This window comes from Spirosoma terrae (assembly GCF_010435915.1).
In the GTDB taxonomy this organism is placed as follows: Bacteria; Bacteroidota; Bacteroidia; order Cytophagales; family Spirosomataceae; genus Spirosoma; species Spirosoma terrae.
The window spans coordinates 57,672-139,729 of sequence record NZ_JAAFZH010000020.1 but is presented as its reverse complement, the minus strand read 5'-3'; the positions used below and the strand labels follow the sequence as shown (position 1 = coordinate 139,729).

Genomic DNA, 82,058 nt, shown 5'->3' with positions numbered 1-82,058 from the left:
CCTGCATGCTATCATTTCATTTTAGCCGCCAACCAATACTCAGCTAAGAAGGCTTCTACCGGTTGCAGTAGTTGAATAACTAACTCAACTTGATCTTCATCCAGTCCCTTCAAGCACAGCTGGTTCACCTCATTCAACTTTTGATAACAAGATTCCAATTGCTTTTGCCCTTGGTTGGTTATCCTTAACCGTTTGGTCCGCTTGTCAAGCGCATCGCCTTCTTCCAGGGTTAGACCTGATTTTTTGAGCCGCTCAAGGATCAATAAGCCTGAGGATAACTCATTAAAGTGAGCCGAGATGACATCGGTCTTCTTAGGATTGTCCATATAAGCCACTGAACTCAGATACAAAAACTCGTCGAAGCTGTTGAGGCCAAATTCTTTGAAAGCAGCCAGCGCCTGAAGTGTATGTAGCTTAGAAATCCGACCAATTAATTTAATCAGCAAGCTAGCCTTGTCTGGAGGGATTGGAGATTGCCAAAAGGTAGCTAAACTGGTTTTTGGCTGCTGACTCACTAAGTAGGCTTGACAGAACTGGGCTAAATCAGCCTTGGGATTTTCCTCTTCATAGTGCGCCCATAAATTGAGCAATTCAACGGCTTTATTCATATATATATCATCTTTGATGTAAAGATAAAAATAAACATCATTTATGTTGTTTAATGTCATTTGTGATATATATTTACCGGATAAACATCATAAATGATATAATTATGAATACAGTAAAAGTCAAAGGACTCGGCGGGGTTATCATGTCCTCACCTGAACCAGAGCGATTAGCCAACTTCTATCGCGATGTACTCGGCATCCCTTTGGCGTTAAGCCGACATGGCAATACGCCTGAACATTGGGAATGCGACTACAATGGGATTCATTATGCGGTGCTTAAACAAAAGGTAGCTGCACAAGCAAACGTCAACACAGTTTTATCCTTTATGGTAGATGACATTGAAGGCATTGTGAGGGCTCACAACATCCCATTAATTCATCCAATCATGGATCTGGGCGAAGGGGCTTCTATTGTCAGCTTCAGCGATCCAGACGGCAACATCCTGCGCTTTTGGATGGATAAGAATTAACAAGAAGGTAGCCCGTAAAGATGAGGATTCTCTGTCATCTTTACGGGCTACCTTCTTATTATGATAAATTGGTTACTGATTCTCAAAATACGCTCCTACCCGAGACGAATAATCGTTTATGCCCTTACTGCTTGAATAATGCAAGGACATGAATTATTATTTTATTGAATGCCACCACAATTAATAACATACAAGAAAACTGACCACGCTTTGCGCGTTTAGGCTTATCAAAGAAGCGGTACCGGAACGATTTATGAGTAGGCAGTAAATTTAAAGCCTTTTCCTTAGTGCCTAGTTCCAGTTACCGTCCAGTTATGATAGAAGCCATGTCATATCATCGAACCTCCTGGTTCTTTAAATTTTGTGAATCTGTATTAGCTACTACTGCTCTTCTCAATCTACTGCTGATCCCGTTGGAATTCTTGCCTTTCTCGTTCCTTGAGAAATACGGCCAGTACTTCATGTATGTATTAGTGGGGATGGTTGGAGCGGCCTTGCTTAGTAGCTTAGTTTATGTCTGGATATGGCGTCAACGCGAACAACATAACACCATCAACAGTCCTTTACATCATGCTTGGCTACAAGGTATTATTCGCTACTGGTTGGCCTTATCGATTTCAAGTTATGGTTTTGCCAAAATTTTAAAAACGCAGTTTCAAACCCCGGATTTCACCTTAGACACCCCTATTAGCTCATTAAGTGGAATGAGCTTGACTTGGTACTATTATGGTTATTCATATTCACTGGCGGTTATTATTGGCCTTTTGCAAATAGGGGGATCTGTCTTACTTCTTTACCGTAAGACAACCTTATTAGGCGTACTGATTCTGGTTCCAGTCATGGTCAACATTGTTTTGATTAACCTATTCTATAAAATTGCCGTTGGCGCTTTTTTTAATTCAGTTGTCTATTTACTGGCCTTGGCATTTTTCCTCTTTTTAAATAGACAGAGACTTAAAATTGCCTTGTTAGATTTAGTTGATCAGCTTCCTGCTATTTCTTCCGGTCGTAGTTGGATAAAGCATAGCCTGCGTTTATTGCCGATTGCTATTGCTTTTATTTCATTGAAACTACTAATTGACACTCATCCTGATGATCAAGTATTGAGAGGTAGCTGGAAGGTGGAGAAACTTGTTCGCAATGGTCAGGTTCAATCCTCTTCCGCCTGGCTAACCGATTCTAGAGCTTGGAATCGAATCTATTTTGCTGGATTAACAGGTTGTGCTTTTAGCCCAAACCCCTATCGATTTGAATCTTGGGAAGGTCGATTAGGAAGCTATGAATTCGATAGTTTACGGAATAGACTAGAGGTAGCTTTTTATTCCCGTGATACGTTACGTGCGGTTGTCAGTAATCGTACAGCAAATGCAATGCGATTACAAGGTGTTTTGGGGCTTGATACATTGGATATACACTTGTCTCGTATACACCGCTAGATTACAGCAGCTGTGATAACCTCATTCTCGGATGTTATCACTATAGGTTTATTCATTTTACTTATTCTCATAAAACGCTCTAACCTGAGACGATACGGTTTCAACTGAACAAACTGTTCTCCTCAAAGACCAACCCCTCCCTTAGTTTTGGACAATACGTCCGATTGATCGTCGATCCTTCACTACATCACCCTCATTCAACAAGACCAGCAATGATTTGACACGGTCCTAACTATCCGTATCCGACCCTTAATTAATTTCGAGTACGGATAGTTAGAACCGTATTAAGAGAACCAATGATTACTAACAAGTGCTAGACTGACCCTACGCGGCTACTGTTTCTACCGGTGATCGCTGCCAGTACCGCTTCCCAACGGCGTTCACAAACTGCTCAATCGTGGCCTGCGCATGCTGGCTGGTTTGGGTCAAGACACCCGCGTCAGCGTCGATGGCTTCCTCGGGCAGTGCATTCCTCAGCAGAGTAACGCTTTCGCCTATGGCTGCCACTGGCTTGCCGTGTTTGTAGGCCTGAGCCAGAAAAACGTAAGCATCCCCTTTGCGGGCCAGCTCGCTCATGCCTGAACCACCAGGGGCAAACACGGCGTCGTAGAGCACAGAACTGGCATTGGCATAGGTCTTTTGGGCTTCCAATTTGCCCCCTGTCCCGTCGATATCACCCAGATGCGGACCGACCAGTTCACCCTGCGCCCCGGCCTGAGCAAGGGCCTCTTTGAGCGCATTGACCTGCTGGCTGTCGACACCATGGCTCACCAGAATCGCCACTTTCCGACCTTTAGCACTGGTAGGCTGCTGAGCCATACTCAGGGCCTTTGACCGCTGCACGCCCCCCGACGCTGTTGTTTCTGAGGTCGCATCGGCCAGCCGCTGGGCACCCACCACCGAGTCAGCAGTACCGCGCGGTTCGGCCGGAACTTGCTCATTGCTGGCCGGTTCGCCCAGCGCTGCTGCCACTTGCCCGGCTAGCACCTCGTTAATTTGGTGCAGATGTCCCAGCATCCGCTGCCTCACCGCCCGGGTTTCAACCAGGCTCAGCTCAAACTGAAGAGCTTTGACGATGTGCTCCTTCTCGGGCCCGCTCATGCTGTTCCAGAACAGTTTAGCCTGCCCGTAGTGGTCGCCAAACGATTCGCTGCGGGCGCGTACTTTAGGGCCGTCCACCGCAGCCGAATAGCTGACAAACCCACCACGGGCCGGCGTGGCTTCATCGGGCGAATGACCGTCAAGCGAAGCCGGTGTATACGACACCCGACCCTTGTCTATGGTGTAGCGCATTTGGGCATCGCGCTGGTTGTTGGAAACCGGACACCGGGGGCGGTTGATGGGCAACTCCGTAAAGTTCGGGCTTCCGAGTCGACTCAACTGAGTATCGAGGTAGGAGAAGTTACGCCCCTGCAACAATGGGTCGTTGCTGAAATCGATCCCCGGTACAATATTGGTGGTGTTAAAGGCTACCTGCTCGGTTTCGGCAAAGTAGTTGTCCGGGTTGCGGTTGAGCGTCATTTTACCAATCCGCCGAACCGGCAGCAGTTCTTCGGGCCAGAGTTTGGTGGCGTCCAGAACATCGAAATCGTATAGTTGCTCCTGGTCTTCGGCTAGGGTCTGAATGCCCAGTTCCCATTCCAGGAAATTTCCCGCTTTGATCGAGTCCCACATCTCGCGCCGGTGGAAATCAGGATCCTTACCGGCAACCTGCTGGGCTTCGTCCCAGACCAGCGAGTGAACGCCCAGCACGGGCTTCCAGTGGAACTTGACGAAAGTCGATTTACCCTGGGCGTTGATGAGCCGGAAGGTATGCACCCCGAAGCCTTCCATCATGCCGAAACTGCGGGGCAGCGAGCGGTCACTCATAATCCACATGATCATGTGCATCGATTCGGGCGTGAGCGAAATGAAATCCCAGAACGTATCGTGAGCCGTGGCCGCCTGGGGAATTTCGCGGTCGGGTTCGGGCTTGGCCGCGTGGATCAGGTCGGGAAACTTAATGGCATCCTGAATAAAAAATACCGGGATGTTGTTGCCCACAATGTCCCAGTTACCTTCCGGAGTGTACATCTTGACGGCAAAGCCGCGCACGTCGCGGGCCGTATCGGCCGATCCTCGCGACCCGGCAACCGTCGAGAAGCGCACGAAGACGGGCGTCTGGGTCGTGGTGTCTGTCAACACCTTGGCCGTCGTCAGGTCACTGAGCGATTCATAGAGTTCGAAGTAGCCATGGGCGGCCGCCCCCCGGGCGTGTACGATACGTTCAGGTATGCGCTCGTGGTCGAAATGCTGCAATTTTTCGCGCAGGATGTAATCTTCGAGCAGGGTGGGACCTCGTTCACCCGCCCGCAGCGAATTCTGGTCATCGGCAATGGGCTGACCGACATTGGTGGTCAGAGGACATCGATTATCGGTCATCATCGGATGCTCGGCTGGAATGTTGTTTGCCAAGCTTTGGCCATTCTGGCCTTCTGATGTAGTAATTGGTCCTGGCTTCGGGTTGGATTGCTGCATGATCTTGTTAAAAAAAGCGGGTCAAAACGGCTTTCTCTTTACGAACGTAGAATTACCCAAGCTGTTTGTTAAGGTGGTGTTATATCCAGCAAATTTGAGGCAATGGAGGATATGACTTGGCCCGCGGTGGTCGGTAGGGGTCGGCTTGTGGAGGGATTGCGACCACTGACAGCCACCAAATTATAGGAGACCGATAAAGATGACTATTCTCCCAAAAAGCTTCCCCTTGAGATAAAGATCGACTTGAATCGGTATACTTCAGGCGTTTCCAAAGCAAATACGATGTATGATAAATGAGATGGGCAAGCATTCTCCTTTGAAGCACCATTCTCTCGCGCCCAATTTACCGATAAATAAAACCGTGTGGGAGAGAGGACTTTCCTGTAGCTATATTGCCCAATCACTCGGTACTCTTTTTCTATCTGGCTAACCATTTAGTCGACCACTATTATATGAGACTTATTGCCCTGGGAATCTTCCTGATTATGAGCCAAGCTCAGGTATGGGCTCAGTCTACCCTAAAACGCTTGCCTATCATTGACATGCATCTGCATGCCTTTCCCTTCACCGCCCAAGGCCCCCCGCCCGTCACCATTGGCGCTCCCTATCGCGATTGGTCGGCACAGGATCTCAAACAGGGCCTGGGTGTGGGCTACGCCAATCAGTTGCTCAAATCGTCCTCGATGTGTGCCAACTGCTTAACCTCCGCTCCCTCCGACGACGCCTTACGCGACCAAACCATTGCGGTACTCAACAAGTATAACATCATCGGGGTGACCAGCGGACCAATGGCCTACGTACGGCGCTGGCAACAACAAGCCCCGGATCGCATCATTCCGGGCGTACTGTTTACCATGGGTGACCCCGCACTTACCCTGGACTCGCTACGGCACTATTTTCAGACGGGGGCCGTCAAGGTGTTTGGCGAGCTGTGTCTACAGTATCAGGGTATCGCCCTGTCTGATTCCGTGGTCGAACCCTACCTCAAATTAGCCGAAGAGTTTGATGTGCCGGTCAGTGTACACATTGGCACAGGGCCACCGGGGGTAGCCTATTTTGGAGATCCCAAGTACCGGGCTCGCTTGCACAGCGCTTTAACGGCAGAAGAGGCCCTGATTCGTCATCCTAAATTGCGGGTAGCCATCGCGCATGCGGGTTGGCCACTGGGTGATGATTTGCTGGCCACGCTGTATGCACACCCTCAGGTGTATGTGGATCTCGGGGTGATCTGCTATATCTTGCCCCGGGCCGAATTTTATGCCTACCTAAAACGGATCATGGATGCGGGTTTTGGCAAGCGGGTGATGTTTGGCTCGGATCAGATGGTGTGGCCCGGAGCGATTGCTGTAGGCATCCAGGCGATTGAGCAGGCTCCTTTTCTGAGTGCAGCCCAGAAGAGGGACATTTTTTACAACAATGCCGTTCGGTTTTTACGGCTGGATGCGGCACTTGACGGCCGGAAAGCAGTGGTTAATGGTCAGGCCACCAGGAAGTAGGCTTTAGGTGAGGACAGTGGCGGTTGTTGAGTCTTGAGGGGAGGAACGGGCAATCTAATCTCACAAATGGCTTCTAACCGAAACGAGGGGATATTAGTTATGTAGATGCTTCCTAAAAGTGGTCCGTTTGTTTTAGATCCGACTCTTCAAGTCGTGACCGCAAGTCGAGCGTGACTCCGAAATGAACCGAGATTTGTGTCCATTTTTAATCGCATCCAATGTTCTCTTTTATCAGTCGATCCAACCCAGTTAGCCGATTATCATACTGTGAGTAAAATCTCATTATCAAAACCGATAGCCTAAGGTGAGCCCAAAGCGGGGAGTAAACCCTTTCCGACTCATCTGTTCTGGCAGGACTGCCTTCAGAGGGGTACTGCTGGTTGGTAGTTGATAGTGAAGTCCCAGAAACAAATCGACCACTACTCGCGGTGTGCTTGTCTGTACACCAGCCATAGCGCCGGGCATCCAGACGTAAAGCTGTTGGATAGCCCTGACTAACGTACCGCTCGGGTCTCGAATCATAGTACCCTGATTGTCGAATTGATAGTCGTCGAGCGTGAGTCCGGAATAGCGACCATAGACGCCTGCATAAAAGCCCATGGGGGAAAAAGGACGCCGAGGGAAGTAGTGTCGGTATTCTAATGTAACCCGCTTATAGTGAAATAATCTCGATAAGGGGTTGTTGGCGTTGTGATATTCATATGTTTCTGAACCGAAGCCCACCCCACCCACCAGCGATGCACGTTTGGTCAGCATCCGTTCATAAAACACAGATACGTCGCCGACAATAAGACTCAGTGGGTTAATTTTTAGACTATTCTTTCGGTTGACTGCTGAGTCTGTCGTTGACTGGGCGTAGGCCCTACACAGGCTCATGGCACTGAGTAGAACAAATAAGGATAGTTTCATTGCGAAATTTGGGTGTCCGTTATGGCCAGTCACCAACAAACTGACATACACTATTTTTGCTGCCGTTGCCTGTTCTGCCATTGCCAGCCTGCGGGCTTGGTACCGGTTGACAATATTACCAGTTTTGAAGTTCGGCAACATTAACCTTCTTTAATGTCAACTCTTTCCGTTGCGTGTATTAAACCAGCGCTGACTGCGTAATGATGCGCGTTGACCTAGCAGGTATAAGTTTGGAGAAATGCCTATTGCTAGTTGGTCACAGATGAATCCGTCTGGGAATGGGTGGTAGTCTACCCTGCTGGTCGTCTTACCGGGCGGATTAAAAAGAAAGGTAGTAATTCTCTGTTTCGGCTTAGCCCTCTAATGACTAAGCCCGATTACTGTACTTGAAAAAAGCGTTTTGTAGGCTTATTCAGGTGCGATCGATAGTTCTTGTCTCGATGAAGGCGCTGGCTTGAGATGAAGGAATAGTCGTCATAACTATAGGGCATTATAAAGCCGACTGCTTAAGGGTTACAGCTAGATTATTGTACTGCAAAAGACCCTGCCACTTCCCTTTTAAGAGGTACCGTTGACCGGTTGTTGTGTTCTCTAAAAAGCCTTCAAAAGTACAACTGAGTTGATAGGCGTCGATCTGACGAATAATGTCAATTTTTGATTGGGGGGGAATAATGATGGTCGATGTAGCTCCCGTCTTAGATGTATATGGCTTTTGTTGTTGACTAGAACTTAATGGATACGTGTCACTGGATTGGACTAGAGAATTACGATCATGACCATAAGGCGCTTGAGGGATATGTACCTCAAACTTGCTCAAGTCAAGCTCTTTGGGCAATTGACTTGAAGGGTCGAAGGTAAATTGAGAGGTTTTCACCAATTCACTTAGATCTTCGGTTACCTGCTGGGTTGAAGAAGTACTACTCGGGTTTCGTAGAATGGCTCCCTTAAGTGGCACCGTTATAGTGTCAACTCGATCGCCCGAATATAAAAAATACCGAATATTTTTGAGTTGGTAAGTAGCCGGGAGAACAGCATCGGGTTCAGTGGATTGCGGTTTGGAGCAGGAATTTATAAGTATAGCCAGCAATAAAATAAGAGTCGAGCTAAGAATCTGGTGCTTTGTGGTCAGATAAGTGGTCATGTTTATTCGTTGAGTGCAGCGAGTTGGTCTCTATGACAAGTAAAGACTGAAACTATGAGTAAAATACTCGTAGTTCATTCGTCAAAACTAATGCTCTATTCTCGAACGATATAAGCCGCTCTACCACATAAGGACTGAAACCGGAGGTATACTTAGGTTGACCGTCTTTGGCCCTTCTTAACCCGAGCGGTTTCTACCGCTGGTTTCTCAGCTTGTTTCTGTAATCGTTCATCGAACTCATGAGCCACCACGTCCACCACCTTTACTTGACACATCAGCGGGTGCAAAGGATTGATCAGAATATTACGCGAAGGCGTATTCCTGACAATCACCGACGGAATGGCAAAAGCCAAGGCGGGATAGTTAGGAACTAGTTTGGGTAGTAAAAATTGCGGTAGGCTTTCAGGATATTTGAGCGCATCCCAATCTGGAGGCAACTCAGATGGTTGGATATCCTCAATGGCCTCCGGTAGCTCGATGCTTACGCGTACAAACGGCGGCAAATCACGTGCGGGTGTACCATCTAAGTGCACCAGCGTTTCCAGCAAGGCTAGCTCGGGCGTCATTGACGTGTAGACTAAGGGAAATACCCGGTGGATTCCAGCGACCACCGTTCAAACGATCTCCTTCTCCCGTGAGCACTGACTCAATGAACTGCTTCTTTTGGATACGGTAGACTAAAGGCATTGCTTAACTGTAAACGCCATACTCAATGCGGCCTAAGATCTGATCCACTATCTGGGAGCCAGTAGCCATGTCTAGCATTTGTAGGGGGGATTGACCTTCCAAGATCTCTAGGGGCCGACGCAACCAGCGGTTGAACTTACCTTGATCTTCGAAAACGCGCAGGCCATGGGCCGCTAGGGCTTTGAGCAGCAGGAGTCGTTCAGATTCCACCTTATTCAAGGAGCCACTCACTAAGCGACGAGCCATCGTCCGTTCATTCATCGATAGTAGAATGGCTAACTCTCGAATTGTCAGCTCTAACAAAGAAGCCTGTTTTCGCACTTCGGCATGGGTTACCCCTGAGCGCGACTGGGCGATGAGCTCGAAGGGGCCGGTTAGCTCAGGTACAATCCGCACCATGGCATTGGCTGCCATAAAAATCGGTTGTCGAGTGCTGTTATCCTCAGCGCCCGGTCTAGCTTTGCGAGCTTTCTCAGTAGTTGCTTTCATAAATAACAAAATGTCAGTAACATTGCTGACATTTTACATACATATAAATCGTGCCGTCAAAAAAAAGTTTATAGCTCGTCTGGTATGGAGATTCCAGAATCCGCAACTTAATCATTATGCACCATGGTGACCACCGTCGGGCGATCGCCATGGTGCGGCCCCGCTTAATTCCCTTTCTAACAAGAAATTAACCATCAATTCAGCAAGGATAACCGGTAGCTACCGTGGCGCGGTCAAATAGCTGAGAAATTTAGTGATCAAAGCCTCCGAAATCTCCATATTATCGCTTATAGTGATTCTGCTGGAGCAAATAAATTTTTTGAGCTGCTTCTGAAATGTGATAATAGAAGATAGTTTTCCAAACGGACGCAACCGACTGACTATTAATTGCATCTGTTCTAAAAACTATAGTTAAGGCCGTGGCTTATCAATTTTAATGGAATTTATGATTTTCCAGAAGATGCTAAGGGAACAGCAGGAAGTTTTGATTAGGGTGAAATTGAGTATTTAGAGTTATAATAATTGTATTTTAGGCACAAACGGTCCGCCGTGGCGGTCGGAAATTTGCCCTGTTTGTTTGGTTATGCACAAGACTGATTCGCACACTATAAACTACATAAACTGAAAACTGAACTACCCTAACAGGTCCTTCAATGCGTTTGTCAGATCAGCATAGTTGTATTGAAAGGTTGTTTCGTCGGCAATGCGTTTGTTAAGGACGTAATTACCACCCAGAACGGTGATTGCCAGTTCGCCGAACATCATCCTGATAACGAATCCCGGAATATTTGGTAGGATCATGGGCCGATGCAGTACGTTGGCAATGGCTTTGGTCAACGCTTCGTTCGTGACGGGGTTCGGAGCAACGGCATTGTAAACGCCCTGCCACGACTCATCAGTTAGCGCCTGAATATACAATCGACACAAATCATCGATATGAATCCAGGACAAATATTGCTGCCCCGAAGCAATAGGGGCACCTGCACCCAACCGAACAGGTTGCGCCAATTTGGGAAGGGCTCCCCCCTCCATAGTCAGGACAACACCCGTCCGAAGCTTCACTGTTCGAATACCCAGAGCGGCTACCCTATCTTCAGAACGTTCCCAGGCGCGTACTACCTGAGCCAGAAAATCAGAACCACCCTGACTTGTTTCTGTCAGGGGCCTATCGGCCGTATCGCCACCGTAAAAGCCAATAGCTGACGAAGCGATAAATGATTTCACGTTGTGTGGGTTTCTGGCTAATGCCTGCGCCAGCAATTCGGTAGATTGGGTGCGGCTCGAAAGAATTTCATCTTTACGCGCATCCGTCCACCGCTCATCGGCAATGCCAGCACCAGCCAAATGGATAATATGGTCGGCGGTTTGAATGGCTTTCGGGTCAATATGCCCTTTCTTAATGTCCCATTGATACGTTGTTACGTCGGGTATGGGTTTATTCGTCCGGCTAAGGAGTGAGACCTTAAATCCTTGTTGAAGCAGTAATTGAACTAAACGACGACCGATCGTGCCGGTGCCGCCGGTAATTAAAATAGTTTGACTCATGGGCGGGTTCATACGTTTATATAACCTATAACCACCCTGGCTCGAATGAGGTTTCGACCGCCCGATAGTTGATTCGGCAATGGTGTGCAAACCAGACTCTTACTCTAAAAATGATTCGTAACAGGCCATTGGGACGTAGTAGTAACCAGGCTGCTTTATACACCAGTGTCGTTCTGAGAGCGTAGAAGTTGGCGCTACCGGTTGCCGAAAAATAACTCAACTTTGTTCTGATTCACCTTCCTTTACTTTTGCATAGTATGTCAGTTCCAGCTACCAGATGGACTGATTTGGATAGTATAGACGATGAAAAGCTGGCTGTTGAGCGGAGTTTTTTGGCTGATATGCCTTAACGTCTGGGCACATACCTATTCCGATGCCGAAGCTCGCTCAACCTGGGCCAGACTTCAGCGGCAACCTCTTTCCGAAAAAATCTTTCGCGAAACCTGTGATCTGATTCAGGATGTGGGGCAAACCAATTTGCCGTTAGCCTACGAGTGGTTGGCCCAATACGTAGCGAAAATTAAAAAAACGGGTAATCGTCGCTGGATTCACATTCTGCTGATCAACTGGGGAAAAGCCAAAGAGTCGCTGAATCATTACGATGAAGCGGAACCGATCTTTACACAGGCTCGCCAGAATGCACAGCCAGTACCACTGTTATATTGTCAGGCACTGACCTATACGGCTCAGCTTTATTTTGACTGGGATAAACCCGATTCATTGGCACGCTATTTGGCCCTGGGTGAGCAGGTCGCCCGGAAAGCAAACGATCGCGAGACGCTGGCTCTCCTACGAGTATTTCGGGGGGCTTCCCGTAGTCGTACCGACCCGATTGAGACCGTTTGTGCTGATTTTAATGATGCAATTCGACTGGCTAGACATCTGCCGAATAAAAATGCGCTGTTCATGGCCCTGCATAACCGGGCCTCGTATTGTTTAATGGATTTGCAGCAACAGGTTGTGGCTTTTGATAGTTTGCTGATGCTGGCTAACGATAGTACACTGGCGCGTAACCCAAGATTTTACGAGCGAACCACCGTTTATTTTCGCAGTCCGCGACCAACCGTATTGTTTAAGCTGGCCCAGCTGAATATGATGCTGACCGACTACGAAAATGCCGGAAAGTTTGCTGACATGGTCTACGATGAACTGGTACGGCCAAATCCGAAAGCGCCGATGGTTCCGTATTTTGATGCAGAAATGGCCATCGTTCGGTTTTATCAGGGCCAGATGAAGCAGGCTCGGGCCTTTACTGATTCGAGCCGACGACTGTTTGGCGTACCGGAAAACAAAATACCCTATTCTGGTTATTTCCTGGCAGCAGGTTTGTTGGCCGAACACGATGGTCAACTGGTAAAATCGGCAGATTATTATAAGCAATCGCTTACTAAAGGCGCTACGGCTGCTTCATTTTCACAGATTCCTCCCGAGCTTTTTTACGTCCGTGTGCTGATCCGTTTGCGGCAATACGAAAAAGCGCAGGCCATACTCAAAACGCTGGTTACGGCGGCAACAACCAACCGTTATTCGGCTGTTGGCTTATACTATTACCAGTCGTTAGCCGATTTGAATAAAGCGCGTGGTAACTATGATGCTTATGGAAATGCGTTAGATACGTACTACGCCATTCGGGATTCGCTCACCAGTTTAAATCAGTATCGGGCTGTTCAGCAGATTCTGGCGGGTGTACGCATTCGGGATAAAGAGCAGCAGATTCTGCGACTACGTAGCGAAAAAGAAGCGCGTGAACAGCAGCTGCAACGCGAACGGTTGTTCTACGGGGTTATTATTGCGCTGGCTTTACTGATGATTGGCCTGTTGATTCTATATCTTCGGAATCGACAGCTTCGCGCCCGGCAACAGGAAGCACTGCACCTGAGCAAGCTGGAGCAACTGGAACAGCAACAACAGATTGAGCTGATGCAGCATGTGATGGAGGCCGAAGAAAAAGAACGTCAGTCCATTGCCGATCAGCTACACAACGAGGTAAATCCGCTTCTGGCGATAGCAACGCTGAATGTATCGTCAGCGCTGGAAAAACTAAATGACTCGGCCACCAATAGCCAGAAATTGCAAAAGGCGCAGCATACGCTCAAATCAGTTAGTCATTCTGTGCGGGGAATTAGCCATCGATTGACACCTCAGGTCATTGAACAACAAGGTTTTCGGGCTGCTATTGACGATTTGGCGGATGGGATCACTATGTCGGGGAAAGTTCGGCTGCAGGCGATTGTGGTTGGGTTCGATCAACCATTTCCTATACCGTTTTTGAGCGATCTGTACCGGATTGTTCAGGAGTTGGTTCATAATGTAATTCGACATGCGCGGGCGACGGAAGCTACCGTGGAGGTCATCGAACATGATAAACATGTAACGATTCTGGTCGATGATAATGGAATAGGGGTCAGCGATCAGATACAGGGAGATGGACAAGGGTTACGGACCATCCGGGCGAAAGTAGCACTACGTAACGGGCAGATGGACGTACACCGAAAACCCGAAGGCGGTACGTTGGTGGTTATTGATAATCTTGAGTTTCCGGCTGAAGGGGCTTCGTTGGCGAGTCGGCTCGGCAAGGCAGATCGATCAATTAGTTAGTAGTAACTATTTCGGGTAAGGAGTGGAGCGATGAACTTTGTTAAACACGTAGTGATGTAGTGTTTAACCAATGTCTACGCTCATGAAAACCAGCACCTTCTTCCTCGCAGTAAGTATTGGCCTTTTGTTTGGCTGCAGTAAATCGTCGCCCGATCCCAAACCGGATTACTACGTATCGGCAACTATAGATGGTAAAGCCTGGATGTCTAATGTTACTAATAGCCAGAATACGCTGGCAGCTGCTACGTTGAGTCAGGATCTGGTAGTCATTGCGGCAGGGCAGGAGGCCAACAATACCAATACGGTGATTGCCATTGCTTTTCCGAAAAGCATTCAGCTCAATAAGCCGATCGCTATTAATTCGACGCAATATAGTACAGTGGCTTATATGCTTTCGTCGAATGAGGGCTATGCCATTGATGCATCAAAGGGTGTTACGGGCACCTTGACTGTGACCCGACTTGATGAAACGGCTGGCATTGTAGAAGGTAACTTTTCGGGAGAGGCCCTTCATAATCAGAATGGGAGCCGTATTTCGATTGCAAATGGTCAGTTTCGGTCGATTATCTACAAAACCAACGTAACGCCCCCCTCGCCGGGTAAACGTTGATCGATAGGTTATGACACTATTACTCGCTGATGATCACCCACTTTTGCTCGACGGACTACGTAACGTATTGTCCGATCTGCCCAATGTAGAGCTAATGCCTCCCGTGCATAATGGGCGGCAATTGCTGGATGTTCTGTATCGCTCAGCTGTTGATCTACTTTTGCTGGATCTGAATATGCCAAAAATCGACGGCATGACGGCGCTCAAACAAATTCGTCGGGATTTTCCGGCGATTAAAATCATCATATTTACCAGTTACGATCAGCCCCAGCGCGTTCGGGAAGCGAAGGCACTGGGGGCAATGGGCTATCTGCTTAAAACGACTGATGCACCAACGCTTAAAATGGCTGTGCAACAGGTAGGAGAAGGGAAACTTTGGTTTCCGATGCTGCAAACCAAAGTACTGGAGCCGCCCGGCGATGCCTTTATGCAGAAGTATCAGCTCACCAAACGAGAAATTGAGATCATTCAGCAGATTGTGGGCGGCTTAACTACCCGGCAAATTGCCGATACGTTCTCGTTGAGTGAATTTACGATCAATGCCCATCGCCGGAATATTGCCCGAAAACTCGGGATCGACACACCCGTAGGCTTAGTGAATTTTGCCCGCGAGCAGGGGTTAGTTTAATGCAAAATCGTTAAAACTAACTATAGCACAGCGGATTAACGTAGCGGAACTTTGGGCGACAAACCATTGATTCTCATACGTTAAACGCTATGAATACTAAAACCTCTTTTAGTTTCCTTATTTGTTTTTTAGCCTTGTCGTCCATTGGCAGGGCTCAGCTGTTGAACCGAACCGTTGTAAAATTCAACGTATCGGGGGCCTTTTTCAAGAGTTATACCGCTCAATACGAGCGAGTACTCACACCACACAGTACCATTACGTTGTCGGCCAGTTATTCGCCCAATGCTCCGCTGCCATTTAGGGATGCGCTCCTGAATCAATATGGTGATAATCAGGATGCCCGTCGGGCGATTGAAACCACCTTATTTACCAAACGAATTGCTACGGTAGAGTACCGATTTTATCCGGCCGGACAGGCCCCGCGTGGCTGGTACGTAGCGCCGTTCGTTCGTTATGCCAGCATGGATATCAGCAACGACTACACCTATACCACGCAGGATGGCGTTTTACATCAGGCTCACCTGAATGCCAGTTTCAATGCGGGCGGAGCGGGGCTTTTGCTGGGCTATCAATTCCTGATTGGCAAACACCTTGGCCTTGATTTGTGGCTATTAGGGCCTTTTTACGGCACCAATGTCAATGCTGTTTTTACCGGCGAAGATCCCCAATGGACCAGTCTGAAACCGGCTGATATAACAAAGCTGAAACAGGATATCGATAATACCGATGTACCCTTGTATTCCGTTGAATCGACATTGAACTTACCAACAATTACGGCTAAACTGACAGGTCCGTACTTTGGCGTTCGGGCGTTTGGATTAGCACTGGCCTATAGCTTCTAAACAACCCATTCGTTGGGCAATCCCAACTGCCGGGCGTAGTGAGCGGGTGCCGTATAATGAATCCAACCCAACATTTTATTGATTTCATCGGCAAACTCGATGTGGTAGTCCGCATCGAGTTTGCTGACTTTTTTTAGTACCTGTTCGGCGCGTTTCGCGATATACTCGGCGGCTTTGTCGGTACGTGAATTGTATTTCTGAAGCAGGTGCGCGTTATGATCGTAGAACGTATTGAGCATGTAGAGCATCAGCTCCACCTCGCCATATTTGTCTTTGGTTACTTTCAGATGGCGGCTGATGTAACCGCTCACCGTGCGCATATCCATCATGACCCAGCCCGCTGAATCCTGATGTAAGTTAGCGGTTCGGTCAATAAATTGCCGGATCAGATCGCGCCGTTCTTCGAGAGTATCACTGTGTTCAACGAGTTCAAATTGAAGCCGTTCGGTCAGAATGGTATCTTTCGCAATCAGACGTAGCAGGAGTTTATCTTTCTCCACGCCCGGCATTCGTATAATTGCTTTCTTTAAATCAGGGTCAAGAGCAGGCATCTAATGAATGATGAATTATAAATGATGAGTGATAAGGTAAAACGGCGTCACTATAGGGCGATGTGATGGCTAAGTTAATTCATCATTTATAATTCATCATCAACTTAAACGCCAACCATGTCGCCTTCGTCGGCTCGGATTTTATCTTCGATATAAGCAATAATTTCTCCGGCTATATCCAGCTTCGTAGCAGCTTCGATGCCTTCGAGACCCGGCGACGAATTAACTTCGAGCACCAGCGGGCCTCGGTCGGAGGGAAGCATATCTACGCCCGCCACTTTTAACCCGAGTGCTCTGGCGGCTTCGATGGCTGTTTGTTCTTCTTCGGGAGTTAACTGAATCGAAACAGCGTTGCCCCCCCGGTGAATATTCGACCGGAACTCACCTTCTACGCCTTGCCGTCGCATGGCTCCTACCACCCGGCCACCGATAACGAGCGCCCGCAAATCCGAGCCTTTGGCTTCGGCCACAAATTCCTGTACCAGAACATGTTTCTTTAGCCCATAGAAAGCTTCGATGGTCGATTTGGCTGCTTTGGCCGTTTCGGCCAGAACAACGCCAATTCCTTGCGTGCCTTCCAGAAGTTTGATAACAACAGGCGGACCGCCCACCAATTCGATGAGCTGCGTTACGTTCCCATTTTTTGGATGGTTGGCAAACACTGTTTTAGGAAGCCCAACCCCGGCTTTTGAAAGAACCTGAAGGCTACGTAGTTTATTTCGGGATCGGGTAATGGCCTGCGATTTGGCCGTTGTAAAGACTTTCATCATCTCAAATTGCCGGACAATGGCGCAGCCGTAGTCCGTGACAGAAGCGCCGATGCGGGGCACGATGGCATCGAAGGATTCCAGTTCCTGACCTTCGTACAGAATAGACGGTTTACCCCCTTCAATCATGACCTGACAATTCAGGTGGTTGACCACAACCCCTTCGTGGCCACGCTGGTTGGCGGCCTCAACAAGCCGTTGGGTCGAATATAGATTCGGATTAGCCGATAAAATGGCAATACGCATTGAAGTAGCTGGTTTGGGTAGTCGCTATAGCTAAGGGTCTGTTGCTATTGAAATAGCAAGCTTCTATGAGTGGCTGTCGACCTCCTCAGTCTCCTGCTGACGACTATTGATTTTTGCTTGATGAGAAAGGTTTTTTTGCGAAACGTCTACGACGAAACGATTACGAAGAAGTTTGCGACCTAAGAGAACCGGATTTTTTAATTGTTCGCGATCGGCTAGTGTAAATTCCGTTCGGATTTTCCGTCCGAACAAGACAATGCGGGTTTTGATAACGTACCGTTTTTCGGCTACGCCAAATGAGTTACGAATCATTCGCTGGCTGAACTCGTCGCTATAGAACCGGCGGGCCGGCTCATTGGTTTTGCCAATCAGCCAGAAGCGTAATCTTTTTTTAGAACCACTTCTCACCAGCCGAACGTCCTTACAATGGAGAGATGATGTGTAGGCTCCCGTATCTATTTTGGCCTGTACGTCAAAAAGTATCAGATCCGGAAAATCGACAAGGTCAGTCATGCCAATAATCTCCTTGGGCCTGGGCGTCCGGGGGGCTTTTGAGCGGGGGTTCATGGTGCGTGAATAATGCTTACGGCAGCTTAAATCCGGTTGAATTAGCTGCTTGTCGTAAGCCGCAAGGCTACGTCCGTATTAATCGACTAAAGGTGAGTGACATGTCCAGCATGACCATTTTAGCGCGGGCATTTCGTTCGAGATGATAGGCCGCTTCGTTTAAGTCGTTTACGATTTGCTCGATATGATTTGTAGTCAGAACTTTGGAGAAATTTTTAACGAACGCCATTTCTTCGTCGGGCAGACGAAGCAGCGAACCCGCTCCTTGCTGCCACAAAAATAAATCGCGATACAGACGGATGCTATACTCCAGCAAACCTTTTTGTTTTTCTTTACTGAAACTGTCGAACTGGTCGGCTTGTTTAACCAACGTAATGATATCCTGCCGATAACAGGTCCGCATCCAGTCGGCAAACCAGGTGTGCTGGTCTGCATCTGAACCTTGCTCAGATTCCCGTCGGCATAGGTGCAGGGCTACCGAAAGATCACCATCGGCCAGGTAAGCAATCCGGCGCGCCGTGGTCTCGTCCAGATTCATATACTGACGCAGATACGTAGCCACTTCCTCGTCGGTAAAAGCGCGCACAGCAACCCGCTGGGTCCTCGATAAAATGGTAATCAGTAGTTTGTCGGACTGGTTTGTAACCAGCAAAAACAGCGTTTGGGCGGGGGGCTCTTCCAGTACTTTCAGCAGCGCATTGGCCGACGTTACGTTCATCAGTTCCGGTAGCCAGATCAGCATGATTTTATAGGCGCCTTCGTATGATTTCAGCGAAAGCTTCTGTAAGATATTCCGCGCTTCTTCGGCCGAAATGTTGCCCTGTTTGTTATCGGCCCCAACGTTTTCCAGCCATTCTGGTAAGGTTCGGTAGGGTTGTTCGAGCAGAAATTTACGCCAGTCGGTGAGGTAGGCTTCGGAGGTTTTGCCTTTTGCCAGGTTCGCCACCGGAAAAACCATATGAAGGTCGGGGTGAACAAGTTTCTGCATTTTTATGCACGACGCACACCGACCGCAGGCATCCTGATCGCCTTTGTCTTCACAGTTAACGTATTGAGCCAGCGCTAGGGCCAGCGCCAGATTCGCACTTCCGGTTGGGCCATCGAACAGCAGAGCGTGAGCAAGGTGGTTGGTTTGAACCGCCCTGAGCAGCATTTGCTTCGTTTCTGCCTGACCGATGATTTCGTTGAATAACATAATTCGTTGAGCGGCCTATAACGGGTTACCGTCCATACGCTCGACTCGTTTTTATAGATCGTTCAATAAGCTGAACGGATTGTTGGTTGGCGAGGTTGTTCGCTCTGTGTTGAAAATTTCCTTTAAAATGGTTTCTTCCTGCTCGTTAAAATCGGTGCCACGTCTTTTGAACGCTTCACTGGCTACGTAGAGGGCCTTGTCGAGCCGGTACGTAGTAAAGCCATCGATGGCACCACCCCAGGAAAAGGACGGAATAAGTTTAGGCTGAAAGCCACTACCAAACACGTTCACACTAACGCCAACTACCGTTCCGGTATTAAACATGGTGCTGATGCCCGCTTTGGTAAAATCACCCATCATCAAACCACAGAAAATACGGCCGGTGTCTTCGAGCCGACCGTGGGGATACGAGTAAAGCTTAACGTTACTGTAATCGTTCTTTAAGTTCGAATTATTCACGTTGGCACCCAGGTTACACCATTCGCCAATCACTGAATTACCCAGAAATCCATCGTGCCCTTTGTTGCTGTATCCCAAAAAAACGGAATTGCTAATTTCGCCACCAACTTTGCAAAATGGACCAATGGTGGTATTGCTACGCATCTTGCCACCCCAGTTTACGGTTGAGCTTTCGCCCAGCGAAAAGGGACCAATCACCACGGAGCCCTCACTAATCGTTGCGTTACGTCCTACATAAATAGGACCGTCTTCAGCGTTCAGGATCGAAGCCCGAATCGTGGCTCCTTCTTCAATAAAAATATTCTCAGGAGCGTAGCAACGTGTGAACGGATCAGTGATGGGGGCAGATTGGCGCCCGGCGGTCAGCTGGGCAAAATCAGCCCGAATCTGATCGCCATTATGCACAAAAATATCCCACAGATTACAGATGATTGTCAGCGGTTCAGCGAACGTAGCGAAATCATACGGGTCGTTAATCGTTGGGGGAGAGGACAGGGGCTTATCTGTTTTTACGGCCAGAACGGACCCCTCAGACGTAATAAGACCTGCTCCAGAACGTAACGCCGAGATCGACTGCTGGAGGGCATCTGTTGGGCATACGGCCCCGTTAATATAGAGGTTGTCGGAGTCGGTCTGTTGCGGGAACTTAGTTTGCAAATACGACTCCGTCAGAAACGATGCGGTAAGATTTAACGTAGCGCTCCATTTTTCGGCAATCGTTTGAATGCCAACCCGAATACACGCCACCGGGCGTGTAAACGTAAAGGGCAATAAGGCCGGTCGGATTGCCGGGTCGTCGAATAAAACTAGAGTAGCCATGCGCGTAAGGCGATTTCAGGCGTAAATATTCAACCTTAATTTGAAAAAAGAGAACGTATCAATAGTTGCTTGTCGCATTTGAAAAAACCTTAATATAGAAACCCGCGTAACGCCGATTCGAGGAAACAGTATTTTTGCCACTACTTCAACTCTATGGCTGCCCTATCTCTGGACGATATTATCCAACGAATCGCTGATCTACAGGACGACAAAGGGTTGTTTCCGTCGTTTCGTAGCAATTCGACTTTGCTATACCGACGTCCTGATACCAATGTTTTCTTTACTGCCATTACTGTTTTTACCTTGCAGTTGTTGCACGATAAACTAACTGCCAACAGCCAGAATCTGGTTAGTCTGATTGCTGGGCGCGCCCAAAAAGCCTATCCATTATTTCAGAATAAAGACGGCCTGAATACCTATAATTTCTGGCCAACCCGCCCATCGCAGCATTTTTCTAACGGCTATATTTTTCGGCATTTCGAGCATTTTCGTATTCCCGACGATATCGACGATACGGCAATGGTTTATCTGACAACCCACCCGTCGGCGGCTGATTGTGACTGGCTGAAAACAAAACTAAGCCTGCATGCCAACGGAAATCAGCGGCACCAGATTCGGAATACGTATCCTGAGTATCGGGCGCTACGGGCATATTCGACCTGGTTTGGTAAAAACATGGGTGTCGATTTTGATGCCTGTGCGCTGAGTAACATACTGTATTGTATTTATCACTATGACTTGCCCCGTAATCAGCATGACATTGATTCGCTGACGTATCTGCGATCAGTCGTTGAAACGGGGCAATACGTAGCAGAACCATTCCGGTGCGCTCCTCATTACGCTCGCCCATCGTTAATTATTTACCATCTGGCCCGCCTGATCACGGCATTCGATATTCCAGAACTAAACTCAATTCGGGAACGGCTGATTCGGGATGCCTATCAGCTACTCGCGGACTCTGCCAATCGTCTCGAAAAAATTGTACTGGCCACTTCGTTGCTACGTCTGGGGGAAAATCCGCCCGCTATATCGATCGATACGATTGACGCTGACTTCAGGACGTTTCATTTTTTTATTGCGGGTTTGCTAACGGCCTACGAACAACCCTGGTTACGTCGGCACGCCGATCGGCCGATTACCCAGATGCGCTGGCAATGTGAAGCACACAACTGGGCGCTAGTGGCTGAGTACGTAGGGTATATGACGTAGGATATATGACGTATGGTATATTTACCTTCATCTCCATACATCATATATCCTACATCATACTTTTTTTACAAGCTCATGCCGCCGTCGACAAAGATGGTTTGGCCGGTAACGTAGCGTCCGGCTTCAGAACAGAGCAAAACGGTCATGGCAGCAATATCTTCGGGCTGACCATCGTAACCAACTGGTACGGTCATGCGTTGGCTGATATGGTCGGGAACGGGAGGGGTTGGTTCGTCGGTACGTGGCGTGTCGATGACGCCGGGAGACAGGTTGTTGATTGTTACGCCTTCTTTGGCAACTTGCAAGGCCAGGTTTTGGACCATATTGGCTACAGCGGCTTTGGTACCCGCGTAAACAGTCATAGCTGGATGCGGTTTTTCCTCCTGCACGCTACCCAACGTAACAACGCGGCCCCAGCCTTGTTTGATCATGGCCGGAATGAAGCGCTGCATAATGAATAACGTGGATTTCCAGTTTGCCATTACCTGCTTGTCAAACTCCTCGGGTGTTGTGTCGAGCCATAGATTTGGTTCCTGCACCGATGCGTTGAGAACCAGAATGTCGATTTGTTTGAATTGGTCGATAGCCTGCTCGAACAGACTTTCGGGGGCATTGGCATCCGCCAGATCAGCACTGATTACCGCGCTCTTAACACCAAACTGTTTGACTTGATCCGCGACAATCTGTGCTTCGTCGGCATCGCTCCGATAGTGGACCAGTACGTTGGCACCAAATTCGGCCAGGGCCAGCGCAATGCCTTTGCCAATTCCCTGACTCGATCCGGTTACTAGTGCGTTTTTCCCTGATAAGTTGAGTAAGTCTTTAATCATAACTGTTCACAATGAATAAGATGTTGAACAGTTAGGTTAACTCAAAAAAGCGGGTAAATGCTCAAAAAAAGCTTGTAAAATGAATTATATGGAAGATGCGGTCGGACGTTTTAGAACGTTCAGGACGTAATATGTGCAGGAGTGTCCGGCGGATCAATACGTCTTGGTCATATCGGACGGAATGGCAATTAAGAAATCGGCCAGATTCTGATTTTCAGTAGCCGGTTTCTCCGGTTCTGGCATTTCGACAGACGAGATCGTCATGATTTTTAGTGGTCGGGCTGAGCCAGTCGCTTGTTTGAGGTACCAACTGATACCCTCAAAATTTTTCGAATGATAATCGCCATTGAAGTGGAGGAGGGTTTGGCCGGGCTTCAGATTCTGTAGAATGAAATAAGCCATTGTAGCATCTTTAATAGCCTGGGCGCGGGCGAAGTTGGCCGCTACGTCGGTGTTAGCGTTTGGTGCACTTTTCTGATCGGACGTAGCGCCGTGATTCCCGCCGTTACCCATCATGTCGAGCATGGCTTTATAGCCGGGTAACGCAAGGTCAACAGTCAACGGTAGCGGGGCCATCTGGCGTTTGGCTTCTGCGGAAAGCGTATCCAGAGCTGCCAATCCTTTTCGGGCAACCAGGGTTGCATATTTACGCGGTACGTTGGTGGCTACAAACGGAATTTTCTGCTCGCGGGCAAAGTCGGCAATCGGTTTATAGTCCGTATCGAAATTGGGCCATAACCTGGCCTGGGTAGCTAATTCCTTATTGGTAGTTTTGCCCTGCACATAGTCGGTGAGCGCCGTTTGATTGTCAGCTTCAAACATTTCTCCTCCCAAAACCAAGGTTCCTTTTTTAGCTGACTGGAGGTCTTTTGCCAATTGTAGTTCGAGCCAGTGACAGATTGGATTGTTGTGCAATTCGCCAAAAAGCACTACGTCGGCCTGGGCTGCTTCGTGAAGCAATTTGGCATACGTGGTTGTTTTTAGCTTTGCATTGTATAGTCGGTAGGCAGGTTTGTCGGGACGAAAAGAAAAGGCCAGCAACGAGAGAAGAACAAGGGCGACGCGCATGAGTAAAGCGTAAGACGTTGGACAGTAAATTTCAGAAAAACCAGCTATATTCAACGGCTAATATACAGCAGGCCCAGGATTTTAAGCCAAATGATTGTTTGGCAACTAATTGGGCCCACACGTAGTTACCGTCTGTACGTGATATTCCTCTTGCCATGACCTTATTAGAAACGCTGCGCCAATTTTCGCTACTGGAATCTGTTCCTGATGAACAGCTACAATGGCTTATCGATAACACCGAAGAAAAATTCTATCCACAGGAATTTACGATTTATAACCAGGGCGACGCCGTTAATCACCTGCTTGTATTGATCGAAGGCCGGATTCGGGTCGACAGTGTTGTCAAAGAAAGTGATGCATTAATCTACGATCCATGTTCGGTGGTGGGTGTATTGCCTTATTCCCGGATGAAAGACACCCCGGCCCGTATTGTCTCCGAAAAACCGTCGCGCGTGCTGCTACTCGATCGGGAGCATCTGCGGGAGTTGTCGAAAAATCATTATGAGCTGACCGCTGTGTTCGTACAGCGAATGATTACGCGGATTAAGGATTTTACGGTGCTCAGTCAGCAAACCGAAAAAATGGCGTCTCTGGGCCGTTTGTCGGCTGGTTTAGCCCATGAACTAAACAATCCGGTGGCTGCGGTGCTACGTTCCGGCGATACGTTAAAAGCGCATTTGCGGGCAACCCCCGAAGCCTTTAAAACAATCATGAATCTGCACCTGACCAACGAGCAGGTCGATACGGTAGGCGAGGTTTTCTTTCGGAAAATGGATCAGCCCAAACCAACACTGTCGCTACTGGAACGTAGTAGTCTGGAAGATGACGTAACGGATTGGCTCGATGATCATGGCATTGACGACAGCATGGACCTGGCCGGGCCACTGGTCGAATTTGGTATAACGGTCGATGATCTCGATTGGCTACTGGAAAAAATTGACGATGATAATCTGCCGGGCGTAACGGCCTGGATTGTCAATAATATGATTACCGAAAAGCTGGTTCGGGAAATCAGCGAGGCTTCCAAACGTATTTCGACGCTAATCAGCTCAATCAAAAATTACACTCACATGGACCGGGGGGCGGGTAAGGAAGAGGTACACCTGGCCGAAGGAATCCATAATACGTTAACCTTACTGGAACATAAGGTTAAGCAGAAAAATATTGCCGTTACGGTGGACATTCCCGACAATTTGCCGATTGTTTGTGGCTGGCCAGGTGAGCTTAATCAGGTCTGGACCAATTTATTCGACAATGCCATCGACGCGCTTCCCAATGGTGGTGAGTTGACCATTAAAAGCCAGCCTGATCCACGGCCCGACGGAACGGAGTTCGTATTAACCAAAGTCATAGACAACGGTTCTGGTATTCCGGCCGATATTCGGGATAAAATATTCGAGCCCTTTTTTACGACGAAAGATATTGGAAAAGGTACTGGTCTTGGCCTGGATATCGTTCAGGGAATCATAAAACACCACAACGGCTCCATTCGGGTGAAATCGGAGCCTGGTCATACCGAATTCAGTATTTGTTTACCTGTTAAATAAGTGATAGAGAACCTTCTGATTCGTCTGGTCACTACGTTAACCAACTGCTAACTCAACCTTTTATGCGCCTTCCTATTATTTTTTCCATTGATGATGATCCACAGGTGTTGCAGGCCATTCAATATGACCTACGGAAGCAATACCGCAAAAAGTACCGTATTCTCTCTACCAGTTCGGCCCGTGAAGCGCTCGAATCGCTAACAGAATTGAAGAAAAAAGGCGACGAAGTAGCACTATTTCTGTCTGACCAGCGAATGCCTGATATGACGGGCGTTGAGTTTCTGGCGCAGGCCCGGAAAATATTCCCAAACGCAAAACGGGCGTTGCTGACGGCCTATTCCGACATAGATGCTGCTGTTCGAGCTATTAATGAAGTCCAGCTGGATTATTACATTGCCAAGCCCTGGGACCCGCCCGAAGAAAAACTGTATCCGGTTCTGGATGATTTGCTGGGCGATTGGATGTCGGACTATCGACCTGCCTTTGACGGACTGAAACTGGTGGGGTATCAGTTTTCGCCCCGTTCGCACGATTTAAAAGATTTTCTGGCGGGTAATCTGTTCCCGTATCAATGGCTCGACATTGAAAGCGACCCCAGCGCCCAGCAACTTCTCGATCTGCATGGAATTAGCCGCGAGGATTTGCCGGCAATTATCCTGGAAGATGGATCGATTTTGAAGCAGCCTACGATGGGCGATTTAGGCAGCAAGTTAGGATTGCAGCCCAAAGCGTCGCAGAGTTTGTATGATCTGGCTATTATCGGTGCTGGCCCTGCCGGGCTGGCGGCTGCCGTATATGGCGGCTCAGAAGGTTTACGGACAATTTTGGTCGATAAACGTGCGCCCGGTGGACAGGCTGGGACCAGCTCGCGTATTGAAAATTACCTGGGCTTCCCCAACGGATTAAGCGGTGCCGATTTGACCCGGCGGGCCATTACGCAGGCGCAGCGCTTTGGCGTCGAGTTTCTGGCTCCGCAGGAAGTAGTGGCTATAAAATCGCAGGGGCAATACAAGCACATTGCCATGTCGGATGGCAGCGAAATTATTGCACGTTCCATTCTGCTCAGTACGGGCGTATCGTATCATAAGCTCGAAAACGAAAGTCTGGATAAGTTTACGGGGGCGGGCGTTTACTACGGTGCTGCCACAACCGAAGCCTATGCGTTTAAAGATAAACCGGTTTACATCGTTGGTGGTGGAAACTCGGCCGGGCAGGGGGCGATGTATCTGTCGCGTACGGCTTCGGAAGTTTTTATCTGTGTTCGTCGGACAGACCTTGTCGAAACCATGTCGCAGTACCTGATTGATCAGATCGACCAAACGCCAAATATCACCGTATTAGGCTGTACGGAAGTGGTGGAAGCGTTGGGTAACGAGCGGATGGAATGTCTGGTGCTGGAGGATATGAACACAAAGGAACGCCGGACGGTAAGCGCGGCCGGGTTGTTCATCTTTATCGGTACAAAGCCCTTCACTGACTGGATCGCCATGGATATTATCAAAGACGCCAGAGGTTTCATTGCTACCGGCCGAGATCTGTCCCGGTACGCTGATTTCAAAAACGTGTGGAAACACGATCGGGAGCCTTATCTGCTGGAAACATGCAGCCCTGGTATTTTTGCCGCCGGCGATGTACGGGCGGGGGCGATGAATCGGGTTGCTTCAGCCGTGGGCGAAGGGGCGATGGCTGTCAGTTTTGTTCACAAATACCTGGCCGAAAACTAATTAAACGATACTATGCAAGATCAAGCGATTTGCGACCATCTCAACGCGCTGACGGAAATTCTGGCGGCAGAAGAACGAGTTTGTGAAGAGTGTGTTAAAACGGGTAGTTCGTGGGTGCATTTGCGCACGTGTCAGACCTGCGGTAAAACCCACTGCTGCGATTCGTCGCCCAATAAGCACGCTACCAAACATTTTCACCGGAGCGGCCACCCGGTTGTATCATCAGCCGAGCCGGGCGAGCGGTGGGTCTGGTGCTACGTTGATGAACAAATCGTAGGCTACTAAACAAGCACAGCAATAATCGGTTTATAGTCTGGTGTCCTATCGGAACTATAAACCGATTATTACCCAACCTGATGATTGCTGAACATACCATTACCGATCAATACCTGCGCGTAAGACAACATTCGGAGACGATCTGTCGAGGACTGGAAACCGAAGATTACGTAGTGCAGCCGATTGTTGATGTTAGTCCGCCCAAATGGCACCTAGGACATACCACCTGGTTTTGGGAAACATTTATTCTGGTTCCTTATGCCACCAATTACCGGATATTTCACGAGGATTTCAGTTACGTCTTCAACAGCTACTACGAAACCGTAGGAAAGCGCGTGCTACGTACCGACCGGGGTAATCTGAGCCGTCCAACAGTGGCAGGCATCTATGCGTACCGGGCCTATGTGGATGAGCACATGACCCGATTCCTGGAAGTAGCGGATTTATCGCCGGAACTACACGCACTCCTCGAACTGGGCTTAAATCACGAGCAGCAGCACCAGGAACTGCTTATTAGCGATATAAAATACATTCTGGGGCATAATCCGTTATTTCCTTCGATTGAGATGCCGATCAACGTAGCGTTTACTACGTTGCAGCCACAGTCTGAAAGCTTTATCACTGTTCCCGAAGGAATCTACCGGATTGGTCACAAGAACGATGGTGCCTTCTGCTTTGATAATGAGCTGTCCAATCACAACGTATACCTGAATGGAACACGGCTGGCTGGTAAGCTGACTACCAATGCCGAGTATCTGGCTTTTATCGAAAACGGTGGTTATCAGACCGTCCGACACTGGCTATCGGATGGGTGGGCCTGGGTGAAAAGCAACCAGATTCAGGCGCCTTTATATTGGCATCAGATTGACGGCGAGTGGTGGAACTACACGTTCGACGGGTTGAAACCGGTCGACTGGAACGAGCCAGTCTGCCATATCTCTCAGTATGAAGCCGATGCCTATGCCCGTTGGAAAGGTCAGCGTTTACCTACCGAATTTGAATGGGAAGCAGCCGCTGATCAGCTGAATTGGGGGGCACGCTGGGAGTGGACAAACTCGGCTTATCTACCCTATCCTGGCTTTGCAACGGCCGAAGGGGCAGTAGGCGAGTATAATGGTAAATTTATGAGCTGCCAACTGGTGTTGCGTGGCGCTTCGATTGCTACGCCAGCCGGACATTCCCGGCCAACGTACCGCAATTTTTTTCAACCTGACAAACGATGGCAATTCACGGGGATACGATTAGCAGCGGATTGACGACATGGAATGATGAACAGGAGGACGTAGCAACTGAGTTACTTGCTACGTTGGCCGAAGAAGTAAAAACAGGATTAGTAAAAACGCCCAAGCGGTTGTCATCCCGTTTTTTTTATGATGCCCAAGGAAGCCGACTGTTTCAGGAAATTATGCGCTCGCCTGATTATTATCTGACTCGGTCTGAATACGAGATTCTGGATACGTATAAGTCAGAACTGCTACGTCACTTTACAGAAAATGATAGCCAAGCATTTGATTTGGTTGAATTGGGCGCCGGTGATGGATTGAAAACAAAAATATTGCTGCGCTATTTTGTGGAGCAACAGGCTCGATTCGCCTATGCACCCGTCGATATTTCAGCCGATGCACTGGACGAATTAGTCGGTGATGTAAATCGGCAGTTTCCTGATCTATCGCTTAAACCGCAGCACGACGACTATTTTCATTCGTTACAGCAACTCGCCAGTGAGTCAGATACCCGGCGTGTTATTCTCTTTTTAGGTTCGAACATAGGAAATTTTACGCCCGACGAAGCGGTCGATTTTTACCAGCAGCTCAGTGATCGGCTCCAGCCCGGCGAACTGGTTCTGACCGGTTTCGATCTACAAAAACACCCGGCTGTTATCCATACGGCCTATAATGATCGGGATGGATTGACGAAAGCCTTCAACCTGAATTTGCTACGTCGGATTAATCGCGAACTGGGGGCCGACTTTGATCTGGCTGCGTTTGATCATTACGAATCCTACAATCCCGAAAATGGCGAAGCGCGTTCGTATCTGGTTAGCCAGAAGTCGCAAACTGTTCAGATTGGGGCGTTGGCTATGACCGTTCCTTTTCAGGCCGGCGAAATCATCCATACCGAAATTTCCCGGAAGTTTACCCGTACTCAGATTGAGCAACTGGCCGAAAAAACCGGATTCGTCGTTACCGGCTGGTTTACGGATAGTAAAGGTTATTTTGCGGATGTAGTCTTTAGGAAGGCATAGAGTCTAAACCATCAACGTAACGATTCCCAAGGTTCTTTGCAGTGGTAGCTCTGGATAAGTATCAACGTATACTAAACAATGGGGCTACATAAAATTCGTTAGGTTGCTGTAGCGTACTGCTGCTATCGATTGAATACAACCGCTGACGACCAATGAATTATTTTTGTTTACTGCTAGGACTCCTGTCTACCCCACTTTTCGCAAGTTCTGCTGATCTGCCACAGAGCCAGCGTTCGCAACTACTTCTTGTCGAAAACAGACGTAGCGTTGATCCTAACAAACAATTAATTCGGCCAGAACGCGCTGCCGGGAAACCGCCAAGACCCTGGAATACGGGGTATTTTGGCCTCTATGGCGGCCTCAATTTTTCCGGCACCAGCCCCACCATTTCGAAGCCTGCCGATAAGCCGGTTGACTGGCAGGCTGGGGCTTATGGGCGTACGGGGGGCGCATTTTTCTGGCAATTGGGCGTGGAGTTCAGACGGTTGACGACGTATTACTCCCTAACGGGTAGTTCGCCCTCTGCTGGTGGGGCAAATGCTGAAATGGATCGACAGAATCTGCTGGTTTTTCCTACGTATCTAGGTTTGCGTTTTGGAACGAGAGTAGGGTTCCACCTGCAGGCAGGAGCCGAAGTGACAACCTTACTCTCGACCGATTATATCCCCAACGCTGTGGGCAGCAATAATCTCCGACGGTCCAACACTTATGCACTTGGGGGAGGAGGTATCCATGCTGGCCCTGTTACACTGGATATTATTTACCATCATGGACTCCAATCAATTTATAGCGATTCTCCCGATGGATCGCTTCAACTGCTTACCCTTAACCTGGGGTTCCGTCTGTAATATTTCTTCTTAGGCAATCGGCTACTATTCTGTACTGTTTCCGGAGTCGGGTTCAGTACGATAGGACATCTGGTCTTTTTCCCGTTCCTGCTGCGCAATTAACTGCTCATTAAGCTTGACCAGCAAATCCCAGTGTTTTAACCGTGATGCCTGATTGCTAATCAGTTGTTTTAATTCGGTTAATTCCTTAATCGTGAGGCTGGTACGGGATGATTCCACACGTGTTTGTCGCAATTCGGCCAGGCACATCTGCTCGATGTGTTTCCGCTCATAAGTCAAATGCTGAACTAATGACTGATCTTTATTTATTGAATCAGGATTAGCTGTTGATATCGTAAAAACCCGAATCCTGATAACGTCTACACCAGGCTGGATCAGCCCTAAGCGGATCAATTCGTCATAGAATTCATTCCAGCTGTGAAAATTGGCGGGCAAGTCTTTTTTATATATGATTCGGTGTTTAAGAAGATTCATCATAGTGTCAGTGGAAGAAAAAGAAGGATAAGAGTAGCCTGGCACTGGTCAGCAAAGGACCCTGAACCTATCTACAGATCAACAATGGAGAAAATCCGTGATTGCCCTCGCAACCGGTTTTATCCTCAGCAGGAATAGAAAACTCTCAGTATAAGCTATGGCTCAACGGCGATAGTCTGTGCTACTGAAGTAGCCACACAGAGCGGATAATACAAGATGATAGGGGCGCTGAAATCGATCAGATGTGGTAAAAATCCGTTATTCTTCCAGAAGAGCCAACGAATTTGATACCAGACAGATACAGCCCATTAGCAAGCCAGTAAAGGCAATTAATGGGCATCGACATCAGGATGGAGAAATGAGTAGAAACTAAATGGCTTATATACGCCAGATGGCATGGAGAGATTGAAGTCGCCTACGTTTAGAAGGCCCATGCAAATAAAAAGCAACGCTTGGTAAGACGAGAAGAGCGAACCAATTAATCCGGGTTAGTGGCAGGTTGTTGGTTGGCTCAACAGATGGGGATTCTAGTAAGATGTTGTGCTGATCAACAGCTACTGTTGGTTTAGGTGACTTTACCGTTGAGCCGAGGACATAGCTATCATAGACATCGCCAAATGTGTCGTTAATATTGCCAAGGTCGACTTCCAGTACGGCACAAGTATAAAGTAAGCCAATCAGGAATACCGTCAATTGAGTACTCCATCGGCGTATCCAGTCAACAGAAATCGTATCCTGCCAGAGCTGGGCGTACTGATAAACAGAGTTTTCCGGATAATCTCGTTTATTGGCTCGCAGCATAAGGAGGATAGTTTAAAAACTAGACTAACGACAGATTCACTCGATAACAACTTTCTGGTAACGATACCAAAACCGTTACCTGAAAACCACGGTTGCCTTACGGTAACAGTGACTGATTGGGTGTTGAATATAAAGGAATCCTCTGAATATGTTGTAGGGGAACGTTAGTCGAAGCCGCTGAGCGTATTGGATATGTCAGAGAAGGCTCCTCTTCGTCTAAATCGTCGCTGAGAAAGGGAGCATCAGTTGATGATTGTGGCTGTTCAGATGACTCAGACTTCTGAGGGGCAAGCCACATAATACCAAGAAGGCTAAGGGCAGCCAATCCCAGATAAAGAGCCAGATGATTATTAAGAAGGGGGAGTTGCGAAAGAATTGTACTTGTCAGACCTGTCTGAGATTCCGGCTTGATCAAGATGTAAGTCAACGATAAGCTGATCAAAAAAAGAAGCGTAAGTACTAGAGGGACCCAGGAGCTACTGATAATTAGCTGGCGGACTTTTATAAGCTGACGCTGTCGATCTTCGTCAAGTAGTGTATTACGCTGTCGATTATTAGTTTTCATAACGTGGGGTATGTAAAAAGAAATGTTTAGCTAGTAGGTTTTGAAGACTGACGGTTAAGCTATACGTGTCCGTTAGTTCGTGTTATTGGCGGAGAACTGTGTAAGCTGGTTTAACTTATTCCAGATATCCTGCTTGCGCCGTCGTGATACCGCAACTGAACTCGCATTAGTCATGTATAATTCCAGAATACCTCCGGGTTGCCGGTCAACACTTTCGATATATTGGTGATTAATTAATGTTGATTTACTAACCCGTAGAAAATTGGGTAGCTGACTTTCAAATAGTTTCAGCGTTTGGGTAGCAATTATGGGTTTTTGAAGCCCCTGAAGATAAACACGGGTATAATTTCCGTCTCCTTTGCAGTGCGTGATTGAGCCAATGGGAATAGGTTTAGTTACTCCCGGAATTTTAATCGTTTGGTCGGTAGGATAAGAATGCTCGTTCATAGCTGCAACTCAATTAAGCGTAGGTAAAAAAGATGAAAATGTATTCTCTGTAAGAAATGAGGCTAATTAGAGATGACTTCATTATCCTGACCACTGATTGTACCACATGAAAAAGGAAGCTTCGAATCTCTTATTTGATGAACGTAAATGTCATATGATCATGATTTTCTATACTGCTTTTTTTAGTTTGGTTTCAATTCGCTCAATGCATGTGTCTCTCTATACTTAGGCCTTATTATCGGCGCAGTCAGCAATTACATACAACCTCTACTGTTTATAAATTATGTTTTACTGGATAACAGCAAATGACGCTTGAGTATAAAATGGCTTGAAACACTCGCTAAACCGAGAAAGTTGGCTTAACGGACAGTAGGCTGGCAAATGGCTTGCCAGTGGTTTTTACTCATCTGTGCCCGTTTAAATCGCTTCATTTACTAACAGGTAAAATTCGCACTCAGTTAGCTAGTATTCAGTTGTCACATTCTTACACTATTCCGCAATTATATAAATCCCCGACTATATAGGATGAGTACAACTTCTCAGCTTTGTGGAGATTATTCTACATAGTTGAGTGTAGAACTATACAATGAACAAAAAGAAAGCTTTTTTAATCAGTCTAGATTGAAGTTAGTAGGCATAATGACCAGGCGCGTAATTCATGAAAAAGAAAATTTCACTTTCCGGCTTTTCCCTGCTTAAAAGGAGTTAGGAACTAGCCCTGTTATAACTTATTGCATTTGTTCATCGCTATTACGTCGCTTTCCAGGCTTTATACAAAGCCGATTAGTTTACCAGTTTTTGATTTTATTATCGATATAAACTGGATGGCAGGAAACGGTAGATAATAACTAGTATTTTTATACCGCTAGCCTTCTTTTTTGAGCCGTTTATCCATTTGTCTTCCAATTTTGGCACTTGCCGTAAAATATTTTCCTTTTGATTCCGACTACCCTGTTGTAAAGAGAATCAAAACGTGGATAGTATCCCTGTAAATACGTTGGCTATTAATGCTAAAACGCCCAGACAAGAATCAAGCGCCGGACAAATCGGTGAAACGGTTCGTAGGGAGCGGGGACGATTATTAGCGTTTATTCGCCGTCGCCTGCCCGATCCTGATGAAGCTGAAGATGTGCTGCAGGATGTTTTTGTTGAACTGACTGAAGCATATCGGTTAGCCAAACCCATTGAACGCGTTGCGTCGTGGTTATTTGCGGTGGCACGTAACAAAATCAGCGACTGGTATCGGAAAAGCCAACCCGGTGGTGCCCGTACGGTTTCGCTCGATACGTCCGATTATGCCGACGGCGACGACACACCGGTATTGGGTGAGTGGTTGGCAGTAGCTGATAGTTCAGGACCGGAGAGTGAATTCTTCCGGGAAACATTTATGGAAGCGTTAACCGACGCCCTTGATGAGCTGCCGACCGATCAGCGCGAAGTTTTCATTCAACATGAGCTGGAAGGCCGGAGTTTTAAGGATATGGCCGAGGAATGGAACGTGTCCGTCAATACGTTACTATCGCGTAAACGATATGCGGTACTGCATCTTCGTGAGCGACTGCAGGATTTTTATGATGAATTAATGAATGATTAGTCAACGAACAGCGGTTACTGCCCGTTGTGCCATCGATGACTGATCAGCAACCAATGATTTTTAGATAGATTTTAGAAATGAGACGTTTTTGGTTTCGCCGGGCTTTACGCTTTCTCGCCTTCGGACTACTTTTCGCTGGCGTAGTAGGCTATGTGGTCATGTCGCTATGGAACGCACTGTTGCCGTCTATTCTGGGCGTTTCAGCCATTGGGTTCTGGCAGGCGCTTGGCTTATTGCTACTAAGCCGGATTTTGTTCGGGGGACCGCGCGGTTACGGATGGAACCGGGGCGGGTTTGGTCCGGGCCGCCGGGAGTGGAAGCAGAAAATGACTAATCACTGGAAACAGATGACACCTGAGCAACGTGATAAAATGCGGCAGCAATGGCGTGAACGTTGCGGCCGTTGGGGGCGTGGTCGCTGGGAATCGAACCCGTTCGACCAATCGGACGATAAAGGACCAACCCCGCTCTGATGCATAGTAACCTACAACGAACAAAGCCTGACCGATCCGGTCAGGCTTTGTTCGTTAGAGAATGAATCGATTACTGTTTATCCCACCACACTCGGGTATCCAAATTATCGGGACCCTGACGCGATATGGCTTCGCTTACTTTAGCCTGGTTTACCGAAATTTCGGAATCCGGGTAACTCAGGCGATTGATAAAGTTGCCCTTGATTTCTTTACCGGGATATGGATTCGGCGTTAAGGTTGGGAAACCGCTCCGCCGGAAGTTCGCAAACGCTTCGGGTCCATTCAGGAAAGAAGCCACCCAGTACTGGGTATTGATCAGCTCAAGACCGCGTGCTGCTACGTATGGATTCTTTTGCAGATAGGGGGCAATACTTGCGTCCGGTACGGCAGATGAAGAGCCATAATCGGCCAGTTGCTGCATATGAGCGGTTACTCCAGCGTTGTACAGATCGGCCGCATTACCCGTTGTCCAGCCGCGTTGAACGGCTTCTGCCAGTAACAGCTGCGTTTGAGCATAAGTCACCAGAAAGCAGGGAGCCGTAATGGAGCCCATCCGTGTCCGATCCAACTGCGAATAATCGTAAAAGCTGGCGAGACCGTCGGCCGTAGCGCGGGCTGCAATGGTCCCGTTATCGAAACCCAATGGCATGCCCAACTGAACGCTGGTTTCGCGGTTGGCACGGGCAGCGGTTTGCTCCGGACCACTTTTGGCACCAACGTAACGAACGGCAATCGAATTTAAGCGAGGATCTGCCGTTGTTTTCAGATAATCGACGAAATTTTTGGTGAGGTAGTAGTTAGCCGCTTCGGTTGAGTTAAGCGTAACACCCACTGAACTCTGGTAGTTGGCATTGTGACGAACGGCACAGTTATCGGCATTCGACTGCATCAGCCCACCGGCTACAGCCTTTTGTACGGTCGATTGAGCCAGCGTTGGATTGACTTTCGATAGGCGCATACCAGCCCGAAGCATAATCGAATAGCCAAGCTTTTTCCATTTAGACACATCGCCACCATACATGATATCGCTGGCTTCAATCGTTTTGGTCGCATCCAGTGCGGCTGTTGCCTCCGCCAGCTCCTTCAGAATATCAGTATAGATACTTTCCTGCGTATCGTACTTGGGCGTTACGTTGCTGTTTAGATAGCCTAAACCTGCTTCTGAATAGGGAATATCGCCGTAGGAATCGGTCAATACCATAAACGAATAAGCTTTCCAGATGCGAGCCATATGATACAGATTACTGCGGCTGGCATCGGACTTGGTTTTGGCGATTACATCAACCAGGTAACGGATGTTATCGCGGTAATAGCGCTGCCAAAGCTGGGCATTGGCACCGGCTGAACCCCGGTTATCGATATTAAAATTACCGCCTGATACAATCCCTGAGTTCGGCGAAAACATCTGCTGAACGATGGGTTCTTCAAAAATGAGCATCCCACCCGGAAAAGAGCCATTGACGATGGCGTTGTTGAATGTATAAACCGGGTTCAACGCAGTGGCCGCCGTTGGGTTTGTGTTAAGCTCTACGAACCCGTTTTCACAGCTACTGGCTCCCATCAGTAGAGCAACCAGCGATATATATAAATAAGTCTTTTTCATGAGTCAAAAGTTTGTGGTCTTTACTGGGTTTTACTACGTATCGTTGCCCGATAAAGACTGAAAACTGTTTAGAATTTCACATTCAGGTTAAAGCCAACGCTACGTGTGGTCGGTAAGCCAGTCGATTCCAGACCAACCAGGTTGTCGGAGCTGAAACCGAACTGTTCTGGATCGATATTCGGAACCCACTTTTTGAGGATTGCTACGTTGTTGGCAACAGCACTCAGGCGAATACCTTTGATAAATAGTGTCTTGGGTAAGAACTTGGTAAAATCATATCCTATACTGATCTGACGAAGTTTCCAAAAACCTGCATCGTAAATAACCTGTTCGCCAAGGCTTTTCGAACGACCAACCGAGTAGTAATCCTGAACGAAGGCGCGCACATTGTTTGTTTCGCCGTTCGTATTTACACCAACGCCAACCATTTTGTTATCGGCTTCGCCCCGGCCAACCAGCGTTTCTTTCTGCAGGCCATGACGGAATGCATTCAGGTTCGTACCGGAAATCATTTTGCCACCCAGTTTGAAGTCAACCAGCACCGACAACGTAATGCCTTTGTAATTGAATGCATTGGTAATACCGCCTACATATCTTGGTAATGCCGAACCAAACGAAACAGGGGTTGCTGTCCGGTTTGCAATACCATCATTACCATGAATGATACGTCCCTGAGCGTCCCGTGCATAACCGTATGTATATAACTGACCAAGTTCCTGGCCAACTACCTGACGAAGCTCACCCACGTAGATACCAGTTCCTACAACAATTTGCTCAGGAAGTTTATCCTTGTTGTAATCCTTCTCAGGCGTACCGTCGTCGTCGGTCAGCAGTTTCAATAACTTGGTTTTGTTATACGAACCGTTCAGCGTAATATCCCACGAAAAATCTTTTGTACGGATAGGAGCGAGATTTAATAATACTTCCACGCCCCGGTTACGGCTTTCGCCACTGTTAATGAGCGAGCCGGTATAACCCGATGCATCCGAAATCTGGACGCCAACAATCTGATCTCTCGTTACTTTATTGTAGTAAGCAAAGTCCAGTCCGACGCGGTTGTTAAACAACTTCAATTCTAACCCAACTTCGGTCTCAGCTACCCGGCTTGGACGAAGGGCAGCATTCGGCACCGTGTTCGATGTAATGTTACCCACTGGCTGACCGACACCGGCTGGGTTTGGGAATAAGTTGGCACCTACGCCGTAGAAAAGTCCGTTTGAATAAGGCGCTACGTCGTTATCGCTACCAACAGCAGCGTAGGCTGCCCGTACTTTACCAAAATTCACCCAGGCGGGCAGATTATTGAACGCCTGCGAGAAAACAAAGCTACCCGTAACAGACGGATACAGGATGCCATTGCCCGGAGGAAGGGTAGAGAACCAGTCATTGCGGACCGTTCCGTTGATGAACAGAACATCTTTATAAGACAACTCAGCGGCACCATAGAGCGAGTTAACTTTACGCTCGCTGAGGCTATACAGTGGATCTTTGACACGACCGTTTTGTGGAGTATATAGTCCACGAACGATGAAATCGGTAACCAATACGCTGTTCAAATCACTCCGGCGATAGAGCTGGTTACCACCGGCTGTCAGATCAATACCAATAGCACCAAACTTCCGGTTTGCACCGATCAGGAAGTCAGCGTTGATTTCGCGGAAACGGCGGGCGTCCTGAACGTAACGTCCGTTGACGAAGCCAGCTGGAGCAGCGGCCAGCGATGCCTGACCGGTTGGGAAGTTGTAATCCTGGTCACGTGACCAGAAATCCTGACCAACCCGGCCTTGCAGATACAACCAGTCGGTGAAGTTGTAACGAGCGGAAATATTACCGAACAGACGATCCCGACGGATATTTTCAAATTTGTTAGTCAGGACGAAATAAGGGTTCGTACGGTTCATGAACCGAGAATACACAAACTCGTTGCCGGTAGCTGGGTTGATCTGGTTGGCCTCCAGCAAATCGAGAGGCATGGAGTTTGCCAGTGTGTAAATAACTGTTGGCGTACTATTATCCTGCTGAGCAATCTGGGGTGGGTTCTTATTGTACTCGTTCGAGTAGTTGATCGTACCTGTAACGGTCAGCTTAGGCGACAAATTATAGCTAAATCCAAGGTTGATGGTTTTCCGGTTATAGGAGTTGTTACGTGTAATACCTTTGTTTTCGAGGTTCGATACCGATAGGTTGAAGCCACCACGGTCGTTGCCCGACGAAACGGCAACCGAGTTTGTCCAGGTTGTACCAGTCCGATAGAACTTGCTGATACGATTGTAGACTGGTTCATACGGTACGGTAACGCCCCCGAACAGCACCTGGGTCATGCCTGGCTGAAATTTTTCGCCGAAACTCCATACGCCCGATGTTGGGTTAGGAGCCGTTGGACGAACGCCATACTCTCCCTGACCATATTCGTACTGAAAATCGGTGAAATCGAGAGGCTGGTCTGTTGTGAAGTTCGAGTTATACGTAACACCAATGCCCTGGCCGGTTCCTTTCGTTTTTGTTGTAATCAGAATAGCACCGTCTTTCGCCCGTGAGCCATATAGAGCAGCTGCTGTTCCGCCTTTCAGTACGGTCATTCCTTCAATATCATCGGGGTTGATCGAAGAAAGACCGTCGCCACCATCTGAATAGTTATCGCCGTTCCGGCTGGCAATCGCTCCATCACTACCAACGTTACCGTTGTTCTGGCCGAAGTTTGAGTTGTCGATAGGCACCCCGTTTACAACGATAAGCGGACTATTTTGGCCGGAGAAAGACGATTGGCCACGGATGCGGATTTTACTCGTACCTGCAGCACCAGTACCCAGGCTGGAGATGTTAACCCCAGCAATTTTACCTTGCAGGGCGTTCATAAAGTTAACCGTTCGGTTAGTCGTAACCTGCTCGGGCGACACGATAGCCGTAGCGTAGCCCAGTCGTTTGGCTTCTTTCTTAATACCTAACGCCGTTACGACAACTTCATTCAGATTTTGCTCAGTTTCCTGAAGTGTAACGTTTAACTGGGTTTGATTGCCAACGGCAACTTCCTGACCTGTAAAGCCAATAGCACTAAAAACAAGCGTAGCGTTGGCAGGTACGTTCAGAGAGAAGTTACCGCTAGCATCAGATGTAGTTCCGTTCTGGGTATTCTTGATCAGGATATTCACGCCAGGTATGGCTTGCTGATCTTTACCTGATACAACCCGGCCACTTACCCGACGGTCTTGAGCCCAGGTTACGTGAGTGAGTAGAAAAGCTGCCCAGAGCATTAAGCTCAACGCGCAACTTTTTGCTTGTATACAATGTCTCATTGGGATAGGAATTGTTTTTTATGTGCACTTATTTGAATTAATCAAACTAATCTTGTTTGATTGACAATTATTCTAAAAGACGCTTGTAAACAGCTTCTACTATCTCTACTGAGTATTTATTACTATTTCGAACTACTTTTTTTCTTGTTTTTACTACGAAGAGCACAAAAAAAGCCTGGACGTACGGGCCAGGCTTCTGATTTAGTGATGAATAAGGAAGTTTATAATGTACCCTACGGTTTGGGCTCGCCAGCTGCTTCGGTCTTGGCGTCTATGCCGAGCGAGTTAATCCAGGCTGCAATTTTCAGTGCATCCGCTTTTGGAACCTGAGGCATTGGGGGCATTTCAGTAGCGTAATCGGGCCAGTTGTGGGGCTTGGGATTATAGATGAGTTCCACAATCTGATCATTAGTGTATCTCCGTTTTGCTACGTCGGCAAAAGCCGGTCCTACCTGACGCTTGTTAGCCTGATGGCAGGCCGAACACGTATGACGGGTCAACAACCCTTTTACTTCTTCATACGTAGGGGCCTTGGCCATCGTTACAGCCTGTCCTTCTACCAGTTTGGGTTTACCGCCGGTGGTGGTCTTCTTCACGGGTGCCGTTTTCTTTTCGGTGGCTGGCGCTGGTGTAGCAGTTGGGGCTGGCGTTAGGGCAGAGTTCTTGGTGCTGACCTCACTCAATGTTAGCTTCTGACCATCTGGAATATTGTTCAGCGTGTAATAGGCGATGGGGTGAACGAGTGAGAAAGAACCTTCTGTTCCCCGAACACCGTCGAGCGTGAGCTGATGGATGTAGTACTTGCGCAGATTGTCGACAATGAGTCGGGCTTTCATGCCATCGGCCGAGACCTTTACTCCTTTGATTGGAAGTGCTTCTTTGTTGATGGTGGGGCTGCCATACACCGAGTGGTATTTATACAGAAAACTTTCAACTCGGTAGGAGGCTATGTCTTCGGCCGATTTCCGGTCGACGGGTTTGGTGAACTCCACTTCAAAGCCGTCGGGCATTGCTTTTACCGTACGCATCTCGAAAGGTATCGTACCATTCCAGGTTAGCCGTTGCAGCCCTTCATTCGCTTCTCCGGCTGATCCCCAGCCCCGATTGGTTTCGCCAACAAACAGCGAACCATCTTTTGCCCAGGCCATACGAAGAACTCCCGAACGGAAACCATTCCGAAACTCAATAGCACCGCCCTGATATTCGCCGTTTACTTTTTCCATGAAAACGCGCGAAATTTTGCTCATTCCCTGATCGCCAACCAATAATTGTCCAGCAAATGGCCCAAATGTTCCGTCCGGAATTTCGAGGATTTCGGAATTGGAAATCCCTAAAATACCATGGGGAAGCCAAACAGCTGGCGTCTGAATGTCGGTTGACGGAAATTGGTCTTTCATGGAATACAGCAGCGTAGGTGTTTCGCTGGCTATATTTTCGGGTTTGATGGCCCGACCGTTTTCGTCTCTCCGACGGCGCTCGTCAATTTTGGCAAAGAACTGTTCCTGCGTCAGTTTAACGGGCGAGTTAGCCATGCCTGTCCAGCGTAATCCCGCCGGGTGGCCAACAAAAGAACCTTTCTTCACATGAACGATGCCACCCGAGCCCATCCAATCGCCCTGGTTATCGGCATAGAATAACTCGTTATCGAAAATGCCTAATCCGCATGGGGAACGCATACCCGTGGCCCAGGGCTGCATGATACCATTTTCGGTGATGTTCATGGTCCAGCCCCGCCAGGGAACCCGGCTTTCGCCCCGCCACCATTCTTCGTCGCCAAACGCTACGTTGCCTGTTACGAAAAATGTTCCGTCGGGAGCGATTTTAGGCCCGAAACTATACTCGTGATAGTGCCCCGACAAAGGCCAGGCATAGACCGTTTCAAATACGTCGGCTTTGCCGTCCTTGTTGGTGTCGATCATTTTGGTTAATTCACCACGTTGGGCGCAATAGAGCGCGCCATCTTTGTAGGTCAACCCCAAAATCTCGTGAAGGCCGGACGCAAACTTGCGAAAATACGGTTTCCGGCTGGTCGGATTTTCGACAATCCATACATCGCCCCGGCGCGTTGCTACGCCCAGGCTGCCGTCGGGCAGGGTCGTTAAACCACCAACTTCCAGTAGTGTACCTTCGGGAGCAGTTACTTTCAGGATCTTAAAAAAATCTTCCTCTTTGGGCGATTCCTGTGCCCGCAGTGCCGTTATACTGGCTATTGCCAAGAGGGTTGTGATGATTTTCTTCATAAGGATAGGTAGTAGCTCAGAGCAAACCACCGAAATCGGTTAAAACAAGATCGAATACGTTAGTTTTCCCTTTACAGGTACAAGAAGTTCTTTCTGGCCATTCGATTCCCGCACAATTGGCTTAGCACCGGCTGTGTCGTCGATACGTAGATAGGCTTGGCCATCAATAAGATACATGCCATTTTCGAGCGGACTAATCACACTGCCACTGGCTAAACGGGCGTATAAGTTAGAGGCTGGCGTAGCAACAGTTAGCTCGCGCCGAACGCCCTGACCCGATTCCAGAACCCGGATTTTATCATCGACCATACTACCGTAGCTCTGATAGCGGAACGTAGGAAGATCATTGCCATCCAGTACGTAGCCTTTTGGGCGATAGGAAGAATTGGTCGTATCGGTTGGCCAGTTGGTTTGTGGTGATGCGAGTGTAGCCAGGAATAAGACGGGTGTGCCCAGCCGTTGAACCATACCCATTGGGCGGGAAGAACCGTCGCCCCGATCGTGCCACATGGGCGTTGCATCCAGGAATAAGCCCCGCCAAACCTGTATCATGGCACCTTTATCCAGGTCATACGTATAATGAACCTGAGCAGGGCTACCTACCGAAATGGCATGGGTCACGCGAACCCGTTTGCCCTGCGTATTCCGGTCGCCGGGCATATCCATAAAGCTACGTAGCAGTGTGTTTGTAGAGGCATCAATCAGAATTGGGTCAACGTCATCCTGATTGGTACCGATTGGGTCGCTAATCAGGAATTCGCGGATACCAGGACCCGCCACTGAGAGGCCAAGCGCGGGCTGAAACCAACCGGCTGTTTTATAATACAGCAATTCTAGAGGAAGGTCGCCTTTGGGTAACGTAACCTTGCCTCTGTTGGCCTGGCTTCCTGGCGCTACCACCGATTGGTTATTGATTTTGAGCATACCTTCGCCACCCGGAACACTCAGATTGAAGCTATACTCACCCGGCTCCTGCACCCGGATCGTTCCAGTATAGCGAATGAGAAAATCGTTCGGAATCCGGCTGATCGACGACGAAAGAATAGTTGTTGGCCCCTGAGATTCGGGAGCTGTTTTGTCGTATTGAGAATCTTTGGTGAATTTACCTTTATAAACCGAATACGTTAGGTTTGCCAGCTCAGGCCGCGCTTTATCGTAGGAGGTGTATCGGATGTTACGGAACGCTACCGCGCCATGATCGCCCTGAAGCATAAGTGCACCCAAAGGCTTTTCATCGTCAAAAGCAGCGCCACGGGTTGGGCCGGAAAGCTCAACATCATCGTGAATGAGAACACCGTTCAGCTCGACACGTAGCATGCGGGCATTGGCTGTTTTCTGACCATTGGCATTAAAGCGGGGCGCCTGGAAGGCAATTTTCAGATGTTGCCATAAACCAGGCGCACGGCTGGCATTCTGGCGGGCCGGATGACCGTCGTAACCGTTCTGGCCTTCGGGGCGTTTGGGGTCCCAGCGTTCATAAATCGAGCCGTTATCGACAGTGCGTGGACTACGAACATCCCAGCCAGTGTTGTCCCAGCTATCGAACAACTGAATTTCATAGCGCCCCTGCAAATAAATGCCCGAGTTCGATTTAGGAACGATCATGTAGTCTAGTTCCAGATCGATGTCGCCATGTTCTGTGGTGGTAAATAAGTTGTACTTGGTTGGATTCTTGGGGTCTTCAGGGGCTTTGGCCAGTGGAACATTAGCCAGGATGCCGGTCCCTTTTTCGGTACTGATCACATTCGGTTTGCTAAGGTCGGCCCGGACGTTACCGACAATTTGCCAGTTCTGAGTGGCAGGCTTGAACGCACTTAGGTCGTTAAGAAGAATGGGAGTGCCGGGAGTGGGCGTAGGCTGCGCCATAGCAAATCCCGCGCCGACCATCCAGCCGATACCCAACAGCCAGCAGAAGCGAGCTGTAGTAAATGGTTTTGACATGTAGAGTTGGAAATTTTGGCTCGAAATTTACCATTTTTTCCCCACAAACGGATGTAATCTGCATTTACCCTATCTTTGGGCGTTTTACTTGCGAATTCATTAACCTGTTTTACATCCCCATGAAAAATGCTCCGTTATCGCTCGCGTTCTGCGTTGGTATCGTTGGCTTAGCCCTTACCTATTCGGCCACGGCTCAAAACCAGCAGGCCCCTAAAAAAACACCCGAATCGACAGAAATCTGGGAACCTGTTCCTCCTGTCGTAACCCCCGGCACTAATTCGGCGAATACAAGCGGTACTACTCCTCCGTCTGATGCTGTCGTTCTGTTCGACGGTAAAAACACCGATGAATGGGTGGCCATCAAAGGGTATTCACCAGAAAGCTGGGAGAAAACCAACGAAGGCCCGCTGAAATGGCCAGTTAAAGATGGGGTGATGTATTCGACGAAAGGGTTTTCGGCCCGTTCGAAAAAAGAATTCAATGATTTTCAGCTTCACATTGAATTCAAAACGCCCGAAAAAGTAGAAGGAAACAGCCAGGGTCGTGGTAACAGTGGGATCTTCCTGCAGGGCCGTTACGAATTGCAGGTTCTCGACAATTATGAGAACCCTACGTACGTAAATGGAATGGTTGGTTCGATTTACAAGCAAACGATTCCGTTGGCGAATCCTAGCCGTAAACCCGGTGAGTGGCAAAGCTACGATATTATTTATCAGGCACCACGTTTCAACAAAGCAGGTCTGATGGTCGACTATGGTTACGTTACGGTGTTGCTAAACGGTATTCTGGTGCAGAACCATGCGGCCATTCGCGGAACAACCGAATACATTGGTTATCCGAAAGTACAGCCACATGGTGCTGGTCCTATTTTGCTGCAGGATCACGGCAATCCGGTTGGTTTCCGTAATATCTGGATCCGCGAATTGTAAGTCGCTGGCGCTACGTTACGTATAAAGCTGATTAGCTTGCGAGAAGTGCAAATAGAGGAACAACACCTCTGTTTGCACTTCGTCGTTTATGGCGGTATGGTTCACAAGGCGAACTTTTTATAAGCTGACGTAGGGGGATTACGCTGTATGGTGGTCATGGGTAGGAAGTCGATCAACTTCTGTACTGTATAATCGTAATACAAGCTATGAAAAACCCAATACTCCATATGGCAGCCTGTCTTCTTATGGCTGGTCAGCTTTATGCCCAGGATACTAGTCAAGTAGAAAAACAATCGGAAAGCCAGCGTCCATACCCGAAGCGTGCGGCCCAGATCGGGTTTATTTATCCGTTAAGTACAAACGGGCATGAAGGCATGAAGGTCAGTAATCAATTGTCGTTGAACGTACTGGGTAGCTATGCAGCAGCACTGGATGGGGTTGAACTAAGCGGTTTGTTTAACCTGGAAAAGGATTACGTGAACGGCGTTCAGTTTGCCGGTATTGTCAACAGTGTTGGCAACGAATTGGATGGTGCGCAATTTGCCGGAATTGCTAACGTAGTAGGTGGGGGTGTTCATGGGTCACAGTTTAGCGGAATTGCCAACGTAGTGGGTGGTGACGTTAAAGGTGCGCAGTTTGCCGGAATTGCCAATCTGGCTGGTCGGGCGGTCAATGGTATTCAGGTGGCTGGTATTGCCAATTTAGCTCAGTCGGTAACGGGACCTCAGATTGCGGGTATCGTTAATATTGCTGGCCGGGCGAAAGGAGCACAGATTGGCCTGATCAATATTGCCAAGGAGATCGATGGCCCACAGATTGGCCTGATCAGTATTTCACCCAACGGATATCGTCGGTTTGAGGTATGGGCCAGCGATGCACTCCATGCTAACGTAGCGTTCAAGATGGGTGGCAATCGTCAGTTCTATAATATCTTCACGGTAGGCGCAACGTTGCCCACCGACAACAAAACCCGATGGGGTTTTGGCTATGGGATCGGAACAAATCGGTTGTTAGGCAAACGTAATCAGTTGAGTATCGAAGTCGTATCGTACCATATCCACGAAGAGCATACGGACTGGGATCAACTAAATATGTTGAATCAGGTCAGGGTTAGCTTTATCTTCCCGATTCATAACCGACTCGCTTTTACCGTAACGCCAACGTTCAATGTACAGGTGTCGCAATTGGAGGTGGCCGAAGGTATTGGTACTAAGTGGGTTAGCTGGTCGGTCTATGATCAGCTGACCCGAAACGATACGCGCGTGCGAATGTGGCCCGGCCTCAACGTCGGTCTTCAGTTCTGATCCATCAGAATCATTAGGGTGTTGTCTCTTTTAGTAGGCTCAAGGTTGAGCCTACTCGTTGCTGTTAATCAAAACTTTATGACGTCTGTCTGAATGTAGTGCTGGGTTTTGTATCATTGTGCCTGTCAACTTTCTATTCAGATGCGCTCTTTTCTTATCTCCATTTCGTTTCTGGTACTGCTCTCAAGCTGCTCAACTACGACGGTCTATATTGTTCGTCATGGCGAAAAAGTGAACGAAAGCGATACCACAAACCTGAGTCCTGCCGGTTTTGCCAGGGCGGCCGCTTTAGCCGATACGTTGGCTACTCGTGGCATTGATTCTATCTTTTCAACGCCGTATCGGCGTACCCATCAAACCATAGAGCCGCTGGCTAAACGTATCGGTTTGTCTATTACCGACTATCCGGCCAAACCGATGGAGGCCATTGTGGATCGGGTAAAGAAAATCCGAAATAAAACGGTGGTCGTAGCCGGACATAGCAATACGATTCTGGAAATTGCGCGTGGCCTGGGCGCTCGTCCAACAATGGCTAAAATTGAGTCGGGCGACTTTGATAATCTGCTAAAAGTCCGTATCCATCGCGGACCATTCCGTAAATCGGTTGACCTTTCAGAAAAAACTTACGGTCAGCCAACCCTTCCATAAGATACTTTCGCTACGAGTTTTCGTCTGAGAATGCTGTAGTTGCCAATCTGCTTGCCAACGATTGGTGGTGATTATATGACGACTCACGCTGTGTCTCCCTCAAATCATACAAATCGAGTATGGATGAGGCAAATGGATCCATATACTTTTGTTTAACCCAATACGAATATTGCTACATGCAACGATTTATACTGACCGTACTTCTGTTTTCACTACGTCTATCAACGGCTTCGGCACAATCCATTAAAGCAGCTGACGAAAAAGCGCCCGTTGCCATAGAAAAAACGGCGCAGGGTGTTACGCCCGCTACGTATAAAGGACGTGTGCTGACAGTGGCGAGTGGGGGCGGGGTTACCGGCTTTACTACCTACTATTATTTACTGGACGATGGGCAGCTTTTTGGGAAACGAAGCCGCGACAACACGTTTTCGTTTCTGGCTAAACAAACGGCTGCCAACACGAAACGTATTTTCGACGTAGTTGAAGGAAGCTGTAAAATAAAAACGACCAAGTTCGATAAGCCGGGGAATATGTATAAGCTGGTTCAGTGGCGGAAAGGAGGCCAGGCGTATCGGGTGGCCTGGGGCGATCCCGACAAAACGGTGCCCGCTAATTACCCCCGCTTTTATGATTCATTTATGAGTATGATTCCCGCATCCTTGCGATTGAAATGATGGGTTTTTTACCCATCCGACTGTATAACAACAAATCACGCATATCTATGAAATTACCTGTACTGGCGCTGACATTGCTGACTACTACGGGCGTTCTGGCCCAGCAAGCGGACGATGGATTCGGCCGGAAACATAAAACCACACCGGCAAAGTCGGGAATAGCCCAGAAGCTGAATGCGGTGGTCATTCCGGCGCCTAAAAGTCAATCGGGAGCGCAATTACTGGCGTCTTCAAACCGAACCCGGTTAAGCATACAGCCGATGCGTTTGCGGGTCGTTCGTGATTCCTCAACGGGTTTGCCCGTATATATTGAGCAGAAACTGTCAGAGTCAGCGAAGGCAAGTAGGGCTAAAAAGAGCGGAGCCAGATTGTCGGCCACAGCCGCTACGTCTGTAGCTTTTCAGTTTATCGGTCAGGTAAAAGGATTACTAAAACTTGATAATCCTCAGGCAAATTTTCGGGTTGCTAAAACCGAAACGGACGATTTAGGGCAAATACACGTTCGATTGAGCCAAACGCATGATGGTATTCCGGTTCTTGGTGCAGAGCTGGTTGCTCACCTTACCGATGGCGACGTATCGTTGCTAAATGGTCGCTATCAGCCCGTGCCTGCCGATCTGTCCACAAAGCCGAAACTGGCCCTTGCCGACGTATCGGCGCGCGCCCTGAAAGACGTGCGGAAGACATCCGTCGTTCGGACGTTTGGTGATAATATTCTGAATATGAAGCCAACAGAAGGTGATTTGTGCGTTTTTGTGGCTAACGACGTAGCAAAGCTGGCGTATCAGCTTACCGTCCGCCCGAATATTCTGGAGCGCTGGGAGTACGTAATTGACGCGCAAACCGGTGAGATTCTGGATAAATACGATAATACCTGTACGTTCGTTGGCCCTACGAGAGCGTCGGCCAAAGACCTGAATGGCGTCACGCGTACGTTCCAGACGTATCAGGATGCCAATGCATATTACATGATCGATGCGTCGCGTCCGATGTATAAAGCTGCTACGTCTAAAATACCCAATGATCCGGTGGGCGCTTTATGGACAGTAGACGCCAAAAATACCTTTGGCGATAATCAGAAGGTCTATCAGATTACGTCGGGGAACAATTCCGACTGGACTCCCACGGCCGTATCGGCTCATTATAACGCGGGTGTCGCTTATGAGTACTACCGTACTACGTTCAATCGGAATGCGCTGAATGGGAGTGGGGGAACAATGATTTCGCTCGTCAACGTAACGGACGACGATGGGAAAGGACTCGATAATGCCTATTGGAATGGTAAAATCATGGCCTATGGTAATGGTAAATTGTTAAAGCCACTGGCTGGTGGGCTCGACGTAGCGGGGCACGAGATGACGCACGGCGTGATTCAGAATACCGCTAACCTGCAGTATAAGAGCCAGTCCGGCGCTATCAATGAATCGATGGCCGATGTATTTGGCGCCATGATCGACCGTGACGACTGGAAGCTTGGGGAAGATATTGCTACACCGAACGTATTACCTTCCGGCGCTCTCCGGGATTTATCAAATCCGAATCAGGGGGGTAAAGCCAAAGATCCGAATGGCTATCAGCCGGCCACAATGGCGCAGTATGAACAAACGACGGAAGACAACGGTGGTGTGCACATCAACAGTGGTATTCCCAACTTTGCTTATTATAAATTCGCTACATCTATCGGGAAAGATAAAGCCGAGCGCGTGTATTATCGGGCGTTAACGACCTATCTGGTCCGTACGTCGCAATTTCTGGATTTACGACTGGCCGTTATTAAAGCGGCAGGCGATTTATACGGCGCTACCGGGGCCGAAGTGGCTGCGGCTAAAAGTGCGTTCGATGCCGTTGGCATTGTGGAAGGACAAACAGCCCCCGATCCGGGCAAACAACCGGATCTGCCCGTGGCATCAGGACAGGATTTGTTGCTACTGGCCGATGCTGGCGATTCGAAAGTGTACTCGACCAATTTGGCAGTTAAGCCTGCCAAGTTTGATCTGAAAAGTTCGTTAGGGTTAATGCACCGCCCTAGTGTTACCGACGATGGGAAGTTTGCCTACTACGTAACGACGGATAAACGTATCCGTGCGGTAAACCTGACCGGAACACCCAACGAAACAATTATTTCAGACGAAACCATTTGGGATAACGTAGCGATTTCGAAAGACGGAACGAAGCTGGCAGCCCTGACCGCCGATAAAGATGGGTCAATCTACGTGTATAGTTACGATAAGAAAAAATGGGCCGAATTTAAGCTCTACAACCCAACCTATTCGGAAGGCGTAGCAACGGGGGACGTTCAATATGCTGATTCCTTCGAGTGGGATTTCTCGGGAGAAAATATTGTCTATGACGCTTACAATGAACTCAGTAGCCCCACTGGTGGGTCGATTGATTACTGGGATGTAGGATTTATTAACGTGTGGAATAATAAGGCCGGTGATTTTGCAAAAGGAGAGATCGAAAAACTGTTTTCTGATCTGGAAGACGGCGAGAGCGTAGGGAACCCTTCTTTCTCCAAAAATTCGCCCGACGTGATCGCGTTCGACTATATGAATGAGACCGACGATACGTATTACGTATTGGCCGCCGACCTGAGTAAAGGCTCGCTGGAGAGTATTTACGAAAATAATACGCTGGGTTTCCCGAGCTATTCCCGATTAGACGATAAACTGGTGTTTAGTACCGAAACCAATAGTCGGGAAGACGTAGCCAGTATTAATCTGGCCGCCGATAAAGTAAGCCCGTCTGGTTCGGCAACCGTGCTCTATACCGACGCCAAATGGCCGGTGTGGTATACGCAGGCAACGCGGGCATTACCAACTAAAACAGCGCAAACCATTACGTTCGATGCGATTGCCGATCGCTATACCAATCAGGGAGACTTGACGCTCAAAGCTACGTCTACCTCTAATCTGTCAGTGAGTTTTCTGGTACGTAGTGGTCCGGCCTCTATTAACGGGAACGTACTGAAAGTTAGCGGAGTTGGTTCGGTTACGGTGCGGGCGTATCAGGATGGAAACACACAGTTTTATGCCGCAACAGCCGTCGATCGTACGTTTACGGTGCTGGCCGTTACAGCTAACGAACCAACCTGGGCCGATGCGCTGGAAGTATATCCAAATCCGGTCAGTAACGTGTTAAATGTAGAATTGCCTTCGTCTGAGGCCGTTGATAAGGTATCGCTCAAGGCAACCAATGGGGCTACTGTTGCTGAGCCGTCAGTTAAGACGCGCCAAAAAACACTAACGCTCGATGTGAGTCAGTTGCCCAAAGGAATGTATCTGCTTCAGGTACAAACGGCGAATGGAGTGGCTAACCGGAAAATTGTGAAGGAGTAAAATCCGTCGGTTTCCCATAAAAAGATCTCCCAGGGAGGCACCGAGAATGCAGGTTTTAGTTGTGTTCTCGGTGCCTCCCTGGGAGATCTTTTTATATAGAACTATTTTGATTTGGTGGTCACAGAAATCGTTTTGGTATTCTTGTCCACATTCACACTGGCAATGTTATTTGGCGACAATTGCTCTAGGTCGGCTTTGCTAACAACTTTGCCGTCAATAAGGATTTTTTGAACGTCTTTAAACGAATCGTTACTGAAGTTCGATTGATTCTCTTCCAGCTGGAACCGGATAGGCATGGTGTATTTTACATTCACGCTCTGGCCTGCCTGTTTGCCTGGTATCCAGCGTGGCATCATTGAAATCACCCGCACGGCTTCTTCATCGGCACCAAAACCAATTCCTTTGTCAGTTTTTACATCCGTGATTTCGCCTTGAGTGGTGACGATGAAGCTCACGAATACCTTGCCTTCAATTTTCGCTTTCTGGGCCGCAGCAGGGTATTTTAAGTTTTCACCAAGGAACTCGCCGAGTTTTTGCATCCCGCCCGGAAACTGGGGATGTTGCTCAACTTCAGTGAATACCTCACCTTTTACTTTGGCCGATTTCTGCACCGAATTAACCTGGGGTAGATCCTGTTCGGATTGTGTACACATAACCAGCAGGGCAGCAAGCGGAAGCGCAAGGGCGTACCCTAAAAGAGAACGGCGGCTGGATTCTGTTTTCTGTAGCATAATTAGTCGTTGTTTAAGGGTTGATTTAGAGACAAAGGGAGTTATTAATGTCGCGGGCGGAACGTTTAGCGCGTAGGCTACTAGTTGCCGTGGATAATCGGGTTGTGGCGTTTGCAGCACAGAGCGGTCGGCCAGAAACTCATGAATTTCCTGTAGAGATCGCTTATAAAGCCACAATACGGGGTTAAACCAGAAGACAATACGTACTGCTTCCAGAAATAGCACATCCAGCGTATGTCGTTGCCGAATATGGGCTTCTTCATGACGTAGCAATGCTGCTGGCCGATTACTGGCATCGGTATAATTCAGCACCAGAAAGCGGCCGAACGAGAAAGAAGGCGAGGAGTCGTCGGGAAGGTAAACAAGTGTGTATGAGGGTGCTTTTTCGGCTACCCCGCTGCCAATTAGCTGTAGAACCGACCGAAGGTTGAGTCCCAACCGAACAAGCATAACCATAACGCCCAAAGCGTAAGCTAGCCAAAGCCATTGTACTGTTGTGAGCGTATCTGTGTCGGTAGTGTTGCCTACCGTAAAAGCGGGTAACGTAACCGTTTCCAGCGGTAATACGTCTGAGGTTCCAGCTGGTAGCTGGATGAACGGCAATACCAGCGAAAGAGAAATCGATCCCAGCAGATAAGCCCGGTTTAAGCCGAAAAACGTATTTCGACGTAGCACCAACCAATAGCAACTGTAAAACAATGCCATATACAGGCTGGCTGTAAGGAGGTAAGGTAGCGTATTCATTTCTTTTTCGTGGTTATAATAACGACTCCATATTTACCTTTTTCGCCATATCGGTTGGCTGCTCCTTCGCCTGTGAGAACCTCTATCTGCGAAATCTCATTCTGATCAATGGCTTGTATACGAGCAGATGATACGGCTGCGCTATCAACGATGTAAAGAGGCTCGCCACCCAATGGCCCAAGTGGCCCTCGTCCACGAATACGTATCGGTGAATTCAACGTAGGAATGAGACGACCCCGAGGGGTAGTGTCGGTTTTGAAAGCATGATCTGACTGATTGCCAGGCGTAATAACGAAAGCAGAAGGGGATGGGTAGGCAGTAGTTCTGAATGTTTTGGTATCTTCCTCTGAATCAGTGGCTGGCTTTGCCGTTTCTGCTGGAATCGCGCGTTTCTGTTGATTTTCACCTGTTGTGCGCTGAGGATTTGGCGCAGCGTTGGATTGTTGATGCTTAGGAGGCTGAGCTACAGGGATAGTCTGGCTATCAGAAGAGCTCAGTAGGTGGCCAGATATGGTCTTTGGTTCATCCAGAACCTGATTGGCTACAGTGGTGATTTCATTCCGTGCCGTAGTCATTGCCAGCAAGCTGAAAGCTAACGGAAACACCAGCGCGTATTTGCCCAATGCCCAGCGGGTGGTGGCTTTCTGATGTAACATCATAATCCGCTGTTTCAGGAGTGAGGGGGTAAAGAAACTGTTCGTAATCATGTCGGGATTAGTCAGACCCGGTTTTGTGCCGAACGAATAGGCGACTAAGAAACGAGCATACTCGGTTGGTTGGCTGGCGGGTTTATCGGCTAAGAATTCGTGAACCTGACGCAAGAGTTTATCAGTCAGCCATACTACTGGGCAGGCCCAGAAGAGCGCCCGCAGTATGCCCAGTCCGAGCACATCAGCGCTATGGTATTGGCGCACATGAACTAGTTCGTGCTGTAGAATTAATTCATTACGTGTATCGGCCGGATTGAGAATAACGTACTGGAAAAACGAGAATGTAGGAATTTGCGGGTTGTTTGGCTGAACGAGTACATACTCATCCTGTACGTGTCTGGTCGATTGCCGAATTAGTCTCATCAATCGACCAACTTGTAGACCCAGACGAACCAGTAGAAATAGCGCTATTCCTGCATAGCTCCATAAGCCAATTTGCTGCCAGTCGGGGCCCGTTTCGGCAACTGGGGTCGCCATTGTTGAAGCGGGTAGTGTGATAACGCCGATGGGGATTGTGGCTGGAAGCGTTTCAACGGTTTTTGCTGGTAGGATTAGTAATGGCAGAAGGAGCGATAGACCGACCGAAACCAGTAAATAGGCCCGGTTGAGGCTAAAAAACGTATGTTTACGTAGCAGAAACCAGTAACAACTCGTGAACAATAAGCCGTAAAGGTTAGCCTTCAGGAAATAGTCGAGGGCGCTCATTGGTCTTTCTTTTTGTTTAGGAGGTTAATGATTTCGTCGGCTTCTGATAGACTAATGTTCTTATCCTGTACGAAGAACGATACGAGCTTTTTGAGCGAATTGTCGAAATAATTCGCCATCAGCTGGTCGGTCTGGAAGCGACGGTACTCTTCTTCCGTAATGAGCGGATAATACTCATGGGTTTTGCCGTAAGCCGTGTATCCTACCAGTTCCTTCTTTTCTAAAATCCTAATGAACGTAGAAACGGTGTTATAGGCCGGTTTAGGCTCTGGTAATTCGGCCAGGACGTCTTTGACAAAGCCCTTTTTGATCTGCCATAGTACCCGCATGATCTCTTCTTCGGCTTTAGTGAGTTCGCGTAGTTGCATAGGAAGTAGTAGAATCAGTATAATGGCTGAAAGGTATGACTAATGTTTTAGTTTTACAACTAATTTATTAGTTATTATGTTTGGCCGTCTGATTTGGCAGGCATAGGCATCGTTCCGATAGCTGAATTAACAAGCCAGGCAACGTTGTCCAGGATTAAAATTATGGCTGTATAGAGGCAAGTATCACAATTTATTGACACACTAATGGCCTAAAATAGGCCTAACAGTAAGTGTATAATAAGTGACAAGTAGGTATATTAATTCTAAATAGGATTTTTTTCTATCGGTTTAGTAGGATTTTTAACGTAATCCTTATAATTAGCGACTTAAAACGGCGGTCGTTGTGGGCTATACTGAAAATAATTGACTGTTATGGTCAGAAGTCTATTGACTGATTGCTAATAAATAGGTGTTTATTTGTTGTTTGAGCTAATTTTCTTTTGAGGTAACCTATAGTAAATCAAGGTTACTAGTTTATTGGTAAGTAACTTTTGCCAGAAATTTAGCAGTAGCGATTATACACCCACCCTTGGAACCATTCGCCTAAAAGAGATAAAATCATGATTTCTAAAAAAGCAAAATATGCTATAAAAGCACTTAAAGTGCTGACTGAGCAGTTCGGAAACGGGCCAGTTTTAATATCATATATATCGGCCCAGGAAAATATTCCCAAAAAATTTCTGGAAGCGATTCTTCTGGAGTTAAGGAACCATGGTATTCTGCAAAGCCAGAAAGGGAAGGGCGGAGGTTACCTGTTACGTGTTGAACCGGAACGAGTTAATCTGGCTCAGGTGGTTCGGATCATTGATGGGCCAATTGCGCCAACGCCCTGCGTTTCCCTGAACTTCTACGTTCGTTGCGACGATTGTGACGATGAAGAAACGTGTACGATCAGGCCTATTATGGAACGCGTCCGCGATGCTAACTTATCCGTTTATGAGCGCACTACGTTGAGAAATCTGGTAGCCGATCCAGAAAGTCAGCGCCTGGCAGGCTAGTAAACGGCAGGCCAGCCGCTAGTTTATCCAGGACTGTTTTGCTTTTTTTGTTGCTGACTTATCGTTCAACTACACAATTGCTCATGACGCCAACGCAACCGATCAAAGCGCTCTTTCTGGATATAGGTGGAGTATTATTAACGAATGGCTGGGATCGAAACGCCCGAAAACGGGCTGCCGAACTGTTTAATCTGGATTATGAACAGCTCAACGAACGCCATCATTTGACGTTCGATACGTATGAGTCGGGCAAATTGAGCCTGGACGATTACTTAAAACGTATCGTTTTTTACGAAAAACGACCGTATTCTCCGCTGGAGTTTACCCGGTTTATTATGGAGCAGTCCGAGCCTTTTCCGGATATGATTCAGCTCGTAAGCCAGCTAAAACAGGCGCATGGGTTAAAACTCATTGCCGTCAATAATGAAGGCCGTGAAATCAATGCGTACCGAATTCGTCAATTTGGATTAGATACGTTCTTCGATGCGTTCGTCTCATCGTGTTACGTCCACCTACGCAAACCCGACACGGATATTTTTCAGTTAGCGCTCGACGTAGCACAGGTTGAACCCGATCAGGTTATCTATATTGATGACCGGCTCATGTTCGTGCAGGTGGCCCGCACACTGGGTATGAACTGCCTGCAGCACACGAGCTACGACAAAACCCGTCAGGCATTAGCTGGATTTGGCTTAACACTCTAAATGCTATGATGGCTATTGTTAGTGCATGTCGTTGATGTTGAGCCAGTACAAACCGGTAAACAGAAGGCTGAAGAATACACCAAATGACGTATTGAGCGCGCTGAAACCGACGAGCGTGACGGGTAGAACAAAGCCGACAAGCACTCCGGCTACATAAATCCAGAAGCCGATCTTACGTAGCTGGAACATCAGAATGGCTCCGATCAGCGTGATGAGGGAGTAGATAAATTGGGCTATCGATAAACGCTGTATTTCGTCGGGATTGCCAGGTATGGGCTGATCGCCCGTTGGGCCTCTATCCTCAAAATATTGTTTAGACTGTTTGGGGGTTTCCTGAGGGGTAGATTTACGTTTAATGTAAGCTGTTTCGGCTACAGACTGACTTTGCCCGTACGATATAACCGAATCGGCCAGGCCCAGAGCACAGCTCAAAAACGTAAGAACACAGAGTAGAGTTAAAAATTGCGACCGCATTGATGGAGAATAAACATTCTAACGATACTAAAAACCTTATTTTCGCGGCATAGTTTCATAAAAACAAACGAAGCCTTTTAACATGAGCCTACAGGAATTAACCGACCAGATTCGAACCAAAGCCGCTAATGCCGATAGCCTGAATGCGACTGCAAAGCTAGTGACGGATCAGGGAGTTGTCTACATCGATGCTACACAATCGCCAGTTGTTGTATCAAATGATGATAAACCGGCCGATTGCGATCTGCACGTCAGCATCGATAATCTGGTAAAAATGGGCACTGGTGATCTAAACCCAATGATGGCCTTTATGACGGGAAAGCTGAAAGTAAAGGGCGATATGGGCACCGCAATGAAGATGGGCCAGCTGATGGCTTAAAATTTCAGTATTGGATATTAGGTATTGGAAGTTAGATTTTTTTAAGCGTAGATTTACCAGTCAACGTCCAATATCTAGTACCCATGTCGCTTGATCAATCTACATCCCGTCGAAAATTTCTCCACAGCAGTGCAGTAGCGGCTGCCAGTTTCTTTATTGTTCCTCGTCATGTTTTAGGTGGTAAGGGGTTTATCGCTCCTTCCGACAAACTAAACATTGCCGCTGTTGGCTGTGGCGGTAAAGCCGATGTCAATATCCGTCTGGCCCACAATAATGGTTCGGATAATATCGTGGCACTTTGCGATGTCGACGATAGAGAGGCCAAAAAATACCGCGCTCAGTTTTCCAGTGCTCCCTATTTTCAGGATTATCGGGAGATGTTTGATAAAGTGGGCAAAACCTTCGATGCGGTTATTGTTAGTACGCCCGATCATATGCACGCGCCTATTGCTATGGCTGCCATGCAGCTTGGCAAGCATGTGTATGTCGAAAAACCATTAACCCACGATATTTATGAAGCCCGAATGCTGACCGAAGCGGCCCGTAGGTATAAGGTAGTGACCCAAATGGGAAACCAGGGAAGCTCAGGCGATGCGACACGTATCATCGAAACCGCGATTCAGAAAAAAATGATCGGTCACGTCCATACGGTCTATTGCTGGACTAATCGGCCCGTGTGGCCGCAGGGCGTCCGGTCGCCGAAGGATAAAGGCGAGTCGCAGCCCGTACCTGCTGGCGTGAACTGGCCGCTATGGCTGGGAACGGCGCCCAATCGTGATTATCATGAAGCCTATATGCCAACCCGCTGGCGCGGCTACTGGGATTTCGGTACGGGTGCTTTAGGGGATATGGGTTGCCATTTTATGGACGTACCGTTCCGGGCGCTAAAACTCAAGTATCCAACCTCGGTAGAGTGTAGTGTTGGTTCGGTCTATTCTGACTTTTTTCAGGAAGCTTTTTATGATGACGTATGCCCTCCATCGTCAGCTATACACCTGACCTTCCCGTCTGAGGATAAAAAAGTGAAGGAAATAAAATTCTCCTGGTTCGATGGAGGCATACGACCACCGCTTCCCGATGGCGTCGAGTATCACGAAATGTTTCGGGAGATCGATGGCGGGATGTTGTTTATCGGTACAAAAGGCATGCTGGCCGGTGGCTTGTTCGGTAATAATCCGATCCTGTTACCAAGCAGTAAATTTGCCGGTAAAGCCTTGCCAGCGCCAGTAAAGCCACTGGTCGACGGAAAAACAGAAGGCCATCAGCAGCAGTGGGTAAAAGCCTGCAAACAAGGGTATGGTGCCTATACGTCCTCTTCGTTTGATGAAGCAGGGCCATTAACCGAAACCGTGTTGATGGGCAATCTGGCGACTCGTTCCTACCTGGCTCGCGAAGGAGGTAAATTCCCCGGACGTAAAAAACTGCTCTGGGATGGTAAAAGCATGAAAATCACCAACTTCGATTATGCGAATCAATTTGTGAAGCGGCAATACAATGGCGGCTATACGCTATAGGCTGTTAAAACAACAAACGCGTTCCGAAAGCTCAGAACGCGTTTGCAAACTACCAATATGAAATTTTAACGTTCGTGAAGGAATCAGAACGAATATCGTATGCCAAACTGCATCTGCCAGCGTGAAGACAGCTGGTCAATCGAGTAAGGTCTGGCTGGTGCTGACCACGTAAAGGTTGGGTCGCTCCCCTGAACGTTCGCGGCACTATAAGCTGGGTTCGTAGCTCTGGTCAGACCGACAGATGCTGTCGAGTTGAACGTGTTTGGCGAGAAATAGTAGTAGCCAAGCTTATTGTCGATCAGATTCAGGAAGTTGAAAATGTCGTAGCTCACCTGAATCGTGTGGCGGCCCTGTAGTTTGAACTCGTGCAACAGACGCAGATCAATGTTATTGTTCCAGGGTGTACGGCCGGTGTTGCGTTCCGTAAAGTTTCCTTTGTGGCTGCTCAGATAAGAATCACTGTTAACAAAATTCATGAAATCCTGTGCCTGCGTACCCGTAGGCAGAAGCCGCTGGGCTTCGGTCAGGTCGCGGGGAATGTAGGCCAGACCGGCCGCCTGAGCCGAACCGGCAATGTTTGCATTAATATAACCCCAGGTGAACGGACTACCCGACTGGAAGGAGTAGAATAGCGTAAACGTAGTCGTATTCTTCGGGTTCCAGTTAAGCCGGTAATTGACGTTACCCACAATACGGTGGCGGATATCGAAGTTGGAGTAGGCCAGAGCTGGATCGTTCGGATTCAGGGCCTGATTCAACTGCCAGTTCGATTCCATGGAGTTCCGAATACCATTCGAAATATCCAATGCTTTTCCATACGTATAGGCTGCCGAGAAACCGAAGCCTGTTGCGAACTGGCGTTGCACCTGGAACGTCAGGCTATAACGATAGCCTTTGTTGGTGTTCGATAGCATATAGGCATTGGCAAAGGTCGAGTTGATCCGTTGGGCGCCAGCAGAACCATTTTTGGCCAGATAAATAGGCTGTTGGTGATCCGTATCGTAGCTGTAGTAACGTACCGTATCGCGCGTGTTGACCTGCTGGAACTTGATGTCCTGGATAACTTTGGTATACAACCCTTCGACCGTGAACTTATAGCCACCAACCGTATAATCGATGGCGATGTTGTTCCGCCACATTTGCGGCATCTTGAAGTTATTCGCCACTACGTCGACCTGAGTTGTACGGGTCGTCGTGTTGGCTGCGTTGAAACCGGCTGCCCCACCAGTGGTTGGATCGAGCGGGTCGCCTTTAGGACGGCTGGCGGCTGCGGTGGTGGCAATATTGTTGTAATCGTAAGCCCCGAAACCAACACCATCGTTATAGTAGGCATAGCCCAGCCAGGCAAATGGAATCCGACCGGTGAACGTACCAGTTCCACCCCGAATAACCAGACTGCGATCGCCCAGTACGTCGTAGTTGAAACCTAGCCGCAACGATGGCTGCACAATATTCAGGAACTGATTACTGATCTGGTTAATCGGCGTTTGGGTCGTATACGTAGTGCCGTAGTTGGCATCGAGGTTCGTAGCGGGGATCTGCGGATTTAGACCTGGTTTTTTCGGTAAACCCGAGTAATCCAGGCGAATGCCGGGCGACAGTTTCAGTTTGTTCGTTACCTGGAAATCGTCCTGGAAATAAAGGCTAAACAGATTTACGTTGAACGTTGCGTATGGATTGTTAAACTGATAGTTCCGGTTGTTCTGTGCATCATTGAACGCATACGTACCCCGCACCCGGTTCGGTAGTTTCGCCAGAAACTCATCTGGGCTGCGGTAAGAAATGCGGCCATTCAGCGAATTAACGAAGCCATACGTGATGCTATACAATTCGTTGTGCGTACCGAGCGTGAAGGCGTGCTTGCCTTTGAAGAACGACAGGTTATCAGTAATCTCGAACGTATTCTGGCGCATATTGAATACGGTTCCTTCCCGGTCGTTACCCAGCAGAATTGTTCCGCCATTGTAGCCAATTTCGACCTGCGGGAACGATGCATTATTAGAAAGCGGAGTCCGGTAGTCGTGCACGGTCGAATAACCCAGAATCAGGCTGTTCGATACGCTGAGCGTTCCACCAAATCGGCTTTTTAGTTCGGCTACTGTGCTGCTCTGGTTATTGTTCTGGCGGAAGTCGATGCTGCCAAACCGGAAATTAAGCGCATCGCGTTCCAGGTTGGTGGCTTCCGAGAAAACCGTGTTGTTACGTAGCGTGAGCTGATGTTTATCCGAAATAGTCCAGTCGAGCCGGTTGAAGAACTTCGTGCTTTTCGAATAAATGCTGTAGTCGCCCTGGTAGTTACCAGCGTCGAATCCGTATTGCTGCTTCACAAAATCGCTGATGCTCTGCGCCAGCGCTGCGTCTTTGATCAACGATGAGGCCGTGCCCGCCTGAAACAGCACCGGGTCCTGCCGGTTGGTGATTTCCTCGTTGGTGAAGAAAAATAGTTTGTTTTTGATAAGGGGTAAACCAACCCGGAATCCGGTCTGCACATCGTGGTACGAACCGGGGAATTTACTTTTCCCACCATCGGCTCCACTATAAGCCCCCACTAGCGACGCGTTACGTCCGTACGCATAGACGGAACCTGTTACGTCGTTCGAACCGCTACGGGTTACGGCATTGACCGAGCCACCCAGGAAGTTGCCAATTTTTACGTCGAAAGGAGCCAGATAAACCTGCACATCCTGGATGGCATCGAGCGAAACGGGATTGGTTCGGGTGCTCGAACCCGGTTGCCCCGACGTACCGGTTGTGCCACCTAGCGAAGGACTGAAGCCAATGGCGTCGTTGTTGATGGTACCGTCAATCGTTACGTTGTTGTAGCGGAAATTTGTTCCAGCAAAGGAGTTACTGTTGCTAGCCTGTGGAGTCAGGCGCGTTACGTCCTGAAAGCTGCGGGAAAGCGTCGGTAACTGGCGAATTGATTTTTCACTGACGTTAAAGCCTGCGCCTTGTCGATCTCCGCCCCGTTGTGCTTTCACGACTACTTCCGACAGGTTTTTGCTTTCGTCCTGTAGCACAATGTCCGGATTGGTGTTCGAACCCAGATTCAGGGTCAGTCCAGTAAGGGTCTGATTCACAAACCCAACGTAAGTCGCCTGGATTTCGTAGGGGCCGCCGGGGTTCATGTTGAAAATACGGTAACGTCCGTCAATGTCCGTAACGGCACCATATTTAACGCCCGTTGGCTGGTGAATAAACTGTATGGTGGCTCCAATCAGTCCGTCACCTTTCGAGTCGACAATACGTCCATCGACGGAACTGGTTGTTATCTGAGCCCACAAACAGGTTGTCAGTAAAGTAAGTACAAGTGTTGTAACTAGTGCCTTCATAAAAGCGGTGTATGATTCCGCTGCAAAGCTCTGGGCGCTGGATTAAAGCCTGGTTAAAACCAAATTAACTGGGCTAATGGATAGATTGTCATTGCGTTATCTTATGTTTAGATAACTTCGCAATAAGATAATATACGGACGAGTTTGGAGCCGAACCTTTTTGTTATAGTGTGCCTGGTCGGCAAGGCAGTTGTTGACTAGTGGTTGTTGGAGCCACTCTTTTCTTTATGTGGTATTGAGGGGTAGTTGTAGAGCTAGGAGTACATTTACTTTCGGCATTAGTACTGGTATTTGCGTTGGTGATAGACTAAACCTCTGATGGCTTATTTGATTCGACTTCTACTCGTACTCTGTTTCGGTTGGTTGCTGCCGTTACACCTGTCTGGTCAGCCGCTGAAGAAGCAATCGGTTGTGCTATTGCCAGAACGAGGTGATTATATGTCGCTGCGAGGCAAACTTGCCTATTTTCGGGATTCGCTGGCCAGTAGTACCATTGGTGAGCTCATTCAATTGCCTGAAAGTGCATTTCAACCCGTATCCACCATTGTTCCTAACTTCGGCTACATTACTGGTGTCAAAGCGGCTAAGCCTGTCTGGCTTCGGTTTCAGCTGAAAAATTCATCCGCCCGGCCGCAAACCTGGCTGGCCGAAATTGACTTCTGGTGTTTCGATGAACTTCAGTTTTTTGCCGTAGACCGGCAGAACCATATTCTGTCGGCATCGCCTGTAATCGGCTGGAAAACGCCCGTTGCCGAACGTATTCGGAATCACCGTCATTACTGGTTTCCGTTTACGGTGTCTGGAGGGCAGGAGGTTACGGCCTATCTGCGAATACTCAAGCAGCGGGGAACCCAGATTGTACCCATCGAACTGGTACGTGAGTCCGCCTATGAAACGCTTCAGCAAAAAGGCTATTTGTTCTGGGGCGGGGTGCTGTTTACGCTCGTGTTTGTGTCGGTGATGAGCCTGATCTTTTTTCTGATAACGCTCAACCGCATTTATATAAAATACATCTTCTGTTTGCTGGGATTAGCAGGCTTCTTCGTCATCAATGACGGCTTCATGAACCAGTTTGCGTTTAACGCCCAATTCTGGCTGCCCCGCCAAAACGTCTACTTTTTATTCCCGCTTATTTTATTCTACTCTCAGCTTACGTTTGTGCGGTCGTTTCTGCCGCTACGTGATACGCCTTCCCGTCGATGGCATACAATCGGCACCGTCATATTGTGGACGGGGTTTGCCTTTCTGCTCCCATTGACCGCCGAACGATTTATGGCACTATCACCCACCATTGAGCTACTAATTGTCCGTATGTTTTCGGTGATTTACTGGTTGCCCATGCCTGTCATCGGCGCCTATATTGCGATCGGAATCATTCGGGATTATCATCGGAAAGAAGCCTGGCTATACCTCATTGCCGTTCTGCCCTTTTATACGCTGAATCTGGGGCAGGTTTTTGCCAATTTTGGGATGATACCGACGTTTGAGCCAGTGGCTAATTTTGTTTATTATGCGCTGGCTGCGCTGTTTGAAGTATTGGTGCTGACGTTTGGTTTGGCGTATCGGTATAAGATTGATCGCGATGAAACGGAACAACTGATCCGGGAACGTAACAGTCAGCAAAAGCGGATGTTCGAAGCCGAAGTTCAGACGCTGGCTGTCAAAAACAGCCTGTTGGTCGAAAAAGAACGTATTGCCCGCGACTTGCATGACAATGTTGGCGCCCATCTTGCTTTTGTTGTTACCAACCTGACGCATATTAGCGATCAGGCCGAAAAACAGCCACAGCTGAACGGTCGGCAATGGTCCGATCAGTTAAGAACCATCGTTATTCATACGCGCGAAGCGGTGAAACTACTGCGGGAAACCATCTGGGCCATTCATCAGGAAAGCTTTACGGTCGAAGAATTTTCGGAGCGACTGAATCAGTACATCAACCGCTACGTCCATGAAACGGATGGCCTGCACGTCGATGTACTGGTGACAGGAGCGCCCGGTCAGCGACTTTCATCGACCCAGGTGCTGAATCTGTTTCGGATCGTGCAGGAAGCACTGAATAACGTCATCAAACACGCCGGTGCTACGCAGGCGATTGTGGGCTTGCAAGTGAGTGCGGGCGGCCGTATCAATCTACGTATTCATGATAATGGGCAAGGATTTACCTGGGCTAATGGTACCGCTTCCGAACAACATTATGGTTTGCAGAACATGAAGACGAGAGCCGAAGAGCTGGGTGGTACGTTCCGGGTATTTGCCGATGAAGGAACCACCGTTGAGGTAGACGTTACCTAAACAGGCGAAATGACTCTAATCGATCAGAAAAACCGTTTTTTTGGGGGCTCCGGTTAACACATATCGTTGACGGCTTGTTAGTCTAAAGATACTACCAACCTCAACGTATGAATGAGTTATTAACGGAGCAGCGAACACTCGGGGTTACGTTTGCAGCGGAGGGCGCCACCATACGGGTCTGGGCGCCTATGGCCGAATCCGTAGCGCTCCATCACTGTGGCCTGAATCAGGTTTTTCCCCTTCAACAGAACGGCTCCTACTGGTGTGCTGAGCTGACAGAACTACTCCCCGGCGATCGGTATACATTTATCTTGAATGGTACGTTAGAGCGGGCCGACCCGGCTTCGTTGGCGCAGCCCGAAGGGGTTCATGGCCCGTCGAGAGCAATCGATACCCGGCAATTTGTATGGACGGATGCTGACTGGAACAATCTGCCGCTGGAAGATTACCTGATGTATGAACTGCATACGGGTACGTTCACGCCCGAAGGTACATTCGCGGCTATCGAAACCCGGCTCGATTACCTGATTGATTTGGGCATCAATGCGATTGAGATCATGCCGGTAGCGCAGTTTCCGGGTAATCGGAATTGGGGTTACGATGGCGTTTTCCCGTATGCCGTCCAGAATTCCTACGGTGGAGCAGTTGGTTTACAGAAACTGGTCGATGCCTGCCATCGCAAAGGATTGGCTGTTATCCTGGATGTGGTCTACAACCATATGGGCCCGGAAGGAAATTATTTTTCCGACTTTGGTCCTTACTTCACGCCAAAACATCGAACGCCCTGGGGCGATGCACTCAATTTCGATGATAATTACAGCGATAGTGTTCGCCGGTATTTTATCGAAAATGTGCTGATGTGGTTCCGGGATTTCCATATCGATGCGTTACGTCTGGATGCTGTTCATGCCATTCGTGACGAGAGTAATCGGCATATTTTACGGGAAATTAAGCAATACGTCGATCAGCTAATGGCGTCAACGGGGCGGCAGCATTATCTGATTATTGAATCGGACCAGAACGAAATCCGGTTCATTCAGCCAATTGCCAGCGATGGCTACGGTATGGATGCACAATGGAACGACGAGTTTCACCATGCCTTGCGGGTTGCTGCGGGAGGGGAACGTAGCGGTTATTACGCCGATTACGACGGTATCCGGCATTTGGCGAAGGCCTATCGGGATGCGTATGTATATGATGGAACATACATGCCCCGGCGATCAAAAATTGTTGGGAAGTCGACGGCCAGCCATCCGGGAAGGCAGTTTGTTGTGTTTTCCCAGAATCACGATCAGATTGGCAATCGTATGCTGGGTGAGCGCCCAAGTGAACTGGTCAGCTTTTCGATGCAGAAACTAATGGCGGGAGCGGTAATGAGCAGCCCGTACTTACCCATGTTGTTTATGGGCGAAGAATGGGGCGAACTAAATCCTTTTCTGTACTTCGTCAGTCACTCCGATATGACGTTGATTGAGGCCGTAAGGCAGGGCCGAAAAAAAGAATTTGCTGCCTTTCAGACAACACAGGAGGCTCCTGATCCGCAGGCGGAACAAACCTTTCAGCGGTCGAAACTGCAATGGGATCGACTACATCAGGAGCCGCACCAGACTCTTTTTCGGTATTACCAAACGCTGCTGGCACTACGGAAACAGTCGCCACTACGGCACCCAAATCGAGAAACGGTGGCTGTTATTGTCGACGAGAATCAGCAAACGCTTACCCTGTTACGTCAGCGCACACAGCAGGTAGCCGAAGAAGTGCCCATCGTGTGCCTGATGAATTTTTCCCAGAATCCACAGCTCATGACCTTGCCAGCCAGTGAATACCCCTGGCAAAAATTACTCGACTCCGCCGACCCACAGTGGGGTGGACCCATGGCAGCACCTGCCACGGTCGAAGGCGATACGTCGGTAACGGTTCAGGCTGAATCCATTTTGATCTATACCAGCGCTTATGTATAATCCTATTTCTACGTACCGTATCCAGTTTCATAAAGAGTTCACCTTCGCGCATCTGGAAGGACTATTGTCTTATATCAAAGCGCTTGGCGTATCAACCATTTATGCGTCGCCTGTTACGGCGGCTGTGCATGAGAGCACACATGGATACGATGGGGTCGATCCGTTACGGATCAATCCTGAAATCGGGACGGAAGAGCAGCTTCGTTCCCTTAGCGAGCAACTGAAAGAGGCCAACATGGGTTGGGTGCAGGACATTGTTCCGAACCACATGGCTTATTATATCACCAACGAGTGGTTGGCCGATGTACTGGAGAAAGGGTCGTTGTCGCGTTATGCTACGTTTTTCGATACGTCATTAGCCAGTTCTTTTTTTCATGGACGTATTCAGGCCCCTTTCCTGTCTGCTTCGATGGAAGAAACGTTGGCTGAGCAAAAGCTAGTGCTGGACTACGATCAGCAGCGATTTGTCTTCGAGGTAAGTGGTGAAACATTACCCGTAAAGCCAGGTAGCTATGCTACTATTCTGCGGTCGGGGCCGGGTGAGTATACGGAGGACGTAGCGGAGTTGCTACGGCAGCTCGATCAACTTAAACACGCTGACGAACCTATGTCGTACGCGTTGGCCTGGCGTGAGTTTAGGGAACAATTACAGGCATTGATGACTACCGAGCAGGCGGGTAACTATGTACGCTCTTGCCTGGCCGCTGTCAATCAGAATCCCGCTCTTTTGCAGCAGCTGGCCGACGAACAGCATTATCGGTTCTGCGACGAGCCAGAAACGCGCCATACGATGAGTTATCGTCGTTTCTTCACGGTAAATGCGCTGATTTGCCTGAATATGGCCGATGAAGCTGTTTTTCAGGAAGTTCATAAGCTGGTTAAAGCATTGGTTGAGGAGGGCGTTTTCCAGGGATTACGGATCGATCATATCGATGGTTTATTTGATCCGGCGCAATACCTGGACCGTCTTCGTCAACTGGCCGGTGATGAAACCTACATTGTGGCCGAAAAAATCCTGCAGGCCGATGAGCAACTACCAACGGAATGGTCTATCCAGGGAACTACCGGTTATGATTTCCTGGCGATGGTCAATAATCTGTTGACGAATGAATCAGCGGAATCCCGCTTCCGGGACTTTTACCATACGTTGATCGGCAGTGATACGTCGTTACAAAAGCGGATTCGGTACCGGAAAGCCTATTTCCTAGCGCAGTATATGGGCGGAGAACTGACCAACCTGTACCAGTATTTTCTGGCTATGGAGCTGGCCGACAACGAATCCATCCAGAGTCTGGGAGCGGGCGAATTAAAGCTGGCTATTGGTGAGCTATTGATCGAGTGTCCGGTTTATCGCTACTACGGTAATGCGATGCCTTTACCGGCCGATGAGGTGAAGGCGCTACGTCAGCAGATTGACGCCATTCGGCAAACCAAGCCAGAACTCAATCTGGCGCTTTCACTGCTGGAAAAGGCATTGCTTGATGAGCCTGCGAAGGGGGATAATTCCTATAACCGTCGGGCACTATCGTTTTATCAGCGCCTGATGCAATTTTCCGGCCCGTTAATGGCAAAAGGCGTAGAAGATACATTGCTCTATACCTACAACAACTTTGTTGGACATAACGAAGTGGGCGATTCGCCGGAAGAGTTCGGACTCTCGACCGATGCGTTCCACCAGGCGATGCAACAGCGGCAGCAGTATTGGCCGCTTGCTCAGAATACGACTACAACGCACGATACCAAGCGGGGTGAAGACGTGCGGGCGCGGCTCAATGTGCTGACCGATCTGGCCGACGAGTGGCTGGCCGAAGTAAAAGAATGGCAGAAATTGAACGCGCCACGGAAAGCGAAAAATGAGCCTGAAGAACTGACTCTCGATCTGAATGATGAGTATTTCATCTATCAGAATCTGTTGGGAGCGTATCCTATGCCCGGTCAGGATACCGATAATTTTGAGGATCGTTTTCATCTATACCTGGAAAAAGCCTTGCAGGAAGCCAAACGACACACCACGGGCTGGGTAGTCGAAGAGGAGTACCACCAGGGTGTTCGGGCGTTTACGGATAAGTTGTTTGATGAAGGACGGGAGTTCTGGCGACGATTTAAACTGTTTCACCATAAAGTAGCTGATCTGGGCGTTGTCAATTCGCTCGCTCAGCTTATCCTGAAATGTACCTGTCCGGGTGTACCCGACATTTACCAGGGAGCAGAAGGATGGGATTTAAGCCTGGTCGATCCCGACAATCGTCGCCCGGTCGATTTTTCGAAGCGGCAGAAATGGTTGTCAGAGCTGGTGGAGCGCCAGCCTGCCAATGATGAAACGCTCTGGGCTGATTTATGGCGGCATCGGTTTGATGGACGTATCAAATTCTGGCTGACGCGTATTTTACTACGTGAACGGCAGCAACAAGCCAATACGTTTGCCCAGGGGAGCTACGTTCCTTTGTCTGTTAAGGGCGTTTATGACCAGCATATTATAGCGTTTGCCCGGCAGTATGAATCGGAGTGCTACGTAGTGATTCTGCCACTAAACATTGCCCAGCTATGTCGTCAGCAGAAGAAAGAGGTAACGGATATTGTTTGGAAAGATACGGAGGTCGTATGGCCGGATACTGAAACCAGCATCTGGCGAAACTGTATAACCGATCAATCTGTCGAGTCACTACGTATCCAGGCTATTTTTGATCACTTCCCGTTCGCTTTACTGAAGCGAGTATCGAATGGAGCCAATGAAATTTCGAACAGAGAATAATTAGACTCAGAACAGGGTCTATCCAGCCCACTCCGTTCTTTGGGCCACGCATTCGTGTGATGGCAACCAAAAGAACGGAGTGGGCTGAAACGTACGGAGCAGATGAGTTCTGATACAATAGGCATTGTTGCAGACTGGTAGAACGTAGTGTCTAAGCCAGGTAATCCAACAGGTTAACCAACTGGTTCGTTAATTGGTCATGCGTATTAATGAAGAGCTGGTACTGTTTCTTAGCGTTCTCAAGTGGATCGTCATTTCTATTCTGATAGGGTGTCTGACAGGGCTGGCGGTATCTGGTTTTATCCTGTTTATCCATCATGTCATTGAGGAAAGCAATCATTACCAACACGTTTTTTATTTACTCCCGCTGAGTTTTTTTACGGCTAACCTTCTTAGTCAGTTTGTTCTGAAGCAGCATATCGGGACCGATGCGCTGATTGCTGCTATCAACAAAAATTATGGTAAAATGGAAGGCAGTTTTGTGCCAACCAAAGTTGTCAATGTTATTCTGATTCTGGCTACGGGTGGCTCGGCTGGTAAAGAAAGTCCTTGTGCGCAGATCGGTGCGGGATTGGGTAGTGTCTGCGCCAATGTGTTCCGTGTCGACGACGTTGACCGGCGGAAGATGGTACTCTGTGGTTTCTGCGCCGGGTTTGCCTGCGTATTTGGAGCACCTATAGCGGGAGCATTGTTTGGCATCGAAGTGTTGGCGGTAGGGGTGATTCTATACGACGTATTACTGCCTGCCTTTGTGGCTTCGATCACGGCCTATCAGATTTCATCAGCCCTGGGCGTTACGTTTTTCTATTATCCATTAGCATTCGTGCCAGACTTTGGTCGGGGCTTTTTTCTCCAGTTACTAGGTGGAGGGATCTTTTTTGGTTTGTGTGCTTACGGACTCATTCGGGTTATTCAGAAAAGTACAGCCTTCATAAACCGTATTCCTATATGGCGCCCCTGGAAGGGCTTGCTGGGCGGACTGGTTCTGGTTGCGCTAACCCTTATTTTTTTCACGGGCTTATCTGGGGCTGGGGCTTGACCTGCTCGAAAACTGTATAAAGGGGCAACCTGTTGCTTTCTATACCTTTCTGCTAAAAGCCTTATTTACCGTCATTACGTTAAGTATCAGTCGGAGTGGAAGTGTTATCACCCCCATTTTATTCATCGGAGCAACCGCCGGTAGTTTTTATGCGGATGTGGTTGGAGCCGACCGTTCAACGTTTGCGGCAATTGGCTTCGTGAGCCTGCTGGCCGGAGCGGCCAATACGCCCATTGCCTGCAGTATATTGGCCATTGAGTTGTTTGGTGGTGAGGTTGCGCCTTATGCGTCTGTGGCCTGCGTGATTAGCTTTTTGTTGTCTGGTCATTGTAGTCTGTATGGTTCACACCAAACGGCTCTAAAAGAGGCCTTAGGGATGCAAAGAGCGTACTTTTTGACCCGGACGTATGAGAGGCCGTAATCACTTCCTGCGTCAGATCAGGAGCCAAAAATTGCCGTGTTGAATAGGATTCATTAACTGACAAATAACTTGTATCCAGCCGGGCCGCTAATCGGCTAATTCGTTTGTTTCTTGTCGATGTGGTCAATTGGCTACCTGCTGAACCAATTGTAGAAACGTGATAGGCTTCGTAGGTAAAGGATTGTAATTGTTCGGGATCATTCCTGGGCAAATTGATAACTGCCTGTTGAATAATCCGGTGCGCCGGGTTGATAGACCGGACAGTTACTTCGTTCAGGTACTGATGACTCTCCGAAAGCAGAATCAACTGAGCATCGGCCGCCCGAATATGCAGTGGTTCGTATCCTAACGCGTTGATAGTTAATTCGCTGGCTAAACCAGGAACGATCAGTATAAACCGGCCCATACTGTCGGCAGTTGTACCAGTGGTTGTGTGTTGTATGCGAATTGTGGCAAACGGCAAACCCGTTTGCGTACGTGCATTTACAATCTGGCCTACAATCCTTTTTTGGGCTGACGTTGAGCCGGTTACAAATAAAAAAAGGCAAAAGAGGAGTATTTTTGCTGTCATAAAGGACCGATTTCAACCGTTTTTCAGTACCAATACTACCCGATAGCTTCCGCATTCAAGGGTTAAGGGCAATGCCTAGCAACACCGCCCGGATATAGGGGAAGCGAGTCCAGGGAATAAAATGATTGGCTTCTTTCAGCCAGATCAACTCGACATGGGCCGAATTGACGAGCATCTTTCGAGCATAGATCGCATTAGGGGGTGGTACCAGCGGGTCTTTGTCGCCATGCATGATAAATACAGGGCAGGTTATGCGCTTGAAAGCGGGTTGTATGGTCACGATATCTTGCTTGAACAATCGCAGTTCATGATTACTGGCCCGAATGGCACCCGGCAGCAGATATCGAAATGGTGGCGCATCAAGTAGTCCCCGCCACCGCTCGCGAGGCTCGTCGGCAGGAGATACTGATCCAGCCAGCAGAACCAAACCAGCAATGGGTAAGTCGGGATTGTCGGCAGCGAGTTTAAGGATGATTGGCACACCCAGACTATGGCCAATCAGGTACATCGGTTTGCCGTTCTTCAACTTGTGCAAAACCGGACTAAGCAGGTCCGATTGCTCCTGTATCCCCGTCGATTTGCCGAAATTGCTAGTCCCAAAGCCCGGTCTATCCAGACTAGCCATCCGAAAATGTTCCAGCAAAAGGCTGTCTCTCAAGTAGGTTTCAAAAGCGTTCCAGCTACCGGGTGAGCCATGGACAAAAATCAGGGTAGGCTGGTCTGTATCGCCAATGGTCATGTAGTGTAAGGTTCGGCTCGCCAGAGTCAATTGTTGGGGTACCAACGTGAGTCCTCGTTGCGCGAATTCGGCTACCGCTTTTGAATCGGTCGTCCGAAAGCTCATACACCCCTGCGCCAGCACCAGCCAGGTAATCATTAGTAAGCTCAGTAAGCTATAAAATCGGTACTTCGTCAACCATGCTTTCATAGCGGATTAACCAGCCAGACCAGACATTGAACAACGGATAAACCCACCAGCAGCAAGCCGGTCAGTTGATCGATCCGGTGATAGTAATTCGCCAGCAATTGCCTGACCCAGCTACTTAGCCAGACAAATACCCACAATCCAAGCAGCGTACCGATGGCAATTCCTGTGACGTAAATTATCATTTCTGACGGACTCATCAGGCTAACCCAACCCTTCTGAATAAGCAGGGCGGTATAAATTGTCCAGAACGGGAATGCCGCCAGATTAAGTAAACTCAACAGAATACCCAGTTTAAAGGGATGAGTTTTGTGTTGATGTTCAGTCGGTATGGCAACGGGTTTTCGGAGGTAATACACACCCATACCCAGCAAGACGGCGGCCGTCAGCCCATCGGTCAGGTATCTGATAACGCCATTCTGTACCACGAGTTGAGTAATGAGAACAGCCAGATAACTGTACACAAATTCCACTAATCCGCAGGCCAGTACAAACCCTAATGCCGACCATTGCCCCTGCCGCAATGTAATGCGGGTAACGGTTACGTTGAGCACGCCCGGCGGCAATGTTCCCAGGAAGCTGACGATCAGTCCGGCGAAAAATGTGCTGATAAGCAGGTTCATAGCGTTGGCGTAGGTTTGCTATAGGTTTGAATCCGTCGGTAAATCGTCAATGCTTCCTGCCTGGTCATGTAAGGCACCCCCCGACGGTGATTTTCACGACTGATGGTGTAGAGAATATGCCAGTGCTGGAGCAGAATCCGCCACCCCTGCCACAATGAAAAGCCGGGGTGATAGATGTGTGCCGGTTCAGCCCCGGCCCCGTTCAGTTCCAGAATGGATATATGTTTTCCCTGATACAGGTCTTCAATAGATCGGCACCGGAGATCGTATCGACCGTAGTAAAATCCATCAATGGAGAGGCTAATCTGGTCGAAAACCGCAACCAGTTCAGGTGTAATCAGGTGGTTGGCATTCAGGAATTTAGTGCCCCGGCAGTGGTTACCAATGGGCATCAATTGGACTACTTGCTTTCGATCCAGTACGTCATTAAGATGATCTCCGTAGCGTTCGATCAAAGCAGAAAGTTGGAGCATGGCACGGTCACTCTGACTGATCAGTTGCAGCATGGTTGATTGACCATCTCCCGTAATTGACAGAAATTCTTTTTGTACGATCGATGAAATAGTCCCCGTTTTCTCCCCCGGCATTCGGTAGTAGAACACACCTAATTCGATGGATTCGTCGACGTATTCCTGCACAATCAGGTCCATGTGGTTCGTCAGTAGGTACTCTGTCAATTCATCTTCATTATGTAGCTTTTCAACGCGCCATCCCCGTTCGCCCTGATTCGGTTTGGCAATAATTGGAAACCAGAAACCAGCCAGCACCATCCGATTTAGAATTTGATTTATTGAAACGAACTGCCTGAAAAACAGCGTTTTTGGTTTAAACTGATCACTAATCAGGTCCAGAATATCGATTTTAGATTCACCAAGTAAACCACCACTTTCGATCGCTGGATTCGAGGCCGAAAAAAAGAACAGCGACCTGGCTTTAGCCGCCAGATAGAGATAATAGACGAAGACAGGAATATACACCACCGTAAACGGCCAGTATTCCCAATTGAACAAGCGAATCCGAAAGCGGCTCAGCCACTGGCGTATATGGGCCATTTTGGACGTACTACCCGCAACAGAAGGCAGTGGATTCTGGCTAGGTTGTATGGGGCGTTCAGTGAGCAAAAACGTGTTCATTCGTAGTAGAAAGTTGTTGATGACGTATCGTATTGGTCAGTAAATCTTCGTAGCACATCATGGCATTTTCGCCCTCCTGATGAATGGTGGTTAGGCTGATGGTTTGCATCCCATTTCCTCGGTTCATAAGCACACCATTGACCGTATCGCCAGCACCCGCCTGTTTATGGAAATCACGGATGGCTGAAACCTTAAACCCATCCGTCGGTTGCTGAACAAGCCAGTCTCCAAACCACTGCTGCCGCCGGGCAATCACCTCATCCGAATACAAGGTAACAGACGACCAGATGTGCGGGAGTTGCGGATTGAGCTGGCGGAGGTGAGGAGTTTGCCCATCCCAGCGTACTTCCCATAGCCGCTCAACGGGATGTGTAAAGCGCTGGCAAGTGGCTTCCGGCTCAATGATGATCAGCGTGAAGGGTTCGAGACCTATAAAATTGTAGGCAGCGAACCAGTCCGCAGGCGATGGATAGTCAAAAACCGACAGGACAACCAGACCTCGGCTATGGCGGTAAGGTGCACGAGGTGCATGCGCTCGAAAGGCCCCATTAAGCAAACAAACGGTCAGTTGGGACGAAGCGGCTACCCAGCTACCCGCACTTTGCGGGTCTTTGGGGTAGCAAATTTTGTGATAGGACGACTGGTAACGAACCGGAAAAATAGCTGCCGGACGAATCGTTTTTTCATCCCGACTGGAGGTTAGCAGAAAGCCAGCACGGGGCTGCGGAAGATAAGTGACCGTACACATAACCGAATGATTGGTATCCGGTTACTACGTTGGCAAAGCCTATACCAGCTATTTTCTAAATATTATTCTACTGATAGTCAGTGGTTTATTTAAAAAATGATGACAGAACTTGTTCTTGTTTAATAACGATATTTCGGGAACGTCGGGATATTTCGGGAGTTGGGTATGAGCTACTTACTTTCTTTCGGGACGTGCAACCTGTCGACTAGAGATGGATGTGGTGTCGATTCGATGTTACACTAATTAGTTGTATCTTGTCCCTATGCTTTGCTCTGTCCAACACTAGGAAATTGATTACAAATCGAATTAGTCAAGAACAGTTTCAGACTGTCTTTCTTGAAATCACAAAAAAAGACCTGCCTGGTTTACATAAAAAATTCTGGTCCTTTGACTGGAAAAGAGAAATTAAATTGGCTGATCGGGTTGTTTATAAGTTAACCACGCAGGAAAATCCAGACGTCATACAAGGCTTGATTAGTTGGTCTGACTTAGGGGATCACATTTTTATCAACGTAGTTGAGTCGGCCCCGTTTAACCGGAGCAAAGAGCGTTTGTATCAGGGCGTAGCCGGTAATTTATTTGCTATTGCTTGTCAAGAGTCGTTTGTAAGAGGCTATGAGGGTTTTATCGTATTTGAGTCTAAAACGAAACTGATCAATCACTATCGGGAACTACTGGGAGCGCAACGTTTGGGTAATTCAATCCGAATGTTTGTTGATACGCAGGCAGCTAATGACTTAATAAAACTTTACTTATGAAACCAAAAAATCCAAAGTTAATCGAAGAAATAGACGTAGAAGTCGTCAATCGTCAGCCAACTAGCGAAGAGCGTCTTGAAATTAGTGCGTTCATTCATTCCTACAAAGCTAAGGTTAAAAAAACGTCTACTGTTTCAGCCCGACCCATCAAAGCATAGTGTCCTGGCAGGAAGTCGCTTAGTTTCCTACGGCCTCACAATACCCAGCTTTTTCATTTTCGATTCGAGGGTCGTGGGGATGACGTCCAGAATCCGGGCGGCTCCGTTTTCGCCACTTACCTTCCACTTGGTTTGCTCTAACACGGAGGTGATGTGGTCGCGTTCGGCCTCTTCCAGGGTGCGGGGCGTAACCCGGCGAGCCAATACACTGTCCTGACTTCCCCCTGACCAGTCGTCGAGCTGGAGCTGGCGACCCGGTGAGCTAATCAATGACCGCTCAATAATGTTTTCCAGCTCCCGAACATTGCCCGGCCAGTTGTAGGCCATCAAGGTATTGATAACCGACGTAGGAATGGTATCGATACGTCGGTTCATGATGGGGCCGTATTTATCGCAGAAGTGCCGAACTAACAGCGGGATATCGTCTTTCCGCTCCCGCAGGGGTAAACTCCGAATCGGGAATACGGCCAGTCGGTAGTACAAATCGGCCCGAAACCGACCGGCCTCTACTTCCGTTTCAAGCGTACGGTTGGTGGCAGCAATTACCCGCACCTGCACCTTCAGGGTTTTGGTGCCGCCAACCCGCTCAAACTCGCCTTCCTGCAAAACACGTAGCAGTTTGACCTGCATATCCAGTGGCATTTCCCCAATCTCGTCCAGGAAAATCGTTCCGCCATCGGCCAGTTCGAACCGGCCAATTTTCTGCGTGTTAGCCCCCGTGAAAGCCCCTTTTTCATGGCCAAATAATTCACTTTCAAACAGCGTAGGGGGCAACGCTGCACAGTTGACTTTAATAAGCGGTTGATTTTTACGCGGACTTCGCTGGTGAATGGCCCGGGCCAGCAATTCTTTCCCGGTTCCTGATTCGCCCAGCAGCAGTACGGTTGTTGGCGTAGGTGCTACCTGCTCAACCTTGCGGAGAATGGGGGCAAAGGTTGCACTCTGACTCACAATCTCACCGAATCCGCCGGTTTCCCGAATCTCCTGCTGGAGGTATGTATTTTCAGCCTGAAGCTGATTTTTCAGCGTATCGAGTTCGGCCAGAGCCTGAGTCAGCTCTGCCGTGCGTTCGGCCACGCGTTGCTCCAGACGATCGTTCGCCTGCTCCAGTTCGTGCTGCAAGTGCCTGATGGTTAAATGGGTCTGCACACGAGCCATCAATTCCGGCAATTGAAATGGCTTCGTAATGTAATCGACAGCACCCATATTGAAGCCATTCACCTTGTCGATGGTATCGCTCATAGCCGTCATGAAAATAACTGGAATGTCGCGCGAGAGGGGGTTATTTTTCAGTTGTCGGCAGGTTTCGAAACCATTCATGCCGGGCATCATTACGTCCAGCAAAATCAGGTCGGGTTGGACATATTTTATCTGTTCAAGGGCGCTTTTGCCGTCTCGCTCGGTCAATACATGATACCCGTAATGGCTTAATGCATCGAATAAAATACTGATGTTGTGGGGGGTATCGTCCACAACCAGAATACTGGCAGGTGTTGGTGTCATAGGGTAGAGTTCAGGCAATCGGTCAGGTATTGCCGAATGCGTCGGGTGTCGAATTCATTGGCCCACTGGCGGAGTATTGTAACAAAAGGGCGATAGTCTGAATTCATTGCGTCAATTGCTGAAAGTTTCTCTAAAACTCCTCGAATATCGCTCTGGTTAGCTCGTTCAAGCAGGCTTTCGAGTTGGTCGGCTGGAGGTAACACTACATCATTCTGGTCGGAAGTTGATGGCAAAACAGAACTGGTGTCTGGTTCGTATTGCCACGTAAGTGCCAGATGTTGGCCTATTTTCGTCAGCATATTATCGACATCGACGGGTTTAGCCACAAAATCATCGAACCCCTCCCGTAAACTACGTTGCTGGTTTTGCTCAAAAACATTCGCCGAAAACGCGATAACTTTTGTATCCGCCACTTCGGGCCACATACGCAGTTGTTGCAACGCATCGAAACCGCTTAACTTAGGCATCACCAGGTCCATAAGAATCAAGTCAGGAGGTTGCACTCGAACCAAATCGAGCGATTGTTCACCATCGATAGCTTCGTCGACCAGAAAACCCAGCGATGCGAGTAAGGCGACGACGACTAACCGATTATCGACATGGTCATCAGCTACCAGTACGCGCCGACGTGGCCCCTCGTAACCTGTAATACGTTTGCTCGTGGGCTTGATGACCATTTGCGAGCCCGATGAATCCGCCGATAACGGCAGACTGACCGTAAACGTACTGCCTTGATTCGGGTTACTGACAACACTTAGATTCCCACCCATCAATCCCACCAGTTTATCCGAAATGGCCAATCCTAATCCAGTTCCTTCGATGAACTGTTGCTGGCCACGTACCTGATAAAAAGGCTGAAAAATTTCGGCCAGCCGGTCGGCTGGAATGCCGATACCCGTATCGCTTACCTGGAAAACAACGCGATACGCTCCCGGACGAATTTCCTGGCTGGTCACTACGAGGGAAACCTTTCCTTTTTCGGTAAACTTTACGGCATTACTCAGCAGGTTGTTCAGCACCTGCATCAGTCGTTTCTCATCGCCCAGCACCGTACTGGGTATGTTCGATTCTGGTACGTACGAAAACGTTAATCCTTTCTGTTCAGCGCGCGCCCGGAAAAACAACGCTACTTTCGTAAGTAAATCCGGCAAGGCAAATGGAGCGCGCTGAAATTCGAAACGCTGGGCTTCAATTTTGGCAATATCGAGTACCTCATTAATGAGCGTCAGCAGGTGTTCGCCACTGGTACGAATAACGCCCAGACCACGTTGTTGACCCTCATTCAGATTGGTATCACGTTGCAGAATCTGCGTAAAGCCTAGAATCCCGTTCAGTGGGGTACGTAGCTCGTGGCTCATATTGGCCAGAAATTCACTCTTGGCCCGGTTGGCCGATTCGGCCACTTCCTTAGCCATCTGGAGCCGAACCGACTGCGCCAGAATCTCTTCTTTTTGTTCGACAACCTGCACCGTTCTGTCATGAACCAGTGATTCCAGCTTCAGTTTATCGCGGGTAAGTCGCCGTGTGTAGTAGCGAACCACTCCAGTAATGAGGGTGCAAATCAGCAAAGCATAAAGTACATATGCCCAGGGCGATAGAAACCACGGCAAGGCAATCTCGAACGAAAAACTACATTCGCGGCTCAGTTGTCCGTATGGATCACGCGCCCGAACCCAGAAGGTGTATTTGCCTGCGGGTAAATTCGTGTAGTCTTTACGGGTTTCATGGCTCCATTTAGACCATACCGAATCATCGGGCATTTGACCTTTGCCCACCAGACGCACCTGAAATTCATTGCCACCCTCACCCACGTAGCTAGTAGCGGCAAACTGAAATGATACGGCGCGGTAGCGATAGGGTAACACCATACGCGGTGGGCGTGCATCAGCCATATTACCTGCATAGACCAGCGAGTCATTCGCCAGCAGTCTTACTGCCCGAATGAGCGCCGGATAATCAGGCGGCATCACCATCTGGGCGCCATCGTAACGATATAATCCTTCGTCGTTGCCGAGCCAGACCAGCCCATTGGCTTCGGGGTAAACCACGTAGCCGCCCTGTCGAATGGGTTTCAGACTCAACGTATCGGCCTTCCATTTTCCGTCGGCTTCAGGTCGGAAAAGAACTGGCGGATTGGCAAACCAAAGGCTCTGTTCCTTGCCTTCGGCCAGGTAAGGGGCGTCGGCGTTCAGATTTTTTAATACGGGGCCGAAGGAGTTATCCGCGATAAAGCGATTCGCTTGCGGGTCAAATGTGTACAACTGCCCACCCGCCGTAAAACGCAGGCCCAGCGACGTCGGAAAAATATGATTCCAGTTGGTTGATGCTAATCCCTGTCCAGTACCGAAATGCCCAATCGGACTTGTTAACTGAAGTGTATTAACTGGCTTAAGTTGGTAAAAACCAGAACGTTGTGTGCCAATCCAGATGGTTCCGTTTCGGTCTTCAGCCAGCGATACGCATTCCGTTTGAACACCAGCCAGATTGCCGACGTATTGCCAGTGATCAACGTCGCGTCTGTAAATTCGAACGCCAGCGTTCGTTGCCGCCAGCAGGTAATTGGCAAAGCGATGGGGACGTAATAGCGCCATAACAAGCTGATCGTCGGTACGCAGGGTTTCGGTCACGCGATTCTGCCGTACCCACCAGATGGCACCGGAACTACCCGCCCATAGGTCAGGCCCATCGGCTAGCAGCGACCAGCAGGAGGCATCCGTGCCGGGCACCCTCTCAAACTGATGTTTGGTATCCGTCCAGCCGTAAAGCCCTAACCCCGTTCCGATAAACAAGCGACCTTCGTGTCGGCGAATGGCCCGCACCGTTGAGCGCACATTCAGGCTACTTTCGAATCGACTGATGGGCAGGTTAATTTCGATTCGGTCGAGGCCGCTGCCAGTGCCGACCCAGAGCGATTTTTCGCGGTCGTAAAACAGGCTTAGCACTACGTTCCGATAGAGCCCGTTGCTTTCATTGATCCGCTGCACTTCGTTTCCTGCTTCGTCCAGAATGCGGGCACCGTCGGTGGCACTGCCGATCACGTAGCGGTGGGTAGTGCCATCGGCAATGTAAATAGCCCGAAAAATTCTGGCTCGATGTAGCCACTCATCGGCCTGGGTGGGTAACGTAGTGAGTGAAGATTGCTGGCGGTCATAGATGAACAGCCCACCCTGGCACGTAACAATCAACTGGCGATTCCCAGTATAGGGCAGAATAGCTTCGATCCGTTCGTGAATGAGTCGCTCTGTACCCAGCAAAGGTGTTAGCTGACCAGATTGGGTTGAGTTGGGCGAGACGCTAGCCCGTAAAAGTTGTCCCTGTTTTGTCTGAACGATAAGCGTATTCTGGGCAAAACTGGCGTGACGGATGCCTGCCGGTACATTCCAGCGTTGATCTGGCTGGAACCGATTCGATTTGGATTTATCCCGCTTATCGCGGCTGGATTTAAACTGGTCAGTTCGGTAGGCATAAACAACCTGATCCGTACCAAAATAAACCCTATTGTCAGAACAGAAAACCCAGACCGTTTTGGCCGAAGCAATTGACGAAGAAGATAATTGGTCACTCAACGAAACGTAGCATCGCTTACCACTGGGTTCGATGCGGAGTAAACCGAAGTTGGTATCGGTACCGATGTAGATTGTGTTTGTTGAGTCGATGGCAAGTGCGCGAACGGCTTGTCCTGGTACGTTGGTTAGTTGCCAGGTGCTCCCATCAAACGCTAACAAACCGTGCTGATTTCCTACGTATAAAATGCCCTGACTATCCTGAATAATGGCCCGGCTTTCGGGGTGAGCGTGGTAGGTGGTAGGGGCATAATGCTGAATGAACGGCAGTCCGGCTGGCTGACTCTGGGCGGAGCGCGCCATCATTAGCAACAAATGAACTAGTAATAAAAACTGTAATCCGCGCATACAGAACTGGTAAAAACCTCGTCAATCAATCAGCAATTGTCATTCCACTTCCTTATTTCAACCGGAATGTCTCGTTTTGAGACGTAGTCCATCAATTCTTGTTTCACTTCCCTTCGTTCATTGGCTGATTTTTCCCGACATATCAGGAGCATCCCGATATATCGCTACTGGTCAGACTGGCATAGCTGGCTTTGCATGGACCAAAACAGGCTGTAATGACCTGTAGTGGGCATTTGTTGCTGTTTGCCGGACGTGGCACATTGTTTGGCTTTTCTGTTGACAGAAAATTTATTAAAGCTATTAAGAATCATGTACACTTCTGGCAACTATCGCACGGCAATACGACCCATCTGGCTAATCGGAAATTTACTGGTTATTCTATCTCTTTCGGCGGCTCAGGCGCAGACCGATCCCGTTCGGGCTAAGCAGTTTAATCTGGAAAAAGGCGTTGCGATTCAGGGCTACGATCCCGTGGGTTATTTCGTGAATCATAAGGCCATCAAAGGGTCTTCGCAATTCGCCACTACGTATAAAGGCATTACGTACCAGTTTGCTTCGGCGGCCAACCGCGATCTGTTTCTGAAAAACCCTTCGGCTTATGAACCATCCTACGGCGGCTGGTGTGCCTACGCCATGGGAGCTACCGGCGAGAAAGTCGAAATCGACCCGGAAACATTTGAAATCCGCGACGGTAAACTAAATCTGTTCTACCACACGCTGTTCAACAATACGCTCCCGAAATGGCAGAAAGACGAGCCAAATCTACAACGAAAAGCTGATCAGAACTGGGCCAAAATCGCCGGAAAATAAAACCCCGGTTTCCAGGAAACGACCTGCGCCATTCGCTTATTCATTCGTTCGCTCATTCACTCATTACTAATGAAGCTACAGGACATTTCGGCTGACCTTTTCGATCAACTCATCAGCATCAGCTCACAACTAACCAACTACGAATACGCCCAGCCACTCGACCTGTTGTTTGGCGCATCCGTTGGCAAGCATGTTCGCCATGTACTTGAATGCTATGCCATTGCGCTAACAGGCTATAAAACCGGCTACATCAATTATGACAGCCGGGTTCGGCAACTGGCGCTCGAAACAGATCCGCAGGTTGCCATCGATACGATGAGACAGATGTCTACGCTGCTCGAACAGTGCAATAGCGACCGGTCGCTTCAGTTCGAGGCTTCCTACTCGCCCGATACCGAAACCGATGTGTCCATATCGACCACATTTTTTCGGGAACTGCTCTACAACATCGAACACGCCGTCCATCATTCTGCCATCATTCGAATCGGGCTGGAAACAGCCTTCCCACAGGTGACGATTCCGGCCAATTTCGGCATCGCTTACGCAACGGTGCATCACCAGAGAAAGGCTTCTTTAACAACCGCATAACCCGAATTAGCATGAATTATCAACTCATTATCTTCTGGGTAGCCCGACTTGCGGCAGCCATTATTATGCTCCAGACGCTTTATTTCAAGTTTACCGGGCAACCCGAAAGCATCTATATTTTTTCGAAACTGGGCGTTGAACCCTGGGGCCGGTATGGATCAGGCGTAGTCGAATTAATTGCGTCCATCCTGATCTTGATCCGGTCAACTTCCTGGATTGGTGCCGGGCTAGGCCTGGGCGTCATGCTCGGTGCAATTGTATCTCACCTGACAGTTCTGGGCGTCGAGGTTCAGAACGACGGCGGTTACCTGTTTGTGCTGGCGTTGGTTGTGGCCATTAGTTGCCTGACTATCCTGTTCATCACCCGGCACGACTGGATGCTTATCCTCAATCAATGGCGCCAGAGAACCTTACATTCATAACTAATCTAACAACTATTTTTCATCATGAGAACAGCTCTTTTTCAATTCGTTACGTTGTTTTTTCTGGCCACCGCAACCGTATTTGCTCAACAAGCCGAGGTATTTACTGCCAACAACCAGGCCATTCGAGGCT

General features: G+C 48.6%; 70 protein-coding genes (1 of these 70 only partly in view). 36 read left to right on the top strand and 34 right to left on the bottom strand.

Annotation, left to right across the window (positions count from 1 at the left end; translation table 11 throughout):
• Positions 1 to 11: 11 nt before the first annotated feature.
• Positions 12 to 668 carry a MarR family winged helix-turn-helix transcriptional regulator gene (locus tag GK108_RS28330; RefSeq protein WP_163954961.1) on the bottom strand — a complete coding sequence of 219 codons (657 nt, stop codon included), beginning with the start codon at positions 666 to 668 and terminating at the stop codon, positions 12 to 14.
• 44 nt (positions 669 to 712) lie between these two features.
• Between GK108_RS28330 and GK108_RS28325 the strand changes: the two genes are divergently transcribed.
• Positions 713 to 1,078 (top strand): VOC family protein, encoded by a 366-nt coding sequence (locus tag GK108_RS28325; RefSeq protein WP_163954960.1) that lies wholly within the window; start codon positions 713 to 715, stop codon positions 1,076 to 1,078.
• 314 nt (positions 1,079 to 1,392) lie between these two features.
• The gene (locus GK108_RS28320) at positions 1,393 to 2,514 is read left to right on the top strand and encodes a hypothetical protein (protein WP_163954959.1); all 1,122 of its coding nucleotides are present in this window, start codon (positions 1,393 to 1,395) and stop codon (positions 2,512 to 2,514) included.
• A 324-nt stretch (positions 2,515 to 2,838) separates the two neighbouring features.
• Here the strand turns inward: GK108_RS28320 and GK108_RS28315 are convergent, their stop codons facing one another.
• Positions 2,839 to 4,968, bottom strand: coding sequence for a catalase (locus tag GK108_RS28315; RefSeq protein ID WP_394366289.1), 2,130 nt, complete (start codon positions 4,966 to 4,968; stop codon positions 2,839 to 2,841).
• 515 nt (positions 4,969 to 5,483) lie between these two features.
• On the opposite strand from GK108_RS28315, the gene GK108_RS28310 reads away from it, so the two are divergent.
• Positions 5,484 to 6,527, top strand: coding sequence for an amidohydrolase family protein (locus GK108_RS28310; RefSeq protein WP_163954957.1), 1,044 nt, complete (start codon positions 5,484 to 5,486; stop codon positions 6,525 to 6,527).
• 285 nt (positions 6,528 to 6,812) lie between these two features.
• Here the strand turns inward: GK108_RS28310 and GK108_RS28305 are convergent, their stop codons facing one another.
• From GK108_RS28305 to GK108_RS28285, 5 genes are all read right to left on the bottom strand, one after another.
• On the bottom strand, positions 6,813 to 7,436 hold the full coding sequence (locus GK108_RS28305; RefSeq protein WP_163954956.1) for a hypothetical protein: 624 nt from the start codon (positions 7,434 to 7,436) through the stop codon (positions 6,813 to 6,815).
• A 490-nt stretch (positions 7,437 to 7,926) separates the two neighbouring features.
• A complete protein-coding gene (locus GK108_RS28300) occupies positions 7,927 to 8,577 on the bottom strand; it encodes a hypothetical protein (RefSeq protein ID WP_163954955.1) in 651 nt (216 codons plus the stop codon).
• A 152-nt stretch (positions 8,578 to 8,729) separates the two neighbouring features.
• A complete protein-coding gene (locus tag GK108_RS28295; protein WP_246225236.1) occupies positions 8,730 to 9,143 on the bottom strand; it encodes an RES family NAD+ phosphorylase in 414 nt (137 codons plus the stop codon).
• A gap of 124 nt (positions 9,144 to 9,267) precedes the next feature.
• A complete protein-coding gene (gene parS, locus GK108_RS28290) occupies positions 9,268 to 9,753 on the bottom strand; it encodes a type II RES/Xre toxin-antitoxin system antitoxin (RefSeq protein WP_163954954.1) in 486 nt (161 codons plus the stop codon).
• A 633-nt stretch (positions 9,754 to 10,386) separates the two neighbouring features.
• A complete protein-coding gene (locus tag GK108_RS28285; RefSeq protein WP_163954953.1) occupies positions 10,387 to 11,298 on the bottom strand; it encodes a TIGR01777 family oxidoreductase in 912 nt (303 codons plus the stop codon).
• 303 nt (positions 11,299 to 11,601) lie between these two features.
• On the opposite strand from GK108_RS28285, the gene GK108_RS28280 reads away from it, so the two are divergent.
• The 4 genes from GK108_RS28280 (at position 11,602) to GK108_RS28265 (ending at position 15,976) form a co-directional block, all read left to right on the top strand.
• A complete protein-coding gene (locus GK108_RS28280; RefSeq protein ID WP_163954952.1) occupies positions 11,602 to 13,896 on the top strand; it encodes a sensor histidine kinase in 2,295 nt (764 codons plus the stop codon).
• Between the two features lie 82 nt (positions 13,897 to 13,978).
• The gene (locus GK108_RS28275) at positions 13,979 to 14,506 is read left to right on the top strand and encodes a hypothetical protein (protein ID WP_163954951.1); all 528 of its coding nucleotides are present in this window, start codon (positions 13,979 to 13,981) and stop codon (positions 14,504 to 14,506) included.
• A gap of 10 nt (positions 14,507 to 14,516) precedes the next feature.
• Positions 14,517 to 15,134 carry a response regulator gene (locus GK108_RS28270; protein WP_163954950.1) on the top strand — a complete coding sequence of 206 codons (618 nt, stop codon included), beginning with the start codon at positions 14,517 to 14,519 and terminating at the stop codon, positions 15,132 to 15,134.
• Between the two features lie 89 nt (positions 15,135 to 15,223).
• Positions 15,224 to 15,976 carry a DUF3575 domain-containing protein gene (locus GK108_RS28265; RefSeq protein ID WP_163954949.1) on the top strand — a complete coding sequence of 251 codons (753 nt, stop codon included), beginning with the start codon at positions 15,224 to 15,226 and terminating at the stop codon, positions 15,974 to 15,976.
• Here the strand turns inward: GK108_RS28265 and GK108_RS28260 are convergent.
• From GK108_RS28260 to GK108_RS28240, 5 genes are all read right to left on the bottom strand, one after another.
• Positions 15,973 to 16,527 carry a hypothetical protein gene (locus GK108_RS28260; RefSeq protein ID WP_163954948.1) on the bottom strand — a complete coding sequence of 185 codons (555 nt, stop codon included), beginning with the start codon at positions 16,525 to 16,527 and terminating at the stop codon, positions 15,973 to 15,975. The two genes, GK108_RS28265 and GK108_RS28260, sit on opposite strands and share 4 nt — an antisense overlap.
• Before the next feature lie 104 nt (positions 16,528 to 16,631).
• Entirely contained in the window at positions 16,632 to 17,540 is a 909-nt protein-coding gene (rimK, locus tag GK108_RS28255; protein ID WP_163954947.1) for a 30S ribosomal protein S6--L-glutamate ligase, read from the bottom strand.
• Between the two features lie 63 nt (positions 17,541 to 17,603).
• On the bottom strand, positions 17,604 to 18,107 hold the full coding sequence (locus tag GK108_RS28250) for an ATP-dependent zinc protease family protein (RefSeq protein ID WP_246225234.1): 504 nt from the start codon (positions 18,105 to 18,107) through the stop codon (positions 17,604 to 17,606).
• Between the two features lie 67 nt (positions 18,108 to 18,174).
• Positions 18,175 to 19,302 (bottom strand): DNA polymerase III subunit, encoded by a 1,128-nt coding sequence (locus GK108_RS28245; protein WP_163954946.1) that lies wholly within the window; start codon positions 19,300 to 19,302, stop codon positions 18,175 to 18,177.
• 51 nt (positions 19,303 to 19,353) lie between these two features.
• Positions 19,354 to 20,580, bottom strand: coding sequence for a putative sugar nucleotidyl transferase (locus tag GK108_RS28240; protein ID WP_163954945.1), 1,227 nt, complete (start codon positions 20,578 to 20,580; stop codon positions 19,354 to 19,356).
• Positions 20,581 to 20,733: 153 nt separating this feature from the next.
• On the opposite strand from GK108_RS28240, the gene GK108_RS28235 reads away from it, so the two are divergent.
• Positions 20,734 to 21,789, top strand: coding sequence for a hypothetical protein (locus GK108_RS28235; protein ID WP_163954944.1), 1,056 nt, complete (start codon positions 20,734 to 20,736; stop codon positions 21,787 to 21,789).
• Between the two features lie 65 nt (positions 21,790 to 21,854).
• Here the strand turns inward: GK108_RS28235 and GK108_RS28230 are convergent, their stop codons facing one another.
• Positions 21,855 to 22,619: an SDR family NAD(P)-dependent oxidoreductase gene (locus GK108_RS28230; protein ID WP_163954943.1), complete on the bottom strand. Its 765-nt coding sequence runs from the start codon at positions 22,617 to 22,619 to the stop codon at positions 21,855 to 21,857.
• 153 nt (positions 22,620 to 22,772) lie between these two features.
• Positions 22,773 to 23,687: a ChaN family lipoprotein gene (locus GK108_RS28225; protein WP_163954942.1), complete on the bottom strand. Its 915-nt coding sequence runs from the start codon at positions 23,685 to 23,687 to the stop codon at positions 22,773 to 22,775.
• 155 nt (positions 23,688 to 23,842) lie between these two features.
• Here GK108_RS28225 and GK108_RS28220 point away from each other — a divergent pair, with 155 nt between their 5' ends.
• The 6 genes from GK108_RS28220 (at position 23,843) to GK108_RS28195 (ending at position 30,327) form a co-directional block, all read left to right on the top strand.
• Positions 23,843 to 25,234, top strand: coding sequence for an ATP-binding protein (locus GK108_RS28220; RefSeq protein WP_163954941.1), 1,392 nt, complete (start codon positions 23,843 to 23,845; stop codon positions 25,232 to 25,234).
• Between the two features lie 62 nt (positions 25,235 to 25,296).
• Positions 25,297 to 26,958 carry an FAD-dependent oxidoreductase gene (locus GK108_RS28215; protein ID WP_163954940.1) on the top strand — a complete coding sequence of 554 codons (1,662 nt, stop codon included), beginning with the start codon at positions 25,297 to 25,299 and terminating at the stop codon, positions 26,956 to 26,958.
• 12 nt (positions 26,959 to 26,970) lie between these two features.
• Positions 26,971 to 27,243: a UBP-type zinc finger domain-containing protein gene (locus tag GK108_RS28210; protein WP_163954939.1), complete on the top strand. Its 273-nt coding sequence runs from the start codon at positions 26,971 to 26,973 to the stop codon at positions 27,241 to 27,243.
• Between the two features lie 71 nt (positions 27,244 to 27,314).
• A complete protein-coding gene (egtB, locus tag GK108_RS28205; protein WP_163954938.1) occupies positions 27,315 to 28,490 on the top strand; it encodes an ergothioneine biosynthesis protein EgtB in 1,176 nt (391 codons plus the stop codon).
• Positions 28,454 to 29,479 (top strand): L-histidine N(alpha)-methyltransferase, encoded by a 1,026-nt coding sequence (gene egtD, locus GK108_RS28200; RefSeq protein WP_163954937.1) that lies wholly within the window; start codon positions 28,454 to 28,456, stop codon positions 29,477 to 29,479. Before egtB ends, egtD begins: the two co-directional genes overlap by 37 nt.
• A gap of 152 nt (positions 29,480 to 29,631) precedes the next feature.
• Complete coding sequence (locus tag GK108_RS28195; protein ID WP_163954936.1) at positions 29,632 to 30,327, top strand: outer membrane beta-barrel protein; 696 nt, start codon at positions 29,632 to 29,634, stop codon at positions 30,325 to 30,327.
• Positions 30,328 to 30,351: 24 nt separating this feature from the next.
• Here the strand turns inward: GK108_RS28195 and GK108_RS28190 are convergent, their stop codons facing one another.
• The 4 genes from GK108_RS28190 to GK108_RS28175 all read right to left on the bottom strand — a co-directional run bounded on the left by GK108_RS28190 (position 30,352) and on the right by GK108_RS28175 (position 32,614).
• The gene (locus GK108_RS28190; RefSeq protein ID WP_163954935.1) at positions 30,352 to 30,804 is read right to left on the bottom strand and encodes a hypothetical protein; all 453 of its coding nucleotides are present in this window, start codon (positions 30,802 to 30,804) and stop codon (positions 30,352 to 30,354) included.
• 375 nt (positions 30,805 to 31,179) lie between these two features.
• Complete coding sequence (locus GK108_RS28185) at positions 31,180 to 31,602, bottom strand: hypothetical protein (protein ID WP_163954934.1); 423 nt, start codon at positions 31,600 to 31,602, stop codon at positions 31,180 to 31,182.
• 97 nt (positions 31,603 to 31,699) lie between these two features.
• Positions 31,700 to 32,167 carry a hypothetical protein gene (locus tag GK108_RS28180; RefSeq protein WP_163954933.1) on the bottom strand — a complete coding sequence of 156 codons (468 nt, stop codon included), beginning with the start codon at positions 32,165 to 32,167 and terminating at the stop codon, positions 31,700 to 31,702.
• A 72-nt stretch (positions 32,168 to 32,239) separates the two neighbouring features.
• Positions 32,240 to 32,614, bottom strand: a complete 375-nt coding sequence (locus tag GK108_RS28175; protein ID WP_163954932.1) for a LytR/AlgR family response regulator transcription factor — start codon at positions 32,612 to 32,614, stop codon at positions 32,240 to 32,242.
• Positions 32,615 to 33,587: 973 nt separating this feature from the next.
• On the opposite strand from GK108_RS28175, the gene GK108_RS28170 reads away from it, so the two are divergent.
• Both GK108_RS28170 and GK108_RS28165 read left to right on the top strand, forming a co-directional pair.
• Entirely contained in the window at positions 33,588 to 34,208 is a 621-nt protein-coding gene (locus GK108_RS28170) for an RNA polymerase sigma factor (RefSeq protein WP_163954931.1), read from the top strand.
• 77 nt (positions 34,209 to 34,285) lie between these two features.
• Positions 34,286 to 34,681: a hypothetical protein gene (locus GK108_RS28165; RefSeq protein ID WP_212592905.1), complete on the top strand. Its 396-nt coding sequence runs from the start codon at positions 34,286 to 34,288 to the stop codon at positions 34,679 to 34,681.
• A gap of 70 nt (positions 34,682 to 34,751) precedes the next feature.
• On the opposite strand, the gene GK108_RS28160 is transcribed toward GK108_RS28165, so the two are convergent.
• The 4 genes from GK108_RS28160 to GK108_RS28145 form a co-directional block, all read right to left on the bottom strand.
• On the bottom strand, positions 34,752 to 36,284 hold the full coding sequence (locus GK108_RS28160) for a SusD/RagB family nutrient-binding outer membrane lipoprotein (protein WP_163954930.1): 1,533 nt from the start codon (positions 36,282 to 36,284) through the stop codon (positions 34,752 to 34,754).
• Between the two features lie 68 nt (positions 36,285 to 36,352).
• Positions 36,353 to 39,535 carry a SusC/RagA family TonB-linked outer membrane protein gene (locus tag GK108_RS28155; RefSeq protein WP_394366288.1) on the bottom strand — a complete coding sequence of 1,061 codons (3,183 nt, stop codon included), beginning with the start codon at positions 39,533 to 39,535 and terminating at the stop codon, positions 36,353 to 36,355.
• 275 nt (positions 39,536 to 39,810) lie between these two features.
• Positions 39,811 to 41,817 carry a c-type cytochrome gene (locus GK108_RS28150; protein WP_163954928.1) on the bottom strand — a complete coding sequence of 669 codons (2,007 nt, stop codon included), beginning with the start codon at positions 41,815 to 41,817 and terminating at the stop codon, positions 39,811 to 39,813.
• Between the two features lie 39 nt (positions 41,818 to 41,856).
• Positions 41,857 to 43,758: a family 16 glycoside hydrolase gene (locus GK108_RS28145; protein ID WP_163954927.1), complete on the bottom strand. Its 1,902-nt coding sequence runs from the start codon at positions 43,756 to 43,758 to the stop codon at positions 41,857 to 41,859.
• Positions 43,759 to 43,877: 119 nt separating this feature from the next.
• Between GK108_RS28145 and GK108_RS28140 the strand changes: the two genes are divergently transcribed.
• The 5 genes from GK108_RS28140 (at position 43,878) to GK108_RS28120 (ending at position 50,651) form a co-directional block, all read left to right on the top strand.
• Positions 43,878 to 44,687 carry a 3-keto-disaccharide hydrolase gene (locus tag GK108_RS28140; protein ID WP_163954926.1) on the top strand — a complete coding sequence of 270 codons (810 nt, stop codon included), beginning with the start codon at positions 43,878 to 43,880 and terminating at the stop codon, positions 44,685 to 44,687.
• 206 nt (positions 44,688 to 44,893) lie between these two features.
• Positions 44,894 to 45,991: an LA_2272 family surface repeat-containing protein gene (locus GK108_RS28135; protein ID WP_163954925.1), complete on the top strand. Its 1,098-nt coding sequence runs from the start codon at positions 44,894 to 44,896 to the stop codon at positions 45,989 to 45,991.
• A 141-nt stretch (positions 45,992 to 46,132) separates the two neighbouring features.
• Complete coding sequence (locus tag GK108_RS28130; protein ID WP_163954924.1) at positions 46,133 to 46,639, top strand: histidine phosphatase family protein; 507 nt, start codon at positions 46,133 to 46,135, stop codon at positions 46,637 to 46,639.
• Positions 46,640 to 46,815: 176 nt separating this feature from the next.
• A complete protein-coding gene (locus GK108_RS28125; protein ID WP_163954923.1) occupies positions 46,816 to 47,313 on the top strand; it encodes an FAD-binding oxidoreductase in 498 nt (165 codons plus the stop codon).
• A 47-nt stretch (positions 47,314 to 47,360) separates the two neighbouring features.
• Positions 47,361 to 50,651, top strand: coding sequence for a M4 family metallopeptidase (locus GK108_RS28120; protein ID WP_163954922.1), 3,291 nt, complete (start codon positions 47,361 to 47,363; stop codon positions 50,649 to 50,651).
• A 101-nt stretch (positions 50,652 to 50,752) separates the two neighbouring features.
• On the opposite strand, the gene GK108_RS28115 is transcribed toward GK108_RS28120, so the two are convergent.
• Genes GK108_RS28115 through GK108_RS28105 form a run of 3 tightly spaced genes read right to left on the bottom strand, consistent with a single transcriptional unit; the run spans position 50,753 to position 53,909 of the window.
• Positions 50,753 to 52,126, bottom strand: coding sequence for a M56 family metallopeptidase (locus tag GK108_RS28115; RefSeq protein WP_163954921.1), 1,374 nt, complete (start codon positions 52,124 to 52,126; stop codon positions 50,753 to 50,755).
• Positions 52,123 to 53,541 (bottom strand): M56 family metallopeptidase, encoded by a 1,419-nt coding sequence (locus tag GK108_RS28110; RefSeq protein ID WP_163954920.1) that lies wholly within the window; start codon positions 53,539 to 53,541, stop codon positions 52,123 to 52,125. Before GK108_RS28110 ends, GK108_RS28115 begins: the two co-directional genes overlap by 4 nt.
• The gene (locus GK108_RS28105; RefSeq protein ID WP_163954919.1) at positions 53,538 to 53,909 is read right to left on the bottom strand and encodes a BlaI/MecI/CopY family transcriptional regulator; all 372 of its coding nucleotides are present in this window, start codon (positions 53,907 to 53,909) and stop codon (positions 53,538 to 53,540) included. The genes GK108_RS28110 and GK108_RS28105 overlap by 4 nt, the downstream gene beginning before the upstream one ends.
• A 560-nt stretch (positions 53,910 to 54,469) precedes the next feature.
• Here GK108_RS28105 and GK108_RS28100 point away from each other — a divergent pair.
• Positions 54,470 to 54,907, top strand: a complete 438-nt coding sequence (locus GK108_RS28100) for an RrF2 family transcriptional regulator (protein WP_163954918.1) — start codon at positions 54,470 to 54,472, stop codon at positions 54,905 to 54,907.
• Positions 54,908 to 54,990: 83 nt separating this feature from the next.
• Positions 54,991 to 55,611: an HAD family hydrolase gene (locus GK108_RS28095; RefSeq protein ID WP_163954917.1), complete on the top strand. Its 621-nt coding sequence runs from the start codon at positions 54,991 to 54,993 to the stop codon at positions 55,609 to 55,611.
• An 18-nt stretch (positions 55,612 to 55,629) separates the two neighbouring features.
• Here the strand turns inward: GK108_RS28095 and GK108_RS28090 are convergent, their stop codons facing one another.
• Positions 55,630 to 56,043 (bottom strand): hypothetical protein, encoded by a 414-nt coding sequence (locus tag GK108_RS28090; protein WP_317166589.1) that lies wholly within the window; start codon positions 56,041 to 56,043, stop codon positions 55,630 to 55,632.
• A 124-nt stretch (positions 56,044 to 56,167) separates the two neighbouring features.
• Here GK108_RS28090 and GK108_RS28085 point away from each other — a divergent pair, with 124 nt between their 5' ends.
• Both GK108_RS28085 and GK108_RS28080 read left to right on the top strand, forming a co-directional pair.
• Entirely contained in the window at positions 56,168 to 56,464 is a 297-nt protein-coding gene (locus tag GK108_RS28085; protein ID WP_163954915.1) for an SCP2 sterol-binding domain-containing protein, read from the top strand.
• An 83-nt stretch (positions 56,465 to 56,547) separates the two neighbouring features.
• Positions 56,548 to 57,978 (top strand): Gfo/Idh/MocA family protein, encoded by a 1,431-nt coding sequence (locus tag GK108_RS28080; RefSeq protein ID WP_163954914.1) that lies wholly within the window; start codon positions 56,548 to 56,550, stop codon positions 57,976 to 57,978.
• 83 nt (positions 57,979 to 58,061) lie between these two features.
• Here GK108_RS28080 and GK108_RS28075 read toward each other — a convergent pair whose 3' ends face one another.
• Positions 58,062 to 61,310, bottom strand: a complete 3,249-nt coding sequence (locus GK108_RS28075; RefSeq protein ID WP_163954913.1) for a TonB-dependent receptor — start codon at positions 61,308 to 61,310, stop codon at positions 58,062 to 58,064.
• A gap of 327 nt (positions 61,311 to 61,637) precedes the next feature.
• Here GK108_RS28075 and GK108_RS28070 point away from each other — a divergent pair, with 327 nt between their 5' ends.
• The 5 genes from GK108_RS28070 to GK108_RS31355 all read left to right on the top strand — a co-directional run bounded on the left by GK108_RS28070 (position 61,638) and on the right by GK108_RS31355 (position 69,775).
• The gene (locus tag GK108_RS28070) at positions 61,638 to 63,602 is read left to right on the top strand and encodes a sensor histidine kinase (protein ID WP_246225232.1); all 1,965 of its coding nucleotides are present in this window, start codon (positions 61,638 to 61,640) and stop codon (positions 63,600 to 63,602) included.
• A gap of 107 nt (positions 63,603 to 63,709) precedes the next feature.
• On the top strand, positions 63,710 to 65,563 hold the full coding sequence (treZ, locus tag GK108_RS28065; protein ID WP_163954911.1) for a malto-oligosyltrehalose trehalohydrolase: 1,854 nt from the start codon (positions 63,710 to 63,712) through the stop codon (positions 65,561 to 65,563).
• A complete protein-coding gene (gene treY, locus GK108_RS28060) occupies positions 65,556 to 68,315 on the top strand; it encodes a malto-oligosyltrehalose synthase (protein WP_163954910.1) in 2,760 nt (919 codons plus the stop codon). Before treZ ends, treY begins: the two co-directional genes overlap by 8 nt.
• Positions 68,316 to 68,514: 199 nt before the next feature.
• A complete protein-coding gene (locus GK108_RS28055) occupies positions 68,515 to 69,354 on the top strand; it encodes a chloride channel protein (protein ID WP_246225228.1) in 840 nt (279 codons plus the stop codon).
• Complete coding sequence (locus tag GK108_RS31355) at positions 69,338 to 69,775, top strand: chloride channel protein (protein ID WP_317166590.1); 438 nt, start codon at positions 69,338 to 69,340, stop codon at positions 69,773 to 69,775. The genes GK108_RS28055 and GK108_RS31355 overlap by 17 nt, the downstream gene beginning before the upstream one ends.
• On the opposite strand, the gene GK108_RS28050 is transcribed toward GK108_RS31355, so the two are convergent.
• The 5 genes from GK108_RS28050 to GK108_RS28030 are packed head-to-tail and all read right to left on the bottom strand — an operon-like array spanning position 69,660 to position 73,775.
• On the bottom strand, positions 69,660 to 70,346 hold the full coding sequence (locus GK108_RS28050) for a carboxypeptidase-like regulatory domain-containing protein (RefSeq protein WP_163954909.1): 687 nt from the start codon (positions 70,344 to 70,346) through the stop codon (positions 69,660 to 69,662). The genes GK108_RS31355 and GK108_RS28050 overlap by 116 nt on opposite strands.
• A gap of 55 nt (positions 70,347 to 70,401) precedes the next feature.
• Complete coding sequence (locus tag GK108_RS28045) at positions 70,402 to 71,274, bottom strand: alpha/beta fold hydrolase (protein WP_163954908.1); 873 nt, start codon at positions 71,272 to 71,274, stop codon at positions 70,402 to 70,404.
• Positions 71,271 to 71,894 carry a LysE family translocator gene (locus GK108_RS28040; protein ID WP_163954907.1) on the bottom strand — a complete coding sequence of 208 codons (624 nt, stop codon included), beginning with the start codon at positions 71,892 to 71,894 and terminating at the stop codon, positions 71,271 to 71,273. The genes GK108_RS28045 and GK108_RS28040 overlap by 4 nt, the downstream gene beginning before the upstream one ends.
• The gene (locus GK108_RS28035; protein WP_246225226.1) at positions 71,891 to 73,027 is read right to left on the bottom strand and encodes an ATP-grasp domain-containing protein; all 1,137 of its coding nucleotides are present in this window, start codon (positions 73,025 to 73,027) and stop codon (positions 71,891 to 71,893) included. Before GK108_RS28035 ends, GK108_RS28040 begins: the two co-directional genes overlap by 4 nt.
• On the bottom strand, positions 73,005 to 73,775 hold the full coding sequence (locus GK108_RS28030; RefSeq protein ID WP_163954906.1) for an NRDE family protein: 771 nt from the start codon (positions 73,773 to 73,775) through the stop codon (positions 73,005 to 73,007). Before GK108_RS28030 ends, GK108_RS28035 begins: the two co-directional genes overlap by 23 nt.
• A 290-nt stretch (positions 73,776 to 74,065) precedes the next feature.
• Here GK108_RS28030 and GK108_RS28025 point away from each other — a divergent pair, with 290 nt between their 5' ends.
• Positions 74,066 to 74,533 (top strand): hypothetical protein, encoded by a 468-nt coding sequence (locus GK108_RS28025; RefSeq protein WP_212592904.1) that lies wholly within the window; start codon positions 74,066 to 74,068, stop codon positions 74,531 to 74,533.
• Positions 74,530 to 74,691: a hypothetical protein gene (locus GK108_RS28020; protein WP_163954905.1), complete on the top strand. Its 162-nt coding sequence runs from the start codon at positions 74,530 to 74,532 to the stop codon at positions 74,689 to 74,691. The genes GK108_RS28025 and GK108_RS28020 overlap by 4 nt, the downstream gene beginning before the upstream one ends.
• A gap of 27 nt (positions 74,692 to 74,718) precedes the next feature.
• Here the strand turns inward: GK108_RS28020 and GK108_RS28015 are convergent, their stop codons facing one another.
• Both GK108_RS28015 and GK108_RS28010 read right to left on the bottom strand, forming a co-directional pair.
• Positions 74,719 to 76,194, bottom strand: a complete 1,476-nt coding sequence (locus GK108_RS28015) for a sigma-54-dependent transcriptional regulator (protein ID WP_163954904.1) — start codon at positions 76,192 to 76,194, stop codon at positions 74,719 to 74,721.
• Positions 76,191 to 80,105, bottom strand: coding sequence for a hybrid sensor histidine kinase/response regulator (locus GK108_RS28010; RefSeq protein ID WP_163954903.1), 3,915 nt, complete (start codon positions 80,103 to 80,105; stop codon positions 76,191 to 76,193). Before GK108_RS28010 ends, GK108_RS28015 begins: the two co-directional genes overlap by 4 nt.
• Positions 80,106 to 80,414: 309 nt before the next feature.
• Here GK108_RS28010 and GK108_RS28005 point away from each other — a divergent pair, with 309 nt between their 5' ends.
• The 4 genes from GK108_RS28005 to GK108_RS27990 all read left to right on the top strand — a co-directional run.
• On the top strand, positions 80,415 to 80,915 hold the full coding sequence (locus GK108_RS28005) for a YHS domain-containing (seleno)protein (RefSeq protein ID WP_163954902.1): 501 nt from the start codon (positions 80,415 to 80,417) through the stop codon (positions 80,913 to 80,915).
• A 69-nt stretch (positions 80,916 to 80,984) separates the two neighbouring features.
• Positions 80,985 to 81,503 (top strand): hypothetical protein, encoded by a 519-nt coding sequence (locus tag GK108_RS28000; protein ID WP_163954901.1) that lies wholly within the window; start codon positions 80,985 to 80,987, stop codon positions 81,501 to 81,503.
• 11 nt (positions 81,504 to 81,514) lie between these two features.
• Entirely contained in the window at positions 81,515 to 81,925 is a 411-nt protein-coding gene (locus tag GK108_RS27995) for a DoxX family protein (RefSeq protein ID WP_163954900.1), read from the top strand.
• 24 nt (positions 81,926 to 81,949) lie between these two features.
• Positions 81,950 to 82,058, top strand: the 5' portion of a protein-coding gene (locus GK108_RS27990) for a YHS domain-containing (seleno)protein (RefSeq protein ID WP_163954899.1). Its footprint extends 341 nt past the window's final position; the window shows 109 of its 450 coding nt (coding positions 1–109); its start codon is at positions 81,950 to 81,952; the stop codon falls past the right edge of the window.

Bases quoted from the DNA above. Each gene is read 5' to 3' on its own strand.
- GK108_RS28330 (WP_163954961.1), bottom strand. From the start codon at position 668: ATGACATTAAACAACATAAATGATGTTTATTTTTATCTTTACATCAAA.
- GK108_RS28325 (WP_163954960.1), top strand. From the start codon at position 713: ATGAATACAGTAAAAGTCAAAGGACTCGGCGGGGTTATCATGTCCTCA.
- GK108_RS28320 (WP_163954959.1), top strand. From the start codon at position 1,393: ATGATAGAAGCCATGTCATATCATCGAACCTCCTGGTTCTTTAAATTT.
- GK108_RS28310 (WP_163954957.1), top strand. From the start codon at position 5,484: ATGAGACTTATTGCCCTGGGAATCTTCCTGATTATGAGCCAAGCTCAG.
- GK108_RS28305 (WP_163954956.1), bottom strand. From the start codon at position 7,436: ATGAAACTATCCTTATTTGTTCTACTCAGTGCCATGAGCCTGTGTAGG.
- GK108_RS28300 (WP_163954955.1), bottom strand. From the start codon at position 8,577: ATGACCACTTATCTGACCACAAAGCACCAGATTCTTAGCTCGACTCTT.
- GK108_RS28295 (WP_246225236.1), bottom strand. From the start codon at position 9,143: ATGACGCCCGAGCTAGCCTTGCTGGAAACGCTGGTGCACTTAGATGGT.
- parS (WP_163954954.1), bottom strand. From the start codon at position 9,753: ATGAAAGCAACTACTGAGAAAGCTCGCAAAGCTAGACCGGGCGCTGAG.
- GK108_RS28285 (WP_163954953.1), bottom strand. From the start codon at position 11,298: ATGAGTCAAACTATTTTAATTACCGGCGGCACCGGCACGATCGGTCGT.
- GK108_RS28280 (WP_163954952.1), top strand. From the start codon at position 11,602: ATGAAAAGCTGGCTGTTGAGCGGAGTTTTTTGGCTGATATGCCTTAAC.
- GK108_RS28275 (WP_163954951.1), top strand. From the start codon at position 13,979: ATGAAAACCAGCACCTTCTTCCTCGCAGTAAGTATTGGCCTTTTGTTT.
- GK108_RS28270 (WP_163954950.1), top strand. From the start codon at position 14,517: ATGACACTATTACTCGCTGATGATCACCCACTTTTGCTCGACGGACTA.
- GK108_RS28265 (WP_163954949.1), top strand. From the start codon at position 15,224: ATGAATACTAAAACCTCTTTTAGTTTCCTTATTTGTTTTTTAGCCTTG.
- GK108_RS28260 (WP_163954948.1), bottom strand. From the start codon at position 16,527: ATGCCTGCTCTTGACCCTGATTTAAAGAAAGCAATTATACGAATGCCG.
- rimK (WP_163954947.1), bottom strand. From the start codon at position 17,540: ATGCGTATTGCCATTTTATCGGCTAATCCGAATCTATATTCGACCCAA.
- GK108_RS28250 (WP_246225234.1), bottom strand. From the start codon at position 18,107: ATGAACCCCCGCTCAAAAGCCCCCCGGACGCCCAGGCCCAAGGAGATT.
- GK108_RS28245 (WP_163954946.1), bottom strand. From the start codon at position 19,302: ATGTTATTCAACGAAATCATCGGTCAGGCAGAAACGAAGCAAATGCTG.
- GK108_RS28240 (WP_163954945.1), bottom strand. From the start codon at position 20,580: ATGGCTACTCTAGTTTTATTCGACGACCCGGCAATCCGACCGGCCTTA.
- GK108_RS28235 (WP_163954944.1), top strand. From the start codon at position 20,734: ATGGCTGCCCTATCTCTGGACGATATTATCCAACGAATCGCTGATCTA.
- GK108_RS28230 (WP_163954943.1), bottom strand. From the start codon at position 22,619: ATGATTAAAGACTTACTCAACTTATCAGGGAAAAACGCACTAGTAACC.
- GK108_RS28225 (WP_163954942.1), bottom strand. From the start codon at position 23,687: ATGCGCGTCGCCCTTGTTCTTCTCTCGTTGCTGGCCTTTTCTTTTCGT.
- GK108_RS28220 (WP_163954941.1), top strand. From the start codon at position 23,843: ATGACCTTATTAGAAACGCTGCGCCAATTTTCGCTACTGGAATCTGTT.
- GK108_RS28215 (WP_163954940.1), top strand. From the start codon at position 25,297: ATGCGCCTTCCTATTATTTTTTCCATTGATGATGATCCACAGGTGTTG.
- GK108_RS28210 (WP_163954939.1), top strand. From the start codon at position 26,971: ATGCAAGATCAAGCGATTTGCGACCATCTCAACGCGCTGACGGAAATT.
- egtB (WP_163954938.1), top strand. From the start codon at position 27,315: ATGATTGCTGAACATACCATTACCGATCAATACCTGCGCGTAAGACAA.
- egtD (WP_163954937.1), top strand. From the start codon at position 28,454: ATGGCAATTCACGGGGATACGATTAGCAGCGGATTGACGACATGGAAT.
- GK108_RS28195 (WP_163954936.1), top strand. From the start codon at position 29,632: ATGAATTATTTTTGTTTACTGCTAGGACTCCTGTCTACCCCACTTTTC.
- GK108_RS28190 (WP_163954935.1), bottom strand. From the start codon at position 30,804: ATGATGAATCTTCTTAAACACCGAATCATATATAAAAAAGACTTGCCC.
- GK108_RS28185 (WP_163954934.1), bottom strand. From the start codon at position 31,602: ATGCTGCGAGCCAATAAACGAGATTATCCGGAAAACTCTGTTTATCAG.
- GK108_RS28180 (WP_163954933.1), bottom strand. From the start codon at position 32,167: ATGAAAACTAATAATCGACAGCGTAATACACTACTTGACGAAGATCGA.
- GK108_RS28175 (WP_163954932.1), bottom strand. From the start codon at position 32,614: ATGAACGAGCATTCTTATCCTACCGACCAAACGATTAAAATTCCGGGA.
- GK108_RS28165 (WP_212592905.1), top strand. From the start codon at position 34,286: ATGAGACGTTTTTGGTTTCGCCGGGCTTTACGCTTTCTCGCCTTCGGA.
- GK108_RS28160 (WP_163954930.1), bottom strand. From the start codon at position 36,284: ATGAAAAAGACTTATTTATATATATCGCTGGTTGCTCTACTGATGGGA.
- GK108_RS28155 (WP_394366288.1), bottom strand. From the start codon at position 39,535: ATGCTCTGGGCAGCTTTTCTACTCACTCACGTAACCTGGGCTCAAGAC.
- GK108_RS28150 (WP_163954928.1), bottom strand. From the start codon at position 41,817: ATGAAGAAAATCATCACAACCCTCTTGGCAATAGCCAGTATAACGGCA.
- GK108_RS28145 (WP_163954927.1), bottom strand. From the start codon at position 43,758: ATGTCAAAACCATTTACTACAGCTCGCTTCTGCTGGCTGTTGGGTATC.
- GK108_RS28140 (WP_163954926.1), top strand. From the start codon at position 43,878: ATGAAAAATGCTCCGTTATCGCTCGCGTTCTGCGTTGGTATCGTTGGC.
- GK108_RS28135 (WP_163954925.1), top strand. From the start codon at position 44,894: ATGAAAAACCCAATACTCCATATGGCAGCCTGTCTTCTTATGGCTGGT.
- GK108_RS28130 (WP_163954924.1), top strand. From the start codon at position 46,133: ATGCGCTCTTTTCTTATCTCCATTTCGTTTCTGGTACTGCTCTCAAGC.
- GK108_RS28125 (WP_163954923.1), top strand. From the start codon at position 46,816: ATGCAACGATTTATACTGACCGTACTTCTGTTTTCACTACGTCTATCA.
- GK108_RS28120 (WP_163954922.1), top strand. From the start codon at position 47,361: ATGAAATTACCTGTACTGGCGCTGACATTGCTGACTACTACGGGCGTT.
- GK108_RS28115 (WP_163954921.1), bottom strand. From the start codon at position 52,126: ATGAATACGCTACCTTACCTCCTTACAGCCAGCCTGTATATGGCATTG.
- GK108_RS28110 (WP_163954920.1), bottom strand. From the start codon at position 53,541: ATGAGCGCCCTCGACTATTTCCTGAAGGCTAACCTTTACGGCTTATTG.
- GK108_RS28105 (WP_163954919.1), bottom strand. From the start codon at position 53,909: ATGCAACTACGCGAACTCACTAAAGCCGAAGAAGAGATCATGCGGGTA.
- GK108_RS28100 (WP_163954918.1), top strand. From the start codon at position 54,470: ATGATTTCTAAAAAAGCAAAATATGCTATAAAAGCACTTAAAGTGCTG.
- GK108_RS28095 (WP_163954917.1), top strand. From the start codon at position 54,991: ATGACGCCAACGCAACCGATCAAAGCGCTCTTTCTGGATATAGGTGGA.
- GK108_RS28085 (WP_163954915.1), top strand. From the start codon at position 56,168: ATGAGCCTACAGGAATTAACCGACCAGATTCGAACCAAAGCCGCTAAT.
- GK108_RS28080 (WP_163954914.1), top strand. From the start codon at position 56,548: ATGTCGCTTGATCAATCTACATCCCGTCGAAAATTTCTCCACAGCAGT.
- GK108_RS28075 (WP_163954913.1), bottom strand. From the start codon at position 61,310: ATGAAGGCACTAGTTACAACACTTGTACTTACTTTACTGACAACCTGT.
- treZ (WP_163954911.1), top strand. From the start codon at position 63,710: ATGAATGAGTTATTAACGGAGCAGCGAACACTCGGGGTTACGTTTGCA.
- treY (WP_163954910.1), top strand. From the start codon at position 65,556: ATGTATAATCCTATTTCTACGTACCGTATCCAGTTTCATAAAGAGTTC.
- GK108_RS28055 (WP_246225228.1), top strand. From the start codon at position 68,515: ATGCGTATTAATGAAGAGCTGGTACTGTTTCTTAGCGTTCTCAAGTGG.
- GK108_RS28050 (WP_163954909.1), bottom strand. From the start codon at position 70,346: ATGACAGCAAAAATACTCCTCTTTTGCCTTTTTTTATTTGTAACCGGC.
- GK108_RS28045 (WP_163954908.1), bottom strand. From the start codon at position 71,274: ATGAAAGCATGGTTGACGAAGTACCGATTTTATAGCTTACTGAGCTTA.
- GK108_RS28040 (WP_163954907.1), bottom strand. From the start codon at position 71,894: ATGAACCTGCTTATCAGCACATTTTTCGCCGGACTGATCGTCAGCTTC.
- GK108_RS28035 (WP_246225226.1), bottom strand. From the start codon at position 73,027: ATGAACACGTTTTTGCTCACTGAACGCCCCATACAACCTAGCCAGAAT.
- GK108_RS28030 (WP_163954906.1), bottom strand. From the start codon at position 73,775: ATGTGTACGGTCACTTATCTTCCGCAGCCCCGTGCTGGCTTTCTGCTA.
- GK108_RS28020 (WP_163954905.1), top strand. From the start codon at position 74,530: ATGAAACCAAAAAATCCAAAGTTAATCGAAGAAATAGACGTAGAAGTC.
- GK108_RS28015 (WP_163954904.1), bottom strand. From the start codon at position 76,194: ATGACACCAACACCTGCCAGTATTCTGGTTGTGGACGATACCCCCCAC.
- GK108_RS28010 (WP_163954903.1), bottom strand. From the start codon at position 80,105: ATGCGCGGATTACAGTTTTTATTACTAGTTCATTTGTTGCTAATGATG.
- GK108_RS28005 (WP_163954902.1), top strand. From the start codon at position 80,415: ATGTACACTTCTGGCAACTATCGCACGGCAATACGACCCATCTGGCTA.
- GK108_RS28000 (WP_163954901.1), top strand. From the start codon at position 80,985: ATGAAGCTACAGGACATTTCGGCTGACCTTTTCGATCAACTCATCAGC.
- GK108_RS27995 (WP_163954900.1), top strand. From the start codon at position 81,515: ATGAATTATCAACTCATTATCTTCTGGGTAGCCCGACTTGCGGCAGCC.